The sequence below is a fragment of the Actinosynnema sp. CA-299493 genome, from assembly GCF_050946825.1.
GTDB lineage: Bacteria > Actinomycetota > Actinomycetes > Mycobacteriales > Pseudonocardiaceae > Actinosynnema.
Window position 1 is genome coordinate 5,785,315 of sequence record NZ_CP191993.1, and the last position, 112,998, is coordinate 5,898,312.

The 112,998-nt window shown below is 71.3% G+C and carries 104 protein-coding genes and 1 pseudogene (2 of these 105 cut by a window edge); 40 read left to right on the forward strand and 65 right to left on the reverse strand.

Translation table 11 applies throughout. The features are described from left to right. Positions 1-424 carry the 5' portion of an AzlC family ABC transporter permease gene (locus tag ACQPYE_RS24180; protein ID WP_498714667.1) on the reverse strand. Its footprint begins 254 nt before the window's first position, so only the first 424 of its 678 coding nucleotides appear in the window; its start codon is at positions 422-424; its stop codon lies beyond the left edge, outside the window. Between the two features lie 56 nt (positions 425-480). Between ACQPYE_RS24180 and ACQPYE_RS24185 the strand changes: the two genes are divergently transcribed. The 3 genes from ACQPYE_RS24185 to ACQPYE_RS24195 all read left to right on the forward strand — a co-directional run bounded on the left by ACQPYE_RS24185 (position 481) and on the right by ACQPYE_RS24195 (position 1,776). Continuing rightward, complete coding sequence (locus tag ACQPYE_RS24185) at positions 481-1,038, forward strand: helix-turn-helix domain-containing protein (protein ID WP_498714668.1); 558 nt, start codon at positions 481-483, stop codon at positions 1,036-1,038. A gap of 88 nt (positions 1,039-1,126) precedes the next feature. After that, complete coding sequence (locus ACQPYE_RS24190; protein WP_498714669.1) at positions 1,127-1,372, forward strand: FitA-like ribbon-helix-helix domain-containing protein; 246 nt, start codon at positions 1,127-1,129, stop codon at positions 1,370-1,372. After that, entirely contained in the window at positions 1,369-1,776 is a 408-nt protein-coding gene (locus ACQPYE_RS24195; RefSeq protein WP_498714670.1) for a type II toxin-antitoxin system VapC family toxin, read from the forward strand. The genes ACQPYE_RS24190 and ACQPYE_RS24195 overlap by 4 nt, the downstream gene beginning before the upstream one ends. 48 nt (positions 1,777-1,824) lie before the next feature. Here ACQPYE_RS24195 and pdxS read toward each other — a convergent pair whose 3' ends face one another. Next, entirely contained in the window at positions 1,825-2,772 is a 948-nt protein-coding gene (pdxS, locus tag ACQPYE_RS24200; RefSeq protein WP_498714671.1) for a pyridoxal 5'-phosphate synthase lyase subunit PdxS, read from the reverse strand. Positions 2,773-3,031: 259 nt separating this feature from the next. On the opposite strand from pdxS, the gene ACQPYE_RS24205 reads away from it, so the two are divergent. Beyond that, the gene (locus ACQPYE_RS24205) at positions 3,032-5,086 is read left to right on the forward strand and encodes an elongation factor G-like protein EF-G2 (protein WP_498714672.1); all 2,055 of its coding nucleotides are present in this window, start codon (positions 3,032-3,034) and stop codon (positions 5,084-5,086) included. Positions 5,087-5,466: 380 nt separating this feature from the next. Here ACQPYE_RS24205 and ACQPYE_RS24210 read toward each other — a convergent pair whose 3' ends face one another. Continuing rightward, positions 5,467-6,972, reverse strand: coding sequence for a CoA-acylating methylmalonate-semialdehyde dehydrogenase (locus tag ACQPYE_RS24210; protein WP_498714673.1), 1,506 nt, complete (start codon positions 6,970-6,972; stop codon positions 5,467-5,469). After that, complete coding sequence (locus ACQPYE_RS24215; protein WP_498714674.1) at positions 6,969-8,243, reverse strand: aspartate aminotransferase family protein; 1,275 nt, start codon at positions 8,241-8,243, stop codon at positions 6,969-6,971. Before ACQPYE_RS24215 ends, ACQPYE_RS24210 begins: the two co-directional genes overlap by 4 nt. Before the next feature lie 105 nt (positions 8,244-8,348). Here ACQPYE_RS24215 and ACQPYE_RS24220 point away from each other — a divergent pair, with 105 nt between their 5' ends. Beyond that, positions 8,349-9,998 (forward strand): PucR family transcriptional regulator, encoded by a 1,650-nt coding sequence (locus tag ACQPYE_RS24220; RefSeq protein WP_498714675.1) that lies wholly within the window; start codon positions 8,349-8,351, stop codon positions 9,996-9,998. On the opposite strand, the gene ACQPYE_RS24225 is transcribed toward ACQPYE_RS24220, so the two are convergent. The 3 genes from ACQPYE_RS24225 to ACQPYE_RS24235 all read right to left on the reverse strand — a co-directional run bounded on the left by ACQPYE_RS24225 (position 9,995) and on the right by ACQPYE_RS24235 (position 13,322). Continuing rightward, a complete protein-coding gene (locus ACQPYE_RS24225; RefSeq protein WP_498714676.1) occupies positions 9,995-10,444 on the reverse strand; it encodes a hypothetical protein in 450 nt (149 codons plus the stop codon). The genes ACQPYE_RS24220 and ACQPYE_RS24225 overlap by 4 nt on opposite strands. 214 nt (positions 10,445-10,658) lie before the next feature. After that, positions 10,659-12,092, reverse strand: a complete 1,434-nt coding sequence (locus ACQPYE_RS24230) for a S1 family peptidase (RefSeq protein WP_498714677.1) — start codon at positions 12,090-12,092, stop codon at positions 10,659-10,661. Positions 12,093-12,347: 255 nt separating this feature from the next. Beyond that, a complete protein-coding gene (locus ACQPYE_RS24235; RefSeq protein WP_498714678.1) occupies positions 12,348-13,322 on the reverse strand; it encodes a LysR family transcriptional regulator in 975 nt (324 codons plus the stop codon). Positions 13,323-13,554: 232 nt separating this feature from the next. Here ACQPYE_RS24235 and ACQPYE_RS24240 point away from each other — a divergent pair, with 232 nt between their 5' ends. The 4 genes from ACQPYE_RS24240 to ACQPYE_RS24255 are packed head-to-tail and all read left to right on the forward strand — an operon-like array spanning position 13,555 to position 18,280. Further along, on the forward strand, positions 13,555-15,057 hold the full coding sequence (locus ACQPYE_RS24240; protein ID WP_498714679.1) for an NCS1 family nucleobase:cation symporter-1: 1,503 nt from the start codon (positions 13,555-13,557) through the stop codon (positions 15,055-15,057). Next, the gene (locus ACQPYE_RS24245; RefSeq protein WP_498714680.1) at positions 15,054-15,896 is read left to right on the forward strand and encodes a nitrilase-related carbon-nitrogen hydrolase; all 843 of its coding nucleotides are present in this window, start codon (positions 15,054-15,056) and stop codon (positions 15,894-15,896) included. The genes ACQPYE_RS24240 and ACQPYE_RS24245 overlap by 4 nt, the downstream gene beginning before the upstream one ends. Next, a complete protein-coding gene (gene hydA / locus ACQPYE_RS24250; RefSeq protein WP_498714681.1) occupies positions 15,893-17,278 on the forward strand; it encodes a dihydropyrimidinase in 1,386 nt (461 codons plus the stop codon). The genes ACQPYE_RS24245 and hydA overlap by 4 nt, the downstream gene beginning before the upstream one ends. Before the next feature lie 9 nt (positions 17,279-17,287). Beyond that, a complete protein-coding gene (locus ACQPYE_RS24255) occupies positions 17,288-18,280 on the forward strand; it encodes a TIGR03842 family LLM class F420-dependent oxidoreductase (RefSeq protein ID WP_498714682.1) in 993 nt (330 codons plus the stop codon). Positions 18,281-18,322: 42 nt separating this feature from the next. On the opposite strand, the gene ACQPYE_RS24260 is transcribed toward ACQPYE_RS24255, so the two are convergent. Beyond that, the gene (locus tag ACQPYE_RS24260; RefSeq protein ID WP_498714683.1) at positions 18,323-18,499 is read right to left on the reverse strand and encodes a DUF397 domain-containing protein; all 177 of its coding nucleotides are present in this window, start codon (positions 18,497-18,499) and stop codon (positions 18,323-18,325) included. Next, positions 18,477-19,328 carry a helix-turn-helix domain-containing protein gene (locus ACQPYE_RS24265; protein WP_498714684.1) on the reverse strand — a complete coding sequence of 284 codons (852 nt, stop codon included), beginning with the start codon at positions 19,326-19,328 and terminating at the stop codon, positions 18,477-18,479. Before ACQPYE_RS24265 ends, ACQPYE_RS24260 begins: the two co-directional genes overlap by 23 nt. 161 nt (positions 19,329-19,489) lie before the next feature. On the opposite strand from ACQPYE_RS24265, the gene ACQPYE_RS24270 reads away from it, so the two are divergent. Continuing rightward, positions 19,490-20,008, forward strand: coding sequence for a DUF4240 domain-containing protein (locus ACQPYE_RS24270; protein ID WP_498714685.1), 519 nt, complete (start codon positions 19,490-19,492; stop codon positions 20,006-20,008). 17 nt (positions 20,009-20,025) lie between these two features. After that, positions 20,026-20,400, forward strand: a complete 375-nt coding sequence (locus ACQPYE_RS24275; protein ID WP_123747266.1) for a PH domain-containing protein — start codon at positions 20,026-20,028, stop codon at positions 20,398-20,400. A 61-nt stretch (positions 20,401-20,461) separates the two neighbouring features. Here the strand turns inward: ACQPYE_RS24275 and ACQPYE_RS24280 are convergent, their stop codons facing one another. The 14 genes from ACQPYE_RS24280 to thrS form a co-directional block, all read right to left on the reverse strand. Next, positions 20,462-21,202, reverse strand: coding sequence for an RCC1 domain-containing protein (locus ACQPYE_RS24280; RefSeq protein ID WP_498714686.1), 741 nt, complete (start codon positions 21,200-21,202; stop codon positions 20,462-20,464). Between the two features lie 51 nt (positions 21,203-21,253). Next, positions 21,254-21,598, reverse strand: a complete 345-nt coding sequence (locus ACQPYE_RS24285; RefSeq protein ID WP_498714687.1) for a hypothetical protein — start codon at positions 21,596-21,598, stop codon at positions 21,254-21,256. Continuing rightward, the gene (locus ACQPYE_RS24290) at positions 21,595-22,572 is read right to left on the reverse strand and encodes an NUDIX hydrolase (protein ID WP_498714688.1); all 978 of its coding nucleotides are present in this window, start codon (positions 22,570-22,572) and stop codon (positions 21,595-21,597) included. The genes ACQPYE_RS24285 and ACQPYE_RS24290 overlap by 4 nt, the downstream gene beginning before the upstream one ends. After that, positions 22,569-23,690 (reverse strand): glycosyltransferase family 4 protein, encoded by a 1,122-nt coding sequence (locus ACQPYE_RS24295; protein WP_498714689.1) that lies wholly within the window; start codon positions 23,688-23,690, stop codon positions 22,569-22,571. The genes ACQPYE_RS24290 and ACQPYE_RS24295 overlap by 4 nt, the downstream gene beginning before the upstream one ends. Beyond that, the gene (locus tag ACQPYE_RS24300; protein WP_498722975.1) at positions 23,687-24,619 is read right to left on the reverse strand and encodes a phosphatidylinositol mannoside acyltransferase; all 933 of its coding nucleotides are present in this window, start codon (positions 24,617-24,619) and stop codon (positions 23,687-23,689) included. Before ACQPYE_RS24300 ends, ACQPYE_RS24295 begins: the two co-directional genes overlap by 4 nt. An 11-nt stretch (positions 24,620-24,630) precedes the next feature. Then, a complete protein-coding gene (gene pgsA, locus ACQPYE_RS24305; protein WP_498714690.1) occupies positions 24,631-25,239 on the reverse strand; it encodes a phosphatidylinositol phosphate synthase in 609 nt (202 codons plus the stop codon). Positions 25,240-25,299: 60 nt separating this feature from the next. Further along, positions 25,300-26,139, reverse strand: coding sequence for a helix-turn-helix domain-containing protein (locus ACQPYE_RS24310; RefSeq protein WP_498714691.1), 840 nt, complete (start codon positions 26,137-26,139; stop codon positions 25,300-25,302). Between the two features lie 208 nt (positions 26,140-26,347). Next, complete coding sequence (locus tag ACQPYE_RS24315) at positions 26,348-27,073, reverse strand: zf-HC2 domain-containing protein (protein WP_498714692.1); 726 nt, start codon at positions 27,071-27,073, stop codon at positions 26,348-26,350. Then, a complete protein-coding gene (locus ACQPYE_RS24320; RefSeq protein ID WP_498722976.1) occupies positions 27,070-27,579 on the reverse strand; it encodes a sigma-70 family RNA polymerase sigma factor in 510 nt (169 codons plus the stop codon). The genes ACQPYE_RS24315 and ACQPYE_RS24320 overlap by 4 nt, the downstream gene beginning before the upstream one ends. A 15-nt stretch (positions 27,580-27,594) precedes the next feature. Continuing rightward, complete coding sequence (locus tag ACQPYE_RS24325; RefSeq protein WP_498714693.1) at positions 27,595-28,434, reverse strand: enoyl-CoA hydratase/isomerase family protein; 840 nt, start codon at positions 28,432-28,434, stop codon at positions 27,595-27,597. A 9-nt stretch (positions 28,435-28,443) separates the two neighbouring features. Then, entirely contained in the window at positions 28,444-29,658 is a 1,215-nt protein-coding gene (locus tag ACQPYE_RS24330) for a ferredoxin reductase domain-containing protein (protein WP_498714694.1), read from the reverse strand. After that, positions 29,655-31,166 carry an amino acid adenylation domain-containing protein gene (locus ACQPYE_RS24335; RefSeq protein WP_498714695.1) on the reverse strand — a complete coding sequence of 504 codons (1,512 nt, stop codon included), beginning with the start codon at positions 31,164-31,166 and terminating at the stop codon, positions 29,655-29,657. Before ACQPYE_RS24335 ends, ACQPYE_RS24330 begins: the two co-directional genes overlap by 4 nt. A 389-nt stretch (positions 31,167-31,555) precedes the next feature. Next, the gene (locus tag ACQPYE_RS24340; RefSeq protein WP_498714696.1) at positions 31,556-32,104 is read right to left on the reverse strand and encodes an HIT family protein; all 549 of its coding nucleotides are present in this window, start codon (positions 32,102-32,104) and stop codon (positions 31,556-31,558) included. Beyond that, positions 32,101-34,149, reverse strand: a complete 2,049-nt coding sequence (thrS, locus tag ACQPYE_RS24345; protein ID WP_498714697.1) for a threonine--tRNA ligase — start codon at positions 34,147-34,149, stop codon at positions 32,101-32,103. The genes ACQPYE_RS24340 and thrS overlap by 4 nt, the downstream gene beginning before the upstream one ends. Positions 34,150-34,418: 269 nt before the next feature. Between thrS and ACQPYE_RS24350 the strand changes: the two genes are divergently transcribed. Next, positions 34,419-34,934 carry a hypothetical protein gene (locus tag ACQPYE_RS24350; RefSeq protein WP_498714698.1) on the forward strand — a complete coding sequence of 172 codons (516 nt, stop codon included), beginning with the start codon at positions 34,419-34,421 and terminating at the stop codon, positions 34,932-34,934. Positions 34,935-34,947: 13 nt separating this feature from the next. Here ACQPYE_RS24350 and ACQPYE_RS24355 read toward each other — a convergent pair whose 3' ends face one another. From ACQPYE_RS24355 to ACQPYE_RS24375, 5 genes are read right to left on the reverse strand one after another with little or no spacing between them, the layout of a single operon-like run. Continuing rightward, the gene (locus ACQPYE_RS24355) at positions 34,948-35,646 is read right to left on the reverse strand and encodes a FadR/GntR family transcriptional regulator (protein ID WP_498714699.1); all 699 of its coding nucleotides are present in this window, start codon (positions 35,644-35,646) and stop codon (positions 34,948-34,950) included. Further along, positions 35,646-36,413: a 3-oxoacyl-ACP reductase gene (locus ACQPYE_RS24360; protein WP_498714700.1), complete on the reverse strand. Its 768-nt coding sequence runs from the start codon at positions 36,411-36,413 to the stop codon at positions 35,646-35,648. Before ACQPYE_RS24360 ends, ACQPYE_RS24355 begins: the two co-directional genes overlap by 1 nt. Before the next feature lie 11 nt (positions 36,414-36,424). Further along, complete coding sequence (locus ACQPYE_RS24365; RefSeq protein WP_498714701.1) at positions 36,425-37,783, reverse strand: aldehyde dehydrogenase family protein; 1,359 nt, start codon at positions 37,781-37,783, stop codon at positions 36,425-36,427. After that, complete coding sequence (locus ACQPYE_RS24370; protein WP_498714702.1) at positions 37,780-38,535, reverse strand: gamma-glutamyl-gamma-aminobutyrate hydrolase family protein; 756 nt, start codon at positions 38,533-38,535, stop codon at positions 37,780-37,782. Before ACQPYE_RS24370 ends, ACQPYE_RS24365 begins: the two co-directional genes overlap by 4 nt. Then, positions 38,516-39,856, reverse strand: a complete 1,341-nt coding sequence (locus ACQPYE_RS24375; protein WP_498722977.1) for a glutamine synthetase family protein — start codon at positions 39,854-39,856, stop codon at positions 38,516-38,518. The genes ACQPYE_RS24370 and ACQPYE_RS24375 overlap by 20 nt, the downstream gene beginning before the upstream one ends. 177 nt (positions 39,857-40,033) lie before the next feature. Between ACQPYE_RS24375 and eat the strand changes: the two genes are divergently transcribed. Continuing rightward, a complete protein-coding gene (eat, locus tag ACQPYE_RS24380) occupies positions 40,034-41,449 on the forward strand; it encodes an ethanolamine permease (protein WP_498714703.1) in 1,416 nt (471 codons plus the stop codon). Between the two features lie 54 nt (positions 41,450-41,503). On the opposite strand, the gene ACQPYE_RS24385 is transcribed toward eat, so the two are convergent. Both ACQPYE_RS24385 and ACQPYE_RS24390 read right to left on the reverse strand, forming a co-directional pair. Further along, on the reverse strand, positions 41,504-42,166 hold the full coding sequence (locus ACQPYE_RS24385; protein ID WP_498714704.1) for a hypothetical protein: 663 nt from the start codon (positions 42,164-42,166) through the stop codon (positions 41,504-41,506). After that, positions 42,163-42,726, reverse strand: a complete 564-nt coding sequence (locus tag ACQPYE_RS24390; RefSeq protein ID WP_498714705.1) for a SigE family RNA polymerase sigma factor — start codon at positions 42,724-42,726, stop codon at positions 42,163-42,165. The genes ACQPYE_RS24385 and ACQPYE_RS24390 overlap by 4 nt, the downstream gene beginning before the upstream one ends. 97 nt (positions 42,727-42,823) lie before the next feature. Here ACQPYE_RS24390 and ACQPYE_RS24395 point away from each other — a divergent pair, with 97 nt between their 5' ends. After that, positions 42,824-43,285, forward strand: a complete 462-nt coding sequence (locus ACQPYE_RS24395) for a CAP domain-containing protein (RefSeq protein ID WP_498714706.1) — start codon at positions 42,824-42,826, stop codon at positions 43,283-43,285. Between the two features lie 60 nt (positions 43,286-43,345). On the opposite strand, the gene ACQPYE_RS24400 is transcribed toward ACQPYE_RS24395, so the two are convergent. Then, positions 43,346-43,498 (reverse strand): hypothetical protein, encoded by a 153-nt coding sequence (locus tag ACQPYE_RS24400; protein WP_498714707.1) that lies wholly within the window; start codon positions 43,496-43,498, stop codon positions 43,346-43,348. Positions 43,499-43,616: 118 nt separating this feature from the next. Between ACQPYE_RS24400 and ACQPYE_RS24405 the strand changes: the two genes are divergently transcribed. The 3 genes from ACQPYE_RS24405 to ACQPYE_RS24415 all read left to right on the forward strand — a co-directional run bounded on the left by ACQPYE_RS24405 (position 43,617) and on the right by ACQPYE_RS24415 (position 47,394). After that, positions 43,617-44,480 carry a 3-hydroxybutyryl-CoA dehydrogenase gene (locus tag ACQPYE_RS24405; protein WP_498714708.1) on the forward strand — a complete coding sequence of 288 codons (864 nt, stop codon included), beginning with the start codon at positions 43,617-43,619 and terminating at the stop codon, positions 44,478-44,480. Positions 44,481-44,943: 463 nt separating this feature from the next. Further along, positions 44,944-46,017, forward strand: a complete 1,074-nt coding sequence (locus ACQPYE_RS24410; protein WP_498714709.1) for a tryptophan dimethylallyltransferase family protein — start codon at positions 44,944-44,946, stop codon at positions 46,015-46,017. Between the two features lie 9 nt (positions 46,018-46,026). Continuing rightward, positions 46,027-47,394 carry a tryptophanase gene (locus ACQPYE_RS24415; protein WP_498714710.1) on the forward strand — a complete coding sequence of 456 codons (1,368 nt, stop codon included), beginning with the start codon at positions 46,027-46,029 and terminating at the stop codon, positions 47,392-47,394. Between the two features lie 62 nt (positions 47,395-47,456). On the opposite strand, the gene ACQPYE_RS24420 is transcribed toward ACQPYE_RS24415, so the two are convergent. The 5 genes from ACQPYE_RS24420 to ACQPYE_RS24440 form a co-directional block, all read right to left on the reverse strand. Continuing rightward, positions 47,457-48,050: a GTP-binding protein gene (locus ACQPYE_RS24420; protein ID WP_498714711.1), complete on the reverse strand. Its 594-nt coding sequence runs from the start codon at positions 48,048-48,050 to the stop codon at positions 47,457-47,459. Further along, positions 48,031-48,399, reverse strand: coding sequence for a DUF742 domain-containing protein (locus ACQPYE_RS24425; RefSeq protein WP_498714712.1), 369 nt, complete (start codon positions 48,397-48,399; stop codon positions 48,031-48,033). Before ACQPYE_RS24425 ends, ACQPYE_RS24420 begins: the two co-directional genes overlap by 20 nt. Continuing rightward, positions 48,399-48,836 (reverse strand): roadblock/LC7 domain-containing protein, encoded by a 438-nt coding sequence (locus ACQPYE_RS24430; RefSeq protein WP_230565585.1) that lies wholly within the window; start codon positions 48,834-48,836, stop codon positions 48,399-48,401. Before ACQPYE_RS24430 ends, ACQPYE_RS24425 begins: the two co-directional genes overlap by 1 nt. Positions 48,837-48,880: 44 nt before the next feature. Next, a complete protein-coding gene (locus ACQPYE_RS24435) occupies positions 48,881-51,301 on the reverse strand; it encodes a sensor histidine kinase (RefSeq protein ID WP_498714713.1) in 2,421 nt (806 codons plus the stop codon). Positions 51,302-51,513: 212 nt separating this feature from the next. After that, a complete protein-coding gene (locus ACQPYE_RS24440) occupies positions 51,514-52,443 on the reverse strand; it encodes an SMP-30/gluconolactonase/LRE family protein (RefSeq protein ID WP_498714714.1) in 930 nt (309 codons plus the stop codon). A gap of 284 nt (positions 52,444-52,727) precedes the next feature. Between ACQPYE_RS24440 and ACQPYE_RS24445 the strand changes: the two genes are divergently transcribed. After that, positions 52,728-54,140 carry a DUF1996 domain-containing protein gene (locus ACQPYE_RS24445; protein WP_498714715.1) on the forward strand — a complete coding sequence of 471 codons (1,413 nt, stop codon included), beginning with the start codon at positions 52,728-52,730 and terminating at the stop codon, positions 54,138-54,140. Positions 54,141-54,265: 125 nt separating this feature from the next. Here the strand turns inward: ACQPYE_RS24445 and ACQPYE_RS24450 are convergent, their stop codons facing one another. Then, complete coding sequence (locus ACQPYE_RS24450; protein ID WP_498714716.1) at positions 54,266-55,780, reverse strand: PucR family transcriptional regulator; 1,515 nt, start codon at positions 55,778-55,780, stop codon at positions 54,266-54,268. 174 nt (positions 55,781-55,954) lie between these two features. Between ACQPYE_RS24450 and ACQPYE_RS24455 the strand changes: the two genes are divergently transcribed. From ACQPYE_RS24455 to ACQPYE_RS24475, 5 genes are all read left to right on the forward strand, one after another. Then, positions 55,955-56,851, forward strand: a complete 897-nt coding sequence (locus ACQPYE_RS24455; RefSeq protein WP_498714717.1) for an FAD binding domain-containing protein — start codon at positions 55,955-55,957, stop codon at positions 56,849-56,851. Between the two features lie 2 nt (positions 56,852-56,853). After that, positions 56,854-57,339, forward strand: a complete 486-nt coding sequence (locus ACQPYE_RS24460; protein WP_498714718.1) for a (2Fe-2S)-binding protein — start codon at positions 56,854-56,856, stop codon at positions 57,337-57,339. Next, positions 57,336-58,691, forward strand: a complete 1,356-nt coding sequence (locus ACQPYE_RS24465; RefSeq protein WP_498714719.1) for an 8-oxoguanine deaminase — start codon at positions 57,336-57,338, stop codon at positions 58,689-58,691. The genes ACQPYE_RS24460 and ACQPYE_RS24465 overlap by 4 nt, the downstream gene beginning before the upstream one ends. After that, the gene (locus ACQPYE_RS24470) at positions 58,688-60,913 is read left to right on the forward strand and encodes a xanthine dehydrogenase family protein molybdopterin-binding subunit (protein ID WP_498714720.1); all 2,226 of its coding nucleotides are present in this window, start codon (positions 58,688-58,690) and stop codon (positions 60,911-60,913) included. Before ACQPYE_RS24465 ends, ACQPYE_RS24470 begins: the two co-directional genes overlap by 4 nt. Positions 60,914-61,080: 167 nt before the next feature. Next, positions 61,081-61,563 (forward strand): nucleoside deaminase, encoded by a 483-nt coding sequence (locus tag ACQPYE_RS24475; protein ID WP_498714721.1) that lies wholly within the window; start codon positions 61,081-61,083, stop codon positions 61,561-61,563. 23 nt (positions 61,564-61,586) lie between these two features. Here the strand turns inward: ACQPYE_RS24475 and ACQPYE_RS24480 are convergent, their stop codons facing one another. The 7 genes from ACQPYE_RS24480 to ACQPYE_RS24510 all read right to left on the reverse strand — a co-directional run bounded on the left by ACQPYE_RS24480 (position 61,587) and on the right by ACQPYE_RS24510 (position 67,937). Beyond that, positions 61,587-62,147: an RloB family protein gene (locus ACQPYE_RS24480; protein WP_498714722.1), complete on the reverse strand. Its 561-nt coding sequence runs from the start codon at positions 62,145-62,147 to the stop codon at positions 61,587-61,589. A gap of 77 nt (positions 62,148-62,224) precedes the next feature. After that, positions 62,225-63,505, reverse strand: a complete 1,281-nt coding sequence (locus tag ACQPYE_RS24485) for an AAA family ATPase (protein ID WP_498714723.1) — start codon at positions 63,503-63,505, stop codon at positions 62,225-62,227. A 145-nt stretch (positions 63,506-63,650) separates the two neighbouring features. Further along, a complete protein-coding gene (locus ACQPYE_RS24490) occupies positions 63,651-64,268 on the reverse strand; it encodes a response regulator (protein ID WP_498714724.1) in 618 nt (205 codons plus the stop codon). Beyond that, the gene (locus tag ACQPYE_RS24495; protein ID WP_498714725.1) at positions 64,265-65,461 is read right to left on the reverse strand and encodes a sensor histidine kinase; all 1,197 of its coding nucleotides are present in this window, start codon (positions 65,459-65,461) and stop codon (positions 64,265-64,267) included. Before ACQPYE_RS24495 ends, ACQPYE_RS24490 begins: the two co-directional genes overlap by 4 nt. Positions 65,462-65,472: 11 nt before the next feature. Continuing rightward, positions 65,473-66,198: an ABC transporter permease gene (locus ACQPYE_RS24500; protein WP_498714726.1), complete on the reverse strand. Its 726-nt coding sequence runs from the start codon at positions 66,196-66,198 to the stop codon at positions 65,473-65,475. A 3-nt stretch (positions 66,199-66,201) separates the two neighbouring features. Then, complete coding sequence (locus ACQPYE_RS24505; protein ID WP_498714727.1) at positions 66,202-67,110, reverse strand: ABC transporter ATP-binding protein; 909 nt, start codon at positions 67,108-67,110, stop codon at positions 66,202-66,204. 203 nt (positions 67,111-67,313) lie between these two features. Then, positions 67,314-67,937 carry a DUF305 domain-containing protein gene (locus ACQPYE_RS24510; RefSeq protein ID WP_498714728.1) on the reverse strand — a complete coding sequence of 208 codons (624 nt, stop codon included), beginning with the start codon at positions 67,935-67,937 and terminating at the stop codon, positions 67,314-67,316. A 221-nt stretch (positions 67,938-68,158) separates the two neighbouring features. Between ACQPYE_RS24510 and ACQPYE_RS24515 the strand changes: the two genes are divergently transcribed. After that, on the forward strand, positions 68,159-69,589 hold the full coding sequence (locus ACQPYE_RS24515; RefSeq protein WP_498722978.1) for an LVIVD repeat-containing protein: 1,431 nt from the start codon (positions 68,159-68,161) through the stop codon (positions 69,587-69,589). A gap of 217 nt (positions 69,590-69,806) precedes the next feature. Then, complete coding sequence (locus tag ACQPYE_RS24520) at positions 69,807-70,421, forward strand: hypothetical protein (protein ID WP_498714729.1); 615 nt, start codon at positions 69,807-69,809, stop codon at positions 70,419-70,421. A gap of 18 nt (positions 70,422-70,439) precedes the next feature. Here the strand turns inward: ACQPYE_RS24520 and ACQPYE_RS24525 are convergent, their stop codons facing one another. Genes ACQPYE_RS24525 through ACQPYE_RS24540 form a run of 4 tightly spaced genes read right to left on the reverse strand, consistent with a single transcriptional unit; the run spans position 70,440 to position 74,316 of the window. Beyond that, complete coding sequence (locus tag ACQPYE_RS24525; protein ID WP_498714730.1) at positions 70,440-71,483, reverse strand: ABC transporter ATP-binding protein; 1,044 nt, start codon at positions 71,481-71,483, stop codon at positions 70,440-70,442. A gap of 2 nt (positions 71,484-71,485) precedes the next feature. Then, positions 71,486-72,274, reverse strand: coding sequence for an ABC transporter permease (locus ACQPYE_RS24530; protein WP_498714731.1), 789 nt, complete (start codon positions 72,272-72,274; stop codon positions 71,486-71,488). After that, entirely contained in the window at positions 72,271-73,182 is a 912-nt protein-coding gene (locus ACQPYE_RS24535) for an ABC transporter permease (RefSeq protein WP_498714732.1), read from the reverse strand. Before ACQPYE_RS24535 ends, ACQPYE_RS24530 begins: the two co-directional genes overlap by 4 nt. Positions 73,183-73,185: 3 nt before the next feature. Next, positions 73,186-74,316 carry an ABC transporter substrate-binding protein gene (locus tag ACQPYE_RS24540; protein WP_498714733.1) on the reverse strand — a complete coding sequence of 377 codons (1,131 nt, stop codon included), beginning with the start codon at positions 74,314-74,316 and terminating at the stop codon, positions 73,186-73,188. Between the two features lie 449 nt (positions 74,317-74,765). Here ACQPYE_RS24540 and ACQPYE_RS24545 point away from each other — a divergent pair, with 449 nt between their 5' ends. Both ACQPYE_RS24545 and ACQPYE_RS24550 read left to right on the forward strand, forming a co-directional pair. Further along, positions 74,766-76,985, forward strand: coding sequence for a Vgb family protein (locus ACQPYE_RS24545; protein WP_498714734.1), 2,220 nt, complete (start codon positions 74,766-74,768; stop codon positions 76,983-76,985). 58 nt (positions 76,986-77,043) lie between these two features. Then, entirely contained in the window at positions 77,044-77,649 is a 606-nt protein-coding gene (locus ACQPYE_RS24550; protein WP_498714735.1) for a hypothetical protein, read from the forward strand. Here the strand turns inward: ACQPYE_RS24550 and ACQPYE_RS24555 are convergent. Together ACQPYE_RS24555 and ACQPYE_RS24560 are read right to left on the reverse strand one after the other, a co-directional pair. Beyond that, the gene (locus ACQPYE_RS24555) at positions 77,646-80,135 is read right to left on the reverse strand and encodes a polynucleotide kinase-phosphatase (RefSeq protein ID WP_498714736.1); all 2,490 of its coding nucleotides are present in this window, start codon (positions 80,133-80,135) and stop codon (positions 77,646-77,648) included. The genes ACQPYE_RS24550 and ACQPYE_RS24555 overlap by 4 nt on opposite strands. After that, positions 80,135-81,484 carry a 3' terminal RNA ribose 2'-O-methyltransferase Hen1 gene (locus ACQPYE_RS24560; protein ID WP_498714737.1) on the reverse strand — a complete coding sequence of 450 codons (1,350 nt, stop codon included), beginning with the start codon at positions 81,482-81,484 and terminating at the stop codon, positions 80,135-80,137. The genes ACQPYE_RS24555 and ACQPYE_RS24560 overlap by 1 nt, the downstream gene beginning before the upstream one ends. A gap of 143 nt (positions 81,485-81,627) precedes the next feature. On the opposite strand from ACQPYE_RS24560, the gene ACQPYE_RS24565 reads away from it, so the two are divergent. Then, positions 81,628-82,644 carry an NAD(P)/FAD-dependent oxidoreductase gene (locus tag ACQPYE_RS24565; RefSeq protein ID WP_498714738.1) on the forward strand — a complete coding sequence of 339 codons (1,017 nt, stop codon included), beginning with the start codon at positions 81,628-81,630 and terminating at the stop codon, positions 82,642-82,644. Between the two features lie 154 nt (positions 82,645-82,798). Here ACQPYE_RS24565 and ACQPYE_RS24570 read toward each other — a convergent pair whose 3' ends face one another. The 4 genes from ACQPYE_RS24570 to ACQPYE_RS24585 all read right to left on the reverse strand — a co-directional run bounded on the left by ACQPYE_RS24570 (position 82,799) and on the right by ACQPYE_RS24585 (position 87,321). Then, positions 82,799-83,698 carry a bile acid:sodium symporter family protein gene (locus ACQPYE_RS24570; protein WP_498714739.1) on the reverse strand — a complete coding sequence of 300 codons (900 nt, stop codon included), beginning with the start codon at positions 83,696-83,698 and terminating at the stop codon, positions 82,799-82,801. Positions 83,699-83,885: 187 nt separating this feature from the next. Beyond that, entirely contained in the window at positions 83,886-85,328 is a 1,443-nt protein-coding gene (gene argG / locus ACQPYE_RS24575) for an argininosuccinate synthase (protein WP_498714740.1), read from the reverse strand. Positions 85,329-85,441: 113 nt separating this feature from the next. Next, positions 85,442-85,942, reverse strand: a complete 501-nt coding sequence (locus tag ACQPYE_RS24580) for a GNAT family N-acetyltransferase (protein ID WP_498714741.1) — start codon at positions 85,940-85,942, stop codon at positions 85,442-85,444. Between the two features lie 209 nt (positions 85,943-86,151). Continuing rightward, entirely contained in the window at positions 86,152-87,321 is a 1,170-nt protein-coding gene (locus ACQPYE_RS24585) for an RtcB family protein (RefSeq protein WP_498714742.1), read from the reverse strand. 118 nt (positions 87,322-87,439) lie between these two features. Between ACQPYE_RS24585 and ligA the strand changes: the two genes are divergently transcribed. The 4 genes from ligA to ACQPYE_RS24605 all read left to right on the forward strand — a co-directional run bounded on the left by ligA (position 87,440) and on the right by ACQPYE_RS24605 (position 93,217). Next, the gene (gene ligA / locus ACQPYE_RS24590) at positions 87,440-89,431 is read left to right on the forward strand and encodes an NAD-dependent DNA ligase LigA (RefSeq protein WP_498714743.1); all 1,992 of its coding nucleotides are present in this window, start codon (positions 87,440-87,442) and stop codon (positions 89,429-89,431) included. A 380-nt stretch (positions 89,432-89,811) separates the two neighbouring features. Then, positions 89,812-91,320, forward strand: coding sequence for a class I adenylate-forming enzyme family protein (locus tag ACQPYE_RS24595; RefSeq protein WP_498714744.1), 1,509 nt, complete (start codon positions 89,812-89,814; stop codon positions 91,318-91,320). A 4-nt stretch (positions 91,321-91,324) separates the two neighbouring features. Beyond that, positions 91,325-92,218, forward strand: coding sequence for a DMT family transporter (locus ACQPYE_RS24600; RefSeq protein ID WP_498714745.1), 894 nt, complete (start codon positions 91,325-91,327; stop codon positions 92,216-92,218). Between the two features lie 336 nt (positions 92,219-92,554). Then, on the forward strand, positions 92,555-93,217 hold the full coding sequence (locus ACQPYE_RS24605; protein ID WP_498714746.1) for a lytic polysaccharide monooxygenase auxiliary activity family 9 protein: 663 nt from the start codon (positions 92,555-92,557) through the stop codon (positions 93,215-93,217). A 189-nt stretch (positions 93,218-93,406) separates the two neighbouring features. Here the strand turns inward: ACQPYE_RS24605 and ACQPYE_RS24610 are convergent, their stop codons facing one another. The 4 genes from ACQPYE_RS24610 to ACQPYE_RS24625 form a co-directional block, all read right to left on the reverse strand. Further along, positions 93,407-94,024 carry a hypothetical protein gene (locus ACQPYE_RS24610; protein WP_498714747.1) on the reverse strand — a complete coding sequence of 206 codons (618 nt, stop codon included), beginning with the start codon at positions 94,022-94,024 and terminating at the stop codon, positions 93,407-93,409. 64 nt (positions 94,025-94,088) lie between these two features. Then, positions 94,089-94,757 (reverse strand): response regulator transcription factor, encoded by a 669-nt coding sequence (locus tag ACQPYE_RS24615; RefSeq protein ID WP_498714748.1) that lies wholly within the window; start codon positions 94,755-94,757, stop codon positions 94,089-94,091. Between the two features lie 60 nt (positions 94,758-94,817). After that, the gene (locus ACQPYE_RS24620) at positions 94,818-96,770 is read right to left on the reverse strand and encodes a sensor histidine kinase (protein WP_498714749.1); all 1,953 of its coding nucleotides are present in this window, start codon (positions 96,768-96,770) and stop codon (positions 94,818-94,820) included. Positions 96,771-96,829: 59 nt separating this feature from the next. After that, positions 96,830-97,306, reverse strand: a complete 477-nt coding sequence (locus ACQPYE_RS24625) for a hypothetical protein (protein WP_498714750.1) — start codon at positions 97,304-97,306, stop codon at positions 96,830-96,832. A gap of 545 nt (positions 97,307-97,851) precedes the next feature. Between ACQPYE_RS24625 and ACQPYE_RS24630 the strand changes: the two genes are divergently transcribed. Beyond that, the gene (locus ACQPYE_RS24630) at positions 97,852-98,895 is read left to right on the forward strand and encodes a hypothetical protein (protein ID WP_498714751.1); all 1,044 of its coding nucleotides are present in this window, start codon (positions 97,852-97,854) and stop codon (positions 98,893-98,895) included. A gap of 24 nt (positions 98,896-98,919) precedes the next feature. Here the strand turns inward: ACQPYE_RS24630 and ACQPYE_RS24635 are convergent, their stop codons facing one another. Further along, positions 98,920-101,040, reverse strand: coding sequence for a putative bifunctional diguanylate cyclase/phosphodiesterase (locus ACQPYE_RS24635; protein WP_498714752.1), 2,121 nt, complete (start codon positions 101,038-101,040; stop codon positions 98,920-98,922). After that, entirely contained in the window at positions 101,037-101,801 is a 765-nt protein-coding gene (locus ACQPYE_RS24640) for an SAM-dependent methyltransferase (RefSeq protein WP_498714753.1), read from the reverse strand. The genes ACQPYE_RS24635 and ACQPYE_RS24640 overlap by 4 nt, the downstream gene beginning before the upstream one ends. 209 nt (positions 101,802-102,010) lie before the next feature. Here ACQPYE_RS24640 and ACQPYE_RS24645 point away from each other — a divergent pair, with 209 nt between their 5' ends. Both ACQPYE_RS24645 and ACQPYE_RS24650 read left to right on the forward strand, forming a co-directional pair. Then, the gene (locus ACQPYE_RS24645; RefSeq protein ID WP_498714754.1) at positions 102,011-103,333 is read left to right on the forward strand and encodes a cytochrome P450; all 1,323 of its coding nucleotides are present in this window, start codon (positions 102,011-102,013) and stop codon (positions 103,331-103,333) included. A gap of 18 nt (positions 103,334-103,351) precedes the next feature. Further along, positions 103,352-104,359: an alpha/beta hydrolase gene (locus tag ACQPYE_RS24650; RefSeq protein ID WP_498714755.1), complete on the forward strand. Its 1,008-nt coding sequence runs from the start codon at positions 103,352-103,354 to the stop codon at positions 104,357-104,359. A 179-nt stretch (positions 104,360-104,538) separates the two neighbouring features. Here ACQPYE_RS24650 and ACQPYE_RS24655 read toward each other — a convergent pair. Beyond that, a pseudogene (locus ACQPYE_RS24655) lies at positions 104,539-104,640 on the reverse strand (peptidase M15); the annotation flags it as partial. A gap of 139 nt (positions 104,641-104,779) precedes the next feature. Here ACQPYE_RS24655 and ACQPYE_RS24660 point away from each other — a divergent pair. Together ACQPYE_RS24660 and ACQPYE_RS24665 are read left to right on the forward strand one after the other, a co-directional pair. Beyond that, the gene (locus ACQPYE_RS24660) at positions 104,780-105,475 is read left to right on the forward strand and encodes a response regulator transcription factor (protein WP_498714756.1); all 696 of its coding nucleotides are present in this window, start codon (positions 104,780-104,782) and stop codon (positions 105,473-105,475) included. After that, positions 105,468-106,610 (forward strand): sensor histidine kinase, encoded by a 1,143-nt coding sequence (locus tag ACQPYE_RS24665; protein WP_498714757.1) that lies wholly within the window; start codon positions 105,468-105,470, stop codon positions 106,608-106,610. The genes ACQPYE_RS24660 and ACQPYE_RS24665 overlap by 8 nt, the downstream gene beginning before the upstream one ends. Here the strand turns inward: ACQPYE_RS24665 and vanX are convergent. The 3 genes from vanX to ACQPYE_RS24680 are packed head-to-tail and all read right to left on the reverse strand — an operon-like array spanning position 106,597 to position 109,294. Next, positions 106,597-107,226 carry a D-Ala-D-Ala dipeptidase VanX gene (vanX, locus tag ACQPYE_RS24670; protein ID WP_498714758.1) on the reverse strand — a complete coding sequence of 210 codons (630 nt, stop codon included), beginning with the start codon at positions 107,224-107,226 and terminating at the stop codon, positions 106,597-106,599. The genes ACQPYE_RS24665 and vanX overlap by 14 nt on opposite strands. Continuing rightward, positions 107,223-108,254, reverse strand: a complete 1,032-nt coding sequence (gene vanA-Sc, locus ACQPYE_RS24675; RefSeq protein ID WP_498714759.1) for a D-alanine--(R)-lactate ligase VanA-Sc — start codon at positions 108,252-108,254, stop codon at positions 107,223-107,225. The genes vanX and vanA-Sc overlap by 4 nt, the downstream gene beginning before the upstream one ends. Further along, entirely contained in the window at positions 108,251-109,294 is a 1,044-nt protein-coding gene (locus ACQPYE_RS24680; protein WP_498714760.1) for a D-isomer specific 2-hydroxyacid dehydrogenase family protein, read from the reverse strand. The genes vanA-Sc and ACQPYE_RS24680 overlap by 4 nt, the downstream gene beginning before the upstream one ends. A 238-nt stretch (positions 109,295-109,532) precedes the next feature. Between ACQPYE_RS24680 and ACQPYE_RS24685 the strand changes: the two genes are divergently transcribed. Then, positions 109,533-110,687 carry a BMP family lipoprotein gene (locus ACQPYE_RS24685; protein ID WP_498714761.1) on the forward strand — a complete coding sequence of 385 codons (1,155 nt, stop codon included), beginning with the start codon at positions 109,533-109,535 and terminating at the stop codon, positions 110,685-110,687. A gap of 247 nt (positions 110,688-110,934) precedes the next feature. Here ACQPYE_RS24685 and ACQPYE_RS24690 read toward each other — a convergent pair whose 3' ends face one another. Further along, a complete protein-coding gene (locus tag ACQPYE_RS24690) occupies positions 110,935-111,852 on the reverse strand; it encodes a TauD/TfdA dioxygenase family protein (RefSeq protein WP_498714762.1) in 918 nt (305 codons plus the stop codon). A 251-nt stretch (positions 111,853-112,103) separates the two neighbouring features. Between ACQPYE_RS24690 and ACQPYE_RS24695 the strand changes: the two genes are divergently transcribed. Further along, a complete protein-coding gene (locus ACQPYE_RS24695; RefSeq protein ID WP_360457754.1) occupies positions 112,104-112,187 on the forward strand; it encodes a putative leader peptide in 84 nt (27 codons plus the stop codon). An 81-nt stretch (positions 112,188-112,268) separates the two neighbouring features. Continuing rightward, positions 112,269-112,998 carry the 5' portion of an ABC transporter substrate-binding protein gene (locus tag ACQPYE_RS24700; protein ID WP_498714763.1) on the forward strand. 278 nt of this gene lie beyond the right edge of the window, so only the first 730 of its 1,008 coding nucleotides appear in the window; the start codon lies at positions 112,269-112,271; the stop codon falls past the right edge of the window.

Below are 112,998 nucleotides of genomic sequence, written 5' to 3' on the forward strand. Positions count from 1 at the left end.
TCCAGGAGAGGAACAAGGCGACGCCGCACAACCAGTAGGCGGCCTTGGCCTTGCGCGGATCGCTCTGGGCCAGCGCGAACGCCGTCGTCTCGTCGATCAGCAGGTGGCTGCCGACGAGCCGCGACAGCAGGCCCTTGCCCAGCACGTCGCCGACCGCCAGGCCGAACGGCAGGTGGCGGACGTTGAGCAGCAGCCCGGCCAGCACCGCCGCCGCCGGACTGCCGCCCGAGGCGACCACCCCGACCGCCATGAACTGCGAGCCACCCGCGAAGACCAGCACCGACATCACCACGGGCAGCCACCAGGGCAGGCCGGCGCCGGTGGAGATCGCGCCGAACGAGGCGCCGCTGACCGCGGCGCCGGCGGCCACCGCGACGACGTCACGCAGCAGCCGGGCATCTGGGGTTCGCCATGTCGAACGCATCGTCTTCTACGATGAACAGTGCTGAGGCGTTCGTCAAGCCGAACGATTGGACTGTCATGTCGAACACAGGGGCGCCGCTCGACGTCATCGCCGCCTCGCTGCGCCGTGAGCGTGAACGCGTGGGGCTGTCGTTGAGCGAACTGGCCAAGCGGGCGGGGATCGCGAAGTCCACGCTGTCCCAGCTGGAGTCGGCGAGCGGGAACCCCAGCGTGGAGACCTTGTGGGCGCTCGGCGTCGCGCTCGGCGTGCCGTTCTCGCGCCTGGTTGACCCGCCGACGCCGCGCGTCCGGGTGATCCGCGCCGGCGAGGGCCCGGCGATCTACTCGGAACGCGCCCACTACACCGCGACCCTGCTGGCGTCCTGCCCGCCGGGCGCCCGGCGCGACATCTACCTGCTCCAACTGGAACCCGGCCCGGCCCGCGAGTCCGAACCGCACATGCCGGGAACCGTGGAACACGTGGTCGTCAGCACCGGCCGGATGCTCGCCGGCCCGCGTGCCGAACCGGTCGAGCTGGGCCCCGGCGACTACCTGCTCTACCCCGGCGACGTCCCGCACACGGCCCAGGCACTCGAACGGGGGACGACCGCCCTGCTGGTCTCAGAGCACGTCTAGAACGCACGTTCGAGCGATCCAGCCGACCGGCCAGTCGACCGATGGGTCTTGCATGCAGACAGCAACCGCACCACTTACAGTCGAGGTCATGAGCGAGCGCGACACCAAGCCGGTCCACGTCCGCGACGTGCCCGCCGAGGTGGTCGACATCCTCCAGGCACGTGCCGGAGCCCGCGGGATGTCGCTCACCGCCTATCTCCGCAACCACCTCGTGGAGATGGCCAACAGGCCCACGATGGAGGAGTGGACCCAGGCCGCCACCGACCGGGGCTGGGGAGTCGACGGCGAAACGATCCAGCGAACCATTCGCGAGATCCGCGAGGAGGACGCGTGACGGTCTTCGACATCGTGGTCGACTGCTCGGCGCTCATCGAGGTCGTGACCAGCAAGGCGCCCGACCGGATGCTCTTGCGGCGCCTGTCGAACTCGACCGCGGCCGCACCAGCCCTGCTCGATGCCGAAGCGATAAAGGTCTTGCGCCGGATGGAGCGCAGGGAGGAACTGTCCGGCGAACAGGCCACCGCGGCGTTCTCGCTCCTCTGCTCCGCGCCCGTCGAGCGGTTCCCACTGCGGGCGTTGACCGAGCGGGCGTGGAGCCTGCGCGGATCGATCACCGCACATGACGCGTTCTACGTCGCCCTCGCCGAACAACTGGGTGTGCCGCTGGTGACCACCGACTCGAACCTGGCCGGCTCGAACGGGCATCAGGTCGACATTGACGTCTACCCCGTCTCCTGACACGACGAACGGCCCGCCGGAGTCCGGCGGGCCGCGGTCACCTCAGGTTCACCAGCCGCGCTCGGCCAGGCGGTGGGGCTCCGGGATCTCGTCCACGTTGATGCCGACCATGGCCTCGCCGAGGCCGCGCGACACCTTCGCGATCACGTCCGGGTCGTCGTAGAAGGTCGTCGCCTTCACGATCGCCTCCGCGCGCTGCGCCGGGTTGCCGGACTTGAAGATGCCCGAACCGACGAACACGCCCTCCGCGCCCAGCTGCATCATCATCGCCGCGTCGGCCGGCGTGGCGATGCCGCCCGCGGTGAACAGCACGACCGGCAGCTTGCCCGCCTCGGCGACCTCGCGGACCAGTTCGTACGGCGCCTGGAGCTCCTTCGCCGCGACGTACAGCTCGTCGGCGGGCAGGTTCTGCAGCCGCAGGAGCTCCGCGCGGATCTTGCGCATGTGCGTGGTGGCGTTGGAGACGTCGCCGGTGCCGGCCTCGCCCTTGGAGCGGATCATCGCCGCGCCCTCGGTGATGCGGCGCAGCGCCTCGCCCAGGTTCGTCGCACCGCACACGAACGGCACGGTGAACTGCCACTTGTCGATGTGGTTGGCGTAGTCGGCCGGGGTCAGCACCTCGGACTCGTCGACGTAGTCCACGCCGAGGGACTGCAGCACCTGCGCCTCGACGAAGTGGCCGATGCGGGCCTTGGCCATCACCGGGATCGACACGGCGGCGATGATGCCGTCGATCATGTCCGGGTCGCTCATCCGGGAGACGCCGCCCTGGGCGCGGATGTCGGCGGGCACCCGCTCCAGCGCCATGACGGCCACGGCGCCGGCGTCCTCGGCGATCTTGGCCTGCTCGGCGTTGACCACGTCCATGATCACGCCGCCCTTGAGCATCTCCGCCATGCCCCGCTTGACGCGGGAAGTGCCGGTGATCTGGGTGCCGGCGTCGGGTGAAGTGGTCACGACCAGCCTTTCTCGAAGTAGGAGGCGAACACCCTTCATGGTACGGCCGACGTGGACCGCCGAAGCATGCCAATCGAGCACGTTCTCGGCAGGCCACTTCCTCTTCCTTCGCAGGTAGTGGCGTACGCCACCCTTCGGGACAACGGCACACCCGCCGGCGACGCGAGAACGTGCGGCGGACGTGGTGACGACTCCCGACCGGGTTCCTCCTGCCGGGTTGGGTGTGGCCGCTTGGGGTTGTCCCCCGCGCCTCAGGGGTGTGAGATCGGACACTAAATACTTGTGGAGGGTGGTCCCAATGGGCAGCAAACACTCCGACAACGGCCACTCGGCAGGCGCGGTCGCTGTAGCCGACCCGGCCAAGGTCCGCAACGTCGTGCTGGTCGGCCCGTCCGGCTCCGGCAAGACGACGCTCGCCGAGGCCCTGCTCGCCAGCACCGGCGTGCTGACCCGACCGGGATCGGTCACCGAGGGCAACACGGTGTGCGACCACGACCCCGCCGCGGTGCGCCAGCAGCGGTCGGTCGGTCTCGCGGTCGCCCCGATCCAGCACGGCGACATCAAGATCAACCTCATCGACACACCCGGTTACGCGGACTTCGTCGGCGAGTTGCGCGCCGGCCTGCGCGCGGCCGACGCGGCGCTGTTCGTGGTCAGCGCGGCGGAAGGCATCGACCCGGCCACGGTGGCGCTCTGGGACGAGTGCGCGATGGTCGGCATGCCGCGCGCCGTCGTCATCGCCCGCACCGACCACCAGCGCGCCGACGTGCTCACCGAGATCACTGCGTGCCAGGTGGCGTTCGGCGCGGGCGTCGTGCCGCTGTACCTGCCCGACGGCGACGGGTTGGTCAACCTGCTCACCACCGACGACCCCCGCTTCGAGGAGGAGCGCAACGCGCTCATCGAGGGTGTCATCGCGGAGAGCGAGGACGAGACCCTGATGGACCGCTACCTCGGCGGCGAGGAGATCGACCAGGCGACGCTCGTCGCGGACCTGGAGACGGCCGTCGCGCGCGGCTCGTTCCACCCGGTGATGCCGGTGTGCGCGCTGACCGGCCTCGGCCTGCCGGAGGTGCTCGACGGCATCGCCCGCGCGTTCCCCTCCCCCCTGGAACACCCGCTGCCCGAGGTGACCGGCGTGGACGGCATCCCGCAGCCGCGCCTGGCGGCCGACCCGAACGGCCCGCTCGTGGCCGAGGTCGTGCGCACGGCGGTCGACTCGTACGTGGGCCGCGTGTCGCTGGTGCGCGTGTTCTCCGGAACGCTGCGCCCCGAACGCCCGGTGCACGTCTCGGGCCACGGCATGGCCGACCGCGGTCACGAGGACCACGACGTGGACGAGCGGGTGGCGCACGTCTACTCGCCGTTGGGCGCGAGCCTGCGCGAGGTGCCGTACTGCGTGGCGGGCGACCTGTGCGCGTTGACCAAGCTGGGCTCCGCCGAGACCGGCGACACGGTGTCCGCGCCGGAGAAGCCCCTGCTGATGGCCCCGTGGGAGATGCCGGAACCGCTGCTGCCGGTGGCCGTCGTGCCGCGCAGCCGCAGCGATGAGGACAACCTGGCGCGCAACCTGGGCAAGCTGGTCGCGGGTGATCCGACGTTGCGGCTGGAGCGCAACGCCGAGACGCACCAGCTGGTGCTGTGGTGCATGGGCGAGGCGCACGCGGACGTCGTGCTGGCGCGGTTGCGGGCGGGCGGCGCGGACGTCGACACCGAGCCGGTGCGGGTGGCGTTGCGGGAGACGTTCGCGGGACCGGCCAAGGGCCGTGGACGGCACGTGAAGCAGTCCGGTGGCCACGGCCAGTACGCGGTCTGCGACATAGTCGTCGACCCCCTGCCCCGCGGGTCCGGCTTCGAGTTCGTGGACAAGATCGTCGGCGGAGCGGTGCCGAACCAGTTCATCCCGAGCATCGAGAAGGGCGTGCGGGCCCAGCTCGAACGCGGTCTGCAAGACGGCCACCCGGTCGTGGACATCCGCGTCACCCTGGTGGACGGCAAGGCGCACTCGGTCGACTCGTCGGACGCCGCCTTCCAGACCGCCGGCTCACTGGCGTTGAAGGAGGCCGCCGCCAACGGCAGGACGTGCCTGCTCGAACCCGTCGACGAAGTGACCGTGCGACTGCCGGACGACCACCTGGGCACCGTGCTGGGCGACCTGTCAAGCCGCCGAGGCCGCGTGCTCGGCACGGAAGCGGAAAGCCCGGGCTACACGGTGATCCGCGCCGAAGTGCCCGCCACCGAACTCCTCCGCTACGCCGTGGAACTACGTTCCCTGACCTCGGGCACCGGCACCTACACCCGCCGCTTCACCCGCTACGACCCCCTCCCCCAACCCCTCGCCACCCAAAAGTAACCCCACACGACCCGCCCACCCGCTCGCTCGCCCGCAACAAGTCCGCACATCCCACCAGGCCCGATTTGACATGGGTTCGGGTGCTTTAGGCTGGTCGAAGCCGGCAGGCTTGGCGGGACGCTCTTCCCCGCCGGGCCTGCCGGCTTTGGCCTGCCTGGAGTGCCCGTAAGGGCCCCATGTCAAATCGAGCCGAACCGCACCACCAACCACCAACCACCAACCGCCGAACGTTCAACTCACCGCCCCTGAACGTAGGACTCTCGAACCCTGAACGTAGGACTCACCCCTCGCCAACGTAGGACTCTCGCTGTTCCGAGCGTTCAACTCGGGGTACCGGAACGTAGGACACGCGGGACGCGAACGTGGGACACGCGCGGGGGTCAGGTGTTCTGGGGGAAGCCGAGGTTGACGCCGCCGTGGGAAGGGTCCAGCCAACGGCCGGTGACGACCTTCGTGCGGGTGAAGAAGTGCACGCCCTCCGGGCCGTACGCGTGCGAGTCGCCGAACAGCGAGTCCTTCCACCCGCCGAACGAGTAGTACGCCACCGGCACCGGGATCGGCACGTTCACGCCGACCATGCCGACCTCGACCTCGTTCTGGAACCGACGCGCCGCCCCACCGTCGTTGGTGAAGATCGCGGTGCCGTTGCCGTACGGGTTGGCGTTGACCACGTCCAGCGCGTCGTCGTACTGCGCCACCCGCAGCACCGACAGCACCGGCCCGAAGATCTCGTCCCGGTAGAGCGCCATGTCCGTGCCGACGTGGTCGAACAACGTCGGCCCGAGCCAGAACCCGCCGTCCTCCCCGTCGATCGCGTGCAGCCGACCGTCCACGACCAACGACGCGCCCTCGGCCTGCCCGCCGTCGACGTAGGACACCACCCGATCGCGATGCGCGCCCGTCACCAGCGGACCCATCTCGCACCCGGGACGGCGGCCGTCACCCACGTGCAACGCCCGGATGCGGTCCACGATCTTCGACACCAGCTCGTCGCCGACCGGGTCCACCGCGACCACGACCGAGATCGCCATGCACCGCTCGCCCGCCGAGCCGAAGCCGGCCGACACCGCCGCGTCCGCCGCCAGGTCGAGGTCCGCGTCCGGCAGCACGACCATGTGGTTCTTGGCGCCGCCCAACGCCTGCACGCGCTTGCCGTGCCGCGTCCCGGTCTCGTAGACGTACCGCGCGATCGGTGTCGACCCCACGAAGGACACCGCCTTCACGTCCGGGTGCTCCAGCACGCGGTCGACCGCGACCTTGTCACCGTGCACGACGTTCAGCACGCCGTCGGGCAACCCGGCCTCGGCGAACAGCTCCGCGATGAAGTTCGCCGCCGACGGGTCCTTCTCCGACGGCTTGAGCACCACCGCGTTGCCGCACGCGATCGCGTTCGGCACGAACCACAGCGGCACCATGGCCGGGAAGTTGAACGGCGAGATCACGCCGACCACGCCCAGCGGCTGCTGGATCGAGTACACGTCGACCCGCGTGGACGCGTTCTCGCTGAACCCGCCCTTGAGCAGGTGCGGGATGCCGCACGCGAACTCCACGGACTCCAGCGCCCGCTGCACCTCCCCCGCCGCGTCGGACAGCACCTTGCCGTGCTCCGCGGTGACGATCGCGGCCAGTTCGCCCTTGCGGGCGTTCAGCAGCTCGCGGAACGCGAACATCACGTTCGACCGCTGCGCCAGCGACGCGTTGCGCCATGACCCGAACGCGCCGCGCGCCGCCGCCACCGCCTCGTCCACGACGGACTCGTCGGCGAAGTCGACCCGGCCCGCCACCCGCCCGGTCGCCGGGTCGTGGACGTCGCCCGAACGCGCGACGTCACCGCCCCACGGCTTGCCGCCGATCCAGTGCGTGATCCTCTTGGGCGAAGCAGTCACAGCACGTCCTCCAGGATGCCGAGCGCTTCCTCGACCTCGTCCTCGGTCAACGTCATCGGCGGGGCGAGGCGGATGACGTTGCCGTACAGACCGCCCTTGCCCACCAGGAGCCCGCGTTCCCGGGTGCCCTCCAGCACCGCGACCGCCCTCGCCGAGTCCGGCGCGCCGTCCGGGCCCACCATCTCGATGCCGATCATCAGGCCCTTGCCGCGCACGTCGCCGACCGCGGGCCGGTCCGCGGCGATGTCGCGCAGCCCGTCGATCAGCCGTTCGCCGAGCTTGGCGGCGTTGGCCTGGAGGTCGTGGTCGAGCAGGTAGTCCAACGTCGCCAGCGCGCCGGTGGTGGCGATCGGGTTGCCGCCGAACGTGGACAGCGAGTTGGCCGTGAGGCAGTCCATCAGGTCCCCGCGCGCGACCACGCCGCCGATCGCGAGACCGTTGCCGAGGCCCTTGGCGAACGTCATCGCGTCGGGCGTCACGCCGTGCGACTGGATGCCCCAGAAGTGCTCCCCGGTGCGGCCCCACCCGGTCTGCACCTCGTCGGAGACGAACAGGATGCCGTACTCGTCCAGCACTTCCTTGAACGCGCCGAACAACCCGTCTGGCGGCGAGGAGAAGCCGCCGACGCCCTGGATCGGCTCGGCGATCATGCACGCCACGTCGCCCGCGGTGGTCGTCTCGATCACCTCGCGCAGGTCGGCCACGCACGCCTTGACGTAGTCGGCGTCGGAGAGGTCCTTGAACGGGCTGCGGTACCGGTAGCCGCCGTGCACCCAGCTGACCTTCACCGGGCTGAGCGAGGACGCCGACCAGCCCCGGTTGCCGGTGATCGCGACCGTGGCGAACGCCCGGCCGTGGTAGGAGTTGCGCAGCGCGAGGACCTGGTCGCTGCGGCGGAACTGGGTGGCCAGCATGAGCGCCGTCTCATTGGCCTCGGTGCCGGAGTTGGTGAAGAACACCTTGGCGTCCGGGATGCCGGACAGCTCGGCGATCTTCTCCGCCAGCTCGACCTGCGAGCGGATCAGGTAGAGCGTGGAGCTGTGCAGCACGCCGGTCGAGAGCTGGGACCGGATCGCGTCGGAGATCTCGGCGACGTCGTAGCCGACCGCGTTGGTCAGGATGCCGGCGAAGAAGTCCAGGTAGGTGCGTCCTTCGCGGTCGGTGACGCGGCGTCCGCTCGCGCTGGCCAGCTCGATCGGGTGCTCGTAGTAGAGGGCCATCCAGTCGGGCATCACCGCGCGGTGCCGGGCCAGCAACTCCTCGTGTCCCATCGCGTCCTCCGGTCGTAGGTCCCCCAGTGGAGTCTGGTCGGCGGTGCGGAAGGCCGCCATGGACAACCTGTACCCCTTTCCGGGCCGGCGGATTACGTTGTGTCCATGTACCCCACGGTCGCCGAAGCGCTGGCCCTGCCCGTGGTCCGGCGCGGCCGGCCCGCCGTGGTCGCGGGCGCGGCCGGGATGGGCCGCCGGGTGCGGTGGGTGCACGTCGCCGAGGTGGCCGACATCGCGCAGCTGCTGCGCGGCGGTGAGCTGGTGCTGACCACCGGCATCGCGCTGCCCGACGACCCGGACGGGCTGCGCCGCTACGTCGCCGACCTCGCGTCGGTCGGCGCGTCCGGGCTGGTCGTCGAACTGGTGCGGCGGTGGAGCGACGAGCTGCCGGGCGCGCTGGTCGCCGCCGCCGAGCAGCACGAGCTGCCGCTGGTGACGTTGGCGCGGGAGACCCGGTTCGTGTCGGTGACCGAGGCCGTGGTGTCGCTGATCGTGGACGCGCAGCTGGCCGAGCTGCGGGCGGCCGAGCAGGTGCACGAGACGTTCACCGCGTTGACCGTGGCCGGTGCCGAGCCCGCCGAGGTGCTGCGCGAGGTGGCGCGGACGGCCGGGTTGCCGGTGGTGCTGGAGACGTTGGGGCACGAGGTGCTGGCCTACGACGCGGCCGGTCAGGACCCGACCGCGCTGCTGGCCGACTGGGGTCAGCGGTCGCGCGCGGTGGCCGTGTCGGAGCGGACCGCGTACCACGAGCAGGCCGGGTGGCTGGTGACGGTGGTCGGCGCGCGGGGCGCGGACTGGGGGCGGCTGGTGCTGCTCTCGCCCGAGCAGCCGCCGCACCGGCACGTCGTGGTGGCCGAACGCGCGGCGTCGGCGTTAGCCGTGCACCGGCTGGTGGCGCGGGACCGGGAGTCGTTGGAGCGGCAGACGCACCGGACGTTGCTCACCCAGCTGCTCGGGCAGCCGCCGCACGACCTGCCGGCGCGGGCGGCGGCGCTCGGCGTGCCGCTGGAACGGCGGCAGCTGGTCGGGGTGGCGATCCGGCCGGGCACGGCGAGCGTGCCCGCGCAGGCGTTGGCGTCGCAGGAGGTGCTGCGGGACCTGGCCGAGGCGACGGCGTTGGCGGCCCGGCGGGTGACCGTGCCCGCGCTCGTCGGCGTCGTGGACGACACGAGCGTGCGGGCGCTGCTGTCGTTGCCGCCGCAGGCGGGGTTGGACGGTGTGCTGCGGCGGTTGGCGCGGGAGGTGCACCGGCGGGCGGCGGAGACGCAGCACGCGTTGCCCGTGGTGGTGGCCGTCGGCACGACCGTGACGGCGGTGCCGGACGTGCGGCGGTCGTTGGGCGAGGCGGCGCACGTGGCGGGTGCGGCGCTGCGGTCGTCGGGCACCAGGCTCTACCACCGGCTGGACGACGTGCGGTTGCGCGGGCTGCTGCACCTGCTGCGCGAGGACGAGCGGGTGATCGCGTTCGCGGACCGCGAGTTGGGCACGCTGCTGTCGCGTGACGCCAACCAGGGCACCCGGTTAATGGAGCTGCTGCGGTGCTTCTGCGAGCACGGCGGCAACAAGTCCGCCGCCGCGGCTGCCGCGCACCTCTCCCGCACCGCGTACTACCAGCAGTTGAGCCGGATCGAGCAGGTGCTCGGGGTGTCCCTGGAGGACCCGGAGTCCGTGCTCTCGCTGTACGTGGCGTTGTTGGTGCAGGAGATGGGCGAGCGGGATCCTCAGCTACCCCGCCCGCCCACCTCCGCGACTTAGCCCAGCGGCGTCGGCACGGGCAGCTTGCCGAGCTCACCGGTCAGGTCGGGCATCTCGCTCGGGCCCGAGATCGGCGGCTTCACCGGCAGCTCCGGCACGCCGGGCAGGGCGCGGGCCTGCGGCGCGAGGACGTCGCCCACGAACGGCAGCCGGGGCGCGGCGGGCGCCTTGAGCGCGGCCGGTGCGGCCACCGTGGGCGCCGTGACGTCCGACGTGCCGCCGGGCAGCGGCGCGGGCAGCTTCACGGCCTGGCCGCTGAGCAGGTCGGTGACGGGCCTGGTCGCGTCGAGGCCGACCTCGGGGGCGTTGCCGATCTTGCCGATCGTGCCGTCCACGATCTCGGTGGGACCTTCGGCCGCCGACGCGGCGGACGCGAGCAGCGGAGAGGTACCAACGGCGAGCAGGGCGGCGGCACGCAGGAGTCCGCGCGTGCGGTATCCGGACACGGTGTTCCTAACCTGGTTGGGGACCTGCAAGTTGACCTACTCCGCATCGACCGCCAGACCCCCTTCCCTTGACCGCTCGATCAGGTGACTGACGCTCCGTATCCCGGCCCACCCGATCAGGTAACCCTGATCGGGTGGACGGATTGGGGGCCGTGCGGGACCGTGTCGGGGAGACGTAAGGGCGACACGGTCCCGCAGCGGCTTTCCCCCCGGGCTAGGGGTTCGTGACCCCGAGCGTGTAGCTGCCGGAGCCGCTGTACGCGTGCACGCGGTAGCGGTAGTAGCCGGCTGTGCCGTTGTAGGTGACCGTCTCGCTCGCGCCGGGGCTGTCGCCCGTGGCCACGACCGCCCAGGAGCTGCCGTTCCACTTCTGGAGGTAGAGGTCGAAGTCGGCGCCGCCGGGGCCGGCCAGGCAGCCGACGTGCGCGCCCGACACCGTGGACTGGTAGTAGCTGTTGTTCGGCTGGTACGCCTGACCGCCGGTGGCCAGGGAACCGCTGTACGTGGTCTCCGAGCTCTGGCAGCCGGTCGGCGGGTTCGGGTCGCCGCCGCCACCGGTGACCAGGGTCAGGCCGTAGGTCTGGAGGATCTCGTTGACCGGCTGGAAGTACGTGGTGCCGCCGGACGAGCAGTTGCCCGAGCCGCCGGAGGTGACGCCCTGCGCCTGCGTGCCGGCCAGCAGCGAGCCGCCCGAGTCGCCGGGCTCCGCGCACACCGTGGTCTGGATCAGGCCGGTCACTGTGCCCTGCGGGTAGGTCACCGACGAGTTGCGGGCCTGGATGGCGCCGCAGTGCCAGCCCGTGGTGGACCCGGAGCGGCACACGGTCGAGCCGACCGGCGCGTCCTGCGAGCCCGCGACCGACACCGTGCCGCCGGCGTAGTTGTTGACCAGGCCGCGCGGGGTGTTGCCCGCCGCGACCTGCACCCACGCGTAGTCGTTGCCGGGGAAGCTCGACCCGCGGAACGTGCCGCTCGGGTTGGCCGTCGACGCGCCGGTGGAGCCGCAGTGCCCGGCGGTGACGAAGCCGCCGTTGACGGAAAAGCCCACCGAGCAGCGGGTGCCGCTGCCGATGGTGTAGGCGTTGCCGCCGATCACGTCGATCAGCGGGCGGGGCGCCTCGGTGGTGGCGGCGTACCGGACGGCCGACGCGGCGACGCCGGAGGACGCGACGAACGCGCGTGCGGCGGCGAGGTCACCGGGCTTGGACTTGACCACGACGGTGTTGGTGGGCAGGTCGACGTACCAGCCGGGCACGGACTTCGGCGCGCGCGCCACGTTCGCGTCCAATGCGGACTTCACCGCGTCCAGGTCGCGCTCGCTGCGCTGGACGAGCTTGGTCCGCACGCCGCCCTGGTCCACGTCGGACGCGCGGGTCACGCCGACGGTGAGCGTGCCGGACGAGTCGATCCACGCGCCGCCGAACCGGCTGTCCAACCTCTTGCGCAGGCCGCGCGCGGTGTCGGCGGAGCGCTCGTCGGCGGCCAGCCGGGCACGCGCCTCGTCGGCGTCCAGGCCGAGGTCGCGCTGGATGGCGGACAGGACTTCGGCGTCCTGGCCGGCGGGCGCGGCCTGGGCGGCGGCGGGGGTCAGGATGCCCGCCGCGACGAGCGCCACGGCGAGCGTGAGGGGTCTCAACAGTGCTGACATGGGGAATTCTCCTCGAAGGAGGGCAGGGATTCCCCGTGAAAGGTAGGTCCGCGGGACTGTTCGCGGTAATACCACTCAGGTCATAAGACGCGGTGATGGCCCGGGTGTCCGGGCCGCCTCACGACGGCCGGTCCCGGAGCCGGCCACGCGACCGAACACCTCAGGTCCGAAGCACTCGGCCGAACACCTCAGGCCCGAAGTGGGTGACCGGGCACCCCGGGCCGGAGCGTGGTCGGGCCTGGGGCCGCAGGGTGGTCAGACCAGTGCCTGAGGGGGCACCGCGCCGTACTCCGGGTGCGCCGGCAGCCAGCCCGCGTAGCGCGGGTTGCGCTCCGCCGTCTCCCGGTAGGCCTCGGCGGCGTACCGGAGCACCTGCGGGCCGAAGGTGGCGGCCGGTCCTTCCGGGTCCCAGCCGATCAGGTGCCGCCACCGCAGCGGCGCGCCCGCCAGCGGCATCGCGACCAGGCCCGGTGTGCGGCGGAACGTCGGCTGGCACAGCGCCACCGCGTCGCCGGACGCGGCCAGGTCGATGCAGCTGTTGATGTCGACCTCGTACATCGTGCGCGGGGTGAAGCCGGCCCGGCTGCACGCGGCCACGAAGCAGTCGCCGAAGCACCCGTCGCCCGGCGTCACGGCCCACTGCATGTCCTTCAGCGCACCCAGCTCCACCTCCGCCAACACGGTGAACGGGTGGTCCTCCGGCATCAGCACGAACACCGGGTCGACCGCGATCACGTGCCACGTCAGCCCGTGCTCCGACGGCGGCGGCGCGTCGCCGCACACGCCGACCAGCACGTAGTCCAGCCTGCCCGCGGCGACCATGGCCGACAGCTCGCCGCCGGACCACGACACCTGCGTGGAGACGTGCGCGCCGGGGTGCGACTCGGTGAGCCGGTGCACCAGCCCGCCGAGCATCGGGCCGTTCACCGCGCCGACCCGGTACCGGTCGCCGGGCACGGTGTCGTCCAGCAGGCGGGTGGCGTCCTCCTGCAACCGGGAGAACGCGGGCAGCAGCACGCGCGCCCGCTCCAGCACGAGCTCGCCGAGCACGGTCGCCCGGGCGCCCCGGTGGTCGCGCTCGAACAGCTTGCCGCCGAGCAGGCCTTCGATCCGGTGCAGTTGGGCCGTGAGGGCGGGTTGCGCCAGGCCCAACAGTGAGGACGCCTTCGACAGGCTGCCCGCGTCCGCGATCGCGCAGACGACCCGCAGGTGCCGCAGTTCGAGCTTCATCCGACGGACGTTAGGTCACCGCTCACCCGCCAGTCGAGGGCCGGTCGGGGCCATGCGCACCGGCCCGGACCAGCGGCTTGAGTGGCAATGAACAGAGTGTGCCCTGATCATGGCAAGCGTGGACACTTTGCCACTGCCGAGGCACGCGGGCCGACCGGAGGATGCCGGGATGGAAATCGCGCCGAACGGTCCGCGCGAAGGGTGTTCCACGAGCGTAACAGGGAAGTGACCGATGGCCCTTGACTCCGCAACCCAGGTCACGACCGACCCCGACGGCCGCGTCGAGCTCCGTGATCATTCGGCGATAGCGGACAGCCCGCACTACAACTCGGACCTGGCGCCGGTGCCGCTGGAGCGGCGCACCTGGTCCACGTACAACTTCTTCGCGCTGTGGATGGGCATGGCGCACAACATCCCCAGCTACACGCTGGCCGCGTCGCTGGTCGCGTTGGGGATGGACTGGTTGCAGGCGTTCCTGACCATCACCCTGGGCAACCTGATCGTGCTGGTCCCGATGCTGCTCAACAGCCACGCGGGCACGAAGTACGGCATCCCGTTCCCGGTGTTCGCCCGCGCGTTCTACGGCATCCGGGGCGCGAACCTGGTGGCGCTGCTGCGCGCGTTCATCGCGTGCGCGTGGTTCGGCATCCAGACGTGGGTCGGCGGCAAGGCGCTGCACGTGATCGTGGGCAGGCTGGCCGGCGACGGGTGGGTGGACGCGCCGGTCGTGCTGGGCCAGGTGTGGACGCTGTGGCTGTGCTTCCTGGCGTTCTGGGTGGTGCAGATGCTGATCATCTGGCGCGGCATGGAGGCGATCCGCCGGTTCGAGAACTGGACCGCGCCGCTGGTCAGCATCGGTTTCCTGGTCCTGCTCGGGTACGTGGCGGTGAAGGCGGGCGGCTTCGGCCCGATCCTGTCGGAGCCGTCCAAGCTCGGCTGGGGCGCGGACTTCTGGAAGGTGTTCTTCCCGTCGCTGATGGGCATGATCGCGTTCTGGTCGACGCTGTCGCTGAACATGCCGGACTTCACCCGGTTCGGCGGCAGCCAGCGCAAGCAGGTCGTCGGCCAGCTCCTCGGCCTGCCCACCACGATGTCGTTCATCGCCATCGTGGCGATCCTGACCACGTCCGGCGCGATGGCGCTGTACGGCGAGGCGATCTGGGACCCCGCCGAGTTGGCGAGCCGGTTCGACAGCACCGCGGTGGTGCTGGTGGCGTTGGTGGCGCTGGTGCTGGCGACGGTCTCGGCGAACCTCGCGGCGAACGTGGTGAGCCCGTCCTACGACTTCTCCAACGCGTTCCCCAAGAAGATCACGTTCGCGGTCGGCGGCCTGGTCACCGGCGTGATCGGCATCCTGATCCAGCCGTGGCGGCTGATCTCGGACCCGGGCGTCTACATCTTCGCCTGGCTCGGTTTCTACGGCGGCCTGCTGGCGTCCGTGGCGGGCGTGTTCGTGGCCGGTTACTGGGTGCTGGCGAAGACGCGGCTGGAGCTGCCGGACCTGTACCTGGCCGGGCGGGGCGCGTACTGGTTCAAGGCGGGCTGGAACTGGCGGGCGGTCGTCGCCACGCTGGTGGGCTCCGTGCTCGCGGTCGGTGGCGCGTACAACGGGCCGTTCCCGGCCGACGGCCTGATCCCCCTGCTCAAACCGCTCTACGACTACAACTGGGTCGTCGGCCTGGTCGGCGGCATGCTCGTCTACCTGGCGCTGGCGCCACGGAGGGAGAACGCGTGAGCCACATCATCCGAGCTGGTCTGGTGCAGCAGAAGTGGACCGGCGACAAGGAGTCGATGATCGCGAACGCGGTCGAGGCGGTCCGGTCCGCCGCGTCGCAGGGCGCGCAGGTGGTGTGCCTTCAGGAGTTGTTCTACGGGCCGTACTTCTGCCAGGTGCAGGACGCGGACTACTACTCCTACACCGAGGGCATCCCCGACGGCCCGACGACCGAGCTGATGTGCGAGCTGGCCGGGCAGCTCGGCGTGGTGCTCGTCGTGCCGATGTACGAGGAGGAGCAGCCGGGGATCTACTACAACACCGCCGCCGTGATCGACGCGGACGGCACGTACCTCGGCAAGCACCGCAAGAACCACATCCCGCAGGTCAAGGGGTTCTGGGAGAAGTTCTACTTCAAGCCGGGCAACCTCGGCTACCCCGTCTTCGACACCGCCGTCGGCAAGGTCGGCGTCTACATCTGCTACGAGCGGCACTTCCCGGAGGGCTGGCGGGCGCTCGGGCTGAACGGCGCGCAGATCGTGTTCAACCCGTCGGCGACCAGCCGCGGCCTGTCGGAGTATCTGTGGCGGCTGGAGCAGACCGCGGCGGCCGTGGCGAACGAGTACTACGTCGGCACGATCAACCGGGTCGGCGTGGAGCCGCTGGGCGACAACGACTTCTACGGCCAGTCGTACTTCGCCGACCCGCGCGGGCAGCTCGTGGGCGAGGCGGCCTCCGACACGGAGGAGGAGATCGTGGTCCGCGACCTGGACATGGACCTGCTGGCCGAGGTGCGCGACCTGTGGGCGTTCTACCGCGACCGCCGCCCCGACACCTACGAGGGCCTGGTGAAGCCGTGAGCACCTTGATCAAGGGCGGCACGGTGGTCAACGCCACCGGCTCGTTCGCGGCCGACGTGCTGGTGGACGGCGAGAAGATCGCCGCGCTGCTCGCGCCGGGCTTCCCCGTGCAGGCGGACGAGACGATCGACGCCGCGGGCAAGTACGTGATCCCCGGCGGCATCGACGGGCACACCCACATGGAGATGCCGTTCGGCGGCACGTTCTCCGCCGACACGTTCGAGACCGGCACGATCGCGGCGGCGTGGGGCGGCACCACCACGATCATCGACTTCGCCGTGCAGCCCAAGGGCTCCTCGCTGCTGTCCACCCTGGACAAGTGGCACGCCAAGGCGGACGGCCGGTGTGCCGTCGACTACGGGTTCCACATGATCGTCTCCGACGTCACCGACACGTCGTTGAAGGAGATGGAGTCCTGCATCGACGCGGGCGTGAACACGTTCAAGATGTTCATGGCCTACCCCGGCGTCTTCTACGCCACCGACGGCGAGATCCTGCGCGCCATGCAGAAGGCCCGCGAGACCGGTGCGACGATCATGATGCACGCGGAGAACGGCATCGCGATCGACCAGCTGGTCGCGCAAGCGCTCGCGCAGGGCCGCACGGACCCCGTCGAGCACGGCCTGACCAGGCCCGCCGAGCTGGAGGGCGAGGCCACCTCGCGCGCCATCACGCTGGCCAAGGTCACCGGGTCGCCGCTCTACATCGTGCACCTGTCCGCCGCGCAGGCGCTGGACGCGGTGACGAAGGCGCGCGACACCGGCCAGAACGTGTTCGCCGAGACGTGCCCGCAGTACCTGTACCTGTCGCTGGAAGACCTGGCGAAACCGGACTTCGAGGGCTCGAAGTACGTCGCCTCTCCCCCGCTGCGGCCCAAGGAGCACCAGTCCGAGCTGTGGCGCGGCCTGCGCACCAACGACCTGTCGGTGGTGTCGACCGACCACTGCCCGTTCTGCTTCAAGGACCAGAAGGAGCTCGGGCGCGGTGACTTCTCCAAGATCCCCAACGGGATGCCGGGGGTCGAGCACCGCGTGGACCTGCTGCACCAGGGCGTGGTGAAGGGCGAGATCAGCCTGGAGCGGTGGGTGGAGATCTGCTCCACCACGCCCGCGCGGATGTTCGGCCTGCACCCCCGCAAGGGCGTCATCGCGCCCGGCGCGGACGCCGACGTCGTGGTGTACGACCCGAACGCGCGGCAGGTCATCTCGGCGGCCACGCACCACATGAACGTCGACTACTCCGCGTACGAGGGCATGGAGATCACCGGCAAGGTCGACACCGTGCTCTCGCGCGGCCGGGTGGTCGTGGACGCCGGCGGTTTCCACGGCGCGACCGGGCACGGGAAGTTCCTGTCCCGCGAGCTGAACCAGTACCTGGTGTAGGGGGCGGCAGTGGACTTCGGGGTAGTGCTCCAGACCGACCCGCCCGCGCGGGACGTGGTGGCCGGCATGAGGGCCGCCGAGGACAACGGCTTCCGGTACGGCTGGACGTTCGACTCGGTCGTGCTGTGGCAGGAGCCGTTCGTCATCTACTCGCAGGTGCTGGCGGCGACGAAGGAGCTGGTCGTCGGCCCGATGGTGACCAACCCGAGCACGCGGGACTGGTCGGTGACGGCGTCGCTGTTCGCGACCTTGAACGACATGTTCGGCAACCGCACGGTGTGCGGCATCGGGCGCGGCGACTCGGCCCGGCGGGTGATCGGGCAGAAGCCCGCGTCGCTGGCCACGCTGGGCCGGGCCATGACCGTGATCAAGGACCTGGCCGAGGGTCGGGAGGCCGAGCACCACGGCACGCCGGTGCGCATCCCGTGGGTGCGCGACGGCAAGCTGGAGGTGTGGATGGCCGCGTACGGGCCGCGGGCGCTGAAGGTGGTCGGCGAGCAGGCGGACGGGTTCATCCTCCAGACCGCGGACGTGGACATCGCGCGGTGGACGATCGGGACGGTGCGGGAAGCGGCCGTGGCCGCCGGCCGCGACCCGTCGGAGATCACGATGTGCGTGGCCGCGCCCGCGTACGTCGGCACGGACCTGCCGCACCAGCGCGACCAGCTGCGCTGGTTCGGCGGGATGGTCGGCAACCACGTGGCCGACCTGGTCGCGCGGTACGGCGACTCGGGCGCGGTGCCCGCCGCCTTGACCGACTACATCAAGGGCCGGGAGGGCTACGACTACGCCCACCACGGCAAGGCGGGCAACCGGTCGACGGACTTCGTGCCGGACTCGATCGTGGACCGGTTCTGCCTGCTCGGCCCGGCGTCCGCGCACGTGGACCGGTTGCAGGAGCTCCGGGAGGTCGGCGTGGACAACTTCGCGCTGTACCTCATGCACGACGATAAGGACAAGACGCTGGCGTCCTACGGCAACGAGGTGATCGGCCGGGTGTGACCCGACGCCGGTTCCCGGGGCGATCCCGGGGACCGGCGTCGTTCATCGCCGTGGCGGTGCGCCGAGGAAAGCGCGCCAGGCGGTCGGTGTGAAGGCCAGGCGCGGCGCGGTGTTCTTGGAGTCCCGCACGCCGACGACCTCGGGCGCGAACGCCACCTCCACGCAGTTGGTGTTGGCCCCCTGGCTGTAGCTGCTCTTACGCCACTGCCTCGCCTCCACGCTGTTCCTCCCGCAGTCGGTCGTAGCGATCCGCCCACTGGGCGAACACCGACCGCGATTGTTCCTCATCCAACGCCACTCGGTCGAGGTCATTGCAGGCTTGCTCGAACTGGGCGGTGGTCTCGGGGCTGTCCGAGACCACCGCCAGGAGCCCGGTCTCGACATACGACACGGGTGGGTGATCAGCGAAGGTCATGAAGGTGAACGCCGCCGCCAGAGTTCGGGGCAGTTGGTCCGCGAAGGTCACCAGCCGCACGCCACCGCGGAACAGCAGTTGCAGCAACTGCTCGTACATCACCTGCGGACCGCCCACCACGTGGTGCAGAACGGATTCGAGGAGGAAGAAGTGCCCCGCAGGCGGCCGAGGCCGCTCGAAGATCCGTTGACGGGCCATCCGCTCGGTCACGCGGTGCTCACCGTCGGTCGGGGCGATCAGCGCGGCGGCGTAGTCCGCGGTCTGGAGCAGCCCTGGGATGGCGGTGATCTCGTACGACCAGATGACCTCGGCCGTCTGCTCGTGCAGGAGGAGCGCGCGCAGGCTGTCGGGCATCGCGATCTCGTGCGGCCGGACGAGGTGGCCGGTGTTGCGCTCCTCGGCCAACTCCATGATGTGGTCGTAGGTCGCCTGGTCCGACCGGAGGTGGCCGACGTAGCGGGCGACGTCCAGCGGGCTCGTGCCGCGCAGCCCGCGTTCCACCTTCGAGATCCGGGCTTGCGACCAACCCAGCTCCTCGGCCAGGTCCCCGAACCTCACCGTCGACCGGCGGCGGGCCTGGCGGAGGGCATCTCCCAGCTCGCGGCTGAGCGCGTTCGACGCGCGTGACTCCATGCGGGCACGCTAGGACGTCCGACCAGCGGGTTCCAGCCCGAACGCGGGGTTTCAGCCCAAGAGGTCAGAGCGGTACCGCCGGGCCACGGTTGACCCGATCGGGTGTCTTCGTCGGCGCGGGAGCACCCGGGATTGTCGGACCCCGTTGCTAGCGTCACCGCATGATCATTCCGACCGCTGCCGAAGAGGCCCGTTTCTGGGCGATGCTGGAAGAAGCGTGGGCCGGGCTCGGCCCCGGGCCGAACGAGGTGCGCCGGGCCCTGGCCAAGCGCGACACGTCCGCGGAGGTCTTCGAGGAGGCCGCGGAGCTGGAGGAGCACCTCGACACCGTGCTCCTGGCGTTGGCGCGGGCGTGCGAGGGGCTGTCCGCCGAGGAGCTGACCGCGCTGGACCGGGTGGCCGAGCGCAAGCTGCACGAGATCGACCGGGCCGACGTCCAGGAGGTCACCGACGGCTCGGACGACGGCTTCCTCTACGCGCGCGGTTTCATCCTCGCCCTCGGCCAGGAGTTCTACGAGGCCGTGGCCCGCGATCCGCGCGTGGCGGTGCAGGACGCCGAGTGCGAGGCGTTCTGCTACTTCTTCGCCCACCTGCACGCCGCGAGGTTCGGGGATCACCCGGAGACGGGGTCGGGGATCTCCCGGGAATCGGCCTCCAACCCGGCGGGGTGGCCGCGATAGCCGGTACCGTCGAACGCGTGATCGACTTCGAGAAGCAGTCAGTCTTCAAGCTGGCACCGTGCCGGCCCGAGGACATCGCGTCGCAGGTGTCGCCGATCCTGATCCAGGGCGAGCAGATCGTGTCGAGCTTCAAGACGGTGCGCGACTTCGTGGTGTTCACCACCAAGCGGGTGATCGCGGTGAACGTCCAGGGCATGACCGGCCGCAAGAAGGACTTCACGTCGCTGCCCTACAGCCGGGTGCAGGCGTTCTCCATCGAGACGGCGGGCACGTTCGACATGGACGCCGAGCTCGACCTGTGGTTCAGCGGCCTGGGTCAGGTGCGGCTGGAGTTCAAGGGCCACGCCGACGTGCGGCTGCTCGGTCAGATGATCGCCACGTTCATCCTCTGACCGCGCACCGCACACCGACGTGCCCGGCGGACCGGCGTCACGGGCCCGCCGGCGGCCACGCCTACCTCGGCACCACCGCGAACATGCCGAGCCCGCCGGCGGCGATGGCCGTCACGCCGGTGAGGCCGTGCACCCGCACGGGGACGTTCGACTCGATCGGGGCGCCCGCGCCGAGCTGGCCGGCCTCGCCCCAGCCCCACGACCACACCGTGCCGTCTGACTTCAGCGCGTAGCCCGTCCAGGTGCCGGCGGCCACCGCGGTCACGCCGCTCAGCCCGGAGACCTTCACCGGCACGTCCGAGCGACCGCCCGTGGTGCCCGCGCCGAACTGGCCGAACTGGTTGTCGCCCCACGACCACACCGAGCCGTCGTACCTGAGCGCGAGCGTGTTCAGGTCGCCGGCGTCGACCGCGGTGACGCCGGACGGCCACGGCCACGGTCGAGGCGATGGGGTCACGCCGTGGTCGGCGCCCCAGGCGTGCAGGCAGTCGACGGTGCACGGGGTGGGCGTGGCGAAGTAGCCGGCGACGTCCACGAGCAGGTCCGTGGAGCCCGCGTTGTTGAACAGCGCCATCCGCGCGTTGCCGTCGAGCGCGACGACCGCGGCGTTCGCCGTGTCACGGCCCGCGACCAGGTTCAGGTTCGACGCGACCGGCCGGGTCGAACCGGCCGGGTGCGCGATCACGTGCGTGGACGCCGTCGGCTCGGTGCCGGTGAGGTTGAGCGTCACCGACGTGGCGGTGGCGGGCACGTGCGCGGACAGGTCGAGGTCCGCCCGGGACCGGACCGGCCGAATCACCATAAGGCGACGGGAACGGGAAAGCGAGGGTCGACCACTCGTGTGCCGGGCCGGTCACACCTCGTACGGCGACGAGTTCCACTGGTCGACGAAGGTCTCCCGGGGTATCGGCTTGACCGGGTCGTCGTGCGGGTCGATCGGCTCGTCGGTGAGGCCGCCGTAGGCGTCCTCCAGCCGCCGCCACGAGTAGCGGTGCATCCCGCCCGCCGAAGGCAGCTCGATCTGCCGGATCGCGATCAGCTCGCCCTCGTGCTCCACGGTCTCGTAGAGCGCACGCGCGCCTTCGTCGACCCAGCCCTCCACGTCCACGAACTCGAAGTACGCGCGGGGCCGGTCCGACTCCTCCAGGGCGCGGTAGAAGGCGACGACGTCGTCCAGCCGGCTCGAGATCCCGATCATCGGACCGAACGGGTCGTGCCGTCCCACCCGACCAGCGCGCCGGGCAGCACCTCGGCCAGCTGCACCGGGTACACCGTCGCGTCGGTGGACGCCAGTTCCGCCACCGACCACCACCGGTGCCGGCGGATGGTCTGCTGCTCGATCTCGTTGAACCGCGAGGTGTCCACGTCGACTGCCTCCACCTTTCCGACGAAGAACCACTCGACCGCCGCGTAGTTCAAGCCGTCGAAGGCGAACACGGCGTGCCGCTTCCACACCGGACCGACCAGCTCGTCGTCGGAGACCTCCACACCGGTCTCCTCGAACAGCTCCCGCACCGCCGCGGTCCGGACGTCCTCCCCCGGCTCCACCCCACCGCCGACGGTGAACCAGAACAGCTCGTCCGGCCGGCTCGGGTCGAAGCCCTCGAACAACAGCACCCGGTCCTCGGCGTCCAGCAGCACGACCCGCGCCGACACGCGCTGGGTCAACGTGGACGCCTCGACGTCGCCGCCGGGTTCGGCGATCTCGAAGTAGGACGGCGTCGGCGCGGTGCCGGCGAGCCGCAACCACCGCACGGACCGCCGCCGTCGCAACGCCAACGTGTCGCGCACGGCGTCATTGTGCACCCGCCGGGCGAGCACCACCCGCTGCTCCGCGTCGGACAGCTCGGCCGCCAACGCGGGTTCCAGCACGGACCGGTCGAGCGCGTCCAGCAACGCCGAGAGCCGGTTCTCCGCCGCCTCGCGGTCCGGTCGCGCCGACCGCTCGGCCCGGTCCGCCGCGGCGCGCAGCTCGGTCTTGCCGCACACCGCCGCCACCGCTCGCGTCACCACGGCGCGGCGCGCCAGGGCGGCGTCCAGCGCCGCCCAGGCCGCGTCCGTGCGCACGTGCAGGCGGTCGAGACGGTTGGCCGTGCCCAGCGTCCACGGCCCGACCAGCACGGCCAGCGCCAGGAGCACCAGGAACGTCGTCGCGACGCCGGAACTGGTCACGCCTCACCCACCCGACGCGGGTCGGCCGCCATGGCGCTCTCGTAAACCCGCATCACCTGGTTGGCGACCACCGACCAGTCGAACGACATCACCCGCTGCCGCGCCGCGTCCACGTAGTCGGCCCGCCGCACGGGGTCGGTCAGCAGGTCGCGTAACGCCGCGGCCAGCGCGGACGAGTCGCCGACCGGGGTCAGCACGCCGGCCTTGCCGTCGTCGAGCACGCGCCGGAACGCGTCGAGGTCGCTGGCCAGCACCGCCGCGCCCGCCGACATCGCCTCGGTGAGGATGATCCCGAAGCTCTCGCCACCGGTGTTGGGCGCGCAGTAGACGTCCACGCTGCGCAGCGCGCGCGCTTTCGTCTCGTCGTCCACCATGCCGAGGAACACCATCCGCGACGCCAGCTCCGGCCCCGCCTGCTTGCGCAGATCGTCCTCGTCGCCGCGACCCACCACCAGCAGGCGCACGTCCGGCGCGTCGAGCTCGCGGAACGCTTCCAGCAGCACCGGCATGCCCTTGCGCGGCTCGGTGAACCGGCCGACGAACCCGACCGTGCCGCCGGGGCGGGGGTAGCCGTCCAACGGGGACGCGTCGGCGAAGAACCCGACGTCGACCCCGTTGGGGATCTCCACCGCGTCACCGCCCAGGTGCTCCACCTGCACCCGGCGGGCCAGCGCGGACACCGCGATCCGGGCGGTGATCTTCTCCAGGAACGGTTGCAGCACCGCCTGGAACGCCGACAGCATCTTCGACCGCGGCGTCGACGTGTGGAAGGTGGCCACGATCGGGCCGTCGGCCACCATCAGCGCCAGCATCGACAGCGACGGCGCGGTCGGCTCGTGCAGGTGCAGCACGTCGAAGTCGTGCTCGGCGATCCACCGCCGGACGCGGGTGAACGACACCGGTCCGAACGAGAGCCGCGCCACCGAACCGTTGTACGGGATGCCGACCGCGCGACCGGCCGACGTGACAAACTCCGGCACCGGCGTGTCGTCGTCGGCGGGCGCCAGCACCTCCACCTCGTGACCGAGGCCGCGCAGCGCGCGGGCCAGGTCGACCACGTGCGCCTGCACTCCCCCTGGCACCTCGAAGGAGTAGGGGCAGACGATGCCGACCTTCACGCGGACTCACCCCGGCGGGCGAGCACCCGGCGCAGCGCCTTCTGCCTGCTCTCCGGCAGGTCGGCCAGCCACAGCTGCTGCATCATGTGCCAGTCGGTGGGGTGCGCGGCGATGTCGGCGGCGAACACGTCGGCCATCTGCTGGGTCGCCGCCGGCACGCCCGCCGTGCCGGGCACCCGGATCGGCGGGTGCAGCCGGATGACCCAACCGTCCTCGGTGAACCACAGGCCGGCCGGGATCAGCGCGGCGCCGGTGGTCGCGGCCAGGTGCGCGGGACCGGCGGGCATCATGGTGCGCTCGCCGAAGAACGTCACGGGCACGCCGCCCGCGGTGAGGTCGCGGTCGGCGAGCAGGCAGACGACCTGGTTCGCGCGCAGCCGTTCGGCGAGCACGAGCGCCGGGTTGCGGTCGCCGCCGGTCAGCGGCACGACCTCGAAGCCGAGGCTCTCCCGGAACGCGATGAACCGTCGGTACAGCGACTCGGGCTTGAGCCGCTCGGCGACGGTGGTGAACGTGCCGCAGTGCCCGACCAGCCAGACGCCGGCCATGTCCCAGTTGCCGCAGTGCGGCAGCGCGATGACCGCGCCACGTCCCCCGGCCAGCGCCGCGTCCAGGTTCTCGACGCCGGTCATCGTCCGGTCGAGCTCGGCGTAGAGCTTCCCCTGGTCCATCGACGGCATCCGGAACGCCTCGCGCCAGTACCGCGCGTACGAGCGCACGGCCAGCCGCACCAGCTCGTCCAGCTCGGCCTCGCCCGCCTGCGGCACGACCCGGCGCAGGTTCGACCGCAACTGGCGCACGCCACCGCCGCCGCGCTTCGCGGCCCGGTCGGCGGCGGCGTCGGACAGCGCCCGCGCGGTCTTCTCCGGCAGCAGCCGCGCCAGGCGCCACCCGGCGGCGTAGCCCAGGTCGGCCAGGCCGCCCTTGATGTCCCGAGCGGTCACGTCCCGAGCTCCTTCGCGGCGCGGCTCACGGCCAGGATGCGCTGCACCACGGTGATCGTCACCAGCGCGGCCAGCAGGTACAGGGCCACCGGCAGGACGTACGGCACGCCGAGCCCGTGCAGGCCGATGCCGAGCAGCGCCACGATGAACCGCTCGGCGCGTTCGGCCACCCCGCCGTCGGCGGAGAGCCCGGACGCCTCGGCGCGCGCCTTCACGTACGACGTGACCTGCGCGCCGACCAGCGAGACCAGGGTCGCCGCGGCCAGGCCGTGCTCGTCCGCGCCGAACGCCCACCAGGCGATGGCGGCGAACAGCGCGCCGTCGGCGATCCGGTCGCAGCTCGCGTCCAGCACGGCGCCGAACCTCGTGCCGCCGCCCTGCGCGCGCGCCATCGCGCCGTCGATCAGGTCGAACAGCACGAACGCGGCGACCAGCACCGCGCCCGCGAAGAGCTGCCCGCGCGGGATGAACCACAGCGAGACGGCGACGGAGCCGACGGTGCCCAGCACCGTCACGGCGTTCGGGGTGAGGCCGCGGCGCAGCAGCCACGCACCGATCGGATCGGTGACGCGCGAAACCGACGCGCGGGCGAAGATGTTCAGCATGGGGTGGCGGGGCACCTACCGACGGGGACGAAGTGGTCACCGGCAGCCTAACCACCCAGCTCAGCCGAGCTTGCGGTGGTCCCTGGAGATCTGCTCCAGCAGGTCCTCCAACGCGTCGTCGCGCACCGCCAGCCGTTCGAGCCTGCCGAACAGCGCCAGGTACTCGCGCACGTCGTGCGGGTCGGTGATGGTCGCGTTGCCGGTCAGCACGCTCAACGTCACCACCCGCTCGTCGTACACCTGGAACCCGTGCAGGGCCACCATGTTCGCGTCCGCCGTCCACGGCACCACGCCGAGCTGCACGTTCGGTCTTCGGACGATCTGCACGAGGTGGTCGATCTGCTCGCACATCAGGTCCGCGGACCCCATCCGCCAGCGCAGCGCGCTCTCCGCGAGGAGGAACACGAACCGCTTGCCCAGGTCGTCCATCCGGGCACGACGGCTGCGCAGCGTGGCGATCGCGGTGTCCTGCTCGTGCGAGGGCATCGCGCTGTGCACGACCCGCAGGTAGTTCTCGCTCTGCAGCAGCGCGGGCACACCCGCGTTCTGGAAGAAGCGGCTGGTGGTGGCCCGGGCCTCGATCCGGGCCACGGTCTGCTGGTGGCGGTGGGCCCCCCGGTGCAGCACCACGCGGCGGGTCTCCGCCTCGGCGTGCAGCTGACGGGCCAACTCGACCAGTTCGACCCTGGTCTCCCTGGTCGCGGACAGTTCGGCGACCAGGCGCTCCACGTCGGTCACGGACGGGAGGAGCATGCCGTTCTCGATCTTCGACAGCTTGGACTGGCTCATCCCGGTAGCGCGCGCCGTGGCCGTGCCGGTCATCTTGGCCTCGGTGCGCAGCCTCCGCAACTCGCGCGAGAGCCGTTCTCGGGCCAGCCGCGAACGCTCAGGTGCGGTCATGCAACGCACCGTATCGACGCTCACCCCTCTTGACGATCGGCCAGGAAGGTGTCTGAGTGCCCGCCGGCCGTCGCCCCGGGTGATCTGGGACACGTCGGCGGCGGTTCGGGCGGGCGCACGTGCATCCGGCCGTGCAAGTGCGCCTGCAGCAGGTCCCGGGCCTGCGGGTGATCGTCGGGCGGTCCGCCGTCGGCGGCCGGGGGCCGGGTCAGAACTCCACCCGGAGCAGGACCAGGTCGTTCTGCACCAATCTGATCTCGACGCCGGTGATGTCGGACCGGGCCAGCTCGGTCGTCGCGGTCGGCCGGGTGGTCGAGCCGGGGCCCGCCGTCCAGGTCGCGACCCGCACCGAGGCGCCGTCGGCCACGACCACGTGCAGGGCGTAGGCGAACTCGGGCGGCGGCGGCCCGGCCGGCACGGCGTAGGCGCACAGCACGTCGATCCGGGTGCCCCACGGCTCGTCCACCAGCCGCACGCTGGCGGTCACGGGGCTGGGGACGGTCTGGCGCATCGCCACGTCGGGCGCGGACGTCGGCGTGGTGGTCGGCGCGGACGTCGCAACCGCGGTCGAGTCGGTGGGAGCGGCCGGTCGCACGACCACCGCGACCGCCGCCCCGGTGAACGCCGCCACGACCAGCGCGGCGGCCACCAGGACCCGGGCGCGCCACCGTCGCGACCGCTCGGCCGCCAGCAGGCCGGTGAGCACCGCCGGCGGCGGCTCGGCGGCGGCCACCTCGGGCTCCAGCAGGTCGAGCGCCCGGTCGCGGGGCACCACCGAGAGGATGCCGGGCACGCCCGCGAAGGACGCCACGTCACCCGAGCACTCCGGGCAGCCGGCCAGGTGGCCCTCGAACTCCCGCCGTTCGCCGGGCGACAGCGAACCCAGGACGTACGCGGCACCCCAGTCCCGGTACGGATCGACTGGCGAGCTCAACGTCCGGTGACCCCCTTCTCCTCCAACGCCACCCGCAGCGCCCGCAGACCGTAGTGCAGCCGGGACTTCACGGTGCCCTCCGGCAGGTCCAGCACGACGGCGAGCTCGGCGACCGACTGGCCCATGTAGTACGCACGCACGATCACCGCGCGGTGCTCCGGCGTCAACTGGGTGAGCACGTCGGCCACCAACCAGGCGTCCAACGCGGAGTCGCTGTGGTCGTTGCGCGCCCGTTCGGGCAGCCGTTCCGACCCGATCTCCCAGCGGGCGCGGGCGCTGCGGCGCTCGTCGATCACGACGTTGCGCGCCACCGTGTAGAGCCACGCCCGAGCCGCCGTCGCGCCCTGTTCGAGCACCTTGGGGTTGCGCCACGCCCGCAGCAGCGCCTCCTGCACCACGTCGCGGGACAGCTCGTCGTCCCCGGTCAGCCGCCGCACGTACCGCCACAGGGCGGGCGCGTGCTCGTCGTGGAGGGAGCGCAGCAGGGCGATGTGGGTGTCGTTGATCGCGCACCTCCTCGGCTAGTCGTGGAGCAGCGGTTCCCGGGTCCGGCCCGGAGAGGTCGGATCCGGAGAGGTAGGACTCCGGAAGGCCGGCCGGCGCTTGGCGAGGAAGGCCGCCGTGCCCTCGCGCATGTCGTCGGTGGTGAACGCCTCGCGGAACGCGTCGAGCTCGATCGCCAGCCCGGCGGCCACAGTCGTGCCGCGGGAGGCGTTCACCGCGGCCTTGGCCAGCGCCACCGCCGTGGCCGAGTTGCCCGCGATCCGGCCGAGCACCGCGCGCGCGGCGGCCAGCATCTCACCACGGTCGTCGAAGACCGCGTTGACGAGCCCGAGCCGGGCCGCCTCCGGCGCTTCGACGTGCCTGCCGGTGTAGATCAGCTCGCGGGCGACCGCGGGACCGACCAGGCGTTGCAGCCGGACGCAGCCGCCGAAGCCCGGGACGAGGCCGAGCACGACCTCCGGTTGGCCGAAGACCGCGCGTCGGGTCGCGTAGGCGAAGTCGCAGGCCAGCACCATCTCGCAGCCGCCGCCGAGCGCGTAACCGTCCACGCACGCGACGACCGGGCACGGCACCTCCTCCAGCAACCGGGTGACGCGTTGGCCGAGCACCCCGAACCGCGCGCCCTCGTCCGGCGTCATCGCGGCCATCTCGCGGATGTCCGCACCCGCGATGAACGCCGGGCCGGGCGCTCCGGTGAGGATGATCCCGCGCGGCGCGGGTCCGACGAGGACGCCGGACAGGAAGTCGTCGAGCTCGGCCAGGACCCGGCCGGACAGCGCGTTGCGCGCCGGCGGCCGGGACACGGTGACCGTCGTGACGCCGTCCTGGTGTTCGACGAGCAGGGTCGAGTAGTCCACGAAGTCTCCTCACGAGTCCCAGATGGCGCCGAACGCGGGCACGCCACGCGCTTCCAGCTCCTCCACCACGTGCCAGGTCGTCTTCTTGTTCGAGATGCAGATCACCGCTTCGGCGTCGAACTCCCGGTGCGCGCGCAGCGCCAGTTCCACCAGGTCGGGCTTGCCGTCGCGGACGGTGTCCCAGACCAGCGCGTCCGGCTGGACGGCCTCGATCTCGTCCACCAGCTCGTCGCCGTAGGTGTCCCGGGGCGTGCGGGTGGACCACACCAGGCGCGACGGCGTCTCCCGCGACAGCAGGTGGGGCAGGCACGGGCCGATGCCGCTGCCGGTGGCCACCCACACCACCCTGGTGAACAGCTTGTCGATGTTGCCGACGCCGGCGGTGGGCACGCCCTTGACCCACAGGTGCGCCGGCAGGTCGTCGATCAGCGAGCCGGTCCAGTCGCCCGCGCGCGAGATGGTGAGCCGGAAACCGGTCCGGCCGGGCGTCGGCACGTTGGCGAACGAGTGCCACTCCAACAGCGGGTGGCGGCTCACCGCGGTCGAGGAGCCGGCGAACGGCGTCACGCCGTGGTCGAACGACACCAGCGCCACGTGCCGCGACGGCCTGGCGATCCGCACCGGCACCCGCCGCAGCCGCGCCCACGGCAGCGCGACGCTCGCCACGATCAGCAGGAGCAGCCAGAACTGGGTCGAGCCGACGAAGTCGGGTTGCCGGGAGGAGTGCGCGGCGAACAGGGCGAGCACGGTCCAGCCGGCGAAGCGGTGCACGCGCTCGAACACGTCGTGCCGCCGTGCGCGCAGGCCGGGCAGGGCGAAGACCACCATCGCCACCATCAGTGCCAGGATCGCCCACGTCAGCGGGTCGGGCCGGAGCACGGCGAGCGCGGTGAACCACGCGGTGGCGCTGAGGGCCGCGCCGACGTGCAGGCCGCCGAAGTGGTAGACCTTGCCCAACGTCCAGCGGACCCGCAGCGGCCACGTCGTCGGCGCGCTCGTGGCGAGCCGGAACAGCAGGTTGATCACGTGCTGCTGGCGGATCAGCACGGCCAGGGCGACGTTCACGACGACCAGGTCCGCGAGCGCTCGCGCGTCGTCCACGCCGAACGCCGCGACCACGTTGGCCAGGACGACGGCGGCGGCGAGCCGGTTGTGGTGGGTGAACGGGCGCTTGCGGAGCCGGAGCCCCAGCGCCGACGGCGTGTCGGTGCGCGTGGTGGTCATGCGACCGTCACCAACGACGAGAGCGCGGTCCGGTCCACTTTGCCGCGCGCGGTCAGCGGCAGGTCGTCCACCGCGACGACGAGCGACGGCACGCAGTAGTAGGGCAGGGCGCCGGCCACCGCGTCGGTGGCCGCCCGGGGTTCGACGGTGGCGGGGCTGACGAACCCGATCAGCCTGCCGTCGTGCAGGACGGTCGTCGCGCGGGCGCAGCCGGGCGTCGTCTCCAGGGCGGAGGTGACCGCGTCCAGCTCGACCCGGAAGCCCCGGACCTTGACCTGGTCGTCGGTGCGGCCGTGGTGCTCCAACTCTCCGTCGGGCGTCCAGCGGCCCAGGTCGCGGGTGCGGAACATCAGGTTCTCGCCGCCGAGGAAGGGGTCGGGCCGGTAGCGCTGGGCGGTCAGCACGTCGTTGCCGAGGTAACCGGCCGTGACGCACGCGCCGCCCGCCCACATCTCGCCGACCTCGCCGATCCGGCACGGCCGCAGGTCCTGGTCGAGCACGTAGACCGTGCTGTTGGGCACGGGGCGGCCGATGGTCAGCCGGCCCGTCCGCGGGTCGTAGCGCTGCACGGTGTTGACGATCGTGACTTCCGTGGGACCGCAGGCGTTGTGGAACGCGGCGCGGGCGGACCAGGCGTCGGCGAGGGGTTTGGGGCAGCGCTCTCCGGCCACGGCGACCGCGCGCACGTCAGGACAGCTTTGCGGGTCCACTGTGGACAGCACGCCGGGTGTGGCGATGAGGACGGTGGCGGTCTTCGCCGTCGTGGCGATGTCCCGGCCGCGGATGACGGAGGTGGCGCCGTGGGCGAGCGCGCCGAAGATCTCCCACACCGCCATGTCGAACGCGATGTTGAGCAGTTGCGCGACCCGGTCGCCCGGTCCGATGCCCAGGTCGCCGGGCGCGGTGAGCAGGACGTTGCAGAGGTTCGCGTGGGTGACGCGGACGCCGTTGGGCACGCCGGTCGTGCCGGAGGTGAAGATGACGACGGCCGTGTCGCCGTGCCCCGCGCGTGGCGGGCCGACGCGGCGGTCCGGGATGGCGTCGAGGACGAGGACCTTCGGCGCGGCGAGGCCGCGGACGTGCCGGGCGTGCTCGCGGGTGGTCAGGACGACGTCGATGCCGGCGGTCCGGATGACGTGGTCGAGGTGGGGCGCCGGGGTGATCCGGACGTCCTGCGGCACGTACGCCGCGCCGACCTTCAGCACCGCCAGGATGCCGACGACGAGCTCGATCGAGCGCGTTAAGAAGACGCCGACGTGATCGCCGGGGCGCACGCCGGCGTCGAGGAGTTCGGCCGCCACGACGTTCGCGCGGTGGTCGAGCTCGCCGTACGTGACGCAGGCGCCCTCGTGCTCGACCGCCCGCGCGTGCGGCGACCGGGCCGCGTGGGACTCGAAGGCGTGGTGGATGCGGTGGAACGGCGGTGTCGCGGTCGGACCGCGGCCGAATCGCCGGAACAGGGAGCGATCGTCCGGGGGCAGTCCCAGCACCGCGTCGGGCTCGGTCATGGCCGTCACAGGGTGTGCACCTCTCGTCAGCCGGGCGTGGACACCCGGTCTGAACGAGACAGCCTCACCGTCCGTTCAAGCCGAACCCAAAAAAGTTGAACTTTCCCCGACCTCGCGTGTCGAACGCTCAGGCCCCGCGTGTCGAACGCTCAAGTCCCCTGAGTCGAACGCCCAAGTCCCGCGTGTCGACCACTCAGGACCTTCGAGTCGAACGCCGGGGACGCGGCAGTCGAACGGGCCGGGCGTCGGCGGCACCCGTCGGCGGCACCCAGTCGAGACGGGCTGCCACCGCTCGGGAGCCCGCCGACGAACCGGCGGGAGCCGTCCGCGCTGACCGCGGGTGAGTCGGACGTCCCCCGCACTGGTCCGTCCCGGTGAACCTGGTCCCGTCAGTCGGCGGTGGACCAGGCGTCGGACAGCAGCTGCCTGGTCTCGCCGAGCAGTTGCGGCAGGACCTTCGTGTGGCCGATGACCGGCATGAAGTTCGCGTCGCCGCCCCAGCGCGGCACCACGTGCTGGTGCAGGTGGGCCGCGATGCCCGCACCCGCCACCACGCCCTGGTTCATGCCGACGTTGAACCCGTGCGGCGAGGAGGCGGACCGGATCACCCGCATCGCCTTCTGGGTGAACGCGGCGAACTCCGCCGTCTCGGCCCCGGTCAGGTCCGTGTAGTCGGGCACGTGCCGGTACGGCAGCACCATCAGGTGGCCGGGGTTGTACGGGTACAGGTTGAGCACCGCGAACACCAGCTCGCCGCGCGCCAGGATCAGGCCCTCGGCGTCGTCCAGCCCGATCACCCGGCAGAACGGGCACCCCTCGGGCTCGTCGCCGACGGCCTTGCCCTCACCGCGCACGTACGAGAGGCGGTGCGGGGTCCACAACCGCTGCAACGCGTCGTCGACCCCGACCCCGTCCTGCTCCTCGTGCTGGTTCGTCACTGGACGAGTTCCGCCGTGGGCGAGGCGTTCTCGCGTCGCGCCACCCAGTCCACGACCGTCTCGACGGCGCGCTCGACCGGCACGCCGTTGATCTGCGTGCCGTCGCGGAACCGGAAGGACACCGCGCCCTGCTCCACGTCCTTGCCGCCCGCGAGCAGCATGAACGGCACCTTCTGCGTGGTGTGGTTGCGGATCTTCTTCTGCATCCGGTCGTCGGAGGCGTCCACCTCGACCCGGATGCCCTTCGCCTTGAGCTGCTTCGCCACCGCGAGCAGGTGGTCGACGTGCTCGTCCGCGATCGGGATGCCCACCACCTGCACGGGCGCCAACCAGGCCGGGAACGCGCCCGCGTAGTGCTCGGTCAGCACGCCGAAGAACCGCTCGACGGAGCCGAACAGCGCGCGGTGGATCATGACCGGGCGCTGCCGCGTGCCGTCCGGGCCGGTGTACTCCAGCTCGAACCGCTCGGGCAGGTTGAAGTCCACCTGGATGGTCGACATCTGCCAGGTGCGGCCCAGCGCGTCCTTCGCCTGCACGGAGATCTTCGGCCCGTAGAACGCCGCGCCGCCCGGGTCGGGCACCAGCTCCAGGCCGGAGTCCTCGGCCGCGACGCGCAACGCCTCGGTGGCCTTCTCCCAGACCTCGTCGGAGCCGACGGACTTCTCCGGGTTGCGGGTCGACAGCTCCAGGTAGAAGTCGTCGAGGCCGTAGTCGCGCAGCAGCCCGAGCACGAAGGACAGCAGCGACTTCAGCTCGTCCTGCACCTGGTCGGGGGTGCAGAAGATGTGCGCGTCGTCCTGCGTCATGCCGCGCACGCGGGTCAGGCCGTGGATCACGCCGGACTTCTCGTACCGGTACACGCCGCCGAACTCGAACATCCGCAGCGGCAGCTCGCGGTACGACCGCCCGCGCGACCTGAAGATCAGGTCGTGGAACGGGCAGTTCATCGGCTTCAGGTAGTAGTCCTGGCCGGGCTTGCGCAGCTTGCCGTCGTCGTCGTACTCGGCGTCGAGGTGCATCGCCGGGTACATGCCGTCCTTGTACCAGTCGAGGTGACCGGACGTCTCGAACAGGTTGCCCTTGGTGATGTGCGGCGAGTAGACGAACTCGTAGCCCTCTTCGGTGTGCCGGGCGCGCGAGTAGTCCTCCATGGCCTTGCGGATGATCCCGCCACGCGGGTGGAACACCGCCAGGCCCGAGCCGATCTCGTCCGGGAAGCTGAACAGGTCCAGCTCGACGCCCAGCTTGCGGTGGTCGCGCCGCTCGGCCTCGGCCAGCAGCTCCAGGTGCGCGTCCAGCGCCTCCTGCGACTCCCACGCCGTGCCGTAGATGCGCTGGAGCTGCGGGTTCTTCTCGTTGCCGCGCCAGTACGCGGCGGCGACGCGGGTCAGCTTGAACGCCGGGATGTGCTTGGTCGTCGGCACGTGCGGACCGCGGCACAGGTCGCCCCACACGCGTTCGCCGGAACGCGGGTCGAGGTTGTCGTAGATCGTCAGCTCGCCGCCGCCGACCTCCATCACCTCGGCCGTGTCCACGTCGCTCTTGATGTCGACCAGCTCCAGCTTGAACGGCTCGGCGGCCAGCTCGACCTTCGCCGCGTCGACCGACTCGACCACGCGGCGGGTGAACCGCTGCGCGCCCTTGATGATCGACTTCATGCGCTTCTCCAGCGCCTGGAGGTCTTCGGGCGTGAACGGCTTGTCGACCCGGAAGTCGTAGTAGAAGCCGTCCTTGACCGGCGGGCCGATGCCCAGCTTGGCGTCGGGGAACTGCTGCTGGACGGCCTGCGCCAGCACGTGGGCGGCGGAGTGCCGGATGACGCTGCGGCCGGCCTCGGTGTCGGCGGCGACCGCCTCGACCTCGACGTCCACCTGAGGCGCCCACGACAGGTCGCGCAGGTGGCCCTCGGGGTCGCGCACGACCACGACGGCGTCCGGTCCCTTGCCCGGGAGCCCCGCTTCACGCACCGCCGTCCCCGCGGTGGTCCCCGCCGTCACCACCACGCGCGGTGGGGTCGGGACGGCTGCGGGACGTGGCTGGGACACGGTGACTCCTCGGTGTGGGTAGGTCCTGTGCCCGAGATGTTATCGGTGCGCGCCGAGTCCTTTTCCGGCGCACCGGCTCGGCCGGTCCGGTTTCCGCGGATCACCCGGTCGGGTGGGCGCTCAGCCGCGGTCCGGGGCGGGCCGCGCGTCGCCCGAGGTCACGGCACGTCCGGTGGCGCTCACAGCGGACCTACAGCCGACGATCAGGTTCCCCTCAGGTCGATCGCGCACGATGGCGGTCAACAGCACGGGAGAGCAGGAGTTCCGCCATGTCAGACCCGAACCAGCCACCACGCGCCAACCCCGACCCAGCGGCGGACCGGACTCCCACCACGCCGGCCGCCGACGCCACCACGCCCCTGTCCACCCCGACGCCGGGCCCCGCCGACCCGACTCCGGGCGGTACGCCCGCCACCGCCCCCGGCGGGCAAGCCGCCGCCCAGCCCACCCCAGACGAACCGGCCGCCGCGCACCAGGCACCCGGCGCACCGCACCCCGGCTCCTACCCGCCGCCTCCCGGCAAGGGCGCGGTGGTCGGCCGGGTCGTCAAGCACCGCGCGACCCAGCTGGTCGCCGTCGGGCTGCTCGGGCTCGTCCTGGGTGGCGGGATCGTGGCGTTGGCCGACCGCGACCACCGCCCCCGCTACGGCGTCGGCTCCGACCGGCCCGGTCACTCGCGGTTCGACGACCGCGGTGAACGCGGCGAGCGCGCCGAACGGGGAGGCCGCGACGACCGGGGCGACCGGGGCCCCGACCGGTTCCCGGGACGCGACTTCGAACGCTGACCCGGGGCACGGCTCAGGACAGGAAGCCGCGCAGCAGCAGGGCCGTGCCGTCCAGGTGCTCGGCCATCGCCCGCCGCGCGGCCTCCGGGTCGCCCGCCACGATGTGGGTCACGATCACCTCGTGCTGGTCGTTGGAGTGCGCCAGGTTCGGCGGCAGCAGCGGTATCCGGTCCAGCAGCGCGTTCACCCTGGTCCGGGCGTCGGCGACGGCCGCCGTGAGCGACGGCGAGCCGGTCGCCTCGGCGATCGCCAGGTGCAGCCGCGAGTCCTTCCGCCGGTAGGAGTCCACCGACGCGTCACGGCACTCGGCCAGCCGCGCCAGCAGGTTGCGCCGCTCCACCGGACCCAGCGCGCGACCCGCCGCGCACTCGGCCGCGCCCGTCTCCACCGCCGACCGCAACGTCAACGCGTCCGCCAGCTCACCGGCGTCGACCCGGCGGTCCGGCGCGGCCACCGGTAACGGCGAGTTCACGAACGTCCCGCCGTACCGACCGCGCCGCGACTCGACGTACCCGGCGTCCTGGAGTGATCGGATCGCCTCGCGCAACGTCACCCGGCTGACACCCAGCCGAGCCGCCAGGTCACGCTCCGCAGGCAGCCTCTCCCCCGGGCCGACCACACCGAGCCGGATCGCCTGCATGAGCCGCTCCACGGTCTCCTCGAACGCGTTGCCCGCCCGGACCGGGCGGAACAACGCGTCCTGCACGGGCATCACAGCGGTGTCACGTAGGCACCGGCGATCCCGCCGTCGACCAGGAAGTTCGACGCGGTGATGAACGACGAGTCGTCACTGGCCAGGAACGCCACCGCCGCGGCGATCTCCGCCGGCTCGGCGAACCGGCCCAGCGGCACGTGCACCAACCGCCGCGCGGCCCGCTCCGGGTCCTTCGCGAACAGCTCCCGCAGCAACGGCGTGTTCACCGGCCCGGGTGACAGGGCGTTCACCCGCACCCCCTGCCGGGCGAACTGCACGCCCAGCTCGCGGCTCATCGCCAGCACCCCGCCCTTGGACGCCGTGTACGAGATCTGGGACGTCGCCGCGCCCATCGTCGCCACGAACGACGCGGTGTTGATCACCGAGCCCCGGCCCTGCGACAACATGTGCGGGATCGCGTGCTTGCAGCACAGGTACACGGACGTCAGGTTGACCTTCTGCACCCGGTCCCACGCCTCGATGCCCGTGGTCAGGATCGAATCGTCGTCCGGCGGGGAGATCCCCGCGTTGTTGAACGCGACGTCCAGCGACCCGTACGCGTCCACCGCGGTCCGGTACAGCTCCGACACCTGCTCCTCGTCGGTCACGTCGACCTGGACGAACAGCCCGCCCACCTCGTCGGCCGCCGCCTTGCCGGATTCCGCGTCGACGTCCGCGACGACGACCCGGGCCCCCTCCGACGCCAACCGCCGCACCGAGGCCAGGCCGATGCCGCTGCCACCGCCGGTGACCACGGCAACCCGGCCCTCAAGTCGCACAACCATGTCTCTCCCAATCAGTGAGCGATGAAGACGTTCTTGGTCTCGGTGAACGAGTCGGGGGCGTCCGGCCCCAGCTCACGTCCCAGCCCGGACTGCTTGAACCCGCCGAACGGGGTCCAGTACCGCACCGACGAGTGCGAGTTGACCGACAGGTTCCCCGCCTCGACGGCACGCGACACGCGCAGCGCCCGGCCCACGTCCCGCGTCCAGATCGACCCGGACAGGCCGAAGGCGCTGTCGTTGGCCAACCGCACCGCGTCCTCCTCGTCGGTGAACGGCAGCACGGCCACCACCGGCCCGAAGATCTCCTCCACGGCCGCGCGGTCACCGGGCACGACGGGGGCCAGGACCGTCGGCGGGAACCAGAACCCCGCGCCCGACGGAGCCGAGCCGCGGAACGCCACCGGCGCGTCGGACGGCACGTAGGACGCGACCTTCTCCCGGTGCGCGGCCGAGATCAACGGCCCCATCTCGGTGGCCTCGTCGCCGGGCGCGCCGACCACCACGCCCTTGACCGCGGGCTCCAGCAACTCCATGAACCGGTCGTAGACCGACGCCTGCACCAGGATCCGGGACCGCGCGCAGCAGTCCTGGCCCGCGTTGTCGAACACCCCGTACGGCGCGGTGGCCGCGGCGCGCTCCAGGTCCGCGTCGGCGAACACGACGTTGGCCGACTTGCCGCCCAGCTCCAGCGTGACCCGCTTGACCTGGTCCGCGCAGCCCGCCATGACCTGCTTGCCGACCCGCGTCGACCCCGTGAACACGACCTTGCGGACGTCGGGGTGCGTGACGAACCGCTGCCCCACCACCGGACCCTCGCCCGGCAGCACCTGGAACACGTCCGGCGGCAGGCCGGCCTCCAGCGCCAGCGAGGCCAACCGCAGGGCCGTCAACGGCGTCAGCTCCGCCGGCTTGAGCACCACCGCGTTGCCCGCCGCCAACGCGGGCGCGAAGCCCCACGCGGCGATCGGCATCGGGAAGTTCCACGGCACGATCACGCCGACCACGCCAACCGGCTCGTGGAAGGTCACGTTCAGCCCGCCGGGCACCGGGATCTGCTTGCCGAACAACCGTTCCGGCGCGGCCGAGTAGTAGTGCAGCACGTCGCGGACGTTCCCGGCCTCCCACCGCGCGTTGCCGATGGTGTGCCCGGCGTTGAGCACCTCCAGCGCCGCCAGCTCCTCCACCGCGCCGTCGACCGCCTCGGCGAACCGCCGCAGCAGCCGGGCCCGGTCACCCGGCGCGACCGCGCGCCACGCGGGCAGCGCCGCCGACGCGCGGGCGATCGCCGCGTCGGTCTCCTCCAGCGTCGTCAGCGGCACCGAGCGGACCACCTCCTCGGTGGCCGGGTTGATGACGTCGAACGTGGTCACTGCTCACCCCTGTCCCGAACTACCCGGTCTTGAACCGCCCGGTCCCGAACCGCCCGGTCCCGGCTCGCGCCGACGAGGGCGGCGAACAAGCGGTCGTCCTCGGTGTCGGCCTCCGGGTGCGACTGCACGCCGAGCACGAACCTCGCGCCCGTCAGCTCCACCGCCTCCACCGTGCCGTCCGGCGCGACCGCGACCACGCGCAGGCCGTCGCCGAGGACGTCCAACGCCTGGTGGTGGTGGCAGAACACGGTGGTGGCGAGGCCGACGATGCCGGCGAGCGCCGAACCGGGCGCGACCGCGATCCCGGTGTGCTCGTACACGGCGGGCGACGGGTTGTGGCCGTCGACGTGCTGGACCAGCGTGCCGCCCAGCGCCACGTTGAGCACCTGCATGCCGCGGCACACCGCGAGCAGGGGCAGGTCCAGCTTCAACGCCGCGCGGGTCAGGTTCAGCTCGACCGCGTCGCGCTCGGGTCGCGCCGGTCCGGTGCGCGGGTCGCGTGGCCGCCCGTACAACGCCGGGTCGACGTCCGCGCCGCCCGCCAGCACCAGGCCGTCGAGGAAGGAGGCGCTGTCGGCGTCCCACGTGCCGACCGGCGGCAGCAGCACCGGGTTGCCGCCCGCGCGCACCACCGAGTCGAGGTAGTCGCGGTGCAGCACCGCCGACTCCACGTCCCAGACGCCGAACTTCGCGCGTTCCAGGTACGTCGTGACGCCGATCAAGGGTCGTGCCCTAGAGCCGTTCGAAACCACGGATCCGCTCCCAGTCCGTCACCGACGAGTCGAACGCGGCCAGCTCCACCCGGGCCGCGTTGAGGTAGTGCTCCACCACGTCCGCGCCGAACGCCTCGCGCGCGAGCTCGCTCTTGGCCAGCAGGGACGCGGCGTCGCGCAACGTGGCCGGCACGGTCGGCTTGTCGGAGGTGTAGGCGTTGCCGATGAACTCCTCCTCCAGCGGCAACTCGTTCTCCACGCCGTGCAGACCGGCCGCGATCAGCGCGGCGACGGCCAGGTACGGGTTCACGTCCGCGCCGGGCACCCGGTTCTCGAACCGCAGCGACTGGCCGTGCCCGACCACGCGCAACGCGCACGTCCGGTTGTCCTTGCCCCACGCCACCGCGGTCGGCGCGAAGCTGCCCTGCGCGTACCGCTTGTAGGAGTTGATGTTCGGGGCCAGGAAGCAGGTCAGCTCGCGCAGGGCGGCCAGCTGCCCCGCCAGGAAGTGCTCCATGAGCCCGGACATGCCCCGCCCCTCGGCGAACACCGGCTCGCCGTCGGCGGAGCGCAGGCTCAGGTGGATGTGGCAGGAGCTGCCCTCGCGCTCGTTGTACTTCGCCATGAACGTCAGCGCCTTGCCCTGCTGCGCCGCGATCTCCTTGGCGCCGGTCTTGTAGACGCTGTGGTTGTCGCAGGTCGCCAGCGCCTCGGTGTAGCGGAACGCGATCTCGTGCTGGCCGGGGTTGCACTCGCCCTTGGCCGACTCGACCACCATGCCCGCGCCCGCCATGTGGTTGCGGATGGCGCGCAGCAGCGGCTCGACGCGCGCGGTGCCCAGCAGCGAGTAGTCCACGTTGTACTGGTTGGCCGGGGTGAGGCCGCGGTAGCCGCGGTCCCAGGCGTCCTCGTAGGTGTTGTCGAAGACGATGAACTCCAGCTCCGTGCCGACGAACGCGCGCAGCCCGCGCTCGGCGAGCCGGTCGAGCTGCCGCTTGAGGATCTGGCGAGGCGAGGCCACGACCGGCGCGCCGTCCTCCCAGACGAGGTCGCACATCACCAGCGCGGTGCCCTCGTGCCACGGCACGCGGCGCAGCGTGGACAGGTCGGGCCTCATCACGAAGTCGCCGTAGCCGCTGTCCCACGACGACATGGCGTAGCCGCCGACGGTGTTCATCTCCACGTCGACCGCCAGCAGGTAGTTGCAACCCTCGGCGGCGTGCGCCAGGACCTCGTCCACGAAGTAGCGGGCGGCGCAGCGCTTGCCCTGGAGGCGGCCCTGCATGTCGACCGCGGCCACCAGCACCGTGTCGATCTCCCCGGCGTCCACGAGCACGCGCAACTCCTCCACGGCGAGCATCCGCATTACCTCCAAAGGTATGTCAGCGAGCCATTGGACGCCTCATCTTGACACCTTCGAGTGAAGGCCGCCACACCCCCTCCCGCCGACTCTCCGGCCGGACGGCTGTTGACACGATCCGGTGACGCGCGCCACTCTCCCTGCAAAGGAGCGCGACTGACCCATTAGGGAGCGCAGATGGCCAAACGCGTCGAGTACGAGAAGGTGGGCAGCGACTACCTGGAGCACCGGCAGCTCAAGCGGGGCGCCGCGGGCTGGGTGCTGCTGGCGGGCCTGGGGGTCTCGTACGTCATCTCCGGTGACTTCGCCGGGTGGAACTTCGGGCTCGCCCAGGGCGGCTGGGGCGGTCTGCTGGTCGCGACGGTCCTGATGGGCGCCATGTACACGTGCATGGTGTTCGGCCTGGCGGAGCTGGCCGCCGCGCTGCCCGTGGCCGGCGCCGGGTACGGCTTCGCGCGACGGGCGCTGGGACCGCTGGGCGGTTTCGCGACGGGCATCGCGATCCTGGTCGAGTACGCCATCGCGCCCGCCGCGATCGTCGTGTTCATCGGCGACTACGTGCAGGCGCTCGGGCTGTTCGGGCTCACCAGCTCGTGGCCGGTGTACCTGGTCTGCTACGCGATCTTCGTCGGCGTGCACCTGGTCGGCGTCGGCGAGGCGTTGCGGGTGATGTTCGTGATCACCGGTGTCGCGGTGGTCGCGCTGATCGCGTTCGTGGTCGGGATGGTCCCGCGGTTCGACTCCGCCAAGCTGTTCGACATCGGGGACGGGAGCTTCCTGCCGTTCGGCGTCACGGGCGCGCTGGGCGCGCTGGTGTACGCGATCTGGTTCTTCCTCGCGGTCGAGGGCGTGCCGTTGGCGGCCGAGGAGGCGCGCGACCCGAAGAGGGACATGCCGCGCGGCATCATCGGCGCGATGCTGGCCCTGCTGGTGTTCGCGGCGGCGATCCTCGTGCTCGCGCCGGGCGGTGCGGGTTCGGCGGCGTTGATGTCGTCGGGCAACCCGCTGCCCGAGGCGGTGCGCGCGGCCTACGGCGGCGACAACGCGCTCGCGCAGGTCGTGAACTACGTGGGCCTGGCCGGGCTCGTGGCGTCGTTCTTCTCGATCATCTTCGCGTACTCGCGGCAGCTGTTCGCGCTGTCCCGGGCGGGCTACCTGCCGCGCTGGCTGTCGAAGACCGGCAAGCGCAAGACGCCGTACCTGGCGCTGATCGTGCCCGGCACCATCGGGTTCGCGCTCGCGGCGGTCCTGAAGAGCGGCGCGACGCTGATCAACGTCGCGGTGTTCGGCGCGGCGCTGTCGTACGTGCTGATGATGGTGTCGCACATCGTGCTGCGGGTGCGCGAGCCGGGGTTGGCGCGGCCCTATCGGACGCCGGGCGGCGTCGTCACCACCGGGGTGGCGCTGGTGCTCGCGGTGGCGGCGGTCGTGGCGACGTTCTTCGTGGACGAGCTGGCCGCCGGGATCACCGCCGGCATCGTCGTGGTGGCGCTGGCGTACTTCTGGCTCTACAGCAGGCACCACCTGGTGGCCGCCGCGCCGGAGGAGGAGTTCGCCGCCATCGCGCAGGCGGAGGGGGAGTTGAAGGACTGACCGGCGGGCCGGGTGGCGGCTCGCACCGCCACCCGGTCACCAGTGGTCAACCGGTCACCACTCGCCATGCGGGTACGGGAACTCGCGACCATCAGCCCGGACGATCGCGGCGAACTCGGCCAGCGGTCGCGTCAAGTCGCCGTAGCGGACCAGGTCGTCGCGGTACAGCCTCCCGCAGCTCATGTCGAACCCGACCACGTGCTGCTTCCCGTCGGGATACCCCAGGACGATCCGGTACTGCGGCCGGATCAGCAACGAGCAGGCCCTCAGCACACCTCCCCCCTCCTCGACCGGGTACTCCGGGGACAGCTCGTTCATCGCGCGCACCACGGCCGCGACGTCGTGGCCGATCTCGGCGCGGAAGTCGAGGTGCGTCGGTCCGGTGTACGCGCAGAGCAGGGCGTTCACCGCGGACTCGTCCGCCACCGGGCCGGCCGGCCCCACCGACCCGGGCCGGCCGACGGCTTCGGCGGGGCACTCCAGGACTGGCGTCGAGACCACCGGCAGCGGCGGGGTGGCCACCGGGTGCTCCTCCCGCACCGAGCCGAACCACTGGGCGCCGACCAGCGCGCCGGCGGTCACCGCGACGACGGCTCCGGACGCCACCGCCCCGCGGACCCGGCGGCGGCGCCGCACCCGCCGGCCCACCTCCGCCAGCCGGTCGACCTCCGGCAACTCCGGCACGGCGTCGGTCAACAGCGCGCGCAAGCCCTTCACAGCACTACCCCCTCGTCCATCAGCGCCTTGAGCACGGTGTCCTCCCTGAGCGCGGCGAGCGCCCGTGACGTGTGCGTCTTGACCGACCCGGTGGAGCAGCCCAGCACGCGGGCCGCCTCCTCCACGCTGCAGTCCTCGAAGAACCGCAGCACCACCACCGCCCGCTGCCGGCTGCTCAACCGCGCGAGCCGGCCGCGCACCGCCAGGCGCACGACCGCGTCGCCCGCCACGTCGTCCCGCGTCACGGTGTCCGGCACCGCGGCGGACGGCGTCTCCGCGCGCCACCGCCGTCGCCACCAGGTCATGTACGTCGTGTAGAGCACGCGTCGGGCGTAGGCGCCCGGCTCGTCCACCTTCGACCAGCGCTCCCACAGCCGGACGAGCGCCACCTGCACCAGGTCCTCGGCCTTGTGCGCGTCGCCGGTGAGCAACCAGGCCGCGCGGACCAACGAGTCGGACCGCTCGGCGACGAACTCGGCGAACCCCTCCGGCGATCCCGGATCACTGCGCATCAGCACCTCCACCCCCAAGACGACCCGGCCCTCGGAGTCGGTTGACACGTCGTCACCACGGTTCCACCTATCGTGGAATACAGGTCCTCTCACAAGTGGGAACCCCTTGACAGCAAGGGTCCCGACCACGAGAAGAGGAACGATCATGAAAAGCAGGGTGATGGCCGCCGGAGCGGCAGTCGCGGCGCTGGTGTTCACGGCCACTCCGGCGCTCGCCACGCAGACCTTCGAAGACCGGGTTTTGAGTCTGACGAACGGGGAACGCGCCGCGGTCGGCTGCCCGGCCCTCACCGCGAACGCCCAGCTCGACGCGGCGGCCAGGCGGCACTCCGACGACATGGCGCGCACCGGGAACTTCAGCCACACCGGCTCGGACGGCAGCACAGCCGGGCAGCGCGTCACCGATGCGGGGTACCCCTTCCGCATGATGGCGGAGAACATCGCCGCCGGTCAGGGCACGGCCGACGAGGTCGTGCGGTCCTGGATGAACAGCGAGGGCCACCGGGCGAACATCCTGAACTGCGAACTGCGGGACCTGGGCCTCGCCCTCGCCGTGGACGGCAACAACAGGACCTACTGGACGCAGGACTTCGGCGTCACGGGCTGACGGGTCACGGCTGACTCGACCACACCGCCCTCACCGGGCACCCGACGCCGACCACCTCGGTCAGCGGTCCCGGACCTCCGCCACCAGTCCGCGCAGCCCGGCGAAGGAGATCTCCCCCGGCGCGGCCTCGATGCCCACGCCGACCGACCCGTCCAGCGCGGGGAACGTGCTGGTCACCGCCGGGACGACGGCGTCGAGCACAGTTTTGATCATCACCCCGCCGACGCCGGCCGGCCGCGCGGCAGCCGCCCATGAGGAACGCCACCCGGCCGGCTGGGGAAAACCCCGGCGGTGATGTGCCCCGGACCGTCGCCCCTGGCAGGATCGGGGTGTGAGTGACATTCAACGTGTTGGAGTGGTGGGCTCGGGCCTGATGGGCTCCGGCATCGCCGAGGTCTGCGCGCGAGCGGGCCTGGACGTGCTGGTGGCCGAGGTCGACCCGGACGCCACGGAGGCCGCGCGGGGGCGGATCGCCTCTTCGCTCGGCCGAGGGGTGCGCAGCGGCAAGCTGTCCGCCGAGGACCGGGACGCCGCACTGGAGCGCCTCCGGTTCACCACCGACCTCGCCGACTTCGCCGACCGCAACCTGGTCGTGGAAGCCGTCGCGGAGAACGAGCAGGTCAAGACCGAGGTGTTCGCGACGCTGGACAAGGTCGTCGTGGACCCGGACGCGATCTTCGCGTCCAACACCTCCTCGATCCCGATCATGAAGCTGGGCATGGCCACCAGCCGTCCCGAGCAGGTCATCGGCGTGCACTTCTTCAACCCGGTGCCGGTGCTGAAGCTGGTGGAGCTGGTGCCGTCGCTGCTGACCGGCGACCAGACCAGGGCCAGGGCCGAGGAGTTCGTGACCGGGGTGCTGCACAAGGAGGTCATCCGCTCGCAGGACCGGGCCGGGTTCGTCGTCAACGCCCTGCTGATCCCCTACCTGCTGTCGTCGATCCGGATGCTGGAGTCCGGGTTCGCCAGCGCCGACGACATCGACAACGGCATGGTGCTCGGCTGCGCGCACCCGATGGGTCCGCTGCGCCTGACCGACCTGATCGGCCTGGACACCACCAAGGCGATCGCCGAGTCGATGTACGAGGAGTTCAAGGAGCCGCTGTACTCGCCGCCGCCGCTGCTGCTGCGCATGGTGGACGCGGGACTGCTGGGCAAGAAGAGCGGGCGCGGGTTCCACAACTACGCGTCCTGAGCCGGCCCACCGCCCGGACCGGGTGGTCGCGGGGCCGTCGATCCCGGTGATCGGCGGCCCTGCCCGCACGTCCGCCGACGCTCTACCACAGCGCCGGTGCCGCAGTCACGCGAACAACTGCGCGAACAATTAACACCAGCGTCTCGAATGGTGGAGAGCATTAGCCGGCAAACGATCGACGGTACCTCGGGGCGAGGCGGGGGCAAAATGCCACGATCCGTCATCGAGCGCGGTCGCGCGATTACTGCGAAAGGCTGACGAAGAGCTCGTCAATAGGCCGTTCGGAGTAGTCTTGATTACCGGCGCCGGCCTCGGGGTTAGTGATCGACAGGACCTGTGACCTGCCTTTAGAGTGCCCTACGTCACGCTACGGCCGGCTGGTGGACAACATTGCTTCGCCTAGCGTAACTTTCGACTCGCCCCCCACGAGGAGAACCCCGCCTTGGACCCTCAAAATGTATCCGTGCGCGATTTCACGGGTCGACAGCTCAGCGCCCTGTTGCATTCGCTGGGTATCACGGATAATACCGTCAAATCCGTAGGACTACTCGCGGACGCACTCGGACCCGGCGGCCTCCGACCGGTTTCCACCAACCCGTCCTGGCCTTCCGACGTCGCCGACGACCACACCCCGGTCGAGTTCTCGACGGCGTTCGCGGCAGGTGAGTCCCCGACCCTCCGAACGATCGTCGAACCCACCGCGACCAGGCCTTCTCGTGCGGCCAACACGGCGGCGGCGCTCGCCGCGCTGGACCGGATGAAGCGCCGCGGCGACGTGGACACCGGTCGTTTCGACGCGGTCAAGGGCCTGTTCCTGCCGGAGCACCCGGAACAGGATTTCGCGTTCTGGTACTCGCTGGTTTTCCGGCGTGCCGAGGCGCCCGTGGTGAAGGTCTACTTCAACCCGGAAGTGCGCGGTGAGGCCGCGGCCGAGGAACTGGTGCGAGAGGGCCTGGAGCGGACCGGTTTCGCCGCCGGTTTCCCGGTGTTGCGCAACCACGCGGTCACCCGGCCCGGACTCGACAAGTATTCCTTCTTCGCCCTCGACCTGGTCGAACAACGGCGGGCGCGGGTGAAGGTCTACATCTCCCACCACGCCGCCGATGTAACGGACGTCACGCGTGCCGCGAACGCCGCGCGGGGTGTCGATGTGGACAGGGTGCCCGATTTCTGCTTGCTCACCGGTGGCAGCACCGGCACGTTCGACAAGCGCCCGCTCATTTCCAGCTACACGTTCCTGGACGGCGACGCGGGCGCGCCGAGCGGCTATTCCCTGTACGTGCCGATCCGGGACTACGTGACCGACGACGAAGAGGCCCGCCGCCGGGTGCTCGCGGTGATGGCCAAGTACGACCTGGACCCCACGCAGTTCGACAGCGCGCTGCGCACCATCGCGCGACGTCCGCTGGACGAGGGCGTCGGGCTGATCGCCCACGTGTCGTTGCGCATGGGCAGGCCGCGTCCCGGAATCACCGTCTACCTCTCGTCCGAGGCCTACGACGTGGCTTCGCCGCGCTCGGTCAGCCTGGCAGGCTAGGAGTCACCCATGCCCACGATGGAGCCGTACCGCATCAAGGTCGTGGAGCCCATCCCGATCACCACCCGCGCGCACCGCGAGCGGGCGCTGGCCGCCGCCGGGTACAACCCGTTCAACCTCGCCGCCACCGATGTGACGATCGACCTGCTCAGCGACTCGGGCACCGGCGCCCTGTCCGCCGAGCAGCAGGCGGCGGGGCTGCGCGGTGACGAGACCTACGCGGGTGCGCGCTCCTACTACCGGTTCCACGACGTGGTGAAGGACCTGACCGGCTACCCGCACGCGTTCCCCGTGCACCAGGGGCGCGCGGCCGAGCGGATCCTGTTCACCGCGCTGCTCCGGCCGGGCCAGGTCAGCGTCAGCAACACGCACTTCGACACCACGCGGGCGAACGTCGAGATCCTCGGCGGGCAGGCCGTCGACCTGCCGTGCCAGGCCGCCAAGAACCTCGACGACGACGCGCCGTTCAAGGGCGACATCGACCTCGACGCGCTGGAAGCCATCCTGTCCGGACCGCGGGACGTCGCCCTCGTACTGCTCACCATCACCAACAACGGTGGTGGTGGGCAGCCGGTGTCGATGGCCAACATCAAGGCGGCGGCCTCGATCGCCCGCCGCCACGGCGTGCCGTTCTTCCTCGACGCGGCGCGCTTCGCGGAGAACGCGTGGCTGGTCACGCAGCGGGAGCCCGGCTACGAGCACCACACACCGCGGCAGGTCGCGGAGGAGGCGTTCCGGCTGGCCGACGGGTGCGTGGCGAGCCTGAAGAAGGACGCGATCGTCCACATGGGAGGGTTGCTCGCCCTCCGCGACCCCGAGCTGGCCGCCAAGTGCGAGCTGCTGCTGATCGCGACCGAGGGTTTCCGCACCTACGGCGGTCTCTCCGGCCGTGACCTGGAGATGCTGGCGCAAGGCCTGCTGGAGGTGACCGACCCGGAGTACCTGCGGGCCAGGGCGGACGCCACCGCGTACGTGGCGGAGTTGGCGCAGGCGGCGGGGGTGTACAGCGTGCGGCCGACCGGCGTGCACGCGGTCTACCTCAACGCCGGGCGCCTGCTGCGGCACCTGCCGCCGAGCCGGTTCCCGGGGTTCGCCCTGGCCACCGAGCTGTACCTGGCCGGCGGCATCCGGTGCGCCGAACTCGGGTCGCTGTACCTCGGCGGCCTGGACGACGCGGGTGAGCTGCTCGAACCCGCGCCGTACGAGCTGGTCCGCCTGGCCATCCCGCGCCGGGTCTACACGCAGAGCCACCTGGAGTACGTCGGCGAGACGCTGGCGGAGATCGCGAAGGACCCCGAGCGCGTGCCCGGGTACCGGTTGACGCACGCGCCGAAGCTGTTGCGGCACTTCAACTGCAGGCTCGAACCGGTGGTGTAGGCGGACGGGTGACCGGTTCCCCCGGTCACCCACCTCCGGCCGCGGCGGCGGTCGTCGACCCGTCAGGCCATGGCGTCGAGCCGGTCCATGGTGTGCTGGATCAGGCTCACCAGCACGGTCTTGGCCGACTCGCGGTCCCGCGCGTCGCACAGCACGAGCGGGATGGCGGCGTCCACGTCCAGCGCCCGGCGCACCTCGTCGACCTCGTAGCTGTGCGCGCCCTCGAAGCAGTTCACCGCGATGATGAACGGGATGCCGCGCCGCTCGAAGAAGTCGATCGAGGGGAAGCTGCTGTCCAGCCGCCGCGTGTCGACCAGGATCACCGCGCCGATCGCGCCGTAGGCCAGCTCGTCCCACATGAACCAGAACCGGTTCTGGCCGGGGGTGCCGAACAGGTACAGCACCACCTCGGGGTTGATGGTGATGCGGCCGAAGTCGAGGGCGACCGTGGTCGTCTCCTTGGACTCCAGGCCCAGCACGTCGTCGACCCCGACACCGGCCTCGGTGAGCAGCTCCTCGGTGTGCAGCGGGGGTATCTCGCTGACCGAGTTGACCATCGTCGTCTTCCCGGTGCCGAAGCCACCGGCGATGACGATCTTCACCGGGGTGGGTACGAGCAGTTCCCCACCCGGCCGCTCAGATTCCACGGACGCCATCCAACACCGCCTGGAGCAGGTTCCGGTCCGGCACCTGCGGGACTCGGGAGGGGTCACGGATCACGACGTCACCGCGTTGGATGAGGTCGCTCAACAACACCTTGACGACGACGAGCGGCACATCGAGGTACGCGGCGACCTCCGCCACGGACAGCGGACGCCGGCACAGCTCCATGATCTCCATGTGCTCGACCGACAGCGCGTCCGGGTCCGACGGCGACGGCATCGCGCGCACCTGCGTCACCAGGTGCAGCTCCGGCCGCAGCGGACGGGTCCGACCGCGCACCATCGCGTACGGGCGGACCAGCGGGCCCGCGGCCTCGTCGTACCACCAGTCCTGGCCCGCCATCAGGAGGACCTTCGGGCGGCGGGCAGGCTCGCCGCGGCGGTGCCGCGCGGCGCCGACGACAGGTACGTGCCGACGCGCTTGACGAGCATGTTCATCTCGTAGGCGATCATGCCCATGTCGGAGTCCTCCTCACCGAGGACGGCCAGGCAGGCGCCGTGGCCGGCGGCCGTGACGAAGAGGTAGGCGTGCTCCATCTCGACGATGGTCTGCCGCACCGCGCCGCCGCCGAAGTGCCGTCCCGTGCCGCGGGCCAGGCTCTGGAACGCCGACGCCATCGCGGACAGGTGGTCTGAGTCGTCCTTCGACAGCCCGGGCGAGCGACCCAGCAGCAGACCGTCGGCCGAGAGGACCACCGCGTGCCGAGCTCCGACCACCCGGTTGACCAAGTCCTCCAACAACCAGTTCAGTTCGTTGTGCTGGCTGGTCATGTCGTTCATCGGGTTGCCTTTCCGGTTTCCAGTCGTCCGGCCACTGCTGCTGATCAGGGTTCGAGGTCGTCGGCGGGTGTCCGACGGGCGTCGCGCGTGCCGCGTTGGAACGCCGACAGGCCCTTGCGGACTCTTTCGGCGGACTTCTCGGGGTCGACCTCGGGGAGCGGTTCGGGCGAAGGGTGGAAATCGTTGCGCACCAGCTGCGGCGCCAGGTTCTGCTGACGGCGCCTGCGTGGCAGTTCGGGTCGGTCGGCGACGGCGGCGGCCGACTCCGGCTCGTCCGCGGGCCACTCGGACGTGGCCCGCTTCCGCTGCGGCAGTTCCAGCTCGCCGCTGCGCTGCGACAGGTCCAGCCCGCCGCTCAGTCGTTCGACCTCTGGGAGGGGATCCTGGGTGACAGCGGCCTCGGCCTGGGCCCAGAACCCCTCCAGGTCTCGGGAACTGTCGGGAAACCTGGCGTCTCGCACTGAGTCGTCGCCCTGCTCCGGGATGTCGTGGAAGGAGCGACGGGGCAGCTGCCGGGTCTCGGCGGGCTCCGTCGCCGTGGTGGGGCCCGCGACGATCGCGGACGGGATCAGCACGAGCGCCAGCGTGCCGCCGTAGGGCGAGTCGCGCAGCTCGACGTGGACGCCTCGGCGGGCGGCCAACCGGGCGACCACGAACAGGCCGAGGCGGGACTCGCCGCGCAGGCGCATCGCGTCGAACTCCGGCGGGTCGGCCAGCATCGCGTTGTGCTGCTCGCGGTCCTCGGGGTTGATGCCGAGGCCGTGGTCCTCGATCTCCACCACGATGCCCTGCGGCACCTCGCTGGCGTGCACCTGCACCTGGGAGCGCGGCGAGGAGAACGCCGTGGCGTTGTCCACGAGCTCGGCGATCAGGTGGATGGTGTCGGCGACGGCCGCGCCGACCAGCGCGGTGTCCGGCACGGGGTTCACCTTGACCCGCACGTACTGCTCGGTCTCGGCGACGGCGGCGCGCAGCACGTCGAGCAGGCGCACGGGCTTGCGCCACTGCCTGCCGGGCTGCTCGCCCGCGAGGATGATCAGGTTCTCCGCGTTGCGGCGGGCGCGGGTGGCGAGGTGGTCGAGCTGGAACAGCGCGTCGAGCTGCTCGGGGTTCTCCTCCTCGCGCTCCAGCTTGTCCAGGATCTTCAGCTGGCGGTGCACCAGGCCCTGGTTGCGGTGCGCGATGTCGAGGAAGACCCGGTTCACACCTTCGCGCGCCTGGCTCTCCTTGACGGCCGCGGCGACGGCGGTGTACTGGGCGGCGTTGAACGCGTCCGCCACCTGGCCGATCTCGTCGCTGCCGTAGTCCAGCGGCGGCACCTCGACCTCGACGTCGACGTGCTTGCCCTCGCGGAGCCGGTCGACGATGTCGGGCAGCCGTTCGTGCGCCAGGGTCAGCGAGTCCTTCTTCAGCGCCGTGAGCCGCGTGATCAGGGCCTTGTTGACCAGGCGGTTCGACGTGCGGATCGCGATCAGGATGCCGATGATCACGGCGAGCAGCGCGACCAGGCTGCCGATCAGCACGGTGCGGAACTTGCTCTCGCCGCGACCCATGGTGACGCCCACCGCGCTCGACGCCTGCTCGCTGACCAGCGCGGTCAGCTCGTCGGAGATGGGGCCGCTGACGTTCTGCCAGTCCTGCAGCGACCCGGCGTTGCTCGGCTTCGGGCCGTTCTGGATCAGCCTGCCCTCGAACTCGACCAGCCGCTTCCACTGGTCGCCCTCGATCATGAACTGGTAGTGCTCGCGCACCTCCGGCCGGGCGTAGGGCGCGATCGAGTCGTAGGAGGAGTGGTAGGCGCCGACGAGGTTGGCGAACTCGATGTGCTCCTCGGGCGTGAACTGCCCGGCGGCCAGGGCGCTGGAGGCGAGCGAGGTCGCCCGGGACATCCAGTCGGCGGCCTTGAAGTACTCGGTGGCGGTGATGGCGCCCTTCACGGCCTCGTGGTCCGGCACCACCCGCGCCTGCACGCTGAACAGCGCGTCACCGGCGTCGAGGAGGCTGTTGTAGTAGGTGTAGATCTCGGACTTCGAGGCCCGTTCGGCCTCCAGGGCGGAGCGGCGCTGCGGCAGCTGGTCCAGCAGCACGTTGAGCGCGTTGATCTTGTCGACGATCTCCTGCGGCGCCTGGGACGCCAGCTCCTCGAACGCCGCCCGCATCTCGTCGACCGCGCGGTCGGTCTCGGCCTGCTGCACCTCGAGGTCGCTGGTGCCGAGGGCGGGCTGGCTCAGCGCGGTCATGCTGAGCTCGCGCTCCTTCTGCAGCGCGGCGAACGTCTGGACCGCCGGGATCGACGCGTCCTTCACGCCGGAGGCGACGGCGCGGAGGTAGAAGCCGTCGAACAGGGTGTACGACGAGAACAGCGCCCACATGATGAGCAGGACGATGCTGGGGACGACGACGACACCCGTGAGTCGTGAACGGATCGTCTTGTAGTTCGTCTCCGTGGTGCTCTTCTGCTTCACAGCGCTCCGCAGCCTCGTCCGTTGCCAGGTCAGGCGCAGCACTAGGACCGCTGACTCTTCTTCACCCGATCGGCGACGGAACGGTAACACTCAAAGATCATCATTACGAAGAGACAGCGATCACTTGCGCGACGCGACGATCAGGCTACCCAGTCGAGTGATCCCGCGAACAGGGGGCCGATGTGAACTTCTTCGCATCGGCCCCCTCACTTTCACGGCTTCGGCACCGAAACGACGTTGTACGTCGTCGTGGGGGTGGGAGGGGTGGTGAAACGGGCGTTGGGCAGGTAGAGGCGGCCGGCGAACGACGCGACCGTGGTCGGCACGTCGAACCGCGCGTCGGTGATCTTGGTCACGAGCGTGCCGCGCGACCCGTCCCTGGCCAGGGAAAACACCGAGATCACGTTGAGCCGGTTCTGCACGACGTACAGCGTGCGGCCCTCGACCAGCAGCCCGTCGCCGTTGGTCAGCACCTCGCCGCCCAGGTCGACGGCGGTCGTCACGCCGGAGCGCGCGTCGACCCGGTGCAGTTGACCGGTGTTGCTCTGGACGATCAACAGCGCTTTGCCGTCAGGGGTCTCCGAGATGCCGTTGGCGTTGTTCACCCCCGGAGTCAGGACGAAGTCGCCGGACAGCGGAATCGCGGTGTGCGAGTCCGGCAACGACCCGTGCCGGCCGAACGGGACGCGATAGATCATCGCCTTCCGCGAGTCGGTGAAGTAGGCGGCGGCGTCGGTGATCACGACATCGTTGATGAACGTATTCGCGTCGGGCGCGAACCGGTAGGACTTGAGGATCACTCCCGTCCGGGCGTCGACGACCCGCCCGTCGCCACCCGCGCCGCCGGCCACGAACAGCCGCTTGCGCGAATCGACCTTCAACCCGACCGAGGCCGTGCCGGGCCCCTGGCTGAACACCTCGCCGTGCCCGGTGCGGAGGTCGACGCGGAACAGGTCCCCGTCGGCCCGCGACCCGAAGTAGGCGGTCGGCGCGGCCCCGATCGCGATGCCCTCCGGCAGGAACGCGTCGGGCAGTGCGAACTCGACGGGGAACGGGTGTGCTTGCGCTGCGGCGGCGGGCGCGGCGGTGACGAGGGAGACCCCCAGCACCACGGCCGCCAGCGCGCCGAGTGTGCGAGACATGACCACTCCTTCTTCGCTCTTGAGGCGTCCCGGGAGTGTTTCGCAGCGCTCGACGCGCGTGAAGCTTCCACAGTGAATCGACAGGAGCCTGTGAGCCGCGTGCGCGATTGGCACTCCCTCGGAGCACCTCTCCCGTCGCGGGAGTTAGGGGTCGATTGAGATAACGAAACGGTAACGCCCAGGTCGCGGACCGGGTTCGGTACGTATGCCACTTTGTCCACCGCCCACCGGCGGTCGGGGGTTGAACGCACACATGCGCGTACCTACGACGAGGTGACACATCCATGACGCGAAACCAGGGGCGGCACCGCTTCTCCCGGCGCACGAAGCTGACTGCCGGCGTGACCGGGCTGGCGCTCACGATCGGCCTGGCCGTCGCGATCAGCACCACCGGCGATCAAGGCACCGCCCAGGCGGACGGGGCCGACATCTCCCTGTTCGTCGACATCACGAAGCAGCAGCGCAACGTGCGGACGCCCCAGCCGCGACGGGGTGCGAGCACCGGCACGTTCACCGTGGACTGCGGCCGCAACGAGAACGGCCACTTCAACCCGGACAACTTCATCGCGCAGCCGGGCGTCCGCAACGGCGCCGAGCACCTGCACGACTACGTGGGCAACGTGTCGACCGACGCCGACTCCACGAACGAGAGCCTGCTCGAAGCCGACACCACCTGCCGCAACGGCGACAAGTCGGCCTACTTCTGGCCGGTGGTCCGGATCGACCGCGAGAACGAGGACGAGGAGCCGGGCGAGCCGGCCGGCGCCGAGGTCGAGTGCCCGGACGTGCAGCGCAAGCTGCGCAATGTGCCCCGCCAGGCCAAGGCCGAGGTGGACCGCAACATCCAGGCGATGAAGGACCAGATCGTGGAGGCCAACGCCAAGCTGAAGGCCGCGGCGAACGTCGACGACCCGAACTTCGTCAACAACGCGGTCCTCCGACCTCTGCGGGACAAGCGGACCGCGGCGATCGACCGCATCGTCCAGGCCATCGACCGGGTCGGCCAACGCCCCCGTGGCCTCAAGAGGCTCGCGCCGTGCACGGTGAAGGACGGCGACGCCAACGACGTCAAGGTCGCCGAGGCGGCGCGGGAAGCCGAGGCCGACGCGCCGGAGAAGGGTGACGGCAAGAGCGTCAGCGACGAGAACGAGCTGCCCGGCAACGAGGGCGAGATCCAGCGGCCCGAGGTCGTGGACATCACCTTCCGCGGCAGCCCCGTCGGCAAGGTCGAGGCGATGCCGCAGTTCCTCCGGGTCCTCTACGGCGACGCGAAGGTCTCCACGAACGGCCCGAAGAACGCGCGCAACTCGTGGACCTGCACCGGGTTCGAGGACAAGGTGCTGATCGACAAGTACCCGATCTGCCCCGAGGGCCGCAAGGTCAAGCGCGTCCACGACTTCAACAGCTGCTGGGACGGCAAGAACACCGACAGCGCCAACCACCGCGACCACGTCGTCGCGCCCGACCAGGACGGCAGGTGCCCGAAGGGGTTCAAGGCCGTGCCGCAGCTGCGGATCAGCCTGACCTACGACATCCCGCGCGATGTCCAGCTGGCCGGGCAGTACGCGGTCGACGCCTTCCCGCAGGAGGAGCACAACCCGTTCTCCGACCACAACGACTTCGCGAACGTGATGTCCGAGGAGATCATGAACCGACTGGTGCAGTGCGTGAACTCCGGCCGCCGGTGCAAGGAGTGACGGCGCTCCAGGCGGCCTTCGCGAGGTGAGGAGACGTCATCCCCGGCCCGCGCGGCGGCAGGCCGGGGATGGCCCTCTCCGGAGCGCGCTCCGCGACGCGCATCCGCCCGTCCGAGCCGTCGGCGTCAGCCCGCTTGCAGGGCCAGGTACAGGTCCACCCGCTGGGTGAACTCCGACAGGTCGACGCCCAGCAGGTCCCCGACCCGGCCCACCCGGTACCGCAGGGTGTTCACGTGGACGTGCAGGCGTGCGGCGGCGGCGGTCCACGAGCCGGAGCAGTCGAGGAACACCCGGAGCGTGCCCACGAGGTCCGAGCCGTGCTCCGCGTCGTAGTCCAGCACCGGGCCGAGCAGCCGGCGGCGCAGCGAGCGGCGCAGCTCCTCGGGCACGCCCGCCAGCAGCAGCTGGTGCAGCGCGATCTCCTCCCCCGCCACGACGCACGTCCGCCCGGTCCGCCGCTCACCCAGTCGCCGGGCGTGCGACGCCTCCTCCGCCGCGCCGCGCAGCCCCGAGTGCCCGACCGGTGACGAGATCCCGACCAGCACCCTGGTCGAGCGCAACCCCGGTTCCACCGTCCGCAACGCCGACCGCACGTCCTCGGTCCACGACCCGGACGGCGCCAGCGCGTACGCCTCCGCGCCGACCGCGGCCACCAGGAACACCGACGTGACCGACGCCAGCACCTCCTCCACCAGCGCGACGGCCTGCTCCGCCTGCCCGTCCGAGACCGACGCCGCGAGCACCCGCAGCGGCGCTTCCGGGTCCCACCCGACCGCCGCGATCCGCGCGGCGACGTCGCCGCCCGCGAGCACCTGCCGCAGCAACGGCCCGGCCGCGCGGTTCTCGATCTCCCGCCCCTGCACGACCCGCGCCCGCTCCACCCCGACCAGGCTGGCCAGCTCGGCGGCCACCTCGTCCCGCGTGCGGTCGCCGGAGACCACGAGGAGCCACGACGTCAGCCTCGACCCCCCGCGCGCGGGCACCGGCAGCAACGTCCGGCCGCGCGCCACCTTCGGCAGCCGGTCGGCCAGCAGGAACTCCCGCACGAGCTCCGCCGCCTCCGGCAGCTCCGGTCCGGCGACGACGTGACCGGTGCACGACAGCACCCAGCAGGGCGCGTCCAGCTCCGCCGCACCGGCCGCCACCAGCTCGGACAACCCGCCGCCGTCGGCGACCACGGTCAGCAGCCGCCGGTGCCTGCCGAGCAGCGCGCCCGCGTCACCGACCCGTTCGGCGGCCAGCTCCGTCACCACCCGTTCGGTGATGGCCGCGAACGACAGTTCGACCGGCACCTCCAGCAGCGGCACGCCGTGCCGTGCGCACGCCTCGACCAGCGCTTCGGGCAGTTCACCCGCTTTCGGCGGTCCGGCTGCGGTGGGCGGTCCGGCTGTTTCGGGCGAGCTGGCCGCCAACGCGGCGACCCCCGCCGCCGCCAGGGACGAGACGAACTTCTCGCAATCGGCGGCCGTCCGGTGCCACAACAACCCGGAGAGCACCAGCTCGCCGCCGGACAGGTAGCGGGCCGGGTCGGGCAGCTCGGTGCCGTAGAGCCTGGTCACGGGCCGGTCCAGGAACTCGGCGCCGCCGACGAGGCGAAGTCCGAGTTCCGGCATCCCGAGCAGGCTCCGAACCAGCAACACGGGCGCCTCCTCCACGTCATCCGGCCGGTTTACCTTCGTCCGATCGTGTTTGTAGGAAAGCACAAATCCACTCGTCGTAGGAGCCTGGGATTCGGCCACACCGCCGTAGCCGATCACCACCCCGGGTCTGTGTACTGGCCCACACACCGCGCACCCCACCCACCGAGGTAGCCGATGGATTTCCTCCGCCCCGACACCCTCGCCGAGGCGCTGGCCCTCAAGGCGCAGCGCCCGGACGCCGTGCCCATCGCCGGCGGCACGGACGTGATGGTGGAGCTGAACTTCGACCACCGCCGTCCGACCGCCCTGCTCGACCTGACCCGGATCGCCGAACTCCGCTCCTGGGACGTCGACGGCCGCAGCAGCGGTGACAGCGACGGCGGCACGGTGCGGATCGGCTCCGGTGTCCCGTACTCGCGGATCATCGACGAACTGGGCGACCGCCTGCCCGGGCTGGCGATGGCGTCCCGGACGGTCGGCTCGCCGCAGATCCGCAACCGGGGCACGGTCGGCGGCAACCTCGGGGCCGCCTCGCCCGCAGGCGACACGCACCCCGTGCTGCTCGCCGGCGGCGCCACCGTCGAAGCCGCCTCGGCCAGGGGCACCCGGCTGATCCCGGCCACCGGCTTCTACCTGGGCGTGAAGCGCAACGCGCTGGAGCCGGACGAGCTGATCACGGCGATCCACGTGCCGGTCACCGGTGCGCCGCAGCAGTTCGCCAAGGTCGGCACGCGCAACGCCATGGTGATCGCGGTGTGCTCGTTCGCCGTCGCCCTGCACCCGACCCGGCAGCGGGTCGGCGCGGCGGTCGGCAGCGCTGCGCCCACGCCACGCCAGGCGTCGGCGGCCGAGGACTTCCTGTCCGCCGAACTGACCTCCACCAACCAGTGGGAGTCGCCGAAACCCCTGCTCGACTCGGTCACACGGCGGTTCGGCGATCTCGTGGCGGAGGCCGCCAGCCCCATCGACGACGTGCGCGGCTCGGCCGCGTACCGCAAGCACGCCCTCTCCGTGCTGGCCCGCCGCACGCTCGACTGGGCCTGGCGCGACTACTCCGAGAAGGTGGCCTGACCATGCGCGTGACCGTGACGGTGAACGGCGAGCCGAGGCAGGCCGACGACGTGTGGGAGGGCGAGAGCCTGCTGTTCCTGCTGCGCGAGCGGTTGGGGCTGCCCGGCTCGAAGAACGCGTGCGAGCAGGGCGAGTGCGGCTCGTGCACGGTGTACCTGGACGACACGCCGGTGTGCGCCTGCTTGGTGGCCGCGGGTCAGGTGCAGGACCGCGAGGTCCGGACGGTGGAGGGCCTCGCCGACGGCAACCGGCTCGATCCGGTCCAGGAGGCGTTCGTGGAGGCGGGCGCGGTGCAGTGCGGGTTCTGCACGCCCGGTCTCGTGGTCGCCGCGCACGACCTGCTCGACCGGGTGCCGCGGCCGAGCGACCCGGAGATCCGCGAGGCCCTGGCCGGGAACCTGTGCCGCTGCACCGGGTACGAGAAGATCCTGGACGCCGTGCGCCTGGCCGCGAGCCGCAAGGCCGACCCGGAGGCCCCGACCCGATGACGCCGACCATCCTCGACGGCGTCGCGGTGGCCACGGTGGACGCCGCCGGCACCGAGCACGCGTTCGGCCACGTCGTCATCGAAGGCGGCCGGATCACCGCGGTGGGCGCGGGCCAGGCGCCCAAGCCGACCGGCCCGCACACGTGGGTCGACGGCAGCGGCTGCCTGGTCACGCCGGGCCTGGTCAACACCCACCACCACCTCTACCAGTGGGCGACCCGGGGCTTCGCCCAGGACGCCACCCTGTTCGAGTGGCTGACCACGCTGTACCCGGTGTGGCGCGGCCTGGACGCCGGGATCACGCACTCGGCGGCCTCCGCCGGGCTGGCCAGGCTCGCGACCACCGGGTGCACGACCGCCGCCGACCACCACTACGTCTACCCGCGCGACGGCGGCGACCAGTTCACCGCCCTGGTCGAGGCCGGCCGGCGCGTCGGTGTCCGCCTGCACGCCGTCCGCGGCTCGATGGACCGCGGCCAGTCGCACGGCGGCCTGCCGCCGGACAACCTGGTCGAGGACACCGAGGCCGCGCTCGTCGCCACCGAGCAGGCCGTGAACGACCACCACGACCCGAGCCCGGACGCGCTGGTCCGGGTCGCCGTCGGGCCGTGCTCGCCGTTCTCGGTCAGCGCCGAGCTGATGACCGGCGCGGCGGCGCTGGCCCGCGCCAAGGGCGTCCGGCTGCACACCCACCTCGCCGAGACCGTCGACGAGGAGGAGCAGTGCCAGGCCGAGTACGGCTGCACGCCCACCGAGTACGCCGAGCGCCTCGGCTGGCTCGGTGACGACGTGTGGCTCGCGCACACCGTGCACCTGTCGCCCGACGCGGTGAAGCGGCTGGGCGCGACCGGCACCGGCAGCGCCCACTGCCCCACCTCCAACGGCCGGCTCGGCACCGGCGCCGCCCCCATCCGCGACCTGCTCGACGCGGGCGTCCCGGTCGGTCTCGGCGTGGACGGCGCGGCGTCCAACGAGTCCGGCGGGATGGTCGAGGAGCTGCGCCAAGCGCTGTTGCAGGCCAGGCAGCGCGGCGGCCCCAAGGCGTTGGACGTCCGCCAGGCCCTGTGGCTGGGCACCATGGGCGGCGCGCGCTGCCTCGGGCGCGACCGGGAGATCGGTTCGATCGAACCGGGCAAGCTCGCCGACCTGGCCGTGTGGCGGCTCGACGGCCTCGACCACGCGGGCATCGACGACCCGGTGGCCGCCCTGGTGCTCGGGCCGCTGCCGGAGCTGAAGCTCCTGCTGGTGGGCGGCCGGACCGTGGTGGACGACGGCGAGCTGCGCACCGCCTCCGAGACCGATCTCGCGCGCGAGCTCCGCGCCGCCGCCCAGCGACTGAAGGGGACGCGATGAGCCTCACCCCCGCCGAACTGACCTCCGCCGTGTCCGGTGGCGTCGGCTCCAGCCCGCAGCGGCCCGACGGGAACCTCAAGGTGCGCGGCGAGTTCGCCTACGCCTCGGACCTGTGGCACGAGGACATGATCTGGGGCGCGACCCTGCGCAGCCCGCACCCGTACGCGCGGATCCTGTCGATCGACCTGACCGAGGCGCTGAAGGTGCCCGGCGTGCACGCCGTGCTCACGCACCAGGACGTGCCGGGCCTCAACCGGTACGGGCTGGAGCACAAGGACCAACCGGTGCTCGCCGAGGACGTCGTCCGCTACCAGGGCGAACCGGTCGCGCTCGTCGGCGCGGACCACCCGGAGACCGCGCAGCGCGCCATGAAGCGCATCAAGGTGCAGTACGAGGTGCTCACCCCCGTCGTGGACATGGAGACGGCGGTCGACGACACGCCGCTGCACCCCGGCGGCAACCTCGTGCGGCACGTGCCCGTGCGGCGGGGCGACCAGCGGGCGCAGGCCGAGGTCGTGGTCACCGGCCGGTACGAGGTCGGGATGCAGGACCAGGCGTTCCTCGGACCCGAGTCCGGCCTGGCCGTGCCCGCCGAGGACGGCGGCGTCGACCTCTACGTCGCCACCCAGTGGCTGCACGTCGACCAGGGCCAGGTCGCGGCGGCCCTCGGCCTGCCGCTGGAGCGGGTGCGGCTGACGCTGTCCGGTGTCGGCGGCGCGTTCGGCGGGCGGGAGGACCTGTCGATGCAGGTGCACGCGTGCCTGCTGGCGCTGCGCACCGGCAAGCCGACCAAGATGGTCTACAACCGCGAGGAGTCGTTCTACGGGCACGTGCACCGGCACCCGGCGGTGCTGTACTACGAGCACGGCGCGGACCGCACCGGCAAGCTCGTGTACGTCCGGGCCCGGATCTACCTCGACGGCGGCGCGTACGCCTCCAGCACCCCCGCCGTGGTGGCGAACGCGGCCACGCTCGGCGTCGGCCCCTACGACGTGGACAACGTGACGGTCGACTGCTGGGGCGTCTTCACGAACAACCCGCCGTGCGGCGCGATGCGCGGGTTCGGCGCGGTGCAGTCCGCTTTCGCCTACGAGTCCCAGATGGACAAGCTCGCCGAGGCGCTGGGCGTGGACCCGGTCGACGTGCGGATCGTCAACGCGATGAGCGAGGGCTCGGTCATGCCGACCGGGCAGGTGGTCGACTCGGCCGCGCCCGTCGCGCGGTTGCTGGAACTGGTGCGGGCCAAGCCGATGCCGCCGCGAGCGAGCGCGGTCGACCTGCGCGACATGCCCGGTGGCGTCTCCAACACCACGCACGGCGAAGGCGTGGTGCGCGGCGTCGGCTACGCCGTGGGCATCAAGAACATCTGCTTCTCCGAGGGCTACGACGACTACTCCACCGCCCGGGTCCGGTTGCAGGTCATCAACGGCGAACCGGCCGCGCTGGCGCACACGGCGGCGGCCGAGGTCGGGCAGGGCCTGGTGACGATCATGCAGCAGATCGTGCGCACCGAGCTGGGCGTGCAGCGGGTGACGATCCTGCCGATGGACACCAGCATCGGCAACGGCGGCTCCACCTCCGCGTCCCGCCAGACCTACGTGACCGGTGGCGCGGTGAAGGCCGCGTGCGCGGCCGTGCGGGAGGAGTTGACCAAGCTCGCCGGCGGTCGCGACCTGGCCGACGTGGACCTGGTCGGGCTGCTGGGCGACGACGTGGTCGACCGGACGGTGGAGTGGCGGCACCGCGTCACCGAGCCCATCGACCCCGAGACCGGGCAGGGCAACGCCCACGTGCAGTACGGGTTCGCCGCGCACCGCGCGGTGGTGGACGTGGACGTGGAGCTGGGCCTGGTGAAGGTGGTCGGGCTCGACTGCGCGCAGGACGTCGGCAAGGCGCTCAACCCGCAGGCCGTGCTCGGCCAGATCCAGGGCGGCTCGGCGCAGGGCCTCGGCCTCGCGGTGATGGAGGAGATCCAGCTCGAGGGCGGCAAGGTGCGCAACCCGTCGTTCACCGACTACCTCATCCCGACCGTGCTCGACATGCCGCCGATGAGCATCGACGTGCTGGAGCTCGCCGACCCGAACGCGCCGTACGGCGTGCGGGGCGTCGGCGAGCCGCCGACCATCTCGTCCACCCCGGCCATCGTCGCGGCCATCCGCGCCGCCACCGGCCTCGCCCTGACCCGGGTGCCCGTGCGACCGGAGCACATCACCGGCACCTGACCCCTTGACCGGCTCTTACCGGCCTTACCCGCCTTGCCGGCCTACCCGCCCTACCGGCCCTACCGGCCCTACCGGCCCTACCGGCCCTACCGGCCTATCCGCCTTACCTGACGACCCAGCCGCCACGGCCGCCGTGACGCGCAGGTGCACGCCCCGAGGAGCACCCCATGACCACGTCCGTGTCCCCCGACCACGCCTGGCTGCGCGCGTCGATCGACCTCGCCACCCGCAACGTCGCCGCCGGCGGCGGCCCGTTCGGCGCGGTGGTCATCCGGGCCGGCGAGGTGATCGCCACCGGCACCAACCAGGTCACCCCGGCGCTCGACCCGACCGCGCACGCCGAGGTGGTCGCCATCCGGGCGGCGTGCCAGGTCGTCGGCGACTTCCGGCTCACCGGCTGCGTGCTCGTGTCGTCCTGCGAACCGTGCCCGCTGTGCCTGTCCGCGGCGCTGTGGGCACGGCTGGACCGGGTCGTCTACGCCGCCGACCGTCACGACGCCGCCGCCGCCGGCTTCGACGACCGCGAGTTCTACGAGCTGTTCAACCGACCACGCGAGACCTGGAGCCTGCCGGTGCACCAGGTCTCCACGAACGAGGCCACCACCCCGTTCACCGCCTGGCTGTCCCGAACCGACCGCGTCGACTACTAGTGCGGCTTCGACCGGTGGCGATCTCAGGCTCGATCGGGCTCGGTGACGGCGCTGTCGAGCGAGGCCATCAGCGCGTGCATCCCGGAGGACGGGTTGTCATGCGGAAGTGTCGTGCCGTCGCGTTCGTGGCGTCGTTCCAGCGATTGCGCCCGTCGGACCGCCTCCGCACGGAGCGGTATGTAGACCGAGGCATCGAGGCTCTTGCCCGGACGGCCATCGAGTTGCCGGCTGAGCCTGTCGGCGCCGGCGGTGTCGAGGAAGGCCGTGTGGTCGCGGTGGTGCAGGATCAGCCACACCTCGAAGCACGGGGTGGAGATCGCGAGCCGAACGCCGTGTCGTCGTGCCAGTGCCACGGCTTCGACCAGGTTCGGGTGGTTCTGCGGCCACTCGACGTCGAACACGCACCAACACTCGTCGACTTCGGGGTCCTGCGCACGCCGCACGGCTTGTTCGACCAGCGGGAAGGGGACCGAGTGCTCGGGGCGCAACTCGATGTCGAGGGCCACGTCGCCGGCTATGTGAGGAAGCCGCCGGAGACCGTTGAGGTAATCCGGTTCCGAGTTGCGCCCCTCGGTGAAGATCACGACCGTGCGCAACTCGCGTCGCGTTCCCACGACCCGACCCAGTCGACGGCCTCCACGCCTGCGTACCGACACAGTGCTCAGCCGATCAATCCGAGGGCGCGCAGCAACTCCGACTGGTCGATCTCCGGCAGAGCGCCGAAACGACCGTGCAGGTAGGCGCTTTCCAGGTTGCTGGACTTGCGGACCCGTTCTCCGGCGAACTCGGCCAAGGCGCCGAGTCGGGTCGAGCCGTCGGCACGCTTCTCGGTCAGCCACACCTCATCGCGGTTGAGGTGGTTCAGCAGGCTGGTGTCGTGCGTGGTGAACACCAGTTGGGCGCCGAGCGGGTTGGCCACCGGGTCCTTGAACAGCCGGATGAGTTGAGCCGACAGGGTGGGGTGCAGGCTGGCGTCGAGTTCGTCGAACAGCAGCAGCGAACCGCGGCGCAAGACGGTCAGCACCGGCCCGATGAGGCCGAACCAGGTTCGAGTCCCCTCTGATTCCGCGGCGAAGTCCAAGGGCGTCGCGCCGTCCGGCGTCCGGTGCAGCATCCGCACGCGAGGCATGCCCCGCTCCCTGGCCGCGCCCACACCAGGTTCGACCAGCACGTCGTCGATGCCGAGGTCTGCCAAGCGCAGCAATGCCAGAGCCTGCCTGTGGTCGCTGCCACCCACACCGGACGCGTCCAGTTCATCGAACAGCGAAGGTTGGTTCCCGCCCGCGAACCAACGGGCCGCCCGGCGTATCCCGGCGGTGCCCGCTCGGGCGTTGACCAGGTCGATGAATCCGAAACGACGGGGGTCAAAGCCCGAGATCTCGATGTTGAGCAGTTGACTGGCGAAGTCGGTGATGAGCGGCTCGCCGAAACGGCGGGCGACGGACAGGACCAGAACGCGAGAGGTCAGCAGCTCGCGTGTGCCCGCGGTTCCCTGCAGCCCCCGTTGGAAGCGGATCGATTCACCCTCACGTTCGAACACCCGTCGACGCTTCTTCTCCGGGTAGTGGAAGAGCGCTTCGTAGACCACCCGGGTGCGATCCACCTCCAACAGGTACTCGAACCGCACCCCGTCCACGGTGCACTCGACGACGAATTCGCTGGCCTTGGTCGACCTGTCGCCGAACGCGAACGCCTCCACCGGGATCCCGTCATCCCAGGCGTGCAGCGAAACCTGCACCGCCTCGCGGATCCACGCCAATGACGCCACGATGTTCGACTTGCCGGAGGCGTTGGGTCCGTAGACCGCTGCGACGGACACCAGACCGGCTCCCAGCAGAGGCTGCTCACGCACCTCCGGTCGATCGCGGTCAACGGCGATCATCGACAGCTCGACGGGCTCGGCGACGGAGCGGTAGTTCGACGCCTCGAAGCGGATCAACACGGAGCACACGGTACCTTCGTCGACGTCTGACGGTGCATCACAAGCCCGTTTTCGACCTGATGAGGCGAAATCCCGCCGATGTCGACATCATGCCCGCCACCACGTGGACCGGTGAAAGGTTCCGCGATGGCGCTGCGGCGGTCAGCTAGCCGCCCAGCAAGCCCCGTTCGTAGGCCACCGCGACGGCGGCGGCGCGGTCCTTCACGGACAGTTTGGCGTAGACGTGCACCAAGTGCGTCTTCACGGTGGCCTCGCTGATGAAGAGCTTCGCCGCCGCCTCCCGGTTCGTGCACCCGCGGGCGATCAGGCCCAGCACCTCCACCTCCCGATCGCTCAACGGCTCCGCCGTCGGCTGCCGCACCTGACCCACGAGCCGGGTCGCCACGGACGGTGACAGCACCGCCTCTCCCCTGGCCGCCGAACGCACCGCGCGGAACAGCTCGTCGCGTGGTGTGTCCTTCAAGAGGTACCCCGTCGCGCCTGCCTTGATCGCGGGCAGCACGTCACTGTCCGTGTCGTACGTCGTCAGCACCAGCACCCGGGTCGGGCAGCCGCGCAGCCGCTCTATCGCCGTGACGCCGTCCACGCCGGGCATCCGCAGGTCCATCAGCACGACGTCCGGTCGCAGCGCCCGCACCACGGCGACCGCCTCCGCGCCGTCCGCCGCCTCGCCCACCACGTCCACGTCACCGGCGCTCGCGAGCATCCCGCGCAGCCCGTCGCGCACGACGGGGTGGTCGTCCACGATCACCACGCGGATCATGGCGCCACCTCGGCGGGGATCGCGGGCACCGAGGCGGACACCGCCGTGCCGCCGCCCGGCTCCGACTCCACGATCAGCGCGCCGGCCAGGCGCGACACCCGCTGGCGCATGCCGACCAGCCCGAACCCGTCCGTCTTCACCTCCGGGTCGAACCCCGCGCCGTCGTCGCGCACGTCCAGCGTCACCACGTCCTCCATGTACGACAACGTCAACCCGACCCGTGAAGCGCGCGCGTGCTTGGCGACGTTCGACAACGCCTCCTGCGCGGCGCGCAGCAACGTCACCTCGACCTCGGGGTACAGGGGCCGCGCCGCACCTGTCGTGCTGATCGAGGCCGCCACCCCGGTCTGGTCCGTCCACCAGGCCGTGACCTCGGCCAACGCGTCCGGCAGGTTCGCGTCGACCAGCGCGGGCGGGCGCAGGGCGTGCACCGAGCGACGGGCCTCGGCCAGGTTCTCCCGCGCCAGCCGCAACGCCGTCTCGACGTGCCGCGGCGGGTTCTCGTCCGCTTGGAGCTGCGTGATGATGCCGGCGAAGCCCTGGGCGAGGGTGTCGTGGATCTCCCGCGCCAACCGCTGCCGCTCGTCCAGCACCCCCGCCTCGTGCGCCTGGATCAGCAACTGGGCGTGCAGGCCGGCGTTCTCCCGCATCATCGCCGCCATCTCGGCCACCATCTCCTTGCGGCGCCGGGACTGCTCGGAGGTGACGTGGCTGACCGTGGTGAGCGTGCAGGCGATGGTCACGATGAACACCACGATGATCAGGTACACCAGGATCGGCCCGAGCTCCGCCGGCGGGAAGCCGCCGTACAGCGACGTCGCCGCGAGGACGCCGGTGGCCGACACCCCGACGAGCTTCCACCGGCCGGGCAGCACGTCGATGGCGTAGATGTACCCGGCGAAGGAGAAGAACCCGAACAACGGGTCGCGCAGCCCCAGCAACGCGTACGAGACCAGGACACCGACGAAGAACAGCGTCATCAGGCCGGTCCGGGAGCGCCAGCCCGGGTGCAGGGTGTACCACCAGAGCATCCACAGGCCGGTCGCCGCCGCGATGCCGACGTTGACCGCCCTGGCCGGTCCGGGGTCCGTTCCGACCAGCAGGTACATGGCGGTGGTCAGCACCAGGACGAAGTACGGGATGGCGTGCCCGGCGACGTTCAGCCGCCGCTCCCACGTGTCCAGCACGTCCATCGCGCGCACCCCTACTCCCAGCGGAACGACTTCGCCGCGACGGTACCCGCCACCACCGTGACCAGCGCCAGCACGCCGAGGTGCACCGGGTCCGGCGCCGCGCCCAGCCACGACTCCTGCAGCGCCGCGACGCCCGGCGGCAGGTGCTCGCCGATGACGTTGAGGAAGTCCGGCAGCAGGAACCGGGGCAGGTACACGCCGCCGAAGAACATGACCAGCATGAACACCGCGGTCGCCCACCCGCCGGCGGACCTCGCGTTCGGCGCCCAGGCCGCGACCAGCAGACCGATGGCGGACAGTGACGACATCCCGAGCAGGAACGTCACCAGGAACCCGATCGGGTGGCGCGGCGGGTCGATGCCGAACACCGCCCCGGCCACGACCACGAGCAGCACGATCGAGATCACGCCCGCGACCAGGTTGACGACCACCTGCGCCACCAGCAGGCGTGCCGGGTGGACCGGGGTGGTGGAGAAGCGGCGCAGCACGCCCTTCTCGCGGTAGGTGGCGATGGTGGCGGGCAGCTTGTTCAGGCCCAGGAACGCCAGCGTGATCACGACCAGTGACGACAGGTAGGAATCGATGAACCGCAGGCCGCCGAAGTTCGGGTCGGGCGTGCGCAGCGCGGGGATCACGCCGAGCACCAGCAGCAGGATGGTCGGGAAGAGGACCGCGAACACGACCATGCTCGGCTCGCGCAGGAACAGCTTCCACTCGGTGGTGACGATCTTCAGCATGTGCTACTCCGTGAGCGAGCGGCCGGTGAGGCGGATGAAGGCGTCGTCCAGCCCGGCCTGCTCGATGCGCAGGTCGGCGGCGACGATCTGGTTGCGGGCGAGGACCGACGTGACGGCGTGCAGCAGGTTGCCCGTGCCGGTCACGACGAGCTGCGGACCGTGCTCCTCGACGGCGGAGACCTCGGACAGCTCTTCGAGCAGCCGCACGTCCAGCGGCGTGGTCGGGCGGAACCGGACCCGCTGCTCACCGTCCACCCGGGACACGAGCCCGGCCGGGCTGTCGACCGCGACCAGCTTGCCCGCGTCGATCACGGCGATCCGGTCGCACAGCCGCTCGGCCTCCTCCATGAAGTGGGTGACCAGCACGACCGTGACGCCGGCGTCGCGGATCTGCTCGACCAGGCCCCACGTGTCGCGACGCGCCTGCGGGTCGAGGCCCGTGGTGAGCTCGTCCAGCACCGCGACCTTGGGCTTGCCGATCAGCGCCAGCGCGATGGAGACGCGCTGCTTCTGGCCGCCGGAGAGCTTGCGGTACTCGGTCTTGGCGCGGTCGGCCAGGCCGAGGCGTGCCAGCAGCTCCCGCCAGTCGGCCGGGTCGCGGTAGAACGACGCGTACAGGTCCAGCGCCTCGCCGACGCGGATGCGGTCGGGCAGCTCGCTCTGCTGAAGCTGCACGCCCAGCCTGGTGCGCAGCTCCGCCCGGTCACGTCGTGGGTCCAGGCCGTCGACGCGGATCGTGCCGCCGTCCGGGGTGCGCAGGCCCTCCACGCACTCCACGGTCGTGGTCTTCCCCGCCCCGTTGGGGCCGAGGATCCCGAAGATCTCCCCCTCGTCGACGGTGAACGAGACGCCGTCCACCGCGACCTTCCGGTCGTAGCTCTTGACGAGGTCGACCACCTCGATGATTGCCATGCCACGAGCGTCGTCGCCCGGGCGTTCGACCGGATCACACGGCGGGCCACACCTCGCATCAACCGATCGGTTGATCTTCCCGTAGACCACCCCGACCCGCCCTCAGGGTGCACCCGAACGTTGGACTCAGGGGTCCTGAACGTTGAACTCGGGGGTCCTGGACGTAGGACACGGTCGTTCTGGACGTAGGACTCGCGCGGGGGTCAGGGGATGGTGATCGCCCTCATCCGGTCGATCTCGTCGGTCTGGGAGACGGAGACGTCGTTGGCCATCTCCTCGACCCGCACGTCGCTGCCCGAGGACAGCACCTCGATCGCCATCCGCACGGCGCCCTCGTGGTGGGCGATCATCAGCTGGAGGAAGAGCCGGTCGAAGTCCGCGCCGCGGGCGGCCCTCAGCGCGGCCAGCTGCTCGTCGGTGGCCATGCCGGGCATCGAGCGGTGGTCGACTTCCGGCAGGTCGGAGCCGTGGCCGTGCGCGGGCGCGTCCTCGGCGTACTGCCGCTGCCACTGCTCCATCGCGGCGATCTCCGGGCCCTGCGTGTCGTGGATCCGCGACGCCAGGCCGCGCACCGTCTCGTTCTGCGCGCGTTCGGGAGCCAGCGCGGTCATGTCCAGCGCCTGCCTGTGGTGCACGATCATGCCGGCGACGTACTTCAGGTCCGCCTCGCTCGGCGCGACCCACCGGTCCGTGCCGAAATCTTCCGGCGCCAACGTCTGCGCTTGCTCACCGGGACCTTGCGGCGCGATGATCGGAGGCTGGTCGTCCGCCTGGGACGTGCATCCCGCGAGGACGGCCACCAACACCGCGACGAACACGATCCGCATCCCGCTACCCCCTAGACGTCCGGTCGGCCGCCAACGTACCCGGCCGTTCCACCAGCCGGAAGCCAGAAGATTTCCGACGATCGGGTCTGGTACTTAGCCAAGCGAACGGGTGATACTGCGGGCCCTGCAGTGGGTTGGAAGGGGAACCTGAAGTGGAAGCACGCGATTTGACCCGCCGACGCAGAACGCCGGCCGCGGTCTTGGGGGCGTTCGCGCTGAGCCTGTCGGTCGTGGCCTGGGCGCCTCAGGCGACCGCCGCGCCGGACGACGCCGACCTGGCCGGACTGTCCGAGACCCAGCTGTCGAGCCAGGAGCAGCCGGCCGCCGGCATCCCGGGCGTCGACGAGATCCGCAACAGCCGCAACGTCAAGCACCTGGCGAACCTGCCGAAGCCGGCGCCGTTCACCGCCTCGTCCACGTGGTCCGACCTGGCGTTCCAGAACGGCTACGCCTTCAGCGGCAACTACGACGGGTTCGTCATCTACGACGTGCGCAACCCGCGCAAGCCGGCCGTCCTGAGCACGGTCTGGTGCCCGGGCTCGCAGAACGACATCTCGATCAAGGACAACCTGCTCTTCCTGTCCACCGACTCGTCGCGCAGCGACAACTCCTGCGCCAGCACGCCGCTCTCCGCGACCAACAAGGACGCGTGGGAGGGCATCAAGATCTTCGACATCAGCGACAAGAAGAACCCGAAGTACGTCGCCGCGGTCGAGACCAAGTGCGGTTCGCACACGCACACGCTGGTGCCCGACAAGAAGGGCAAGAACGCCTACCTGTACGTCTCGTCGTACGGCCCCAACGACACCTTCCCCGACTGCAAGACGCCGCACGACCTGATCAGCATCGTCAAGGTGCCGCTCAAGGACCCGGCGTCGGCCTCCGTGCTGTCGGAGACCGTGCTGTTCCCGGACGGCGGCAACCCCGGCCGTGACGGCACCGTCGAAGAGGGCTACGTCCGCGCCACCTCCGGCTGCCACGACATCACCGTGTACCCGTCGAAGGACCTCGCGGCCGGCGCCTGCATGGGTGACGGCGTGCTGTGGGACATCTCCGACCGGGAGAAGCCCCGCGAGATCAGCCGCGTCCAGGACAACGTGAACTTCGCGTTCTGGCACTCGGCCACCTTCAACAACGCCGGCACCAAGGTCGTCTTCACCGACGAGCTCGGCGGCGGCGGCGCGCCGACCTGCAACGAGAAGATCGGCCCGACCCGCGGCGCGGACGGCATCTACGACATCACCGGCCGCGGCGACAGCCGCGAGCTGGAGTTCCGCTCGTACTACAAGATCTCCCGGACCCAGGGCGACACGGAGAACTGCGTCGCGCACAACGGCTCGCTGATCCCCGTCCAGGGTCGCGACATCATGGTGCAGGCGTGGTACCAGGGCGGCATCTCGATCTGGGACTTCACCGACTCCCGCAACCCCAAGGAGATCGGCTGGTTCGAGCGCGGTCCGCTGCCCAACGGCGCGGGCGGCGGTTCGTGGTCGGCGTACTACTACAACGGCTACATCTTCTCGAACGACATGGCCAAGGGCCTCGACGTGCTCGACGTCCGCGACCCGCGGACGGCGACCGGCAAGCTCGTCCGCGTCGGCGAGTTGAACGTGCAGACGCAGGGCTCCTACCGGGACCTGTTCCCGCGCTAGTCCGGACGGTCCGACCGTCGTGACACCAGGAGGGCCCGCCGCGCACCAGCGGCGGGCCCTTCGCTCACCCGGCGGGGCGCACATTGCATATTGCCCCTTTAACATCGCATTCCCGCAGCCCGGTACTCCTTGCCGGTGAATTCGTCCGCGTTCACCCCTGCTCCGCGTAGGATCGAAACCGATTCCTCTTCACGAATTCCTCGCGAGGAGTATTCCCATGCCGGACATGACCCTCTACCGGGGTGAGCGCGACAATGTCTGGCCGGCCCCTGCGGTGCGCCTCATCTGGGGCGGCATGACCATTCGCGACCCCTGGCCGGGCGCCCGCCTGCCGAACCAGACGGCCACCGGCGCGTGGTCGGCGCTGTCCCGGGCGATCAGCACCTGCGGCGGCGACCTGGCGGCGTTCTCCCGCACCGTGCGCGCGGCCGGGGTGTCCTACGGCCTGAACTTCACCCGGACGCCCGTGCCCGTCGACCCGGACTGCGAGCACCACTACGTGGTCACCATCCACCACGCCCGCACGTTCCTGCCGCGCTACGGCGGCGTCGGCGGCTGGACGCTCGGCGACGAGGTGCCGTGGACGACCGACCCGACCCTCGCCGACCAGGACTACGTGGTGCTCAACGGTCCGAGCGTGAGCCGGTCGACGGTATTGGGCTACGGCCATTTCGCCGACCGGCCGGAAGTCACCTTGTTCACCGACGTGCCGACCACTTGGGTGACTTCGGTGAACGGCCGGCCGATCGGCGCGCACGGGGTGCGCGTGCTGACCGATTCGGCGCTTTCCGACGACGAACGGCTCAGGTTGACGAAATTGCGCCGGCCGTAGCGCGCCGGTACGACGTCGTCATGCCCCGACGACCATCAGCCTGCCGCCCCCGAGGTCCAGCGCCACGGTCGTGCCGGGTGGGAAGTCGGCCGCGCGGCCGGACGGCTGGTCGACACGCACGACCTGGTCGCCGCCGTCGAGCCGCACGGACAGCCTGGTCACCGGCCCGAGGAAGCTCTGCGCGAGCACGTTGCCGGTCAGCGCGCCGTCGGCCTGGCCGCGGTGCGGCGCGATGCCGATGTCCTCCGGCCGCACGATCACCTCGACCTCGCCGGTCAGCCCGTCGACCGCGTCGGTGGGCAGCCGGAAGGCGCCCAGCCGCACGCCGCCTGCCTCGGCGACGCCGCGCACCGCGTTCGTCACGCCGACGAACCGCGCCACGAACGCCGACGCGGGCTCCCGGTACACGACCGCGGGCGTGTCGAGCTGCTCCAGCCTGCCCTGCGACATCACGCCGACCCGGTCGGAGACGGCCAGCGCCTCCTCCTGGTCGTGCGTGACGAACAACGTGGTCATGCCCAGCTCGGTCTGGATGCGCCGGATCTCGTCACGCAGGGTCACCCGCACCTTCGCGTCCAGCGCGGACAGCGGCTCGTCCAGCAGCAGCACCCGCGGCCGGATCGCCAGCGCGCGGGCCAGCGCCACGCGTTGCTGCTGCCCGCCGGAGAGCTGGTGCGGGTACCGCTTGCCCAGGTGGGCGAGCCCGACCAGCTCCAGCAGCTCGGCGACCCGTCCGGCCCGGTCCGGCGCCTTGCGCAGCCGCGGGCCGAACGCCACGTTCTGCGTCACGGTCATGTTCGGGAACAGGCTGTAGGCCTGGAACACCATGCCCATGTCCCGCTTGTTCGCGGGCACCCGGGTGATGTCGCGGCCGTCCACCAGGACCGTGCCCGAGTCGGCCGTCTCGAACCCGGCGACGATGCGCAGCGCGGTCGTCTTGCCGCAGCCGCTCGGTCCGAGCAGGCTGACCAGCTCGCCCTCGGCGAGCTCCAGGTCGAGCCCGTCGAGCGCGCTCTGGCCGCCGAACGACTTGCGCAGCCCGTCCAGTCGCAGGTACCCCATGATCAGCCTTCCTCGACGGCGGAGCCCCGCCGGCGCCCGCCGACGAACGAGAGCAGGAACAGCAGCGCGAACGCGAACAGCAGGCTCAGCAGCGACACCGCGATCGACACGCCCGCGTCGCGCTTGCCGAGCAGGTTGACCCGCACCTGCAGGGTGTCGAAGTTCAGCAGCGAGGCGATGGTGAACTCGCCGAGCACCAGCGCCACCGACAGCAGCGACGCGCCGAGCAGCGCGGTGCGGATGTTGGGCACCACGACCCGCAGCAGCACCGCGCCCCAGGACGCGCCGAGGCCGCGGGCGGCTTCGGCCAGCGTCTTCAGGTCGATCGCGGACAGGCCCGCGTCGATCGCCCGGTAGGCGAACGGCAGCACCAGCACCGCGTAGGCGAACGTCAGCGTCAACGGCGAGTCGCCGAGGAAGTAGCTCACCCACGCGTACAGCGGCGCCATGCCCACCACCAGCACGATCGCCGGGATCGCCACCGGCAGCAGGCACAGGAACTCCACCAGCCGGCGCAGCGCGGGCAGCCGCAGCCTGATCCACGTCATCGTCGGCACCAGCAGGGCCAGCACGACCAGCGAACTGGTCACCGCGAGCTGGACCGACACCAGGATCGCCTCGACCAGGTCCGGGTCCTCCGCGATCGCCGCCCACGACGCGAGGCTGCGCGTGCCGCCCGCGCCCCGGGTGGAGAACTCCGCCATCGCCACCAGCGGCAGCAGGAAGAAGGCCCCGAGCACCACGAGGACCGCGGATCGCGCGACACCGCGCTTGGACCGGGGCCTGGTCATCGCTGCCACCGGGCGAACCTCCGCTGCAACAGCGCGTACAGGCCCATCGCCACGCCGACCACCACGACCATGCCCAGGCCGAGCGCCTTGCCCAGGTTCTCCCGCCCCAGCAGCACCTCGCCGGTCAGGAAGCCCCGGATCTGCAGCGGCACGATCGGGCTGCCCTGCGACACCAGCGCCGCCGCCGTGGCGTAGGCGGAGAACGCGTTGGCGAACAGCAGCAACGAGGCACCGAGGAACGCGGGCAGCAGGATCGGGCCGCCGACGTGCCGCCAGTAGGTCCACGATGAGCCGCCGAGGCTGTCCACCGCCTCGCGCCACTGCGGGCGCAGGCCGTCCAGCGCGGGCAGGAACACGATGACCATCAGCGGGATCTGGAAGAACGTGTAGACCAGGGTCAGGCCGGGCAGCTCGAACAACCACGCGCCGGTGGCGAACAGGTCGATGCCGAACCAGTCGCGCAGGAACCGCGTGACGAAGCCCTGGAACCCGATCGTGGCGAGGAACGCGAACGCCAGCGGCACGCCGCCGAACTGGGCGAGCACGCCCGCGCCGGCCACCACCACGCGGCGCGGCAGCCCGTCCTGGTCGCCGACGGCCACCGCCCACGACAGCAGCGCGCCGAGCACCGCGCCGAGCAGGGCGGTGATCGCGGACAGCTCCACGCTGCGCAGGAACGCCTGGAGGTACGCGCCGCGGGTCAGGTCGGTCAGGTTGGCCACCGTGAAGCCGCCGTCCGAGTCCTGGAACGACCCGGCCAGCACGAGCACGGTCGGGTACACCAGGAACGTGCCGACGTAGGCCAGGAACGGCACCACGACCAGCCACGCCGCCCACCTCCGACCGGGGCCGGGGCCGGGGGACGCCTTCTGGCCTCCCCCGACCGCGGTCGTGACGGGTGCGACCACCGGTCAGCCCACCGCCTGCGCCCACGTCGAGGACAGCACCTGCTTGGCCTTGTCCGACTGCTCCTGGGTCGGGAAGACCTGCTCGCCGGCCGTCTTGGGCAGCTTCGCCGCCGCGTCCGCGTCGACCGCGCCGGACTTGGTCATCGCGTCCATCCGCACGGGCCGCGACAGGCCCTTGAGGAAGATGTTCTGACCCTTGTCGGAGTACAGGAACTCCTGCCACAGGCGCGCGGCGGCCGGGTGCGGCGCGTCCTTGCTGATCGCCTGGTTGTAGTAGCCGCCGACCTGCGCGTCGGCCGGGACGACGACCTTCCAGTCGACCTTGCCCGCGAGCTTCGCGGTCTGCGCGGCGTTGGTGTAGTCCCAGTCGATCACGACGGGCGTCTGGCCGGACTCGATGGTCGCGGGCGACGGGTCCACCGGCAGGAAGTTGCCCGCGGCCATGAGCTGCTTGAAGAACTCCACGCCGGGTGCGATGTCGTCGGCCGAGCCGCCGTTGCCCAGCGCGGCCATCACCACGCCGGAGAACGCGGCGCCCGCCTGCGTCGGGTCGCCGTTGAGCGCGACCTTGCCCTGGTACTCGGGCTTGAGCAGGTCCTTGACCGAGGTCGGCGCGGGTGCCTTGGCGGCGTCGAAGCCGATGGACATGAAGCCGCCGTAGTCGCCGTAGTAGAGCCCGGACGGCTCCTTCAGCTCGTCGGCGATGTCGGCCCACGTCCGCACTTGGTAGGGCGCGAACAGGTCCTTGTTGGCGATGGCCACGGTCAGGCCGAGGTCGAACACGTCCGGCGCGCGGTCGCCGCCCTTGAGCTGCTTGGCGGCGTTGATCTCGTCCTGGCTGGACGCGTCGGGTTGCGCGGAGTCGACCTCGATGCCGTACTCCGCCTCGAACGCCTTGATCATCTCACCGTAGTTGGCCCAGTCCGGCGGCAGCGCGATGACGTTGAGCTTGCCCTCCTTCTTGGCGGCCTCGACGAGCTTGTCCAGCCCGCCGAACTCGGCGGCGGACTTCGCGGTGGCCGCGGGGGTGTCGCTCGCGGCGCCGTCCTTGGGCGGCGGCGTGCCGCAGGCCGCGACGAACGCCAGCGCGGTGACGCCGACGCCTACCGACCGCAGGACTCGGGTGTGGTTCACGTCGAACCTTCCTCGGGATTGTCGCGCACGACCAAACGGGCCGGCCCAGCGGAGGATTCGGGACGCCGCGCGCGCTTGTCAAGCCAAGTGGGCGGACTGAGACCTGGGCGACCGGGATGACGAATTCCGGGTGTTCCGGGAGTGTCGGAAGGGTTAACGGCGACGGCGGCCTGATCCGCCCGGATCAGCGCAAAAGCTCGGCCATTCGCCGTACGCGGCAACGTCGACAGTCACCGTGCGGGTCGGACCGTTGGACTGTCCGGACGAATCGCACTCGGAAGAGCGTGAAAGTCCAGCCCGATTTTTGCCTCATTGTCTACTCACATTCCGGGGGTCGGTAACGCGTTCCGATCGCGACTCGACACCCGGATGTCACGTGACGGAAATGTCCGAATCCTGCGAACCCCACCGAGAAGGGCAGACCCATGCGTCACGCCCGAACATCCCTAGTGCTGACCGCGGTCGGCACGCTCCTGCTCCCGCTCGTCGGCACGCCGTACGCCTCAGCCGCCCCCGTCCCCGGCGAGGACGTGCTCTACACGGTGGACGCGGACTTCGACCAGGGCGTGCTCCAGGACGTCAACCACGACGCCCCGAACGGCGACCAGCTCCAGCTCAACCGCCAGACCGTGTTCTTCCCCTACGTCAACGTCGCCGCCTCCGCGCGCGGCACGATGGTCCGCATCGACGTGAACACCGGCGACATCGTCGGCGAGTGGCTGTCCGCGCCGAACGGCCAGGGCCGCAACCCCTCCCGCACCACCGTGGACAAGTTCGGCAACACGTGGCTGTCGAACCGGGACGAGGCGTCCGGCGGCCGAGGCTCGGTCACCCGCGTCGGCGTGATCCGCGGCGGCACCCGGTCGAACGCGGACGGCACGGCCAACCCGAACGGCGACCACCTGAAGGGCCCGTTCGGCTACAACACCTGCCTGGACCGCGACGGTGACGGCCTGATCGCCACCACACGCGGCCTGGGCGACATCCGCCCGTGGACCAACGCGGGCGGCGCCGACGCCAACGGCGGCGTCACCACCGCGGCCGACGAGTGCCTGATCACCTACAGCCGGGTCGCGGGCACCAACACCCGCACGGTCGCCGTGGACGCGAACAACAACCTGTGGACCGGCGGCTCCAACACCCAGCACCAGCTGATCTCCGGCGTGGACGGCTCGGTGCTGACGGCGCCGTTCAGCCTGGGCTGCGGCGGCTACGGCGGCCTGGTGGACCAGGCGGGCACCCTGTGGTCCGCCCGGTACGGCGCCAACCTGCTGCGCTACGAGCCGGGCTCCGGCGCGGGCGCCTGCCTGGACACCTCGCACGGCGACTACGGACTCGGCATGGATCCGGTGACCGGCGAGATCTGGCACACCCGGGTCAACTCCGGCAGCACGGTCAAGATGGACGCGGCCGGCACCGTCCTGGGCACCTTCCCGCACGGCCACCCGCGCGCCCAGGGCGTAGCGGTCGACTCGGACGGCAACGTCTGGGTCGCCCACGCGCTCGACAACGGCACGAACACGGTCGGGCACCTGCGCACCGACGGCACGTTCGTCGGCAACGTGGTCCTGCCCGGCGGCAACGGCCCCACCGGCGTCGCGGTCGACACCAACGGCAAGGTGTGGGTCACCAACATCAACTCCAACAACGCCCAGCGCATCGACCCGGACGCCGGTCCGGCGGGCGGCGGCGGGTTCGCCGTCGGTGCGGTCGACCTGACCGTCGACCTCGGTGCGGGCGCCGGGCCGTACAACTACAGCGACATGACCGGGTCGGTGCTCGGCGAGATCACCGCGCCGGTCGGCACGTGGTCGGTGGTGCAGGACGGCGGTGTCGCGGGGCAGACCTGGGGCACGGTCACCTGGAACACCGAGGCGCAGGGCAGCGTCCCGGCAGGCACCTCGATCACGGTCGAGGCGCGCACGTCCGACACCGAGGCGGGCCTGGCCGGCGAGACGTTCACGCCGGTGTCCAACGGGGTGGAGTTCGCCCGCGTCGGCCGGTACGTCGAGGTGCGGGCGACGTTGACCGCGAGCCCGTCCGGTGACACCCCGGTGCTGTCGGACCTGCGGATCGTGACCTCCGAGCGGACCGGCGTGTTCTCCTGCCAGGCGACCGCGCTGAACCTCGCCGGGATCATCGTGGCGAGGGCCAACCCGCCGGACGTGCCGTGCGTGGACGACTACGAGAACGTGGCCAACGTCAACCTGTCCGCGGGCATCCTGACCGTGCGGGCCACCGCGTTGACCGCGAGCACCAACCAGACGCCGGACGCCCTGCCGGCGCTGCCGCCGGCACCCGGTGACGGCGCGGTGTCCTCCGCCCGGGTCGACCACACCCGGATCTCCAGCCTGCTGGTGACCATCGAGGTGGGCGTCATCCAGGCGAACGCCTCGGTGACCTGCGACGCGAACCTCAACCCGCAGTTCGCCGGCTCGTCGCAGATCGCGAGCCTGCGGATCAACGGGATCTCGGTGGCCGTGGGCAGCGCGCCGCTGACCATCCCGCTGGTGATCGGCTCGTTGCAGCTCAACAGCACGACGACCACGCCGACCAGCGTGGTGCAGCGGGCGTTCGCGCTCGACACCCTGCTGACCGACGTGGTGCTGGGCGAGGCGCGGGCCAACATCGAGCCGACCGAACCCGGCGGCAGCCCCTGCCGGGTCTGAGCCGTCACCCCACTAGTAGCCGTACTATAGGTAGCACGGCTACTAGTGGGGGTTGGTCATGAGCCGGAAGTTGCTGGTCTGGGCGCACGTCGTGTCGTCCACGGGCTGGATGTTCATGGCGCTGGCGTTGTTCGTGGTGGTGAACCACGCGTTGGCCGTGCCCGACCGCTCGGCGTTCGAGGTGGCGCTGCTGCTCGACGTGCGGGTGCTCCAGTTCATGGCCACCACGTCGGCGTTCACCGGCCTCATGCTGTCCGGCTTCACGGCGTGGGGCTACTTCCGGCACTGGTGGGTGCTGGCGAAGACCGTGATCACGTTCAGCCAGCTGTACGTCGGGATCTTCGTGCTCAGCCCGAACCTGCACCCGGACGGCTCGCCCTCGCTGATGCGGGTCGGCTCGCTGCTGATGGCGTCGGCGCTGGCGTGCCAGGTGTGGCTGTCGGTGGCCAAGCCGTTCAAGCGGACGCCGTGGGCGTCGCCGGCCAAGCCGAGGACCGCGCCGCCGTGGGCCTTCGCGCTGTGCCTGGCCGCGCCCGCGGCGGACTACGCGGTGGGCGAGCTCGTGCTGGGCCAGTCGACCCCGGCGCTGTCCCTGCTGGTCGTGATCGCGTACCCGGTCGTCCGTGCCGCGCGCACGAGGGCGCGCGGCACGGCCCGCGTCTAGAGCCGGGGGTCGACCGGTTCGGACTCCAGCGCGAGCACGGCGAACACGCACTCGTGCACCCGCCACAGCGGCTCCTCGCGGGCGACCCGCTCCAGGGCTTCCAGGCCCAGCGCGTACTCGCGGATCGCGAGCGACCGCTTCGCGCCCAGGCCACGTTTGCGCAGGCGTTCCAGGTTCGCCGGCTCGGTGTAGTCCGGGCCGTAGATGATCCGCAGGTACTCGCGCCCGCGCACCTTCACCCCGGGCTGCACCAGGCCGCGGTCACCGCGCACCAGGTTCGCCAGCGGCTTGACGACCATCCCCTCGCCACCGGCCGCGGTCAGGTCCTCCCACCAGCGGATGCCGGCGGCGACCTGCTCGTCGTCCGCCGTGTCGACCACCAGGTGCCGGGTGTGGGTGAACACCTCGTCCCGGAGTCGGCCGAGCACGTCCAGGTGCCACAGGTGGTCCCGGTCGTGGAAGGTCCGGCCACGTGCGGCGAGCAGCTGGAACGGCGCGATCGTGACGCCGGCCAGGCCGTCGGTCGGCCGCACGTACCGCAGGTAGGCATCGCGGTAGCCGGTGGCGTTCGCCAGCCTGCTCTCCGTGCGCGACAGCAGTTCGCCCACGTCGACGCCCCGTGACGCGGTCCGCGCGAGCACGTCCACGGCCACGCCGAGGGCACCCGTGGCCGCCGCGCCGACCGAGGCGTACTGCTCCTTGATCAGCCCGGCGGCCTTGGCGTTCCACGGCAGCAGCTCGGCGTCGAGCAGCAGCCAGTCGGTGTCGAACTCGTCCCAGAGCCCGGCCCTGGTGACCTCCTCGCGCACGCGTGCCAGGAGTTCGTCGCCCAACGGCGGGTCGAAGAACGCGCGGCCGGTCCACGTGTGGATCACGCCGCCGTCGTCCTTGCGCACGAGGACCACCGCGCGCGACCCCATGTGCTTCTCCTCGCAGATCACCTCGCGCACGCCCGCCCTCCGGTACTCGGCGAACGCGTCCTCCGGGTGCTCCAGCACGTCCGGCCGCTGCGAGGTGGCCGTCGGCGCCATCGTCGGCGGCAGGTACAGCAGCGAGTGCGGGTCGATCGCGAAGCGGCTCATCACCTCCAACGCCGACGCGGCCTGCTCCGGGCGCACCCCGATCCGGCCCCGGTGGGCCGTCTCGACGGACCGGCGGCCGGTGACGTCGGACAGCGCGAGCACGTCCGGCTCCCGTTCCTCCTCCGGCGCGACGAGCGGGCGCACCGGCTCGTACCAGACCTCGTGCGCGTCGACCGCCACGACCTCGCGCTCCGGGTAGCGCAGCGCGGTCAGCCGGCCGCCGAACACCGCCCCCGTGTCCAGGCACAGGGTGTTGTTGACCCACTCGACCTCCGGCATCGGCGTGTGCCCGTAGAGCACGGTCGCCCGGCCCCGGTACTCCGTCGCCCACGGGTAGCGCACCGGCAGGCCGTACTCGTCGGTCTCGCCGGTGGTGTCGCCGTAGAGCGCGAAGCCGCGCACCCTGGCCGACGCGCGGCCGTGGAACTTCTCCGGCAGGCCCGCGTGCGCGATCACCAGGTCGCCGCCGTCGAGCACGTAGTGCGCGATCAGGCCGTCGCAGAAGCGCACCACGCGCTCGCGGAACTCCTCCGGCTCGGCCGCCAGCTGCGCCAGCGACTCCGCGAGACCGTGCTTGACCTGCACGTTCCGGCCGCGCAAGGCGCGCACCAGCTTCTGCTCGTGGTTGCCGCACACGGCGAACGCGTGCCCGGCCTCGACCATGCCCATGACCAGGCGCAGCACACCCGGCGTGTCCGGGCCGCGGTCGACCAGGTCGCCGACGAACGCGGCCCGCCGTCCCGCCGGTGGGACGGCGTCCACCGGACGTCCCCCCTCGTCGCGCACCAGCGCGTAGCCGAGCTTGACCAGCAGGTCCTCCAGCTCGGCGCGGCAGCCGTGCACGTCGCCGATCACGTCGAACGGGCCGGTCTCGTGGCGCAGGTCGTTGAGCAGCCGCTCCGGCACGATGACCGCCTCGTCCACTTCGGACTGCTCGCGCAGGACGTGCACCCGCTTGAAGCCCTCCTTGCCGAGGTGCTTCAACGACTTGCGCAACGCCGCGCGGTGCCGGCGCACCACGTGCGCGCCGAAGTCGCGGTCCGGGCGGGAGGCGTTGCGGGCCAGGCAGACCTCCTCCGGCGGGTCCAGCACGATCGCGACCGGCAGCACGTCGTGCGCACGCGCCAGCTCGACCAGCTGGGCGCGGTCGGACCGCTGCACGTTCGTCGCGTCGACCACGGTGGTGCGGCCGGCGTCCAGGCGCTTGGCCGCGACGAAGTGCAGCGCCTCGAACGCGGCGGCGGACGCCGACTGGTCGTTCTCGTCGTCCGAGACCAGACCGCGGAAGTAGTCGCTGGACAGGACCTGGGTGGGCCGGAAGTGCTCGCGGGCGAACGTGGACTTGCCCGAGCCCGAGGCGCCGATCAGCACCACGAGGCAGAGGTCCGGGATCTTCAGTTCCATCAGTCGTCCCCCAGGGTGAAGATCGCGAGCTGGGTCGGCGCGCCGCGCTCGGCGTCCACCGGTCCGATCGGCAGGTGGGTCACGGTGTAGCCGCGGCGTTGAGCGACGCCGTGCGTCCAGTCCTCGAACTCGGCCCTGGTCCACTCGAAGCGGTGGTCGGCGTGCCGGTGCCGTCCTTCCGGCAGGGTCTCGAACAACGCGTTGTACTCGACGTTCGGCGTGGTGACCAGGACCGCGCGCGGCCGTGCGACGACGAACACCGAGTGCTCCAACGCGGGCAGGCGGTCCGGGTCGAGGTGTTCCACCACCTCCATCAGCACGGCGGCGTCGTAGCCCTTCAGGTCCGGGTCGGCGTAGGTCAGCGACGACTGGCGCAGCGTGAGCCGGGCGCGCTGCCGGTCCGACATGGTGTCCACGTGCAGCTTGCGCGCGGCCACCGCCAGCGCCTTCGCGGACACGTCCACACCCTGGATCCGGGTGAACTCCGGCTGGTCGAGCAGGGCGCGCAGCAACGCGCCGCCGCCGCACCCCAGGTCGAGCACGGAACGCGCGCCGACCTGCCGGAGCTGGTCGAGGACGGCTTCACGGCGCTGCGCGGCCAGCGACACCTTCGGCTCGATGAGCGCGTTGTCCAGCTCCTCCGGCTCGACCTCCTCCACCTCCGCCAGGCGCGACAGCGCGGACCGCACCAGCGGACGGCGGCGCATCAGGTACCGGGTGGTGATCAGCTCGCGGTCCGGGTGCGTGCCGAGCCACCCCTCCCCCGCGCGCAGCAGCTTGTCCACCTCGTCCTCGGCGACCCAGTAGTGCTTGTCGCCGTCGAGGACGGGCAGCAGGACGTACAGGTGCTTCAGGGCTTCGGACAGGGTGAGCGTGCCGGTGAGGGTGACGTCGGCGTAGCGCGAGTCGTCGCCGTCGGGGAGAGGGAGGGGCGTGATGTGCGCGGTCCAGCCCAGCGGCGTGAAGAGCCGTTCGACCAGGCGGTGCGGCAGGACGGGCACGCGCACGGTGAGCGGGATCGGGGTGGCGGCCACGTCCTCGTGGCTCTTGCTGCGACCGTTCATCGCGGTGCGGAACACCGAGCCGAGCGCGACGGTCAGCAGCGAGCCGGCGACGTACGGCCGGTCGTTGACGTACTGGGTGAGCGTGCTGCCGGGACCGCGCACCAGCGCGACCGGGTCGACCTCCAGCAGGAGCGCGACCGTGCACTCCTCCTCGTCCGCGCGCGGGTAGAAGACGTGCGCGGTGCCCGAGGACGTGGTGAACGACTGCGCCCGATCGGGGTGTTTGTGCAGCAGGTGGCTGAGATCGGTGGCCGGGCGGTGGGTCGTGGTCAGGGTGAGCAGCACGTCGTCCAGTGTGGACGAGGTGTGCCGCCGCCCGCCCCCGATTTACCGCAGGCCGATCGGAGCCTGCCCCTTGTTGCCGGATCGGCAACAAGGTTTGCCGATCCGTCCACCTCGCCCGCATGGTGGTCGTGGAGGTGGTCGCGATGACCTTTCAGCTGAGTGGCAGCTATGACGTGGTGGTGGTCGGCGGTGGGGCCGCCGGCCTGAACGGGGCCTTGATGCTGGCCCGGTCGCGCCGGTCGGTGGTCGTGGTCGACGCCGGGTCGCCGCGCAACGCGCCGGCCGACGGCGTGCACGGGCTGCTGGCCAGGGACGGGACGCCGCCGGCGGAGCTGGTGGCACGCGGTCGGGAGGAGGTCCGGGGTTACGGCGGTCACGTGGTGACCGGCGAGGTCGAGGCCGTGACGCGCGAGGGCGACGGGTTCGTGGTGGCGCTGGCCGACGGCCGCGTGGTCCGGGCCCGCCGGCTGCTGGTGACCACGGGGCTGGTGGACGAGCTGCCGGACGTGCCCGGCCTGCGCGAGCGGTGGGGCCGCGACGTCGTGCACTGCGCGTACTGCCACGGCTGGGAGGTCCGCGACCAGGCGATCGGCGTGCTGGCGACCGGGCCGATGGCGGTGCACCAGGCGTTGATGTTCCGGCAGTTGAGCGCCGACGTCACGTTCTTCTCCCACACGCGGGCGCCGACCGCCGAGCAGGCCGAGCAGTTGGCCGCACGCGGGGTCGCCGTCGTGGCGGGCGAGGTGGCGTCGCTGGAGGTTGTGGGCGACCGCGTCGTCGGCGTGCGGCTGGCGGACGGCCGCTCGGTCGGCCGCGAGGTGGTGGTGGTCGCGTCGCGGATGGTGGCCCGCGCGGGTTTCCTGGCCGCGCTGGGGCTCCGGCCCGTCGAGCACCCGTCCGGGATGGGCGAGCACATCCCCGCCGATCCGCTCGGCCGCACCGACGTGCCGGGGGTGTGGGTCGCGGGCAACGTCACCGACCTCGGCGCGCAGGTCGGCGCGGCGGCCGCGGCGGGCGCCACCGCCGGCGCCCAGATCAACGCCGACCTGATCGCGGAGGAGACCCGCGTGGCCGTCGACGCCTACCGGAACCCGTTCTCCGCCGAGGCCGAGGCCCGGGTGGCCGAACTCGTCGCGGGCGACCGCCGCCACGGCTTGTGAGGGTCGGCGGCCCCGGCAGGCCGACGCCCCGGCACGCGGATGCCTCGGCACACGGATGCTCCGGCACGCGGATGCCCTGGCAGGCCGATGCCCGCACCGGCCGCGTCGTGCGCGGACCCGGTGCGGGCACAGGGGCTTCGGCCTTTGGGGGGCGTCACGTCCCGCTCGGCGTCACCTCCCGGTCGGCGTTCGGGGCGGACGTGCGGCGGGCCACGACGAGGCCGAAGACCAAGGCGGTGAAGAACATGACGAACCCGTAGGTCACCGGCGGCATCGCCATCACCGTGTTGTTGAGCAGCGACGGGCTCATCGCGATGCCGATCGCCAACGGACCGTTGTGCAGGCCGATCTCGAACGCCGAGGCGGTCGACTCACGCGGGCCGACCTTCAGCAGGCGCGGGCCGAAGTACCCGATCGCCATCCCGATCACGTTGAACAGCACGACCACCACGATGATCTCGCCGAGGATGGCGAAGATCTCGGAGCCGAGGCCGGCGATCACGCTGGCGATCATCATGATCAGGACGACCACCGAGAGGATCTTGACCGGGCGTTCCATCCGGATGGCGAAGGCGCTGAACCTCGCGCGCACCACCATGCCGACGGCGATCGGGACCAGCACCATCATGAACACTTGGAGGACCTTGTCGACCTGAAGGCCGATCGAGCTGTCCGCGCCGATGAAGCCCGCGACCGACAGGTTGACGATCAGCGGCAGGGTGAACATCGCCAGCACCGAGTTGACCGCCGTCAACGAGATGTTGAGCGCCACGTCCCCCTTGAACAGGTGGCTGTAGAGGCTGGCCGTGCTGCCGCCCGGCGAGGCCGCGAGCAGCATCATGCCGATGGCCAGCTCCGGCCGCAGGTCGAACGCGACGACCAGGCCGAGGCAGATCGCGGGCAGCACCACCATCTGGCAGACCAGGCAGACCACCATCGCCCGCGGGTACTTCACGACCCGGCGGAAGTCCTCGATCGTCAGCGTGAGGCCGAGGCCGAGCATGATGATGGCCACGGTGATGGGGAAAAGGAGGAGTACCGTGGAGTTGGTCATGCCACCCTGCCTTCCGCTCGGAGCGAGGTACAGGGAGTTTCACACCAGCGGACGACCCGCTACTTCTCCAGACTTGCGCTTTAGGTCCGATTCGCCGTGGTCGTGCGGGGTGCCCGACAGCCGGAGCCGGACGCGCGTGCGTCGCTCGACGTGAGCGGCGCACGCGCGTCCGGCGTCCCGACCGCGGTCAGTCGTTGCCGGCTTCGAGCGCGGCGTGGTCGAGCAGCTCGTCGTCGGTGACCTTGCCGCGCGAGGCGATGACCTCGGCGCCGCCCTCGGCCATCGCGCCGATCAGCTCGGTCGGCGCCACCTGCGCCACGCCGATCAGCGGCGACTGGCTGCCGACCATGCCGAGCCCGGCGTACTGCTCCAGCTTGGCGCGCGAGTCGGCGATGTCGAGGTTGCGCATGGTCAGCTGACCGATGCGGTCGACCGGCCCGAACGCCGAGTCCTCGGTCCGCTCCATGGACAACTTGTCCGGGTGGTAGCTGAACGCGGGCCCGGAGGTGTCCAGGATGGAGTAGTCCTCACCGCGCCGCAGGCGCAGCGTCACCTCGCCGGTGACCGCCGTGCCGACCCACCGCTGCAACGCCTCGCGCACCATCAGCGCCTGCGGGTCCAGCCAGCGGCCCTCGTACAGCAGCCGGCCCAGCTTGCGGCCCTCGTTGTGGTAGGAGGCGAGGGTGTCCTCGTTGTGGATCGCGTTGACCAGCCGCTCGTAGGCGGCGTGCAGCAGCGCCATGCCCGGCGCCTCGTAGATGCCGCGGCTCTTGGCCTCGATGACCCGGTTCTCGATCTGGTCGGACATGCCCATGCCGTGCCGGCCGCCGATGGCGTTGGCCTCCAGCACCAGGTCGACGGCGGAGGAGAACTCCTTGCCGTTGATCGTCACCGGCCTGCCCTGGTCGAAGCCGATCGTGATGTCCTCGGTGGCGATCTCGACCTCGGGGTCCCAAAACCGCACGCCCATGATCGGGTCGACGATCTCGATGCCCGTGTCGAGGTGTTCGAGCGCCTTGGCCTCGTGCGTCGCGCCCCAGATGTTCGCGTCGGTCGAGTAGGCCTTCGCGGTGCTGGACCGGTACGGCAGGCCGCGCGCCAGCAGCCACTCGGACATCTCCGTGCGACCGCCGAGCTCGTTGACGAACTCGGCGTCCAGCCACGGCTTGTAGATCCGCAGGGACGGGTTGGCGAGCAGGCCGTAGCGGTAGAACCGCTCGATGTCGTTGCCCTTGTAGGTGGAGCCGTCACCCCAGATCTGGACGTCGTCGTCGAGCATGGCGCGCACGAGCATGGTGCCCGTCACGGCCCGCCCGAGGGGCGTGGTGTTGAAGTAGCCGCGACCGCCGGACCTGATGTGGAACGCGCCGCAGGCCAGCGCCGCGAGCCCTTCCTCGACCAGGGCGGCCCGGCAGTCGACCAGTCGGGCGATCTCGGCGCCGTACACCGCGGCACGGCTCGGCACCGACGCGATGTCGGGCTCGTCGTACTGACCGATGTCCGCGGTGTACGTGCACGGCACCGCGCCCTTCTCCCGCATCCAGGCGACCGCCACGGACGTATCGAGACCACCGGAGAACGCGATGCCGACGTGTTCGCCGGCGGGGAGGTAAGTGAGCACCTTGGACACGATTAGAAGTATGCACGACGCTGCATGACCATGCATAGCCGGGGGTCGAACAGCTCTGAACTGCGGTAACACGGGGTCGACGGCCTGAACCGCCGCCGACCCCGTGGGACGACCTACCGGACGATGCCGTACCGGGCGGTGCCCTGCCCGGCGGCGTCGTCCAGCAGCCGGAAACCGGCCTTCTCGAGGACGCGGACCGAGGCGGGGTTCGACAGCTCCACCTCGGCGCGGACCGCCCGGACGCCGGGCGCGGTGAACGCGAGGTCGGTCAACGCGCGCGTGGCCTCGGTGGCGTACCCGCGGCCCCGCCGGGAGGGCACGACGCCGTACCCGATCTCGACGACGCCGTCGTCAGGCGGCCAGAACAGCCCGATCGAACCGACCACCAGACCGCTGTCCCGCTCGACCAGCAAGCGGTGGCCGTACCCGGTCAGCCAGTCGGGGTGCTCGCCGAACAGCCCGGCGATGACCCGATCACCCTCGGCGGGGAAGTCGTCGGCCCAGTGCGGCAGCCGACCGCCGCCCACGACGGCATCGATCTCGGCCGCGGTCCACGACCGCAGCACCAGCCGTTCGGTGGACGGGTCGGGGACGGCGGTGGACGGAGAAGGCACTCGGAGCTCCTGGTCATTCGGGATGACCGGCCCACGCGTCAGCCGCGTTCGGGCCGGATGAGGACGTGCTGAAGACGGCTGTCGACAGCCATGTTCATCAACCTCCTCGGCCCCGGTGACCAAGCGATCTCCACCGCCGCCGTGAGGCTAGCGACGGCCGGCCTCGCGGACAACCCGTTTCCCGGCGGACCACCCCACCCGGTCGTCGGTCAATCGCCCTTCACGTTGACGATCTGCCGCAACGTGTGGCGGACCTCGACCAGGTCTCGCGCGTCACGCATGACGACGTCGATGTCCTTGTACGCCGCCGGGATCTCGTCGATGAACGCGTCGGTGTCGCGGTACTCGATCCCCGCCATCGCCTTGCGCAGGTCGGCCCGGTCGAACGCCCGGCGCGCGGCCGAGCGGGAGTACTCGCGACCGGCGCCGTGGGGCGAGGAGTTCAGCGAGACGGGGTTGCCCTTGCCGACCACGACGTACGACGCGGTGCCCATCGAGCCCGGGATGAGCCCCGCCCGACCCGCCTCGGCGTTGATCGCGCCCTTACGGGACAACCACACCTGCTTGCCGAAGTGGGTCTCCTGCGTCGTGTAGTTGTGATGACAATTCACGACTTCCTGCCGCTCCACGTCACGGCCCGTCCACTCGGCCACGCGGTCGACCACCCGGTCCATCATCTCCTCGCGGTTGGCCCAGGCGAAGTCCTGGGCCCAGCGCATCTCCCGGATGTAGCGCCAGAACTCGTCCTCGCCCTCGACCAGGTACGCCAGGTCCGGGTCGGGCAGGTCGATCCACCGGCGACGGCACTGCTCGTGCGCGATCCGGATGTACTTCTGGGCGATCTTGTTGCCCACGCCGCGCGACCCGGAGTGCAGGAACAGCCACACCCGGTCGGTCTCGTCCAGCGTGACCTCGATGAAGTGGTTGCCGCTGCCGAGGGTGCCGAGCTGCAACTGCCAGTTGCCCGCGTAGGAGCCGGGGTCGAAGCCGGCCTCCTCCGCACGGCGGGCGAGCGCGTCGACGCGGGCGCGCGCCGTGCCGGTCAGCCGGGTGTTGTACTTCCCCGCCGACAGCGGCACGGCGTTCTCGATCGCCTCGCGCAGCGGGGCGAGCGGGCGCGCGCGGAACTCGTCCCGGGTGAACTGGGTGCGCACGGCGATCATGCCGCAGCCGATGTCGACACCGACGGCGGCCGGGATGATCGCGCCCAGGGTGGGGATGACGCTGCCGACCGTGGCGCCCTTCCCGAGGTGCGCATCGGGCATGAGGGCCAGGTGCGGGAAGATGAACGGCATCCGCGCGGCCTTCTCCGCCTGTTCGCGGGCGCCCGGGTCCAGGATGGACGCCCAGTTCACCAGTCGCTTGCCGATGTGCTCCACGGTTCTCCTCTGCTCGACGCCGAAGGTAGGCGCGATCGGGTGGCTCCGCGACCGAATTCACTCCGCCCAGGGGTCGTACGCCCCCGAATTGTCGGTGGTCGCCGGTAACTTGTGAGCCGTGAACGCTCGGGAACGCATCCAGGAACTCGCCGACCGGATCGTCGTGCTGCGCGACGCCTACTACCGCGGTTCGCCGCTGGTGGCGGACGCGGAGTACGACGCGGTCGAGGACGAGCTGCGCGGGCTGGTCGAGGCGAACCCGGAGCTGGCGCCCGACCCGAACCCGCTGGAGCAGGTGGGCGCGCCCGCCGTGCTGCACGCGCCGATCCGGCACTCGCGGCCGATGCTGTCGCTGGAGAAGGCGACCAGGCCCGAGCAGGTCGCGGCCTTCTTCGACCGCTTCCCCGGCCAGCCGGTGGTGGTCATGCCCAAGCTGGACGGGCTGTCGCTGGCGCTGGTCTACGAGCACGGGCGGCTGGCCCGGGCGATCACCCGGGGTGACGGCACGACGGGTGACGACGTGACGCCGCTGGTGCGGTCCCTGGTCGACGGCGTGCCGGAGCGCCTCGACGCGCCGGGCCGGGTCGAGGTGCGCGGCGAGGCGGTGATGCTGCGGTCCACGTTCGCCGCCTACAACGCCGCGCACCCGGACAAACCGCTGATCAACCCGCGCAACGCGGCGGCGGGCACGTTGCGGGCGAAGGACCCGGCCACCGTCGCCGAGCGCCGCCTGACGTTCTTCGCGTTCGACCTGGACACCTCCGAGGGCGGCGCGGCGGCCGACCTGGAGCGCGGGCTGAGCACGCTCGGGTTCGCCGTCGCCGACATGAGGCACTGCGACGACGCGGAGGCGGCGCAGGAGGTGATCACCGGGATCGAGGCGCGGCGCCACGAGCTGGACTACGACCTGGACGGCGCGGTGCTGCGGCTGGCGAACCGGGACGCCTTCGCCGCCGCCGGCACCCGGTCGAGCTCGCCGCGCGGGGCGTTGGCGTTCAAGTTCGCCGCCGAGGAGAAGACGACGTTGCTGCTCGACGTGGTCTGGGACGTCGGCAAGACGGGCAAGATCGCCCCGGTGGCCTGGTTGGAGCCGGTGTTCGTGGGCGGCACGACGGTGACCCGGGCGACGCTGGCCAACCAGGAGGTCATCCGGGGGAAGGGCATCAGGATCGGTGACACGGTGCTGATCCGCCGGGCCGGTGACGTGATCCCGTTCGTCGCGGGTGTGCTCGACGAGTCCCAGCGCACGGGCGCGGAGCGGGAGATCGTGCCACCGTCGGAGTGCCCGTCGTGCGGGCAGCCGTTGACCGAGCAGGGCAACAGCCGCGAGTTGTTCTGCACCAACGTCGCCTGCCCCGCGCAGACCGTGCGCAGGTTGATCCACTGGGCGTCGCGGGCGGCGGCGGACATCGAGGCCGTCGGTCCGGTGTGGATCGAGCGGCTCGCCGAGGCCGGGCTGCTGGAGAACCCGTCCGACCTCTACACCCTGACCAAGGAGCAGCTGCTGGAGTTCGACCGCATCGGCGAGACCTCGGCGACGCGCATGATCGACTCGATCGCCGCCAGCCGTGCCGTCGGCCTGCGCCGGGCCTTGATCGGGCTCGCCATCCCGATGGCCTCGGAGGGCACCGCGACCCGCCTGTGCCGAGCGGGGTTCGGCTCGCTGGAGGAGGTCGCCGACGCCGGCGAGGAACGCCTGGTCGCGGTCGAGGACATCGGCCCGAAGGTCGCCGCCTCCCTGATCGAGCACCTCACCCGCCTGCGACCCGAGCTGGAGCGGCTGCGGCGGCACGGCGTGTCCCTGGACGTGCGGGACGAGGACCTGCCGCCCGTCGTGGCGTCCGACGCGCCGCTGGCCGGGAAGACCGTGGTGATCACCGGCGCGATCAGCGACCCGCGTTCGGGCGAGAAGGTGCCCCGCCCCACCTTCCAGAGACTCTGCGAGAAGGCCGGCGCGACCACCGCGACCTCGGTCTCGGCCAGCACCGACTACCTGATCACCGGCGCCGACGTCGGCGCGAGCAAGACCGCCAAGGCCGAGAAGCTGGGCGTCGAGGTCGTGGACCAGGGCGTGATCTGGCAACAACTGATCGCCGCCGGCATCGCCTAGGTGGCTGGTGTCGAACGGCCTTGAGAGAAATCGGCGGCGGCCTTGAGCCGTCCTCGGACGCGGGCGCGGCGTCCTCCGTGACGATGTCGCATCAGGTCGCCGATCTTGCGTTCGGCCTTGGGGCGGGTGGCCCGGTAGTCGGCCTTCGAGGTGGGGTCGATCGATGTCCAGGCCGCGGGCGGCGTACTTCCACGCGTGGCGCGGGTAGGCACCTCACTCGATCGTGTGACGCCAAGTGTGACGGCACGCGCTTACGGGCTGGTCAGCGGGGTTCGGCCGGTCGATGCGCGGGCGGGAGTGCTTGACAGGCCGCGACACCGGCGGTCAGCCTCGGTTGTGGTGGCGGGCCGGGGAGTCGTCGCCGATCCACTTTCGACGTGATGACGGGGGAAATCATGTCGGTGACCGACCACGCCCTGCGCGAGAAGCGGGGCGGTAGCGGAAATCTGGTCGAGCGGCTGGCGGGGTTGGCGCGCGACCGGGGCTGGCTGGACCGGCCCGCCTACCACGTCGACGACGAGACCTACCGGTTCGCCGACGTCTACGAGGGCGCGGGTCGGGCAGCCGCCGCGTACACCGCACGAGGGTTCGGGCCGGGCAGCCGGATCGCGCTCGTCCTGCCCGACGGCATCGACGCGGTGTGGGCGTTCCTCGGCGCGGTGCGGATCGGCGCGGTCGCGGTGCCGGTGAACTCGACCGTGCACCCGGACGAACTGCGCCGCGCGATCGGGATCGCGGAGCCGGACGCCGTCGTGTGCGAGGAGGACCCGGGCGGTCCGCCCACCGACCTGATCGCGCCGCGGGAGCTGCGGGTGGGCGGCGTCGCGCCGTACGCACCGGCCACATCGGACACCCCGGCGTACGCGGTGTTCACCTCGGGCACCACGGGCGACCCGAAGCTGTGCTTCCACACCCACGGCGACCCGGGCGTGTACGAGCGGGCCATCGGGTCGGTCGTCGGCATCACGCCGGAGGACGTCACGTTCTCGGTGTCACGGCTGCACTTCGCGTACGGGCTGGGCAACTCCGTGTTCCTCCCGCTGCACCGCGGCGGCGCGACGGTGCTGTCGCGGGCACGTGCGACCGAGGACGACGCGTTGCGGATCATCCAGGACCGCGGTGTGACGGTGTTCTACGGCCAGCCGAGCTTCTACGCCCGGCTGGCGCGCCACCCCGATCACGCGCCGCTGTCCGGGCTCCGGCTGGCGCTGGTAGCCGGCGAGGTGCTGGCGGCGCCCCTGGAGGCACGGTTGAGGCAGGTGCTCGGCGAGCGGTTGCTGAACGTCTTCGGCACCACGGAGATCGGGCACGCGCTGGTGGCCAACGCGGTCGGCCACAGCCGTGACCACACGATCGGGCGGGTCCTGCCGCCGTACCGGCTGCGGATCGTGGACGAGGCGCGTGCCGAGGTGCCGCCGGGCGTGCCGGGCGCGCTGGAGGTGGCCGGTCCGTCGATCGCGCCGGGCGTGGCACGGGGCAGCGACGCCCCGGCGCGGGCCGGGGAGTCCTGGTACGCCACCGGTGACGCGGCCACCGCGGACGAGGACGGCTACGTGCGGCTGCACGGCCGGCTGGACGACGTCGAGATCGTCGGCGGCCAGAACGTGCACCCGGCGGAGACCGAGGACTTCCTGATGCGCCACCCCGACGTGCGCGAGGCCGCGGTGTGCTCGACGCGGCGCGAGACCGGTGTGACGACCCTGCGCGCGTTCGTGGCGTTGGACGACGACGCGTCGCCCGAGGAGGTGCGCGCCGAACTGCTCGCCGGCGCGCGGGCGGCGCTGACCTGGTACAAGGTTCCGGAAGACGTGGTCTTCGTGGCCGAGTTGCCCCGCACGCCCACGGGGAAGTTGCGCCGACGTGAGATCCGCGCGATGGCGAGGGGTTGATCCGGTGGAGCGCAGCGGTGTCGACGGGAAGGCCGCCGCGGCGGTCCTGGTCACCATGGTGCTGTGGGCGTCGGCGTTCGTCGGCATCCGGTACGCGGGCGAGCACTTCGAGCCGGGGTCGCTGGCGCTCGGCCGGTTGCTGGTCGGCGCGCTCGCGCTCGGGGTGGTCGCGGCGGTGCGCGGCGTCGGCGTGCCACCGAGAGCGGCGTGGCCGGGGATCGTCGGGTCCGGCGTGTTCTGGTTCGCGCTCTACATGGTGGCGCTGAACTGGGGTGAGCGGCACGCGGACGCCGGCACGGCCGCGCTGGTCGTCGGCGTCGGCCCGGTCCTGGTGGCGTTCCTGGCCGGGTGGCTGCTCCGCGAGGGCTTCCCGGCACGGCTGCTGGTCGGGCTCGCCATCGCGTTCGCGGGCGTCGCGGCGGTCGGGCTCGTCGGCCCCGGCGGCGGCTCGACCACCCGGGGCGCGGTGCTCTGCCTGGTCGCGGCGGTCGGGTACGCGGTCGGTGTGGTGGCGCAGAAACCCGCCCTGCGGCACGCGTCGCCGTTGCAGGCCACCACGTACGGCTGCGTGGTCGGCGCGATCGTGTGCCTGCCGTTCGGCGGGCAGCTCGTCGGCGACCTCGCCGACGCGCCGGCCGGCGCCACGCTCTCGGTGGTGTACCTGGGTCTGCTGCCGACCGCGCTGGCGTTCTACACGTGGGCGTACGCGCTCTCCCACATGACCACCGGCAAGCTCGGCGCCACCACGTACCTGGTGCCGGCGATCGTCGTGGTGCTGTCGTGGGCCCTGCTCGACGAGGTGCCCAGGCCGGTGGCGTTGGCGGGCGGCGCGCTCTGCCTGGTCGGCGTGGCGGTGTCGCGCGGCAAACCGGCGCCCGCCGTCACCGTGACGAGGTGACCCGGCGGGCTGATCCTCCTCCACCGGGGGCCAGACCTGGGGGTCGTTCAGGGGCGTTGCCGAACGGAGCTGACGCCTCGCCCATCCGGCGGGCCGGGTCGTACTCCGCCCGAGCCGGTCATGTCGGACGCGGTCACCGTCCCGCCCGGACGACGACACATCACCGCAGGTCAGCGCCCTGAGAATGATGAGCGCCCCTCAAATTCGGACAATGCGGACCATCACCGAATGTTTCGTTGAAGTTTCGCTGAGTGACGTATAGTCTGAGAATCGCTCTGGGAGCGCTCCCATAAACGATCACCGCCGCTCAACCACCCGAAGAGTGGAGGTTCCTCCATGCGCAAGCGCAGTACCACCGTGTCCGTCACCAAGCGGCATGGCGTCATCGCACTGATCCTCGGTGTGCTGGCCAGCATGCTCGTCATGACGCCGACGGCCACGGCGCACGGCACCATCGTCGGTCCCGCCACCCGCGCCTACCAGTGCTGGCAGGCTTGGGGCAGCCAACACACGAACCCGGCCATGCAGCAGCAGGACCCCATGTGCTGGCAGGCCTTCCAGGCCAACGCCGACACCATGTGGAACTGGATGAGCTCGCTGCGGGACGGCCTCGGCGGCAACTTCCAGGGCGCGACCCCCAACGGTTCGCTCTGCAGCAACAACCTCTCCCGCAACGCCTCCCTGAACAAGGCCGGCAACTGGCGGACCACGAACGTCGGGAGCAACTTCTCCCTGCACCTGTACGACCAGGCCAGCCACGGCGCGGACTACTTCCGGGTCTACGTCAGCAAGCAGGGGTTCGACCCGAAGACCCAGACCCTGGGTTGGAGCAACCTCGACTTCATCACCCAGACCGGCAGGTACGCGCCCGCGAAGGACATCACGTTCAACGTCCAGACCAACGGTTCGTACCGTGGACACCACATCGTGTTCACGATCTGGCAGGCCTCGCACCTCGACCAGGCCTACATGTGGTGCAGTGACGTGAACTTCGGCTAGAGCCCCGGTTCACCGAGCGCAACGCGAAGAACATCCGGCCCGGCGCGGCAGCACTCGCGCCGGGCCGGCGCGCTGCGCGGGGTGCGAACCCGGCGTCCTCGCCTCAGCAGCTGAAGTCCCGGATCGCCGCGCCGCCCGCCGCGGCCGTCCGTTCGCCGATCTCGGCCGTCCGACACGGGACGGGCGCGGTCACCCGGCTCGCCGGTGGAGGAACGACGAGTCGGGCACGTGCACCCATCCCTGGCGGGGCGCGTACCCGATCTGCACGTTCACGTGCGGCGCGAAGGCGGACGGCGAGATCCCCTCGTAACCGTGGTGGACCACCGCCCGGTACAGGTCGTCGGACACGACGAGCACCAGGGGTTCGGTCGTCTCCCGCAGCGCCAGCTTCAACCTGGGCGCGTCGAGCAGGCGGCACGACACGTCCAGCAGTTCGCCGTACTGACCGCGCTCGTCGTAGTGCACCTCGCCCGCGTGCACCACGGCCCGCAACCGCAGCGGCAAGTCGGGCCGACGCGCGTTGTGCAGCGCGAGCAGGCCGCTCAGCTCGGGCACCACCGACCCCAGCAGCACCGTCTTCGGCAGCCGGTCCGAGGGTCGGATGAGCACGATCACGCCGTCACCGAGGTCGACCAGGCGGTCGATGTCGTCCTCACCGACGCCGTGCAGCGCCATGGCGTCCATCAGCGCCCCGTACATGACCTGCCGCAGCGCCGCCTTCTCCTGGTTGCCGCGGGTCGTGGAACCCTCCATGTCCACACCGAGGGCGATGCGGTACAGGGGGTGTCGTGCAGTCGCGTTCACCATGTCGGAAACCTTGCCGATCCCCGGTTCCCGGGAACAAGCAGCGCGCCGTCCCGCATTTCCGGGTTCACTCCGGCGTGGCGCCGATGCCGTGCTGCTTGGCCTTGTCCACCAGTTCCTGGCGGGTGCGCACCTGCAGCTTGCCCTGGATGTCCAGCACGCGGTTGGCCACCGTCTTGACCGACAGCGCGATCTCGTCGGCGATCCGGCGGTTCTCCAGGCCCTTGGCCACGAGCAGGAGGGTCCGGTACTCGGCACGGGTCAGGTTGAACGGCAGCTCGCCGCCCGCCGCGGCCGCCGGCATGGTCAGCAGGGCCCGGCCCACCCGCTCGTCGAGCACCATCTTGCCCTCGGCGACCGTGCGCACCGCCTGCACGAGCTCCTTCTCCTCCTTGCGGAGGTAGCCGTGCGCACCCGCCTTCAAGGCCGCTAGGACGTGCTCGACCTCCTCGTGCATGGACAGCACCAGCACCCTGCTCTCCGGCGCCACCTCGGTGATCCGGCGGATGGCGTCGGGCCCGCACATGACCGGGTCGGCGCCCGGTGACCGCGGGATCCTGAGGTCCATGACCACCACGTCGGGATGATGCCGCTCGACCGACGCGACGGCGTCCTCGGCGTTCCCGGCGTCGCCCACCACGACGATGTCCGGGGCGTACTCCAACTCGCCCCGCAGCCCCTTGAGGAAGATCGGGTGGTCGTCGACGAGCAGCACCCGGTACCCGGTCTGCGTCATGTAGCGCTCCCAGCACGTGCGCGGCGCGGCGCCGCGTCGGCGCCGCGCCACCCACGTCGCTCAACTCGGTTCGAAGGGGATGTGGGCGGTGACGCGGGTGCCGGGGTCGAGCTGGTCGACGGTGAACGTGCCACCGAGCGCCTTGCACCGCTCCTTCATGGACGCCAGCCCGATCCCGAACGGGAGTTCGTCCGGCAGTCCCCGGCCGTCGTCGACCACGCTCACCTCCAGACCGGAGCCGGTCCGGTTCAACGAGATCCGGCACCGCGAGGCGCCCGCGTGGCGCACGACGTTGAGCAGGGCCTCGCCGGTGATCAGGAACGCGGCGCGGCCCACCACGGGCGGCACGTCGTCGAGCTCCCCCGCCGTGGTCACCTGGACCTCCACCTCGTCCGCGAAGCTCTCCGCGCGCCGGCGGACCGCCTGGGTCAGGTTCGGCCCGAGGTCGAGCGCCCGCGCGTTGCGCACGACCCGGCGCACGGTGCCGGTGAGCGTCTCCAGGTCCGCCACGGCTTCCTGGATCAGCTCGCGGGTGCGGGTGTCGGACCGCTCCAGCGTCCGCAGCGCCACGCCCATCTGCTTGCCGATGCCCACCACGCTCGGCCCGATGTAGTCGTGCAGGTCGTTGCTGATCCGGCGCAGCTCCTCCCGCCGCTCGCGCTCGAACCTGGCGTCGGCCTCGCGCAGCGCCAGCGCCATCCGCGCCGAGTGCACCGCCGGCGCGGCCTGCCCGGCCATGTCCTCCAGCAGCCGCACGTCCCGCCGCCCGAAGGCCTCACCCCTCGCGCGGGCCTCGGCCACGAGCAGGCCGATCTTCCGGCCCTGGTGCCGGAGCACCACGGAGTGCCGGTCCGACCCGGTCTCCGCGCCGTGCACGGCCGACGGCGCGGAGTCGGGGAAGTCCACCAGGTGCACCGCCACGTACGGCAGCTTCAGCCCCTTGCCCACCCACGCCACCACCGCCGGCAGCAGTTCGTGCTGGCGCATGGGGTGCGCCAGGGTCCGGCCGAGTTCGACCAGCGCCCGGTACGGGTCGGACCACGCGCCGTACAGCGCGCGGTTCACCCCGCGCAGCAGCACCTTGTGCAGGGGCGCGAGCGACACGACGACCACGACGGTGGCGATCACGTTCTCCTCGGTGGGCGCCCTCGTCGTGGTGATCAGCACGACGGTGGAGTAGACGCCGATGAGCAGCACGCCCAGGAACCCGTACAGCAGGGTGCGGTGCAGGATCAGCTCGATGTCGTACAAGCCGTAGCGCATGATCGCGATCACCACCGCCACCGGGAAGGCCCCGGCCGCGACCAGCCAGGCTCCCCACGCCTCCCCGAACGCCAGCTCGAGCCCCAGCGCGGGCACGAAGACGAGTGAGCCCGCCAGCACCCACCACACCACGCGGCGTTGCGCCCCTCGCGGGGTCCGCCACCCGCGCACCGCCAGCGACGCCATCGCGGCGCAGAGGGCCACCGCGAACGCGGCGAACCCGATCGCGGCGACCGCCACCGGCACGCCCCGGCGCGCGGTGCCGCTGAAGACCTGGTGCCAGAACTCGGCCGGATCGCCCCAGGCCGCCCACCCCAGGCCGATGGCGGGCAGGAGCACGCCGACCGCGGCGACCCCGATGGCGGCCCACCAGCGCCGGCCGGGCGGCCGACCCGTGGGGAACAGCAGGAGCACGACCGGCAGCAGCGAGTAGGTCGGCCACCACGACCACGCGCTCACCCACGCCAGCCAGCGCTGGTCGGGGAGCACGGTCGGCCCGGCGGCCAGCGCGCCGCTCACGCCGGTCGCGAGCAGGCACCACCCCACCGGGTTGCGCTGGGCGTGGGCGACGACCCGTTCACCCAGCAGGCAGTACACGACCGCGATGAACCAGCTGTGCGGGTGCGACGGCGGGGCGGCGCCACCCAGGCGCAACGCCACCGCCGCCGCGACCAGCCCGACCGCGCCGACCGCGAGCAGCCGTGCGAGGAGCAGCACCCGGTTGCCGCGTCGCTCTCCCCTGTCCCCCAACGCCCTGTCCACCACACGTCCCCCCGCCACGAGCCTGCCGACCCCACCCCCGCGCGACCTCACGACGTGCCGTTGAGCCAGTGCCAGAAGTTGTGGCACGGCGAGCCCTCGTCGTACCGCTCGACGTCCCGGTAGACGAACTCCGCGACGTCCGGCACGCCTGCCCCGGCGAGCACGGCGACGTCGACCCCGCCGACGGGCAGCGCGGTCCCGCCGTCGTCGCCCGCGACGTGCGAGTGCCGGTGCACGTCGACGCCGACGTCCGCTTTGATGCCGAGGCCCAGCGCCGCGTGCATCGTCTTCAGGTCCGGCAGGAGCCCGGCCTCGGCCACTGGCCCGTAGCGGGACTCGAACCAGACGAGCCCTTCGGCGACCCGTTCCGGGCCGACCGCCGCGGCGGTGGCGTGGGCGCCGGTGAAGTGCGGGTTGCCCGCCGGCGCGGTCGCCGCGTACCGGCGGAAGACCTCGTACCACTCGGCCAGGTCGCCCAGGACGGGGTGCGAGAGCTGCCCTCGGTCTTCGGTGGGTGCGGTCATCGGCTCTTCCTCCGCTTCGCTGGTGTCCTCGTGCAGCCTGTCGAGCCCGGCGTCCCGGGAACCAGGGGTGTCCCTCCTGGATTTCCGGGCGACCCGACACGCGATTCCGGCGAGCCCAGGACTTGGCCAATGGGGCTCGATACAGGCACATGATGGCCACGATCCACCGACTTGGCAACCGCGAGCAGGGCTCCTACCAGCGCAAACGCGAACCGACAAGGTCAGTTGACGCAGAAGCCCGAACATCTTGGCAGAAGCTCGGGCCGGATTCGCACGACGCAGAACAGCCATGCCACGAATTGCCGGAACGCGCAAGAGCGGCACTTGTCCGCAAACGTCGTCCGGCCTTTCGGCAGCGATTGCCGAGCGGGCGCTCAGCGCTCCCCGCCGGGGCCGCTAGCATCGCGAACGGACCGCTGAGGAGCCCGTCGTACTGCTCGCTGCCGGACCGGGTCGTCCCACCCCCGCTTCCGTCGTCCGCCAGACCTGGCCTTCGCCATATCGCGCTGGTCAGAGGCACCACCCGACTTGTTGGAGACTCCTCGATGCGCCAACCGTCCCACTACCCCTACTTGACGCGCCGCATCCTGCACCTCTTCGAGCACGGCGCGCTCACCCGGGTTTCGAGCATCGACTTCGAGCCCGCCTACGGCTACGTGGTGCGCATCAACTACGACAACGGCAGCCACCGGGTGACCTACGGCAACGACCTCGGTCTCAACACGGGCGCGGCCTCCGACCTGGCGAAGGACAAGGGGCACAGCAAGTTCATGCTCAGGACCATCGGCGTGGAGGTGCCCGAGGGCAAGGAGTTCCTGCTCCCGACGTGGGCGGCACGGGTCCGCGAGAGCCCTCGGCAGGCGACGAACACCGGGATCCAAGAGGTCGACCAGGCGGACGGCTACGTCGAGCGGTCGTTCGGCTATCCGGCGTACGTCAAGCCCGTCGACGGTTCCAAGGGCGCCGGCGTCTTCAAGGTCTACCGCCGGTCCGAGCTCTTCGCGGCCTTCGAGGCGCTGGAGGAGAGGAAGGTCCGGCTCGCGCTGGTGGAAGCGCCCGTGGAGCTGCCCGACTACCGGATCGTGACGCTCGACGGCGAGCTGATCAGCGCTTACCGCCGGGTGCCCCTGTCGGTCGTCGGTGACGGGGTCGCCTCCGTCGCGACCCTGCTGGGCGACCTCCAGGCGTCGTTCGTGGCGGACGGGCGTGACACGCGCATCGCGGTCGGCGACCCGCGCATCGCGGCGCACCTGGGCCGGTCGGGACTCGACCTCCGGAGCGTGCCGGCTGAGCACGAGGTCGTGCGGCTGCTGCCGATCTCCAACCTCTCCACCGGCGGTGTCGCCGAGGACGTGTCCGTAGAGATCGACGGGCGCTGGGTCGAGCTGGCGCGGCACGTCGCCCACAACTTCAACCTGCGGCTGTGCGGCCTCGACCTCGCGTGCGCCGACATCGCGGACCCCGCCGCCGAGCACGCCGTCTTCGAGGTCAACGCCTCGCCCGGTCTCGACCACTACGCGCTGTCGGGTGCGACGCAGCAACAGGTCGTCGACGACCTGTACACCAGCGTCCTCAACGCCTATGCGTGAACGGTGCTCGTCGGCTAGCGCCGCCTAGGGCCTGAGCGTCGCCTGGAACGCGGCGGCGGGTCGGTCGGTGCCGAAGAACGGGCCGGTGGCCAGGTCCGCGCCGGCTGCGCGCCACCAGGCCGCCTGATCCGCTGTGGTGATGGCGGAGACCGCGATGAGGGCTCCCGTGTCGCGCAGCGCCGCGGTCAGGGCGTTCGCATGACCCGCGCCCGCGCTGGTACCGAGATCGGCGAAGCGCTCGGCGATCCGGATGACCCGCACGTCGAGGTCGCGCGCGGCGGTGAAGTCGTCCGGTCCCAGGGCGAAGTCCTCCAGGGCCGTCCGCACGCCCATCTCGGCCAGCACGGCGAGGTTGTCCACCGCCTCGGCCACCGTCGCCACCCGGGCCGGGATGCCGATCACCAACCGGCTCGCGGGCAGGCCGGCGCTGTCCAGCGCCCGCACCACCCGCGGCACGAGGTCGGCGTCGCACGCCTGGTGCGCGGTCAGGGCCACGGTCAACGGGGAGGTGAAGCCGTTGCGCCGCCCCCACCAGTGGACCTGGCCGGCCGCGGCGCCCAGCAGCCACTCGCCCAGCGGCAGGATGAGGCCCGTCCGCTCGGCGAGCTCGACGCACCGCTCGTGCCCGACCGGTCCTTCCGGCCGCTCCCAGCCCAGCACCGCTTCCACCCCCGCCACGCCGCCGTCCGCCGGTCGCGCCACGGGCCGGTAGCGGACGGTGATCTCGCCCCGCTCCCACGCGCCCGGCATGCCGACGGCCAGCGCGTGCGCCGACCGCTCCGCGATGTCCCGGTCCGGGTCGAACACCTCCCACTGACCGCGCCGGTTCGTCCTGGCCCGCCGCAGGGCCTGGTCGGCCGCCCGCAGCAGCTCGGCCGGGTCGTCGTCACGACCACCGCGCGCGACGCCGATCGAGGTGGACAGCGCCAGGCCGTGGCCGTCGACGTACAGGGGTTCGGCCAGCTCCCGGTTGACCGCGGTGGCGATCGTGGCGATGTCCGGCGTGGTCGCCGTGTTCTCCACGAGGATGCCGAACTCGTCGCCGTCGAGCCGGGCGACCATCGCCTTCTCGCGCGCCACCAGGGACTTCAGCCGCTGCGCGACGTGCACCAGCAGCCGTTCCCCGGCGCGGCGGCCGAGGCTGTCGCACACCATGCCCAACGCGTCGAGGTCGAGGTGCAGCAGCGTCACGCCGTGCGCCGGGTCGGCCCGCCGCAGCGCGCTCTCCAGGTGGGTGCTGAAGAACTGGCGGTTCGGCAGGCCGGTGAGCACGTCGTGCAGCGCCTGCCGGTTCAGCTCGTTCTGCAGCAGCACCAGCTCGGTGCCGTCCTCGACGACCACGACGAAGTGGCTCGACGCGCCGCCCGGGTCGCCCACCAGCGACGCGGTCAACGAGATCCGCGCGACGTCGCCGTCCTGGCGCAGCAACCGCTGCGACTGCCGGACGCGGTCCTGCGCGCCCTCGACCACGGCCCGCATCCCCTCGCGCAGCATCCCGACCGTGTCGGGGTGCACGAGGTCGAACAGGTTCGTCCCGGCCAGCTCCGCGCCGGTGCGGCCGAGGATCTCGCCGATGGCGGTGTTGGCGCGCACGAGCCGGCCGTCCAGGTCGGCGATCAGGACGCCGCTCGCCGACGACGTGACGACCTCGTCGAACCTGGCCTCGCTCTCCTTCAGGTTCCACTTGGCGTCGCGCACGGCCTTGAGCAGCGACAGCTGCATGCGTTCCTGCTGCTCGAACACCGCACGCCGGTTCGCGGTGAGGAAACCGGTGGCCAGCGCGCCGATCGCGAGCGCGAGCCGGTCCGCGTGCGCGTCGACCGGTTGGAACTCGGGCAGCGACGCGAGCCCCTTGCCGAGGACCTCGACGGTGCGGCGCAGCCCGTCCTCGCCGACGTACCCGGTCGCGACGACGTCCTCGCCGATCCGCTCGACCGCCGCCGCGTCGAACGGGTCGGCGGTCAGGATCGTGCACAACGCGTCGAGCCGGTGGCGCAGCTCGCGCGCCAGCTCCTCCTTGGTCAGGGCGGTCGCCGCGACGCCGCTCAGCAGGTAGGTCCACTTGCCCGCGAGGAGGTCCCGCGCGCGGGACCCGTCCGGGGAGGTCGGAGAGGGCTCGGGTGCGGACGGGGTGGGCGAGGTCATGGTTTTCGGGCGACCCCGCCGTAGATGACCATGTTCATCCCCGGGGTCTGGGACATGTCACCCGGGCCCGCGGGCCGCCACGCCGCGCACCCGACCAGACCCGGCTCGACCAGCTCGAAGTCACCGAACAGCGCCAGCACCTGGTCGTGCGAGCGCTCGTTGAGCTGGTCGGCGCTGCGGCTGTCCTTGATCAGGTCCGTCACGTCGGTCAGGCTCTCGTCCTGGTTGTCGGCGGTGACGTGGGTGATCGCCAGGTGGCTGCCGGGGGCCAACGCCTCGCGGTAGGTCGACATCAGCGCCCACGGGTCGGCCGCGTCCGGCACCCAGTGCAGCATCATCAGCACGAGCAGGCCGACGGGCTGGTCGAAGTCGAGCAGCCGCCGGGTCTCGGGGTGGTCGAGGATGGACCCGGGGTCGCGCATGTCGGCGTGCACGACGGCCGCGCGGTCGTTGTCCGCCAGCATCAGCTCGCTGTGCGCCACCGCGATCGGGTCCTTGTCGACGTACACGACCCGGCACGCCGGGTCCGCGGCCTGGGCGACCTCGTGCACGTTGGCGACGGTGGGGATGCCGGAGCCGATGTCGAGGAACTGGGTGATGCCCTGTCCGATCATGTGCCGGACGGCCCGGCCGAGGAAGGCCCGGTTCACCCGGGCCGCGGACCGCGCGTCGGGCATGATGCGCTCGACCTGCACCGCGAGTTCCCGGTCCACCGCGAAATTGTGGGCGCCACCCAGCAGGTAATCGTACGTGCGGGCCATGCTCGGCACCGAAACGTCGACGCTCTGGGGAATCCACTCCCGTTGCACCACTGCGAACACCCCTTTCGGAAGAAGGCATCATCCTAACCAGCCGGTCGGTATCGACGCTGCGCCACCCGAGTGTGCGCAGTCACCCGATCGGGCACTGTCATCCTCACCCGAACGGCTTCTATGGTGAGCCGTCCCGTCAACAGCGGCGAGGAGCGGACATGCCCGTCCCGGTAGCTCCGGGCCGTCTTCCCGTGCTTGGTCACACCGTGTCGATGCTGCGACGCCGACATCTGTTCACCGCATTATTGCGGAATCACGGCGATGTCGTCCGGATTGACCTGGGAACGATGCGCACCTACTTTGTGACGAATCCTCGATTAGTCCACGAGTTGCTCGTCACCAAGGGATCGTCATTCAGGAAGGGCGCCTTGTTCGACAGGTTCCAGCCGATCTTCGGCAACGGGCTGGCCACGTCGAACGGCGGGTTCCACCAGCGCCAGCGCCGGATGGTGCAGCCCGCCTTCCACCGGCGCCGCATCGCCCACTACGTCGAGACCATGGCGCGCGCCGCGGCCGACTGGACGGCCGACTGGCGCCCCGGCCAGGTGCGCGTGCTCGAAGAGGACACCCAGGCGCTGGCCGTCACCATCGTGGGCGAAGCGCTGTTCTCCACCGAACTCGGCAAGCGGGCGGTCGAAGAGGTGCGCCGGTCGTTGTTCACCGTGCTCAAGCAGGGCATGGTCCGCGCGCTGTCGCCGTCGTTCGTCGAGAAGCTGCCCCTGCCGGGCAACCGCGCGTTCGACGAGGCCATCACGCGGATGCGGGCGATCGTGCTCGATGTCGTGCGCGGGTGGCGGGAGGACGGCGTCGACCGGGGCGACCTGCTGTCGGTGCTGCTGACGGCCCAGGACCCGGACACCGGCGCGGGCATGTCCGACGAGCAGGTCCACGACGAGGTCATGACGCTGCTCGTCGGCGGCGTCGAGACCACCGCGCTGGCGCTGGCCTGGACGTTCCACGAGATCGCCGGGCACCCGGAGGTCGAGCGGCGCGTCCACGCCGAGGTGGACGAGGTGCTCGGCGGGCGCACGCCCACCTTCGCCGACGTCGGCGACCTGGTCTACCTCAAGCAGGTCGTCAACGAGGTGCTGCGGATGTACCCGGTGTGGTTCCTGATGCGGCGCACCCTCGCGCCGGTCGAGCTGGGTGACGTGACGTTGCCCGAGGGCACCGAGGTGATCTTCAGCCCGCACGCCCTGCACCACGACCCGACGTCGTTCGAGGACCCGGACCGCTTCGACCCGGACCGGTGGTCCCCCGAACGCGCCGCGCGGATCCCGAAGGGCGCGTTCGTCCCGTTCGGCGCGGGCGCGCGCCAGTGCGTCGGGAACCTGTTCGCCCAGACCGAGATCGTCGTCGCCGCCGCCACCGTGGCGGCGCGGTGGCGGCTGGTACCCGTGCCGGGCAAGCCCGTGCGCGTCAAGTTCACCTCCGCCGCGTACCCCAGCGGAATGCTGATGACGGCGGTTCCCCGAAACTGAGTTGGAGGCTGTTGCCCCGTGGGTTGGTTGCGTTCGCGCCGGATCGTCGCCGTCGCGCTGCTCTCCGCCGGCGCCTGTCTCGCACCCGGCACGGCCGGCGCGGCGCAGGCCGTGTGCGAGGACGTGAGGGTGCCGGTGAAGGTCGCGCTGACGGCGCACTCCGTGTACGGCCGGTTGTGCGTGCCGGCAGGTGCGACGACGGTGCAGGTGCTGGTGCCCGGTGGCACCTACAGCAGCGCGTACTGGGACATCGACCGGTCCCCCGAGAAGCTGTCCTACCGGCAGGCCATGAACCGGGCGGGCATCGCGACGATCGCCGTCGACCGGCTCGGCAGCGGGCGCAGCTCCAAGCCGTTGAGCGTCCTGCTCAGCCTCTCCACCCAGGCCAAGGCGGTGCACGCGGTGATCGAGTCGCTGCGACCGCGGTTCGACCGGGTCGTGCTGGTCGGCCACTCGATCGGCTCGGCGGTGGCCACGACCGAGGCGGTGACGTACCGCGACGTGGACGGCGTGGTGCTCACCGGCCTCAGCCACCAGGTCAACCTGCCGGGCGCGGTGCCGGTGTTCACCACCCTGATCCCGGCCACGCTCGACACCCGGCTGGCGGGGCGCGGCCTCGACCTCGGCTACCTGACGACGCTCGCCGGTTCCCGGTACTCGTCGTTCCACGCGCCCGGCGCGGTGGAGCCGGGCGCGCTCGACTTCGACGAGGCCACCAAGGACGTCGTCACGCCGACGGAGACCGTGAGCACGGTGCTGATCAGCGAACTCGTCCCGGTGTCACGGCGGATCACCGTGCCGGTCATGGTCGTCATGGGCGGTGAGGACGGGAACTTCTGCGGCCCGCCGCTCGGCGCGGACTGCTCGTCCGACGAGGCGCTGCGCCAGTCGGAGGGGCGGTTCTACTCACCGGCGGCCCGGTTGAGCACCTACGTCGTCCCCGGTTACGGGCACTCGCTCAACTTCTCGCCGAACGCGCCGGGTTATCACCGCGCGGTCGCCGAGTGGACCGGCCGAATCGGCTGACCACGACTTGACCCGTCGGGTGAATCACCGGCCCGGAAGTGTGAATCCGGAATGACCTCGTAACCCGTTTCGCTATTCCTCGTTTGCCGTCGCGCCAGTGATTCACGACTGGAGAAACCCAGCGAGGTGTTCACCGAGCTCCTCGAAGCAGATGCTTCCACCGCCTGAACTCGCCCCGCCGGGCGCAGTTCGTAGTGCCACGGTTCGTTGCGGTAGACCTGGCACAGGCCGTACTCGGCGCCGTGCTCGGACAGCCACGCCCTGGCGGCGGGCGGCCCGATGGTCGGCCGCGGGGTCCGGCAATCGGGTTCGGGTCGATTCGCCGAGGCTCATGCCTCCCAATCAACGTGACGCGGTGTTGCCGACGCGTTCGCGCTCGTGGATATGCCGACGATATGGGCCTGGTCGTAGCATCGGGACATGCGCGTGCTGGTCGTCGAGGACGAGCCCTACCTGGCCGAGGCGATCCGCGACGGGCTGCGCCTGCAAGCGATCGCCGCCGACATCGCCGGTGACGGTGACACCGCGCTGGAACTGCTGGGCGTCAACTCCTACGACATCGCCGTGCTCGACCGCGACATCCCCGGGCCGTCCGGCGACGAGGTCGCCGAGAGCATCGTCGCGTCCGGCAGCGGCATGCCGATCCTCATGCTCACCGCCGCCGACCGGCTCGACGACAAGGCCTCCGGGTTCGAGCTCGGCGCCGACGACTACCTCACCAAGCCGTTCGAGCTGCGGGAGCTCGTGCTCAGGCTCAGGGCGCTCGATCGCAGGCGTGCGCACAACCGGCCGCCCGTGCGGGAGATCGCGGGGCTGCGGCTGGACCCGTTCCGCCGCGAGGTCTACCGGGACGGCCGGTACGTGGCGCTGACCAGGAAGCAGTTCGCCGTGCTCGAGGTCCTCGTCGCCGCCGAAGGTGGTGTCGTCAGCGCCGAGGAGCTGCTGGAACGGGCGTGGGACGAGAACGCCGACCCCTTCACCAACGCGGTGCGGATCACGGTCTCGGCACTGCGCAAGCGCCTCGGCGAACCCCGGGTCATCGCCACCGTGCCGGGCGTCGGCTACCGCATCGGCACGGCGCCCGGCGACGGGCGCGAGGGACGGGACCGTGGATAGGCAGCCCGGTCTGAGCGTCCGCCTCAAGCTCACCCTCAGCTACGCCGGGTTCCTCCTGCTCGCCGGCGGCTTGCTGCTCGCGGTCGTGTGGGTGTTCCTGCTGCGGTACGTGCCCGAGGTCATCCACGTCGACCCGCCGGGGAGGTGGCCGCCCGGCCCCTCGGTGCCCGACCGCGCCGCCCTGGAGGCCGCCTTCGTGCCGAAGGCCGCCCTGGTGATGGTGCTCCTGCTGGTGTTCGGCCTCGTGGGAGGGTGGCTGCTGGCCGGCAGCATGCTCGCGCCCCTGACCCGCATCACCCACGCCACCCGCCTGGCCGCGAACGGATCGCTCTCCCACCGGATCGGGCTGGAGGGCCACCAGGACGAGTTCCGCGAGCTCGCCGACGCCTTCGACACCATGCTCGCGCGGATCGAGGCGCACGACGCCGAGCAGCGGCGGTTCGCCGCCAACGCGTCCCACGAACTGCGCACCCCGCTGGCGATCACGCAGACGCTCCTCGACGTCGCCCGCGACGACCCGGACCGCGATGCCGGTGAGCTCGTCGAACGCCTGCGCTTCGTCAACACCCGGGCGATCGACCTCACCGAGGCGCTGCTCCTGCTCAGCCGCGCCAACCGGCGGTCCTTCGCCCGGGAGCGCGTCGACCTGTCCCTCATCGCGGAAGAAGCCGCTGAAACGCTCCTCCCCCTGGCGGAGAAGCGGGGCCTCACCATCGAGACCTCCGGCGACCTGACCGCCACCACCGGCTCGCACGCGCTCCTGCTCCAGCTGACGACGAACCTCGTGCACAACGCGATCGTCCACAACCTGCCGGCGGGGGGCGCCGTGCGGGTCACCACCGGCGCCCACCCCAAGACCGCGGTGCTCACGGTCGAGAACACCGGCGAGGAGCTGACGCCGCAGGCGGTCGCGACGTTCACCGAACCGTTCCAGCGCGGCGCCCGACGCGTGCGCGACGACCACGCGGGCGTCGGGCTCGGCCTGGCGATCGTCAAGAGCATCGCCCAGGCCCACGACGGGACCCTCACCCTCGCCCCGCGAGCGGGCGGAGGGCTCCGCATCACGGTCCGGCTGCCCGTCGCGCCGCCCGTCACGCCGCCGCGCACCAGCCCGGTGACGCTCAGGTCGACGTGACGGGGAAGTCGAAGTAGCGGTCCGGGTACGGCTCGTCGGTCAGCGCGTAGTGCCACCACTCGCACTCGTACGAGCTGAAACCGCAGTCCTCCATGATCGAGCGGAGATGCCGGCGGTTGTCCGCCTCGACCCGGGTGATCCCCGGTGCGCCGTGGTGCGAGACCGGGTCCATCAGGTCGTGACCGCCGCCCGTGGCGGCGAGTTCACCGGTGGCCAGGTGGTAGAGCGTCAGGTCGACCGCGCTGCCCCGGCTGTGGCCCGACCTGACGGCCACGTACCCCTTCGCGACCATCTCGGCGCGGTCGATGTTCGGGTAGTGCCGCGGTTTCGTCCGACCGTCCTCCGGTTGTCGCGACCAGCGCAGGAAGCAGTCCACCGCGCGTTGCGGGCGGTAGCCGTCCCAGACGAGCAGGCCGAAGCCGAGGGTGGCGGCCTTCTCCTGCGCGCTCCCCAGGGCCGAGCACAGCGCCCGCGTGCCGACGACCCGGTTCGCCGCGTAGCCGTCCACGGGTTCGCCGGTGAAGTTGTCCGGGGTGGCGTACTTGGCGTCCCAGCGCAGTCCGGGCACGAACTCGTCCAGGAACACGAAGTCCTCGAAGGCCGGGTCGTCGTTCATCGCGCCGCTCCGGCCAGGGCCAGCGACACGACCCGGTCGATCACCTCGCCGAGCGGCAACCCCGCCGCCGCCATCATCCTCGGGTACCGGCTGTACGAGGTCAGGCCGGGCAAGGTGTTGACCTCGTTGAGGACGACCGTCCCGTCTTCCTTCAGGAACAGGTCCACGCGCGCCAGTCCACGGCAGCCCAGGGCGCGGTACACGGCCTTCGCCGTCTCCCGCACGAGCGAGCGCGCCTCGGCCGTGATGTCGGCGGGGACGATCGCCGTCGAGTTCTCGGAGCCGCTCTCCGGTTCGCTCTCCTGGTGGATCCGGAAGAAGCCGTGCGACAGCGCGATCCGATCCACCTCGCCGGCGACCAGGTCCGACCCGTTGCCCAGGATGGCGCAGCCGACCTCGCTGCCGACGACGGCCCCTTCCACCAACACCTTCGAGTCGTACCGCCTCGCGGTCTCCACCGCGCTCGCCAGTTCCTCCGGCCGGGACACCTTGCCGACGCCGAAGGACGATCCCGAACGGGCCGGTTTCACGAAGACCGGGTAGGTCAGCCGGTCCGGGTCGACCGGCTCGTCCGCCGTGACGACCAGGAAGTCCGGCGTGGCGATCCCCGCGCCGCGCGCGACGAGGTAGCTGAGGGACTTGTCCATGCACAGGGCGGAGCTCGGCACGTCGCAGCCCGCGTAGGGGATGCCGGAGAGCTCCAGCAGCCCTTGCGTCGCGCCGTCCTCGCCCAGCTTGCCGTGCAGGACGGGCAGCACCACGTCCAACCCGATCGTCCGGTACCGCCCCTGCTCCAGCACCAGCAGCCCGCGCACGTCGCGGTCCGGTGACAGCACGACCGGCCGGGAGTCGCCGTTCTCCCAATCCCCGCCCGGACCGTCGCAGAGCCGCCAGGCGCCGCTCTTCGTGATCCCGATGTAGTACGGCTCGTACTTGTCGGTGTCGAGGTGTGCCGCCACCTCCCGCGCGGAGGTGACGGAGACGGAGTGCTCTTCGGAGCGACCCCCGAACACGATGCCGATCCTCATACCCAGTGCCGCTTTCTGCTCTCGAAGTCGCGACAGTTGACGATGGAGTTCTCCACCGCGTCGCGCAGGGCGTGGTCCGTGTAGTAGGCGGTGTGCGGTGTTATGACCACGTTCGGCAGTCGCCGCAACCGCGACAGCTGCTCGCGGTCGACGGGCCGGTCCCGACGATCGGCGTAGAAGATCCCTTCTTCCCCTTCCAGGACGTCCAGCGCCGCGCCGCCCAACCTGCCGCTCTCCAACGCCGCGAGGAGGGCTTCGGTGTCGATCAGCCCACCCCGTCCGGTGTTGACGACGAACGCGCCGTGCTTCAACCGCTCGATGCGACGGCGGTTCAGCAGGTGGTGCGTGTCCGCGGTGAGCGGTGTGTGGAGCGTGACGACGTCGCTCTGCTGGAGCAGTTCGTCGAGGGGCACGTACTCGGCCGAGGACCTCGGCCGGACGTCGTGGGCCAACGGCCGGCAGCCGAAACCGCGCAACCGGTCGATGACGGCGGCGCCGATCCGCCCCGTGCCGACGACCCCGACGGTCAGGTCGCGCAGCTCCCGTCCAGGCAGGTCGGGCAACCTGTAGTCGTGGGCGTCCGCGCGCCTGATGACGGACTTCGCGTCGCGCACCGCCATCAGCATCAACATCACCGCGTAGTCGGCCACGCCGTGCGGCGAGTACTTGACGTTCCCGACGGTGATGCCGACACCCGCCGCATAGGCCACGTCGACGTGGTCGTCGCCGATGCTCCTCGTGGAGAGGTACGTCACGCCGACCTGGCTGAGCGCGAGCAGGGTGGGGTTGGTGATCCGGGTCTTGTGCCCGACGCTCACGCACCGGTTGCCCGCGGCCAGCTCGACGTTGGCCTCGGACACCGCCGCCTCGGTGATCGTCGGCACCACGCCGAAGCGGGGCGCCAGCTCGCGGAACAGGACGGCTTCGTCCGGTCCGCAGCCGTACGCCGTGATGCCCGGTGGCGGGCCGGTCGGGGTGGACCAGGGTGCCGGCGATCTGGTGCGACGGGCCGACGGCCGTGCCGGTTCGCGGTCGGTCATGCCACCAGTCAAGACAAGGCGGCGTTGCCGGCACGTATGCGGTTCCCGATATGCCGACGACATGTTACCGAACGGTAGGACGGGTGCGATCGTCACGGTTCGTCGGCGGAGGAGCCGTTCCCAGCTGATGAACGCCCGTCCCGGACGGTCGCGGCGAGCAGGTACGGTCCGTCGCGCAAGCCCTGATACGACCCATCGGGGGGAGTGTCTGCTCGACGAAACTGGGAGGGAACGAGCCGTGCGCCGTCCTGTCCGTGGCACCGCTGTCGTCGCGATCGCGCTGACCAGTCTCCTGGTGGTGAGCGCCTGTGCGAAGGACTCCGGTGGCAGCAGCACCGGGTCGACCGCCGCCGCCGGCGCCGCTTGCGAGTTCGCGACGCCGCCCAGCGCGCCCGCCACCTCGATCTCCAGCGCCGCCAAGCCAGGCGGTGGCGAGAAGATCGACGGCAGTGCCCTGAAGATCGGTCTGGCCTACGACATCGGCGGTCGCGGTGACGCGTCGTTCAACGACCTCGCCGCCGCCGGGTTCGACCAGGCGATCAAGGACCTGGGCGTCAAGAAGGAGAACACCCGCGAGCTCTCCGCCGCACCGAACGAGGACGAGTCGGTGAAGCAGTCCCGCCTGCGCCAGCTCGCGCGCGAGGGCTTCAACCCGATCGTCGGCGTCGGCTTCGCGTACACCGAGTCGCTCCGGGTCGTCGCGCCGGAGTTCCCGGACGTCCGGTTCGGGCTGGTGGACTCGGCCGTGGAGGGCGCGGCCAACGTCACGCCGCTGGTCTTCGCCGAGCAGGAGGGCGCGTTCCTCGCCGGCGTCGTGGCCGCGTACCAGAGCAAGAAGTGCCACGTCGGTTTCGTCGGCGGCGTGGACATCCCGCTGATCCACAAGTTCGAGGCCGGGTACGTCCAGGGCGCGAAGGCCGCCGCGCCGAAGATCGTGGTCGAGAAGAAGTACATCACGCCGGCCACCGACTTCACCGGCTTCCAGGACCCGGCGAAGGGCCTGGAGACCGCGAAGGGCCTCATCGAGAAGGGCGCGGACGTCCTCTACCCCGCCGCGGGCGCGTCCGGCATCGGCGTCTTCTCCGCGGTGAAGCAGGCGGGTGTGCTGGCGATCGGGTGTGACGCCGACCAGTACAACCAGCCGACGCTGGCGGACACCAGGGACGTCATCGTCGCGTCGAGCCTCAAGCGCGTCGACGTGGCGGTGTACGACTTCGTCGCCGCCGCCGCGAGGAACGACCTGACCTCGCTGCCGAAGGTCTTCGACCTCAAGGTGAACGGTGTCGGTTACGCCACGTCGGGCGGCAAGGTCGACGCGAAGCTTCAGGGCATCCTCGAGGGGTTCAAGGCGCAGATCATCTCGGGCTCGATCAAGGTCTCGGACAAGCGGTAGTCCGCCGGTCCACGGCCACCGGGCCTGGTGGGGATGCGTCCCCACCAGGCCCGGTGGTCTGTCGGGAGCCGAACGCACCTCGACGGGTGGTTCGAGGTGCGGTGGTCGAGCCGGCGGCGGTCGAGGTCGCTACCGGGGTGGCGGTAGCCGAGCCCGGTAGCAGCCGAGGTGCGGGGGTCGGGGTAGCGGCGGCCGGGGTGACGGCAGCCGAGGTGGGTGACCGGGGTGGCGGCGGTCGGGGTGGTGGTCAGAGCGCGGAGAAGTGGGCCGCGTCGCCGACGACCGTGGTGCTCGTGACGCCGTCCACGCTGACCGGGACGTCGCCCGCGATGGTGATGCGGTGCAGGCGGCGGTGCTCGTCGTCGTAGTCGGCGACGCCGTAGTGCTGGGTGGCGCGGTTGTCCCAGATCGCCACGTCGCCGTCGGCCCACTGCCAGCGCACCGTGTTCTCCAGCCGGGTCACCCGGTCTTGGAGCAGGCGGTGCACCGACTGCGACTCGGCGCTCGTCAGGCCCACGATCCGCTTGACGAAGTGACCCAGCAGCAACGCCCGCTCGCCGGTCTCCGGGTGCACGCGCACGACGGGGTGCTCGGTCTCGTAGCGCTGGGACTCGAACTCGTCGCGGTAGGACTCCTCCTTCACGTCCACCCCGCCGATGCGGGTCGAGTCCACGTGCCCGGCGTAGTCGTACACGTTGCTGTGCACCGCCCACAGCCGGTCGACCAACGCCTTCAGCGCCGGCGGCAGCTCCTCGTAGGCGCGCACCGTGTTGGCCCACACCGTGTTGCCGCCGTAGGGCGGCAGCTCGACCGCGCGCAGGATGCTGATCGCGGGCACGCGGTCGACGAAGGTGACGTCGGTGTGCCAACTGTTGGCCTTGCCGTAGTCGGAGTCGATCGGCAGCACGTTGGCGTGCTCGCGGCCCTTGACGGTCGGGTGGGCCAGCGTCGGCTCGCCGAGCAGCCGGGCGAAGGCGAGCTGACCGGCGTCGTCCAGGTGCTCCTGGCCGCGGAAGAACACCACCTTGTGCGCCAGCAGCGCGTCCCGGACGGTCGCGACGGCGCCCTCGGACAGGTCGCCGCCCAGCCGGACGCCGCCGATCCGCGCGCCGATGCCCGCGCCGAGCCGGTGGACGGTGATCGTGTCGGATAGCTGTGCGGTCATCGCGGTGTCCTCTCGTGAGAATGCGTTCGCACTTCACGATGGGCAGTCACGGCCATCGGGCACAACATTGCGCGGCGGTGAATTAAGTCGTCCCAGCACGCGGACGTGGTTGACACGCACAACCGCCCCGGCACTTCTTTGCACTGCACAAAAAAGTGGCCGGTGTCCAGCTCCGCAGACCGCGGACTCCATGATGTGGGACGCCCGCCGAGCCCGTTGACCCGGCCTGACCTGGCTGTGAGGCTCGGTGCGTGAGCCAAGCCGTCAACCTCACCTCGCGCCGGCACGTCGATCTCCGACGCCAAGCCGGCGCCCTCTGTCGCGCCGGTCGCTGAACCAGTTCCCCATTTCTCCCCACTCGGGTTCCCCGACCCGAAATTCCGGCCTGCCCGCATTTACCCAACAAAGGATTCGCCGTGATCAGCACGCGACGGAACTTCCTCGGCCTCACCCTCCTCGGCCTGACGGCGGCCACGGTCGGCTGCTCCACCGCGGGCGCCGGTGGCGGCGCCGAGACCAAGACGCTGCGCTACCAGGGCTGGGCGGGCGACGTGACCCTGCCCGAGCTGGCCGCCGACCTCGGCTACCTCGGTGACGTGAAGCTGGAGTGGGTCGGCAACACCACCAGCGGCCCGCAGGACATCCAGTCCGCCGCCACGGGCCAGGTCGACTTCGGCGGCGCGTTCAACGGCGCGGTGGTCAAGCTCAAGGCCGCCGGCGCCCGGATCAGGTCGGTGATCGGCTACTACGGCTCCGACGAGGCGGCCTTCAGCGGTTTCTACGTGCCGGAGGACAGCCCGATCTCCTCCGCGCGCGACCTGATCGGCAAGAAGGTCGGCATGAACACCCTGGGCGCGCACCACGAGGCCATGCTCGGCATCTACCTCAAGCGCAACGGCCTGTCCCCCGACGAGATCAAGAAGGTGGAGCCGATCGCGGTGCCGCCGGTCAACATCGAGCAGTCCGTGCGGCAGGGGCAGATCGAGGTCGGCGTGCTCGGCGGCATCCTGCGCGACAAGGCGTTGGAGAAGGGCGGCCTGCGCAAGCTGTTCTCCGACTTCGACCTGCTGGGCGCGTTCACCGCCGGCACGTACGTGTTCACCGAGGAGTTCCTCAAGGACAACCCGGGCACCGTGCGGACCTTCG

What these genes read in the sequence shown, in the direction of transcription:
- ACQPYE_RS24330 (WP_498714694.1), bottom strand. Translation starts at nt 29,658, where the DNA reads ATGACCACCACGCGCACCGACACGCCGTCGGCGCTGGGGCTCCGGCTC.
- ACQPYE_RS24510 (WP_498714728.1), bottom strand. Translation starts at nt 67,937, where the DNA reads ATGCGGATCGTGTTCGTCGCGGTGTTGGTGGCCGTCCTCGCGGGATGC.
- ACQPYE_RS24240 (WP_498714679.1), top strand. Translation starts at nt 13,555, where the DNA reads ATGGCCCTTGACTCCGCAACCCAGGTCACGACCGACCCCGACGGCCGC.
- ACQPYE_RS24520 (WP_498714729.1), top strand. Translation starts at nt 69,807, where the DNA reads ATGCCGGACATGACCCTCTACCGGGGTGAGCGCGACAATGTCTGGCCG.
- ACQPYE_RS24530 (WP_498714731.1), bottom strand. Translation starts at nt 72,274, where the DNA reads ATGACCAGGCCCCGGTCCAAGCGCGGTGTCGCGCGATCCGCGGTCCTC.
- ACQPYE_RS24555 (WP_498714736.1), bottom strand. Translation starts at nt 80,135, where the DNA reads ATGGAACTGAAGATCCCGGACCTCTGCCTCGTGGTGCTGATCGGCGCC.
- ACQPYE_RS24645 (WP_498714754.1), top strand. Translation starts at nt 102,011, where the DNA reads ATGCCCGTCCCGGTAGCTCCGGGCCGTCTTCCCGTGCTTGGTCACACC.
- ACQPYE_RS24235 (WP_498714678.1), bottom strand. Translation starts at nt 13,322, where the DNA reads ATGAAGCTCGAACTGCGGCACCTGCGGGTCGTCTGCGCGATCGCGGAC.
- ACQPYE_RS24420 (WP_498714711.1), bottom strand. Translation starts at nt 48,050, where the DNA reads ATGGCGTCCGTGGAATCTGAGCGGCCGGGTGGGGAACTGCTCGTACCC.
- ACQPYE_RS24470 (WP_498714720.1), top strand. Translation starts at nt 58,688, where the DNA reads ATGAGCCTCACCCCCGCCGAACTGACCTCCGCCGTGTCCGGTGGCGTC.
- ACQPYE_RS24595 (WP_498714744.1), top strand. Translation starts at nt 89,812, where the DNA reads ATGACGGGGGAAATCATGTCGGTGACCGACCACGCCCTGCGCGAGAAG.
- vanX (WP_498714758.1), bottom strand. Translation starts at nt 107,226, where the DNA reads ATGAACGACGACCCGGCCTTCGAGGACTTCGTGTTCCTGGACGAGTTC.
- ACQPYE_RS24680 (WP_498714760.1), bottom strand. Translation starts at nt 109,294, where the DNA reads ATGACCGACCGCGAACCGGCACGGCCGTCGGCCCGTCGCACCAGATCG.
- ACQPYE_RS24425 (WP_498714712.1), bottom strand. Translation starts at nt 48,399, where the DNA reads ATGGCGGGCCAGGACTGGTGGTACGACGAGGCCGCGGGCCCGCTGGTC.
- ACQPYE_RS24610 (WP_498714747.1), bottom strand. Translation starts at nt 94,024, where the DNA reads ATGGTGAACGCGACTGCACGACACCCCCTGTACCGCATCGCCCTCGGT.
- ACQPYE_RS24625 (WP_498714750.1), bottom strand. Translation starts at nt 97,306, where the DNA reads ATGACCGCACCCACCGAAGACCGAGGGCAGCTCTCGCACCCCGTCCTG.
- ACQPYE_RS24355 (WP_498714699.1), bottom strand. Translation starts at nt 35,646, where the DNA reads ATGCCCGTGCAGGACGCGTTGTTCCGCCCGGTCCGGGCGGGCAACGCG.
- ACQPYE_RS24190 (WP_498714669.1), top strand. Translation starts at nt 1,127, where the DNA reads ATGAGCGAGCGCGACACCAAGCCGGTCCACGTCCGCGACGTGCCCGCC.
- ACQPYE_RS24310 (WP_498714691.1), bottom strand. Translation starts at nt 26,139, where the DNA reads ATGACCGCACCTGAGCGTTCGCGGCTGGCCCGAGAACGGCTCTCGCGC.
- ACQPYE_RS24440 (WP_498714714.1), bottom strand. Translation starts at nt 52,443, where the DNA reads ATGTCTCGCACACTCGGCGCGCTGGCGGCCGTGGTGCTGGGGGTCTCC.
- ACQPYE_RS24220 (WP_498714675.1), top strand. Translation starts at nt 8,349, where the DNA reads ATGTACCCCACGGTCGCCGAAGCGCTGGCCCTGCCCGTGGTCCGGCGC.
- ACQPYE_RS24690 (WP_498714762.1), bottom strand. Translation starts at nt 111,852, where the DNA reads ATGACCGCACAGCTATCCGACACGATCACCGTCCACCGGCTCGGCGCG.
- ACQPYE_RS24205 (WP_498714672.1), top strand. Translation starts at nt 3,032, where the DNA reads ATGGGCAGCAAACACTCCGACAACGGCCACTCGGCAGGCGCGGTCGCT.
- ACQPYE_RS24350 (WP_498714698.1), top strand. Translation starts at nt 34,419, where the DNA reads ATGTCAGACCCGAACCAGCCACCACGCGCCAACCCCGACCCAGCGGCG.
- ACQPYE_RS24285 (WP_498714687.1), bottom strand. Translation starts at nt 21,598, where the DNA reads ATGATCGGGATCTCGAGCCGGCTGGACGACGTCGTCGCCTTCTACCGC.
- ACQPYE_RS24395 (WP_498714706.1), top strand. Translation starts at nt 42,824, where the DNA reads ATGAAAAGCAGGGTGATGGCCGCCGGAGCGGCAGTCGCGGCGCTGGTG.
- pgsA (WP_498714690.1), bottom strand. Translation starts at nt 25,239, where the DNA reads ATGCTGAACATCTTCGCCCGCGCGTCGGTTTCGCGCGTCACCGATCCG.
- ACQPYE_RS24265 (WP_498714684.1), bottom strand. Translation starts at nt 19,328, where the DNA reads ATGGAGTCACGCGCGTCGAACGCGCTCAGCCGCGAGCTGGGAGATGCC.
- ACQPYE_RS24400 (WP_498714707.1), bottom strand. Translation starts at nt 43,498, where the DNA reads ATGATCAAAACTGTGCTCGACGCCGTCGTCCCGGCGGTGACCAGCACG.
- ACQPYE_RS24570 (WP_498714739.1), bottom strand. Translation starts at nt 83,698, where the DNA reads ATGACCAACTCCACGGTACTCCTCCTTTTCCCCATCACCGTGGCCATC.
- ACQPYE_RS24460 (WP_498714718.1), top strand. Translation starts at nt 56,854, where the DNA reads ATGCGCGTGACCGTGACGGTGAACGGCGAGCCGAGGCAGGCCGACGAC.
- ACQPYE_RS24455 (WP_498714717.1), top strand. Translation starts at nt 55,955, where the DNA reads ATGGATTTCCTCCGCCCCGACACCCTCGCCGAGGCGCTGGCCCTCAAG.
- ACQPYE_RS24415 (WP_498714710.1), top strand. Translation starts at nt 46,027, where the DNA reads ATGCCCACGATGGAGCCGTACCGCATCAAGGTCGTGGAGCCCATCCCG.
- ACQPYE_RS24215 (WP_498714674.1), bottom strand. Translation starts at nt 8,243, where the DNA reads ATGGGACACGAGGAGTTGCTGGCCCGGCACCGCGCGGTGATGCCCGAC.
- ACQPYE_RS24445 (WP_498714715.1), top strand. Translation starts at nt 52,728, where the DNA reads ATGACGCGAAACCAGGGGCGGCACCGCTTCTCCCGGCGCACGAAGCTG.
- ACQPYE_RS24465 (WP_498714719.1), top strand. Translation starts at nt 57,336, where the DNA reads ATGACGCCGACCATCCTCGACGGCGTCGCGGTGGCCACGGTGGACGCC.
- pdxS (WP_498714671.1), bottom strand. Translation starts at nt 2,772, where the DNA reads ATGAAGGGTGTTCGCCTCCTACTTCGAGAAAGGCTGGTCGTGACCACT.
- ACQPYE_RS24490 (WP_498714724.1), bottom strand. Translation starts at nt 64,268, where the DNA reads ATGATCCGCGTGGTGATCGTGGACGACCACCCCGTCGTGCGCGACGGG.
- ACQPYE_RS24360 (WP_498714700.1), bottom strand. Translation starts at nt 36,413, where the DNA reads ATGGTTGTGCGACTTGAGGGCCGGGTTGCCGTGGTCACCGGCGGTGGC.
- ACQPYE_RS24430 (WP_230565585.1), bottom strand. Translation starts at nt 48,836, where the DNA reads ATGAACGACATGACCAGCCAGCACAACGAACTGAACTGGTTGTTGGAG.
- ACQPYE_RS24280 (WP_498714686.1), bottom strand. Translation starts at nt 21,202, where the DNA reads ATGGTGATTCGGCCGGTCCGGTCCCGGGCGGACCTCGACCTGTCCGCG.
- ACQPYE_RS24500 (WP_498714726.1), bottom strand. Translation starts at nt 66,198, where the DNA reads ATGCTGAAGATCGTCACCACCGAGTGGAAGCTGTTCCTGCGCGAGCCG.
- ACQPYE_RS24495 (WP_498714725.1), bottom strand. Translation starts at nt 65,461, where the DNA reads ATGGACGTGCTGGACACGTGGGAGCGGCGGCTGAACGTCGCCGGGCAC.
- ACQPYE_RS24635 (WP_498714752.1), bottom strand. Translation starts at nt 101,040, where the DNA reads ATGACCTCGCCCACCCCGTCCGCACCCGAGCCCTCTCCGACCTCCCCG.
- ACQPYE_RS24270 (WP_498714685.1), top strand. Translation starts at nt 19,490, where the DNA reads ATGATCATTCCGACCGCTGCCGAAGAGGCCCGTTTCTGGGCGATGCTG.
- eat (WP_498714703.1), top strand. Translation starts at nt 40,034, where the DNA reads ATGGCCAAACGCGTCGAGTACGAGAAGGTGGGCAGCGACTACCTGGAG.
- ACQPYE_RS24375 (WP_498722977.1), bottom strand. Translation starts at nt 39,856, where the DNA reads ATGCTCGCCGTGGAGGAGTTGCGCGTGCTCGTGGACGCCGGGGAGATC.
- ACQPYE_RS24230 (WP_498714677.1), bottom strand. Translation starts at nt 12,092, where the DNA reads ATGTCAGCACTGTTGAGACCCCTCACGCTCGCCGTGGCGCTCGTCGCG.
- ACQPYE_RS24640 (WP_498714753.1), bottom strand. Translation starts at nt 101,801, where the DNA reads ATGGCCCGCACGTACGATTACCTGCTGGGTGGCGCCCACAATTTCGCG.
- ACQPYE_RS24525 (WP_498714730.1), bottom strand. Translation starts at nt 71,483, where the DNA reads ATGGGGTACCTGCGACTGGACGGGCTGCGCAAGTCGTTCGGCGGCCAG.
- vanA-Sc (WP_498714759.1), bottom strand. Translation starts at nt 108,254, where the DNA reads ATGAGGATCGGCATCGTGTTCGGGGGTCGCTCCGAAGAGCACTCCGTC.
- ACQPYE_RS24605 (WP_498714746.1), top strand. Translation starts at nt 92,555, where the DNA reads ATGCGCAAGCGCAGTACCACCGTGTCCGTCACCAAGCGGCATGGCGTC.
- ACQPYE_RS24660 (WP_498714756.1), top strand. Translation starts at nt 104,780, where the DNA reads ATGCGCGTGCTGGTCGTCGAGGACGAGCCCTACCTGGCCGAGGCGATC.
- ACQPYE_RS24335 (WP_498714695.1), bottom strand. Translation starts at nt 31,166, where the DNA reads ATGACCGAGCCCGACGCGGTGCTGGGACTGCCCCCGGACGATCGCTCC.
- ACQPYE_RS24615 (WP_498714748.1), bottom strand. Translation starts at nt 94,757, where the DNA reads ATGACGCAGACCGGGTACCGGGTGCTGCTCGTCGACGACCACCCGATC.
- ACQPYE_RS24565 (WP_498714738.1), top strand. Translation starts at nt 81,628, where the DNA reads ATGACCTTTCAGCTGAGTGGCAGCTATGACGTGGTGGTGGTCGGCGGT.
- ACQPYE_RS24630 (WP_498714751.1), top strand. Translation starts at nt 97,852, where the DNA reads ATGCGCCAACCGTCCCACTACCCCTACTTGACGCGCCGCATCCTGCAC.
- ACQPYE_RS24185 (WP_498714668.1), top strand. Translation starts at nt 481, where the DNA reads ATGTCGAACACAGGGGCGCCGCTCGACGTCATCGCCGCCTCGCTGCGC.
- ACQPYE_RS24475 (WP_498714721.1), top strand. Translation starts at nt 61,081, where the DNA reads ATGACCACGTCCGTGTCCCCCGACCACGCCTGGCTGCGCGCGTCGATC.
- ACQPYE_RS24550 (WP_498714735.1), top strand. Translation starts at nt 77,044, where the DNA reads ATGAGCCGGAAGTTGCTGGTCTGGGCGCACGTCGTGTCGTCCACGGGC.
- ACQPYE_RS24505 (WP_498714727.1), bottom strand. Translation starts at nt 67,110, where the DNA reads ATGGCAATCATCGAGGTGGTCGACCTCGTCAAGAGCTACGACCGGAAG.